Origin of the sequence: Salibacterium qingdaonense (assembly GCF_900114715.1) — a bacterium.
Taxonomy (GTDB): domain Bacteria; phylum Bacillota; class Bacilli; order Bacillales; family Marinococcaceae; genus Salibacterium; species Salibacterium qingdaonense.
The window spans coordinates 1-115343 of the sequence record NZ_FOTY01000005.1 but is presented as its reverse complement, the minus strand read 5'-3'; the positions used below and the strand labels follow the sequence as shown (position 1 = coordinate 115343).

Sequence of the window (115343 nt, the reverse complement as noted above, 5' to 3'; positions counted from 1 at the left end):
CCCGGACGGATTCACAGAAAGCGTGATGAACAGCCTTCCAAACCAGAAAAAACGGGTGACATGGAAGAAATGGTCAAGACAGCACCCGTTCTTTGTGGCAGCGTCGCTTTTTATCATATTGATGGTCTCCAGTCTTTTTTCAGTATGGAACGAACAGGCCGGAGGAGATATTTCCGTTCAGGGAAGCCGGAACGTAGCCATCGACGAAGATGCCGGAACGGTTACTATCCCCGAAGGAGAGACGGTAGAAGGGGACCTGACGGTTCGCAATGCGAAGGTTGAAGTAGAAGGAGAAATCACGGGGAGCCTGACCGTAATCAATGGAGAAAAGTATCTCGCATCAGCCGGTGATGTGGCAGGAGATATAGAAGAAGTGGACCAGGTGTTGGAATGGGTATGGTACCACACGAAACAAATAGCAGGAGACGTCTTCCCGGCCGGCAGGGAAAGCAAAGACTAGATTTATTTCTTTTCACATTTTTACACACTTATACGTGAAACGAGACGGGTATTCCGGCGACTAACATACCGGATGCCCTTTTTTATTATAAAATGAAAGTTCCATAACAAAATAAAAAATAATAACAACAAGTCTTTGTTCATTATCAAACAGAAGCAGAAAATATGATATAATGAGAGCGTTGTTTTCTTTTTCTGGTCAGACTTAATTGGAGGAAGCGAGATGTTTACAGGAGGAGACTTTCAGTTTTTAGGTCTGCTGCGGGCGGTTGTGGATATTGCGCTTGTGGCTTACGTAGTATATAAATTAATCACTGTAATCCGCGGGACCAGGGCTGTTCAGCTGCTGAAGGGAATTACTGTCATTCTCGCAGTATGGTTTTTGAGCAGTTTCTTCGGACTTCGCACCCTGCAGTGGATCATGGGTCAGGCTGTTACATACGGACTGCTGGCTATTATTATAATCTTTCAGCCTGAACTGCGCCGGGCCCTGGAACAACTGGGGCGTGGACGCATTTTCGGAAGAACGGCAACGCCGGAGGAAGAAAACGATCTTAAAACCGTAGAAGCGATTATGAAGTCTGTGAAGTATATGGCAAAACGCCGGATCGGCGCTTTGATTTCTATAGAGAAAGAAACAGGAATGAACGATTATGTGGAAACAGGCATCCCGATGAATGCTTCGGTAACGTCGGAATTATTAATTAATACCTTTATTCCAAACACCCCGCTTCATGACGGGGCTGTCATTATGAGACGAAATGAAATATCAGCAGCAGCCTGTTATCTGCCGCTGTCGGAGAATCCATTTATCTCCAAAGAGCTCGGCACAAGGCACCGCGCAGCTCTTGGCATCAGCGAAGTGACCGATTGTCTCACTATCGCTGTCTCGGAAGAAACCGGAGGGATTTCAGTAACCAAAAATGGAGACCTGCATAGAGACCTTGATGAAGAAACACTTCGTGCCATGCTCGAAAGAGAATTAATGGCGGACGTGAAGAACACCTCCAGTTTGTGGCAGTGGGGAGGGAAAAAACATGGATAGACTGTTTAACAACAAATGGTTTGTGCGGTTCATTTCCCTTCTCCTGGCCGTAATGTTGTATGCAATGGTGAACATGGATAATGTCAGCAACACTCCCAGTGTACTGCCGGACGATGAGGAGGGCTCTTACACCGTGCAGGACGTTGGAGTGGAAGTATACTATAATGAAGAACAGTATGAAGTGACCGATGCGCCGCAAACGGTGAGTGTAGAGCTGAGAGGCCCCCAGACCTCGATCATGCTTTTCCAATTGTCGAGACCCTCTTATGAAGTGTATGCTGATTTAGAGGAGATGGGGGAAGGTACTCATAATGTAAGACTGCAGCAGCGGAACTTCCCTGCTGACCTGGAAGTGTCTATTACACCGCGCGTAGTTCCCATAGAATTGCAGGAACAGGAGACAGTTTCTTACCCCGTGGAAGTGGATATTAACAACGAAGCAGAGGTAGAAGAAGGATATTCTCTTGGGAAAGCAGAAGTATCACCAGGAGAAGTGGATATTCAGGCCCCGCAGGAAATACATGAAAACATAGACAGAGCAGCTGCTTCGGTAGATGCTTCCGGAGCATCGGAAGAACTGGAAGAAGAATCACAGGTAACAGTATACGACAGCCAGGGCAATGAACTGGATGTGGCAGCGGCGCCTGAGATGGTCAATATCTCTGTACCGGTGGAGAAGCCTGAAGCTGAAGTTCCCATAAGCCTTTCCAGAGAGGGGAGTCTTCCTGATAATGTAAGTGTCGTCTCCCTGAATATGGAACCGACGCGGGCCTCCATATTCGGACCTCCTGATGTAATTGGAGATATCAATACGCTGGAAGCAGTGCTTGACTTAAGCCGGGTTCAGGAAAGCGGAACACTTGAAATTCCTCTTGAGGCACCGGAAGGCGTGGAGCAGGTGGAGCCGCAGAACATTGCTGTTGAAGTGGAAGTTGGAGAAGAAGAAGAACGTACAATAGAAAATGTACCTATTACAATTGAGAATATGCCGGATTCGTATTCGTACACGGTAACGCAGCCGGACGAGCTTACTTCCGACGTTACCGTATACGGAGCGGCATCTGTTCTGGATGGCCTGAGTGAGAGCGAACTGACACTCACTGCTGACTGGGAAAACCGCGAAGGTGGATCAAGCCCTTCTGTTATCCCTGTTCAGCCGTCAGGTCCGCCTAACGTGCAGGTAGAACCGGGAGTTGAAGAGATCACACTGGAATGGTCGGAAGAATCGTCTCAGAACAATCAGGACACAAACGCAGACAACTAAGAGAAGAGACGGAAATGAAGGAGAGATCATGCAATGAGTAAGATATTTGGCACGGATGGTGTCCGAGGTATTGCAAACACGGAACTCACCCCGGAGCTTGCGTTTCGTCTTGGCCGCAGCGGCGGGCATTATTTAACGAAAGAAGGAGAACATCCAAAAGCCTTGATCGGACGGGATACCCGGGTTTCCGGCGAGATGCTTGAAGGAGCTCTTGTTGCCGGACTTCTTTCTGTCGGCGTGGAAGTCATGAGGCTCGGGGTGATTTCCACACCTGGTGTCGCTTATTTAACAAAAGCGGTCAGTGCCCATACAGGCATTATGATTTCCGCCTCTCACAACCCCGTGGAAGATAACGGCATTAAGTTTTTCGGCCCGGATGGGTTCAAGCTTACAGAAGCACAGGAACAGGATATTGAGGATTTGTTGGAAGCAGACGATGAACTGCCCCGTCCTACTGCTGAAGATCTTGGAGTAGTAAATGATTATTTTGAAGGCGGCCAGAAATATCTGCAGTTTCTGAAGCAGACTGTCAATGAGGACTTTTCCGGTATCCATGTCGCCCTTGATTGCGCCAATGGATCGGCTTCTTCCCTGGGGCCGCATTTGTTTGCAGATCTGGACGCGGAGATATCTACCATCGGTAACAATCCAAACGGTTTGAATATCAATGTAGATGTTGGTTCCACGAACCCTGAAACACTTGTTTCCTTTGTAAAAGAAAAAGGTGCGGATGTCGGTCTTGCTTTTGACGGCGATGCAGACCGTTTGATTGCGGTGGATGAGAAAGGTCAGATCGTTGATGGCGACAAAATTATGTATATCTGTGCAAAGTACTTAAAACAAGAGCTGATGCTCGCGGATAACACGGTTGTAACGACGGTGATGAGTAATCTGGGGCTGTATAAGGCTCTTGAAAATCTCGGTATTCAAACGAAAAAGACAGCTGTCGGCGACCGTTATGTCATGGAAGCAATGAGAGAAGGCGGTTACAGCCTCGGTGGTGAACAGTCCGGTCATATCATCTTTTTAGACCATGTCACGACCGGAGATGGGATGCTGACCGCCCTGCAGCTTGTTGATATCATGAAAGCATCCGGAAAGCCGCTTTCGGAACTGGCCGGCGAAATGGAGAAGTTTCCGCAGACGCTCGTGAACGTAGCCGTTGTCAACAAAGAGAACATCCATACCAATCCACATGTAAGCGAAGCAATAGAGCGGGTGGAAAATGAAATGAACGGAAACGGCCGCATCCTGGTACGGCCTTCCGGAACAGAATCACTTGTCCGCGTCATGGCCGAAGCCGAGACAAAGGAACTGTGTGACAAGTATGTACAGCAGGTGGCCGATGTGGTCAAGCAGTACATGGGGCGTGAAGAAGAAACATAAAAGCTGGATCTGCCCGCACTTCCCCGCTTGTTGCTGCATATACTGGCAGAGAAACATGTTTTTGCATGCAGTAGAAAAGGTAAAGGTATCCTGCAAGTGATGCCTTTTGCCGGCTGGGACATTTATCCCTTTATTTCTTTCCTGTGGTGCCATCATACAGAGGTAGGCATCCAATCCGCTGTTTGGAAAAAAGAATCTGCTTTTTGATGAAGAAGAGCGTGTCCCAAAATAGATGTTCTTTCTCTCTTGAAATGAGCACAAACATCAAGGAATAAGGGATAAAATGGCCGGCTGGTTCTTAAATGTTTAGAGTCAGAACCGCTGCATTTCAGCAAAGAATCAGCACGTTTTTAGTTCAATCTGGATTTTAAGCGAAAAGAAGAGGAGGACGGCACAATTTCATAATACAAGCGCCCGGACTGTTCCCGGTCGGAGAAGAGGAACAGTTGACGAGGAGGAGGTTCATCGATGGATCGGCGGATGCCTCCCGGTTGCCTGTCACAACCGAAAATCCCGGTTTAAACCACAGAGGCGACTCTGTGCCCAACAGCCTGGATGATGACGGCCTAACCTAAAAACTATAAAGAGCGGGGCCGGGTGTGCCTCGTGCATACCATGGCCCCGTGATCAGGAGGTCATGACAGTATGTGTGGAATCGTAGGATATATCGGAAATAATCAGGCAAGAGATATTCTTCTGAAGGGGTTGCAAAAGCTTGAATACCGCGGTTACGACTCCGCGGGGATTGCCCTTGCAAGTGACGACGGCGTGGAACTTCATAAAGAAAAAGGACGGATTGCTTCTCTGGAAGAAACAGTTGGGAATGAGGGACGCGGGACGACCGGTATCGGCCACACCCGCTGGGCGACACACGGCGCCCCGAGCCGCGATAATGCCCACCCTCACCAGAGCCTTAGCGGCCGCTTTACGCTTGTGCATAACGGCGTTATTGAAAACTACCAGCAGCTCAAACGCAAGTACCTGAGTGACGTCGAGATGGCCAGTGAGACCGACACAGAAATCATTGTGCAGCTTATCGAATCATTCACCGGCGAAGGAGAAACGGTTGATGAAGCATTCCGTCAGGCGCTCGCGCTTCTGCACGGCTCTTATGCTATTGCCTTGATTGATAATGAAGATAACGAAACCATTTATGTCGGTAAAAACAAAAGTCCACTTCTCGTCGGAGTGGGAGAAGAATCCAGTGTCGTAGCATCTGATGCGATGGCTATGCTTCATGTGACGAAAGAATTCATGGAAATTATGGATCAGGAGATTGTCATCGTGAAAAAAGACAGCATCCAGGTGAAAAAGCTCGACGGTACTGCTGTAGAGCGCAGCACCTTCACCACCGATATCGACGAGAGCGACACGGAAAAAGGGACGTACAGCCATTTTATGCTGAAAGAGATTGATGAACAGCCGTTTGTTATCCGCAATATCATTCAGAAATACCAGGACGAAGACGGCGACATCAAACTCGATCAGGATATCCGCGCCGCACTTAACGATGCGGATCGTCTCTACGTGATTGCGGCTGGTACCAGCTATCACGCCGGCCTTGCCGGAAAAGAGCTGATGGAAAAAGTCGCAGAGAAACCGACCGAAGTTCATATTGCCAGCGAGTTCTTATACAATGAACCGCTGCTGTCGGAAAACCCGCTCTTTATCTTTATTTCACAAAGCGGAGAAACCGCGGACTGCCGCGGCGTTCTCGTCAATGTGAAAGAAAAAGGCTGCCAGTCCCTGACCATTACAAACGTGCCGGGCTCTACTCTCACACGGGAGTCGGATTTCACCCTGCACACGTACGCAGGGCCGGAGATTGCCGTAGCTTCGACAAAAGCTTATACTGCCCAGATGGCGGTCTTCTCCATCCTCGCGATGGACGGCGCCCGTGCCCAAGGTATCCATTCAGATTTTAACGCTATCAGCGAGCTCGGTCTGATTGCGAATGCGATGGAAACACTGTGCGATCAAAAAGAACGTATGGAGCAGGTGGCTCGTGACTATATGTCCGGTACCCGGAACTGCTTTTTCATCGGGCGCGCCATGGATTACCATGTCGTGCAGGAAGGAGCCCTGAAACTGAAGGAAATCTCCTATATTCAGGCCGAGGGCTTTGCAGGCGGCGAACTGAAACACGGAACCATCGCCCTGATTGAAGACGGCACACCGGTTGTCGGGGTCACGACTCAGCAGCACGTGAACGCTAATATCCGAGGCAATATCCAGGAAGTGATCGCCCGCGGCGCCAACGCCTGCATCATCAGCACCGAAGCAACAAAAGAAGAAGGCGACACGATTGTGCTTCCAAACATCAACGAACTGCTCAGCCCGCTCGTATCCGTCGTGCCGCTGCAGCTCATTTCCTACTACGCCGCCCTGCACAGAGACTGCGACGTCGATAAGCCGAGAAACCTCGCCAAGAGCGTGACGGTGGAGTAGGTTTAGTGAAAAATATTTAAAAGAGACGTTGAAGGATAATAAAGTTGTTTAAAAAGTTCCTCTATATTTAATAATTAGGCCGGATTATGGGATAGGGACGGCATCATACGCTTTATTGGAAAACTATGCAAAAGGCTTAGGCTACATTTCAGAAGCAGCCTAAGCCTTTTTGTTTTGATTTTATATAAACATTTCAAACAATACATCAGTTCAACTAAAACCGGCTCCCAGAGGCTGCTCCCTTCGGTGATATACGTTTAATTTCTGCCAGATCTTCATTTGTAAGGGGAATTTGAGTGGCTTCGAGATTTTCTTTGACTCTTTCTAACCGCTTGGTTCCTGGAATGGGGACGATTTGATCTCCCTGTGCCAACAGCCATGCCAACGCAAGCTGGGCAGTCGTACATCCTTTTTGCATAGCCATTTTTTCAATACGGGAAGCTAATTCTACATTTTTAGTGAAATTTGCACCTTGAAAACGAGAATACATCTCCTGTGGGTAATTTTCTGAAAGATCATCCAATTTTTTAACCTGACCCGTCAAGAATCCTCTGCCCAGTGGACTGTATGGGACGAGACCGATCCCTAGTTCTTTGAGAAGCGGCAAAACTTCATCTTCCACGTCTCTGCTCCATAAAGAATATTCCGTTTCCACTGCGGTTATCGGATGTACCTGATGTGCACGGCGAATGATGTCAGCTGGTGCTTCTGACAGGCCGATATAACGAATCTTACCTTGTGTGACGAGATCATCCAAGGCTCCGATGGTCTCTTCAATAGGAACATTCGGGTCGTATCGATGCTGATAGTAGAGATCAATGTAATCGACTCCGAGGCTATACAGACTGGCGTCAACCGACTTTTTAACATAAGCCGGATCTCCCTTATAACCTTGATTATGAGTGATCCCAAATTTCGTTGCAATCACAGCTTCATCACGCCTGCCCTTTAATGCCTTGTCCAACAGCTTTTCATTATCTCCAAATCTTGCCTGAAGATAACCATCATTTCCATAAAGGTCTGCGGTGTCAAACATAGTGATACCATCATCCAAAGCTCCTCGAATTGTATCAATAGAAGACTGGTTGTCGGGCATTGTCATCGTACCATGTCCGATAGCGGAAACTTCCAACCCTTCATTCCCTAGCTTTCGTTTTGGAATATCTTGATTATTAATCATTAGAATGTCCTCCTTTTGATTCGTGATATGCTTTTATCTTAATGAATACACTTGGTTACAACCACTGCACGTTTATACTAGTAATGTTATTAACAGGATTTAAAAATTGCCTATATTAAAACACCTGTATCAACCAGTTAAAGTTGAACAGATCATTTTATCTTAAGCAAAATGAAAGCTATACTGGTCATGCAATGAGAAAGGAATGAATCAACTATTATGCAAAAAAGTGTACATTCCAAAGTGTTTGGCCAATTTTTAAAGTCCAGGCGAGAACGAGTTCAGCCTGAAGAAGCCGGCATTCACATGACCTCGGGAAGACGAAGAACTCCGGGACTGCGCCGGGAAGAGGTTGCTTATCTCAGCCACGTTAGTGTGACGTATTATACTTGGCTGGAACAGGGAAAAGACATTCAACCTTCACGGGATATTTTAATGAATATTGGCCAGGCGTTACAGCTTAGTCCTGACGAAAAAGAACATCTTTTCAACTTAGCGTATAATGAAGCATTATCATTGCCGAATGAAGAGCAATATAATAATTCATTACAAGCCACAATCGACAATTTACCATTTCCATCCTTCATTACAGATCAGCGTTCCAAGGTTATTTTTTGGAATCGAGGGGCCGAAACAATGCTTTTTCCGTTTTCTTCTTGTTCTTCTGAAGAACGGTATTTACTACAACTCCTATTTTTGGAGGGAAGTATTCGGAATCGTATTCAAAATTGGGATGAGTTTTCAACCTATTCGGTTGCAATCTTTCGGGGCATTTATGAGCGCTTTCCAGAGGACCCCATTCTTAATCAACTCCTTTTAAATCTAAAACAGCAAAGCAATTTGTTTCAAAATCTATGGAAACAGCATCACATTGAGCAGAAGAAGGTTAGTTTCATTTCGATAAATGATGAGCAAGGCCAAACCATTCATTTTCGCATTCATTCCTCTACCCACGTGGATGGAAACGAAAATCTTTTTTGGTGTATGTATGTTCCTGTTTCTTAAATCAAAAGTTAAGAATCTATGATATTCATCCTTGATTTTCCTCAAACAGTCCTGATTGACATGTTATGTTATAAGCGATTTAAATAAAGGATTTATATTGTATACGAAACTATGCCGCAAACGGGCGCTTATATAATGGCCCACAACTTTATTGTCAGTACACAGCCGGACTGAAAATAGATATCAGATTCCGGCAGTTTCTTTAAAAAATTAAGAGAAGATACAGCGTAACTTTTCTGGAGTTGTGGTATAATTTGATCATAAGAAAGGAGGCTGGGAATATTGAGTGATAATGAAATTCTTCAACAGATTTTAGGTACGGTCCAGAGTATGGAGAAACGTCTTCAACATGTAGAAATGAATATGGTAACGCGTGAGGAAGTACAGGAACTTGTAAAAGAAGAGACAAAATCGCTGGCAACGAAAGACATGCTGGAGGATTTGGCAACGAAAGATATGCTGGAGGATCTTGCAACGAAAGATATGTTGGAGGATTTAGCAACGAAAGATATGTTGGAGGATCTTGCAACGAAAGACATGCTGGAGGACTTGGCAACAAAAGACATGTTGGAAGGTTTAGCGACAAAAGAGTCGCAGAAGCATCTTGCCACGAAAGCGGATACCGCCGGTCTGCAGCAGAAAATGGATTCACTGCAGGAGACGGTGGACCGCATGGAGCGTAAACAGAACGTCATACAGGATCAAACAGGGAAACTGTCTGAATACCATATGCATGTAACCATGGAGCTCTCAGAAGTGAAGGGCAGCGTTGCTTTTAACAACCACAAGCTGAACGACGTCGAACGGAAATTGTTTAAAATGAAGGATTCTCTGTAAATACACCGGCGGTATACAGACTGCCATTAACCATCTCGTCTCTTTACACCCCGCGGAACCCGGATCCATACCTATTATGGTGCCGCATTCCCCTCTGTATCCACAGCTCTTCTATCACGTCATTTATATGTTACCAGGAAAATGAACTGAACCATGTTTCTTATGATGTTGTATGACAACACGCGTCTTTTTTTATATAACCAGAGCAGCAGAATAATTGGATGATAAAGTGTCTGGTACAAAATCATTTTTAAATATTATCCGAACCATTTTCCGATGAAAGTGACGCTGTCATTGTCGGATGATTGTTCGGATATTTTTATGCTGTTTCACGAATGTATTGGTATAGGTGTTTGCTAAGTTGTCGTGAAGATATTCTCTGTTCAGCACCTGGGCGGCTGGTAAAGCTGCTGTTTTGACGGGTAAACGCGGCCATTTGGCTGGTAGAACCTCCATCCAGCCTCCCTCTGCCCGGGTAAATTTTCGAAATGCCGGCGCCATACCTGGTTGACCCCGGTTCACCAAAAATCCGAACGGAAGAACATAATGCTCATGCACTGTTTCCCAATCCATTGTTCGTATGATCGGCTGCCTGCTATTTTTCTCTGCCGGTTATCATTCTATTTTCTTATGGCGCAAAGGCATTTTTATCACTTATACTAGAATAATATTCGAGTATATGTTGAATGAAATGCTTTTCAAACCGTAACACATAGATTTTCAATATAAAAAACGAACATTTTATAGATTTTTTACGAAAAAAGTTCGCTAAAAATATTGATGAAATATGTCGAAGAGTGTTATAACTAATAGTATTGGTTATGATAATTTTCTATTTATTTGAGGTGAATGGTTTGGATTTTTCGCGTTCATACGAGGCCGTTAAGAAGATTGCCGATCAGATTTATGCGAACCCGGAACTGGGTTATAAGGAAACGAACACGAAAGAACTGGTATTGGACTATTTAACACAGGTGAATCCGGATATCGAGGTGCAGCATTTCAGCACGACCGGTTTCCGGACCACGCTCGGAAGCGGAGAGAAGCCGCTGCACATCGCGTTTATCGCAGAACTTGATGCGGTATACGCTCCGTCGCATTTCCGGGCCGGACCGGAAAACGGGGCGGCCCATAACTGCGGGCATTATACGCAGGTGGCGATTGCCCTTGCGTTGTACCAGCAGCTTTTTGAAAGTGGAAGGTACGAGGCGTTTGATTATAAACTTTCCTTCATTTTCGTGCCGGCGGAGGAGTATCTGGATCTGGCGTACCGGGAAGAGCTCCGCCGCGAAGGTACCATTACCCATTACGGCGGGAAACCGGAAGCCGTAAAACTGGGCGTGTTTGATGACATTGATATCAGCATGTGTGTTCACGCGATTGGCGGAGAGTTCGAGCAGCGGACGGTGGAAGTGAACAGTGACCTGGCCGGCTTTCTATATAAGAAATATCACTTTAAAGGCAAAGCCTCTCATGCCGGTCTGGATCCTTTCTCCTCGGTGAATGCCTATAATATCTCTACGCTGTTTAATACGGCGGTTGGGCTCTCCCGGCAGCAGATCGACGAAAAAGAAATGGTACGCATGAATCCGATTGTAATGGATTCGGATATGTCGACCAATGTGGTTCCCAACCATATTACGGTGGGAACGGACCTCCGCGCGCAGTCTCTGACGTATATGAAAGAAGCGGCGGACCGCCTGGACCATGCTGCAGAAGGATCGAGCCGGGCGCTGATGGGGGATGTCGATATCGAAACACAGATGGGGTATCTGCCGTTTAAGCAGGACCGCTACCTATCAACGTTTGCAGAAGCAGCGTTTGAGAAAAATGATCAGATTCCCAAGCTCATGAGCAGCAATCCGATTAGTGCGGCAGGGGATATCGGCGATTTATCCTACATGATGCCGTGCATTCAGATTGGATACAGCGGCTTTACCGGCACCATCCACGGAGATGATTTTATGGATATCGATCCGGTTTTCATTTATCAGATTTTCCCGCAGTTCCTGGCAGACGTGCTGGAGGAGATGAACGGGAACATAGATAGAGAGAACGTCTACAGCAGAAGCTATGAAGATTATGTAAACGTTATTTCTTCCATGACGGAATAGGCAGGGGGACACAAAGATGAATAAAGTGAATGCGGTACTGCTTCTTGTTTTTGCATTGGTTATTATTACGATCGCAGAGCTGATCGGTATTCAGAGTATTACGATCGGCAGCATTACCATCAGCCTGCTTCCACTTGTTTTTGCTATTATCATTACGATGGTGCTCGGGATGAAAGTGCTGCGTGCCGGTCCGTTAAAAAGAATCTACAGCAAGCAGAATGTTGACTTTTCGAGCAAATATCTGATTTTCATTATGCTTCCGCTGATGGCTAGATACGGCGCTGATGTGGCGCCGCAGATGGGCGAAATTCTGCAGGTCGGATGGGTGTTCATTTTCCAGGAGCTCGGCAACCTGGGTACTGTACTCATCGGACTGCCGATTGCCCTGCTGATCGGGCTGCGCCGGGAAGCTATCGGCGCAACGCTTGGTATCGGACGGGAAGGGGAGCTTGCCTACATTTCCGAAAAGTACACACTGGAGTCCGACGAAGGACGCGGCGTTCTCTCTTTGTATATCATCGGGACGATATTCGGAGCCTTGTTTTTCAGTATCATTGCGCCTGTGCTGCTGGATCTCGGCTTTCGTCCGGAGGCGCTTGCGATGGCGTCGGGTGTCGGCTCAAGCAGTATGATGACCGGTGCCTCCTCCACCCTGGTGGCGCGGCTTCCGGAGATGGAAAGCACGATAACATCTTACGCGGCTGCCAGTCAGCTCTTAACCAGCTTTCTCGGAACATTCACGATGATCTTTTTGGCTGCTCCGCTGCAGCAGTTCATGTATAAATTCTTGGTTAGGAGTGACCGGACATGAAGGCAGGTCTGAATCAATACGTTAAATATGCGCTCGTACTGCTTCTCAGTATTGCTCTCATATTATTTACCCAGGAAATCAAACTGGTCAAAAATCCGGAAAGCACGCCGGTGACCTGGTTAACGATAGCAGGTCTGTTCAGCCTCTATCTTTTCTCCATGATGGGCATCGGCATTTCACAGATGATGAAAAAAATAGATATCTCGTTTTTGAGAAACTTTCCTATTCTAGGGTGGGTGTCGATTACGTCGCTTGTGATGTGTTTAATCTTTGACTTTTTCGTCACAGCGATTCAAGCGGTGGACTTCTTGTCCATTACGACACCGATTCTGACGTTTGCCGGAATATCCGTTGTGGACCGGCTCGCGGATCTGCGGAAATCGTCATGGAAAATCGGCCTTGTTGCCGTATTCGTCTTCATCGGCACCTATGTTGTCAGCGCGCTGATCGCTCAATTCGGGCTGACGCTGGCCGGCTGAAGGAGTTACTTTTTACGTAGACATACCAGCAAAAAACGCGCGGTGCATTTCATTATGAAACGCCGTGCTTTTTTATCCTTAACCCTTGTAACACGATGTATAAACTTTTATACTGTAAGGGCATTCCATTGAAAGGAAAGAATAGGTTATGGATAAAGAAATGATGAAAGGTAACATTGATTTGATTCTGCTGTCGTTGGTGGCGGACCGGGACCTGTACGGTTATGAGATGACGAAGAAGCTGAAGAGCCTGAGTGATGAGGCGTACAACATGAGTGAAGGGACGCTGTATCCAGCCCTGAAGCGGATGGAGCGGAAAGGCTGGGTAACGGCTTATTGGAGCACACCGGAAGGAGAACGACGCAAAAAATATTACGCCATCACCGAAGAAGGCGGGGCCGAACTCGAACGCAAACGCCGGGATTGGGCGTCGCTTCATGATCTGCTGGATAAGGCGGGAAGAGCGTATGACACGTAAACTGGAGACTTATGTGAAGCGGATTGCCGCTCAGACCGACTGCAGCCGCGCAGAGCGTGATGATTTATATGAGGAGTTGTTATCGCACGTTATGATGCGGCGGGATGAAGAGATCGAAGCCGGAAAGACGGAAGAGGAAGCAGAGGAGGAGGCGATGGCCATGTTCGGACGGGAAGCGCGTATCGGCGACGGCCTGCAGCAGGCGATGTTTCCGTTCCGGCGGGAACTGCTGCTGACACTTGCGGTGCTTAGTTTTATGTTTACGTTTGGAACGTACATTGCGGTACTTATTCAGGAACAGGCGGCTCTAACAGAAATGCTTATAGGGACAATTGGTCATTCAGCTGTGCTGTTTTTTGCGTTGAACCGTGTGTTTGCTGTGAACCGGAAATTATGGGTGGCGCTGGCTCTTGTGCTGAATGTATTACTTTTACTTTATGTCCACTCTATGTCCATAGAGTTTTACAGCCTCTGGCGCCCGGCCTTGCTGATAGTGGTTGTGTTAAATATGTACCTCCTTTACCGAACCGTATTAACGTATGAACAGCATAAAGAGCTTATAACCGCGCGGCGTGTCATCCATATTGTCAACATAACTCTCGCTCTTTGTGGAGGTATCGCAGCATTATCGGTTGCATTCGCTGCCATGATCTTTGGAGGATCTCCTGTCATACTTTTGAGCGTGCTCATTCCGATGGGGGTGTGGGCGATTCTATATAAGAGCCAGATTAAACTGCTCCCTAAACGCCCTAAGTTGGTATACTCAAGCTTAATTCTGACCGCTGCTGTTTTGGCTTCCATGATATTCACCTTTCCGTTCGTCATAAGTTTACTCGAATAAAAAGTAAAAAAAGAGACTGGGACAAAACCTTTAAAAGAAGCGGAGAATGCCGAACGATTTTAAAAAAATCGTTCGGCATTCTCCGTTGCTGAGACAAACCGCTGCGTCAACATACGTCGCTTTTACTCCAGAGCACAAGGGCGGTGTCGATTCGCTGGCGCTCCTCGTGTCTTCTATGCACTCCGGAGTACAAGGGCGGCATCGATTCGCAGGGCTCCTCGTGTCTTCTACGCTTGAACACGGCTTGTGGCTGCGGTGCTGCCGGATCAGCTGCTTGTTGAAGCCGACGGGTCCCGGCCGTTCCAGGCCCCGTTTGCCGGAATCGAAACTGCACCTGAGCTGCTCCGCGATGGGATCACAGACGTTCGTTTGGAATGGGTTCGAAGGCACTTTAGGGGGTTCCGCACTCTCGTAAACGTCGTTGGGCATGTCGCCGGAGGCACTTTATAGTGTTTGGTGCGCCCTTAAACGTCATTATGAATGATTCATAAGGCACTTTAGAGGGTTCCGTTCCCCGGTAAACGTCATCATGAACGGATCGAGGCTGCTTTCAGCGGGAAACGAACGGGCCGACGCAGCAAAAATCCCGCGTCGCTGCGTGAAATGTAATATGAATAGTCCGAAGGCACTTTAGGGGGTTCCGCACTCCCGTAAACGTCGCTGGGCATGTCGCCGGAGGCACTTTATAGCATTTGGTGCGCCCTTAAACGTCGTCATGAATGATTCTTAAGGCACTTTAGGGAGTTCCGCACTCCCGTAAACGTCGTTGGGGACACCGCCTGAGGCAATTTCTAGTATTCAGTGTCCCCTTAAACGTCATTCCCCTGTGGAAGGTTACGTGCGGACGCGGACTCTGACCGCACATTCTGTGGGGTACCCGCGGATTGTACTGTTCGGAGCAGGAGTCGAACCATTTTAGCTCCGCTGCTATGTGATTCCTGAACAGCGACTCAAGACTTTCGTGTTTTCCTGCGCATCGTTATCTTTTGTCCCGGTCTCTTTTGGCATATCACAGTGCAGCATTCATTTTTATGCTTTAACGAGCGCTTCCTGGCCGTAGAAAGCGGCTTTGTAGAGTTCTTTCATCTGCGCTTCGGTCGTTTCACGCGGATTGGTGCCGGTGCACGGATCGTCCATGGCATTTTTCGCCATGGTGTCTACATGCTTGTTGAAGTCCTCTTCGGATACGCCGAAGTCCTGCAGGGTTGTGGCAAGACCGAGGTCTTTGTTCAATTGAAAGATATATGCCACAAGCGCATCGGTTAATTCTGCATCGTCAGCTCCCTCCAGATGGAGACGACGGGCAATTTCAGCGAACCGGTCTTCTACGACGGCGCGGTTGAATTGAATGACATATGGCAGGTAGATTGCATTGGCGTACCCGTGCGGAATGCCGAATGTCGGCCCGCTCTTATGGGCCAGGCTGTGGACGTTGCCGAGTACCGCGTTTGCAAACGCCATGCCGGCCATCGCCTGAATGCTGTGCATTTGTTTGGCTGCGTCCTGACTGCCCTGGCAGGAAGCCAAAAGATTATTCTTAATCACTTCGGCGCCGCCGAGAGAAAGAATGTCGGTATACAGAGTTCTTGGCTTCGCTACATACGCTTCAATGGTATGGGTGAACGCATCCATGCCGGTGTAAGCTGCAATGTGCCCGGGCAGGTTCTCGATCATGGCAGGATCGATGATGGCGATATCGGGTGTCAGTTCGAAGTCGGCAAGTGGATACTTGATATTGGTTTTTTCATCCATCACGACAGAAAGGTTGGATACTTCCGAACCGCTTCCGCTTGTTGTAGGAATGCCGGCAAACTTTGCTTTTTTGCGGAGCCGGGGAAGTTCGAACGGCTTTGTGGCATCTTCAAAGGAAAGTTCCGGGTATTCGTAAAAGAGCCAGATTGCTTTAGCGGCATCCATCGCAGAACCGCCGCCGATGCCGATAATCCAGTCAGGCTGGAAAGACGCCAGTTCCTCTGCCCCCTGTTTGACCATCGCAGCGGTAGGCTCTGTGTTATATCCTTCCAGCACCTCTGTTTCGATGTTGGCAGCAGCGAGATGTTTCTGAATGGTGGTAAGATTTCCGTTCTGTTTTACCGAACCTCCTCCAATAATCAGGGCTGCTTTTTCTCCTTCGAAGGACCGAAGCACTTCCAGAGCATTGTCTTCAAAGAAAATATCACGCGGGATTGTAAATCGACTCATAATGGAAACCTCCTTGGAATGTTGTTTCGGTTTCCATAGTACAGCCTGGGGTAGTAAAATGGTAGTACGCACTTTTCAGTCACGTAGTAACCACATGGATACTACCAGCGTAATTCATCGATGGAGGGATAAAAAAATGACAAGAGCATCCGTACAGGAGTTCAACTGCGAAAAAGAACTGACATTATCTTTAATCGGTGGCAAATGGAAAATGATTATCCTGTGGCATTTAGGTAAAAAAGGAACGAAGCGGTTCGGAGAGCTGAAGCAGATGCTGCCCAACATCACACAGAAAGTACTGACCAAACAGCTGCGGGAACTCGAAGAAGATGAGCTCATTCACCGCGAAGTGTATCCGGTCGTTCCGCCGAAAGTGGAATACTCCCTCACCGAGCATGGCACCGGCTTAATTCCTATTCTTGAAGCCATGTATGAATGGGGACGCACGTATATGGATACAGTCGGAAAAGAGAAAGACGATGTGCATTATTCCATCATTTAAGAAGCAGTGTATTTAGCGGACTGGCTGAATAACTGCTAAGATGGACATACAACATAGATTGATAAATGGGAGATGTTAGCATGAAAGCGGCAGTATGGCACGGCGCAAAAGATATACGTATAGAAGAAAAAGAGGCTCCCGCACCGAGGAGCAAAGATGTCAAAGTGAGGGTGGCGTGGACAGGTATATGCGGCAGTGACCTGCACGAGTACCTGGACGGGCCTATGACCATTCCCGGAGAAAATCCCGACCCGTTAACCGGAGAAACCGCACCGCTTACAATGGGGCATGAATTCTCCGGCGTAGTGGAAGAAACGGGAGAGAACGTATCCGGCTTTTCCACCGGCGACCGGGTTGTTATTAATCCACTTATTACGTATGGAAACAAAGGTCCGGCATACGACATTTATGATGGATTCAACTTCGTTGGTCTTGGTCAGGACGGCGGCTTTGCCGATTATGTCGTTCTGGATGAAAAACATCTGTACAGCCTGCCGGACCATCTAAGTCTTGAGCAGGGTGCGCTCGTGGAACCGTCGGCTGTCGCGGTGCAGGCTGCAAAAGAAGGGAAGCTTCAGGAAGGGCAGACTGTCGGCATTTACGGTGCGGGACCGATTGGGCTGCTGACAGTGGCAGCGGCAAAAGCTTTCGGTGCGTCGAGCATTGTTGTGCTTGATTTGTCCGAACCGAGACTTGAAAAAGCAAAAGAAATGGGAGCCACCCACGTCATCAACTCCGGAGAGCAGAAACCGGAGGAAGCGGTGAAAGAAATCGTCCCTGATGGTTTTGACGTAACATTTGAAGTGGCCGGAGTGGAACCGACATTAAATCAGGCCATCCGCACCACAACACCGAGAGGAATGGTTGTCATCGTATCGCTGATCACCCATCCTGTTGCGATCACCCCGATGGACCTTACCAGCTCCGGAGTTATGATCACATCAAGTGCGGCATATGAGCCCGAGGTTTATCAAAAGACGATCGATCTTATCGCATCAGGCACGATGGAAGTCAAAGAAGCGGTAACCCGCCATATCGCATTAAACGATATCGTGGAACAAGGATTTGAAGCACTCGCAGGGGATAAATCAGAAGTGAAGATTCTGGTGGAACTGAGCGGAGAATCATAAACAAAGGTTATTATACAGAAGGGACTGTATCCAAAGATACAGTCCCTTCTTTTACCACGGGGCAGAAGTTTCGCATGGCGGGGAATGCAGCAGGGTGCTTTCAGCTGTCCCTTAAACGGCTGTGGACACTATCATCGATTAATCAGGGATTAGTATCTACGGAGCATCGTTTAGTGGACACTACGCCGTTCAAATGAAGAATTAGTGGGTACCACCAGAAATCCATGGACACTAGCTGCTGGTGCCGGGAGTCATAGTGTCCTCTGGTCTCTATTTCGTGTACACTAAGTATGCTCTCAGACGATGTAGTGTCCACGGAGCTGCGGAAGCTCCGTTCCAAATAACACCCCCTTATACGTTGGAGTGAAAATGTAAGTTCGAAGCGCATTCAAATAATCTGCGTGTCGTCCATGTTCACTGCACTGCGGCTGTGCTATGATGGAAACAGGTCAGAAATCATCCTTTACGTCAGTGCCAAAGGGTGGTTTCTTTTTTACGTTCTATAGTGTATTTTTTAATGCTTGGGAAGGAGTGTTATTTTTGAAAAATACAATGTACATTATCATAGGAACGCTGCTGTTTGCCCTCGCTGTGTCACAGCTGGGAATGCCTAACTCGATTGCTGAAGGCGGCATTGTAGGTATCGCCCTCCTTATTTATTATGGACTTGGTATTTCGCCGAGTATTTCCACACCGATTATTTTTGCGCTGCTTATAAGCATAGGTATCCGTTACCTGCCAAGGCATATGGTATATAAAACCGTTTTTAATGTTATCCTCTTCTCCGTGTTTATCCGGTTTTTCGAAGGAAGATTCTTTGCTCAGCCGATGGAAGACACGATGCTGGCGGCGGTGTTTGCCGGCGTTATTACCGGTGTCGGGTTCGGCTTCATTTATCAGGCAGGAAGTTCCGTCGGCGGCACATCGATTATTGCACGTGTGCTGAACCGGCAGATGGGCTGGGACTTAACCGGTACAACCCTCGCTCTCGATGCTGCGGTCGTGATTGCCGGGATATTCATTATCGGCCCTGTTTACACGATGTATACGTTGATTACACTTTATATAGGCAAGGTCGTTACGGACTTTGTGCTGGGCGGTTTTGATTCGAAGAAAGCGATAAACATCGTCTCGACGTGTTCCGAAGAGATATCCATGCGGATCACCCGCGACCTGGCTTCCAGCGCTACAGTGTTTTACGGAGAAGGCGAATATATGAGGGAGCAGCGCCGGGTGTTATATATTGTTGTACACACACACAAACTGCTGCAGTTAAAGAGGGTCATCAAAGAAGTGGATCCGCAAGCCTTTATTGTTGTTCATAATGTGAAAGATGTTTCCGGCGGCTTCATTTCCGGAGTTCCGGCTGAATGATATTCTCGACGGGCAGCATTGCCTTTTTCTCCTCTATATGTTAAATTATTATTTCCTGTATTGATAATCATTTTCAATTAAAATATGAAACAATCAAGGGGGACTCCGCGTGCTGCGCCGCTTTGCTGCCTACTATAGACCATACAAGAAACTGTTTACGATTACGTTTGCCTGCGCCATTTTGGTTGCTCTGCTGGATCTTGCTTTTCCGCTTGTCGTGAACTGGGCGGTGGATACACTGCTTCCACAAGGGGATATTTCTGTCATCGTTTGGGCATGTATTGGATTGTTTTTCCTTTACATATTCAACACCGGCGCTCATTTTGTTGTGACGTACTGGGGCCACAAACTGGGTATCAATATAGAAACCGATATGCGTGATGAACTGTTTGATCATATGCAGCGGCTTTCCTACACGTATTATGACAACAATAAAACCGGCAATCTGCTTTCTCATTTAACGAATGATCTGTTTGAGATAGGGGAAGTGGCACACCACGGCCCCGAAGACGTGTTTATTGCACTGATGACGTTATTCGGTTCGTTTGGAGTGATGTTATTTATCAACGTCAAACTGGCGGTGCTTACTTTTTTGATCGTACCACTGCTCATTGCGGTGATTGTCTACTGCCACCGTCACATGGCGGCGGCCATGAAATACATGCTGAAGCGGATGGCCGACTTTAATACCCGGGTGGAAGATACAGTGGGCGGTATTCGTCTCGTGCAGGCGTTTGCAAATGAGCGTCACGAGCAGAAATTATTCCATCATGATAATCAGAATTTCAAGCAGGCGAAACTCTGGTCGTACCGCATCATGGGGCTGAACAATTCGCTCAGTTATATGATGATGCGCATCATGACATTGTTTGTTCTCCTGTGCGGCGCTTATTTTATCGTACAGAATGAGATGTCCATCGGCGATTTTATGGCGTTCATTCTGCTCACCAATATCTTTTTTCAGCCGATTGAAAAAATCAATGCCATCATTGAGAGTTATCCGAAAGGGTACGCCGGGTTTAAACGCTACATTGCCCTCCTGGATACAGAACCTGATATAGTGGACGCTCCCGGTGCCAAACCATTGCCTGAAGTAGAAGGAAACATTACCTACAGGGGGGTGCGTTTTGGTTATGACAATAACCGCCCGATTGTCGACGGGATTGATTTATCAATTGAGGCAGGGGAAACGGCAGCGTTTGTCGGTCCGTCCGGTGCCGGTAAGACGACGCTTCTCAGTCTGCTTCCGCGCTTTTATGATATTCAGGACGGAGCGATTACGATAGACGGGAAAGACATCCGGGATGTACAGCTTGCCTCTCTCCGGCAGCAAATCGGCATTGTGCAGCAGGACGTGTTCATGTTTTCCGGAACCCTGCGTGACAATATCCGTTACGGCAAACTGGATGCTCCTGATGAGGAAGTAAGGGAGGCGGCCCGGCGCGCGGAACTTGAATCGTTTGTTGAGGAGCTGCCGGACGGACTGGACACGGTTGTCGGTGAACGCGGAGTGAAATTATCCGGCGGGCAGAAGCAGCGCCTGTCGATTGCGCGCATGTTTCTGAAGAATCCGCCTATCCTTATTCTGGACGAGGCGACGTCCGCTCTGGATACAGAAACCGAACAATCCATTCAACGGTCCCTGAATGAGCTGGCTCAAGGCCGGACGACCCTGATTATCGCCCACCGGCTCGCTACCATCCGCCATGCGGACAACATCATTGTCGTGACACAGGATGGAATTGAAGAGCAGGGGACCCATGATGCACTGCTTGAACGCGGCGGTCACTACGCCAAACTCCACGGTGCCCAGCATGTGTACGTATAATGAACAAAAAAAGGACTGGATGAAAGAGGAGAAGTCTTTCATCCAGTCCTTTTCTATTTATTCATCTGCCGGTGCTTCGGTTCCGTTCAAAATCAGTTTGAAAGAAACGGAAGCCTGCAGGGAGTCAGAGACGGAGCAGTATTTTTCCTCCCCGAGATGGATCGCGCGCCAAACTTTTTTCTTGTCGATATCCCCGTCGACATGGACAGTGATGGTAATGTCTGTGAAACCTTTAGGGGCCTCTTCTTTCCGCACGCCGTCTGTTTCCATTTCGATGCGGTCAACATGTTCAAGATGCGGTCTTAGAATCATCGTAATATCTATGCCGATACATCCTGCCAGAGAACTCAGCAGCATTTCTGTCGGTGTCGCACCTTCGCCGAGTCCACCGTAATTTTCTGTAGCATCCATGTACACGGGATAACCGGAATCACCGGCGGATTCGAAAGCCCTGCCGCCGGTCCAGGTGGTTGTTACTTTCATCATTCATCAGCCTTTCTTAATAGGTTAAGTCTGCGCCGGGGCCCACTGGAACGCCGAGAAGATACCAAACGATGAAGAAAATCGTCCAGACGACCAGAATGCCGATGGAATGCGGCAGCATCAGTGATATGACGGTACCTACCCCGTTTTGTTTTCCGTATCGCTGCGCAAATGCGACAACGAGCGGGAAGAACGGCATCAGTGGTGAAATGATATTGGTCGAGGCATCACCAATACGGTAAGCGACTTGTGTCACTTCCGGCGGAATGCCCAGATTCATGAACATCGGTACAAAAACAGGCGCCATGATTGCCCATTTTGCGGAATCAGCAGCGATAAACAGATTGATCAGTGTTGTAATCAGAATTAACGGCACCAGTAAAAACAAGCCGTCCAGCTGGAAAGCTTCCAGGATTCCGGCGCCTTTAACGGCCAGAATCGTTCCGAGGTTCGTGTAATTAAACAAGGCAACGAACTGGGCGGCAAAGAAAATCAAAACGATAAAACCAGCCATTGTTTCAAGAGACGATGTCATGAGCTCGGCAACATCTTTATCATTTTTCACCGATTTCGTGACGATACCATATACCGTCCCCGGCACCAAAAAGATAAGCATCATAAGAAAGATGATACTGCTCATGAAAGGGGATGTTATGATACTGCCGCCTTCTCCACGAAGCGGAGCATTTTCCGGAATGACGAGCAGGGCAATGACGACGATAACAGCAAGTATAGACAAATTCGCCCAGAAGAGACCTTTTTTCTCTACCGGGGTGATTTGAATGTTTTCTTCTGCATCCTGCTCCGGCTCGTACTTGCCTAATTTCGGTTCAACCAGCTTGTCCGTGATGAGCGTACCGAGAATGACAATCAGGAAGGTCGAAGCGAACATGAAAAACCAGTTGTCGGTCGGATTGACGACATAACCGGCGTTGATGATCCGGGCGGCCTCTGTCGAAATACCGGCTAAAAGCGGATCGTTTGTGCCAATCACCAGGTTGGCGGAATAGCCGCCGGATACACCGGCGAAAGCGGCGGAAAGCCCGGCAAGCGGGTGGCGACGGAATCCGAGAAAGATGATGGCTCCAAGTGGCACAAGCACCACGTAGCCGACCGAAGCGGCTACATTGGAAAGAACACCCATTAAAACAACAAGAGGCGTAACGAATTTCTTCGGTGCCTTTGTCACAGTATTGGTCATAATGGCGCTGATATAGCCGCTTTTTTCAGCGACACCGACACCAAGCATGGCGACAAGGACCGGTCCTAGTGCGACGAAGGATGTAAAATTCGAGACGACACTGGAGAACATATGGGCAATGCCGTCGGATGTAAGCAGGCTGACCGCCTCAACGTTCAGCATTTCCGTTTCCAGTGTTTCGTCATTGACGCCCTGAAATGATACAGAAACCCCCATCATGTAAAGAATATGAGATAAAATAATGACAGCAAACGTAAACAAGATGAATATGGTGACCGGATGCGGCAGCTTGTTCCCTGCTTTTTCAACAGCGTTCAGCATTTTAATGGATCTTGGTGTGTGTGGACTTTTCATTGGTTCCTCCCCCTTTTCTATGTTTAAACATATACCCTAGTATACACATATGAATTATAACGTCCAATATCTGAGTTCATAAAAAGGTTGAACATTACAAAAAAAGAAGACAAACCAATGAATGGATCATTTTAATGATGACCGCCGGCAGGGGTGGAATGTTGATTCGCGTTGAGCATCTGTTGTTCGCTTGGAGTTAAATTTCCCACACCGATGCGCTTTGTAACCTGGAGATTGTGTTCTTTTACAGGAATATCGGCATGAAGGCGGTACAGACCGTCCTCCGGAAATTCGATTAATGTTTCCGGTGTACTGTCCTCCTGCGGTTCCACGGATGTTGTTTCAATCATCCCTTTTTCAGATGAGGACAACGTAAGCTTTATATCCTCCTGTATTTTATACGGCTCACCGTTCCGGAGCACGTGAACCTGAACGGGTTCCGGTCCAACGGCGACAATCGGCTTGTCCGTATGAATGAAGGCACTTACCGGTGTCTGATTGTTGTAATCGGCGTGATTGTTCACATCAAGAGACGAACAGGCCCCAAGCAGCAGGAGCAGAGCAGGCATCCACATTTTCTTCATTATTTTACCCCCTTTTATTCAGGTCATGTGAAAGAATGTTCGAAGACGGCTTATTCGGCGGATGATGAGATAATCCAGGGCATATAGAATGAGCACTGACAATCCGAACAGTGGAAAGACGATACCAAATCCAATCACCAAAAAGACAAATCCCCGGAACTTCCAGGCACTCATGCTTTTAGGGGCGCCGAGTTTACCGGCTGGACGCCGCGTCCACCAGAGACGGATTCCGCTCAGGATAATACCGATTAAGCCGACGCAGATGAGCAGTCCGAACAACTGGTTCCAGATTCCGAATTGAAGGCCTTTATGGATCGTGATTCCCATTGCCATCACTTTGGCGGGCAGTGGATACTGCTCCCACCGGTAATCCGCCAGGATACTGCCGTTATACTGATTGATGTGCATCGTCACTTCGTTCTGGGCCTGGTCGGGGAAGGCTGAAACCGTGAAGACCCCTGTCTCCGACGAAGGGTAATAGACGTTAAATCCGGATACCACGCCGGTCCGCTCCGCGGTATTTACAACATGGTCAATCGAAATCCTTTCATACGCATTCCCGGCATACGACTCCGGTACCGGCATCTGTTCCGCGGCCCAGGAGACGTCCCCCGTATCAGTGGTGACAGCATCGGATACCGGCGCCTCCCCGACCCAGATGGAAGGAGGATACCCAATCCCCGTGCTTGTTGCGATACGCTGCACTCCGTCTCCCCAGAATCCTGTCCACAACATTCCAGTCAGTAAAAAGAAAAGCAGACCGCCCGAAATCCAAAAGGCGGGGACAGAGTGGATTCTCTTTCGCTTCTGTCGTTTATTATCCGAAGGGCCGGGCAGAAAGCTCTTCCGGTTTGCCATCTGACTGCGGGACGGCCACCACAGATACAGTCCGCTGATGAGCATAAATATCGTCCAGCAGGCGGCGGTTTCGACAATCCGGTCTCCGGTCGTTCCAATCATTAATTCACCGTGGAATTCCTGCACCCGGTCCATTACCCGGTTTTTGTTAAGAAGTGTTCCGGTTATATCCAGGGTATAAGGGTTCACAAATACCGTCATCCCTTCCTCAGAAGCCGTTGTAATACCAACTTCGGCGGCTTGTCCTTCTCCGCCTGGGGGCTGGTAGCGGGTGATGTGAGCCTCCGGTCTTTCATCCAGAACCGCCTGTGTAACCACAGAAGCCTCATGCCGCTCCCCCTCCGCCGAAACCTCGGTATAGTCCTGGTACAGCCAGTGTTCAATATTCCCTCGGAATAAATACGAAGCCCCTGTCACGGCCAGCATCAATAAAATGGGGGTGAGAATAATGCCGGCATAAAAATGCCAGCGCCAGAAAATAGTATAGTTTTTCTGCTGCTCTTTTTTGGTTGAATGATCCAGGATATCTCCTCTTTCTGCGCAATGTCACAGCTGTCCGTCTTTATGGGGGATAAGCATTTACATTCTAATCTATGCCTGCGCGGCTGACTGTAGATAATCTGTGAATGTTTTACTTTTCACAAAAGGGACATTTCTTTTTTATAGAGACGAAATAGTCTATAATAAGAAAAGAAGAGAAACCAACTAGTCGGTGCGGTAGTGTTGCAGAATAAAAGAACATAAAGGTAAGCAGAATAGCACAGCATGAATGCAGCTGCTCTTTTCTGTGAATTTTCAGCTTGTAAGGATGGTATACATGAGTACGAACGAATCAACAGACGTGATTCTGATCGGTGCCGGTATTATGAGTGCAACGATCGGCAGTCTTTTAAAAGAACTGGCACCGGAATGGAACATTACGGTATTTGAGAAACTTAAACATTCAGGCGAAGAAAGCTCGAACGAATGGAACAACGCAGGAACCGGTCATGCGGCGCTGTGTGAGTTGAACTACACAAAAGAACAATCGGATGGCTCGATAGACATCAGCAAAGCGGTGAATGTTAATGAGCAGTTTCAAGTGTCCAAGCAGTTCTGGACCTATCTTGTGAACAGCCGCAAGATCACCAATCCGCAGGAGTTTATTATGCCGCTGCCGCATATCAGCTTTGTGCACCGCCCGGACGATGTGACGTTTTTGAAGAAGCGGTATGAGACCATGAGTGAGCATCCGCTTTTTCAAGGGATGGAATACTCCGATGATCCGGAGAAACTGAAAGAATGGATCCCGCTGATGATGAAGAACCGCAGCCCTGAAGAACCTGTGGCGGCAACGAAAATGGAGACGGGAACAGATGTCAACTTCGGTGCTCTGACACGTAAGCTGTTTGATCGGCTGCAGAGTGACAATGTTAATGTGCGGTATAACCACGAGGTAGAGAGTATGAGACAGAACTCCGATGGAACGTGGAGTCTGAAAGTACGCAATCATAATAGTGGGGACGCCGAAAGTCACAAAGCACGTTTTGTCTTTATCGGGGCCGGCGGCGGGAGTCTTCATCTGCTGCAGAAAGCGGGCATTCCGGAAGGCAGAGGCATCGGAGGTTTTCCAGTCAGCGGTCAGTTCATGGTCTGTAAAAATCCAGATGTCGTGGAACAGCATTATGCTAAAGTATACGGAAAAGCCCCGGTAGGAGCACCGCCAATGTCCGTGCCGCATCTGGATACACGGTATATCGACAATCAAAGAACATTGTTATTCGGTCCTTTCGCCGGGTTCTCGCCGAAGTTCCTGAAAACCGGGTCGCTTCTCGATTTATTTACATCGATCCGGATGGGCAATGTGCTGACGATGCTGTCGGCCGGTGCGAAAGAAATGGGGCTGACGAAATACTTGATCGGTCAGGTCATGCAGTCGAAAGAGCAGCGCATGGAAGCGCTCCGTGAATTTATTCCCGATGCCAAGAGTGAGGACTGGGAGCTGGTTGTGTCCGGACAGCGCGTGCAGGTTATCAAGGACACAGAAGAAGGCGGGAAGGGCACCCTTCAGTTTGGGACAGAAGTTGTCACCGCAGCAGATGGCTCCATCGCAGCCCTTCTCGGTGCTTCGCCGGGCGCTTCCACCGCCGTTCAGGTCATGCTCGAAGTGCTCGAGAGCTGCTTCCCGCGGCATATAGAGGAATGGACTCCGAAAATCAAGGAAATGGTGCCGTCCTACGGCCTGTCGCTGTCCGACCACCCTGAACTGATTGACGAGATTCAAAAAGAAGCTGACGAGATGCTGGAGCTGAAGAAAAAAGAACCAGTTATGCATTAAACATGACTGCAGTAAAGAACTTTCTATCCCGGTGGATGGAAGGTTCTTTTTTTAGGTTTGCACATGGAAATTTAATCCTTTGTTGTTTGCATTTATTAACCTAATGGGGTGTTGGTCGATATAAGGAATATGGATGACAGACATACGTCCTAAGAGTGAATAATGGAAGGTGGTATTGTTTTTGAAAAAAGCAGCCCGGGACAACAAAGAAATGATCGGAGGGAGATATCATGATTAAAAACATATGGCAGAATCGATCAATTGGCGGAAAATACGCCTTTGTGTTTGTCGTCGTTATTTTGACGTTTGTTCTCTCCCTCCTTGTGACATATAAGCTGCTTTCCCAGACCAATGACTCCGTGCAGGAGACTCGTGTGAAAAACAGCGTCGTTCAGGATGCATCGTCGTTGATGTCATTGTATCAGCAGAAATACTTGAATATTCCAGAATACATGATTATGGAGGATGAGGCCGGACTCGAAAATTATCTTTCGCTGAGCGAGGAATTTACAGCGACAGCAAAACGGCTGCGGGGGAGTCTGGAAACAGAGGAGCAGATCTCTGTTATCAACCAGATTATCGAAAATAATCATGCACTGGATGAGTATTATTTCAGCGAAATTGTCCCCAATGTTCAGCAGATTAATACGGAGACATTTACCGAATTGCAGAACAGTGCGCAGGAGTTGAAAGAAGAAACCATGGTGCTTGGGGAATCGCTGCAGGAAGAAGCTGCGGCTTCCAATAATGATTCCATTGTGGAAGCAGAAAACAGCATCCATACCAGCTTGTTGATTCTTGTGATTTCGGTAATCGTATCGATAATCATCTCGACGGCCCTGCTTTTCTTCATCAGCCGTTCTATAAGAAAGAGTCTGACCAAGGTGGTGGAAACGAGCAATGAGATTGCGCACGGTAACCTTGAGGCAGACGATCTGGAAGACGACAGGAAAGACGAAATCGGACGTCTGTCCAGCTCCATCAATGATATGAAGACGAGCTTAAAAGGCATGATTGTGGAAGTATCCACTCTGGCCGGCAACGTGGATGAAAAGGTGCAGACGTTCAGCAGGACATCTGGTGACGTGAAAGAAACGAGCGAACAGGTGGCTGTGACGATTGAGGAGCTGGCAGCCGGTGCCAGCAGCCAGGCCAATGAAGCCACCAGCATATCGGAGCAGATGCAGGATCTGAATCAGCAGATCACGGATGCCAGTGAAAACGGGGAACAGCTGACGTCGTATTCTCAAGATGTGCACCGCGTTTCCATCGACGGGGATGCACAGATGCAGGAATCATTGGAACAGATGACCAGAATCAATGATATGGTCGAAACGTCCATGACGAAAATGAAAGATCTGGAAAAACAGACGAATTCGATCTCTGAATTTGTCCATGTGATTCAAGATATAGCCGAGCAGACGAATCTGCTTGCGCTTAACGCCTCCATCGAAGCGGCCCGCGCCGGGGAAGCCGGTAAAGGATTTGCAGTGGTGGCCGATGAAGTCCGGAAACTGGCCGAACAGGTTACATCATCTGCAGACAGCATTACAAAAATCGTCAATTCCATCAAAGACGAGACCGGAAAAATGGTTACCGATATGACAGAAGGATATGAAGAGGTGAATAAAGGAAAATCTCAAATTGAAACATCCGGCGCCTACTTCTCGGAGATTAAAGAAAAAGTTTCAAATATGGTAGAACGGGTTTCCGAAATCTCAAACTCACTTGCTTCCTTCCATTCAGCCAGTCAGGATATCAGTCGTTCTGTGGAACATATTGCTTCCATTTCGGAGGAATCAGCAGCAGGTACCGAAGAGATTTCCGCCTCGGTGAACGATCAGCAGGAATCCATCCACCGGGTATCAAGCGGCGCTGATGAGCTCAAGCAGATGGTGGAGCGGATGAACGGATTGATTCAGCATTTTGATATTCAAAGTGATTTTAGGCATGAAAAGACAGACATGCCTGATGCGGTGTACAGAGAGGAGGATCAGTAATGAAGATACTTGTCAAAACAGTCTTTTGGATATCCATCTTTATGCTGTTTGTCATAACGGCGGCCTGCAGTGGCGGGGATTCGTCTACAAATTCCGCCGATTCTTCCGAGGGAGGAACAGCCGAAGCAGCAGACCAAAAACTCCGTTCCAACCAGGAGGACCCGTATGTTGGTTTTGCGCTTGATACATTGCGTGAAGACCGTTGGTACCGGGATAAGGATGCTTTTGAAGCTGCGGTACAGGAACAGGGGGGACAGGTAAAAACACTGGCTGCCAATGGGAACCAGGATATTCAGATTCAGCAGGCCCGGCTTCTTATCAACGAGGGAGTCGATGTGCTGGTTGTCGTCCCGACAGAAGCGGAAGGAGCCTCTGAGATTGTAAGCATGGCTCATGATGCAGGTGTAAAGGTTATTTCCTATGACCGGCTGATCCGCGGGGCAGATGTTGATCATTATGTATCGTTTGATAACGAAAAAGTCGGCGAACTGCAGGCAGAAGCAATTCTGAACCAGACCGGGGAAGGGAATGTCGCTTATGTCGGCGGAGCAGAGTCTGATAACAACGCCGTTTTGTTCCGGGAAGGTGCTATGAATGTGCTGAACTCCCGCATGGAGTCCGGCGATATTAATCTTGTATATGATTCATACACCGAGGGCTGGGACCCGGAAACTGCACGCGAAGATTTATCTTCTTTTCTGAACTCTAATGATGTATCACTCGACGCAGTGATAGCGGCAAACGATGGTACGGCAGGCGGTGTCATTGAAGCGCTCGGGAATCAGGCAGGAGACATTCCCGTTTCCGGACAGGATGCCGAGCTGGAAGCTATCCGGCGGATTGTAGAGGGAACCCAGACGATGACTGTGTATAAATCAATGGAAGACCTTGCAGGAAGAGCTGCGGGGATTGCGTTGAACATGGCCGCCGGCGAAGATATTCCGGCCGAAACAACAGTGGAAAATGGGCAGGGCGGTATTCCTTCCACGCTTCTTGAGCCTGTGACAGTTACGGAAGAGAATATCGACGAAACGTTGATAGAAAGCGGCTATCTGACAGAAGAAGAGGTTTATGGTAATTAACCCTTCTCAACTCTATCATTATTTCCTTGTATCCGGCCTCTTTGTATAAGCAGAAATCAATAAATGAATGAGAGAAGAAAGTATAATAAACGTAGGAGGGATAATGATGAGTATCTATGATATTACCGTTACCAAAGCTGATGGGACAGAGTATACACTGAACGAGTATGAAGGCACGCCTATGCTGATCGTCAACACTGCCACCAACTGCGGGCTTAAAGGTCAGTTTGACGGGCTTGAATCCCTGTATCAAAAGTATAAAGATGACGGCCTGATCGTGCTTGGCTTTCCGTCGAATCAGTTTAAACAGGAACTGGATGACGCAGCGGAAGCCGAAGAATCATGCCGCCTGAATTACGGCGTCACGTTTCCGATTCATGAGATTGTTCAGGTGAATGGAAACGGAGCTCACCCGCTCTTTCAATTTCTCACAGATCAGCAGAAAGGCATGTTCGGCAGCCAGGTCAAATGGAATTTCACGAAATTCCTTGTCGACAGAGAAGGAAATGTTGTGAACCGGTTCTCCCCGCAGACGAAACCCGAAGACCTGGATGACGACATTCAAAGCGTAGTATAAGTATAAAAAATCTCCCTGCTGCTGTAAGAAAACAGCGGGGAGATTTTTTCGTGAGGCGGCGTCTTTTATAATCGAACCCGTTATTGGACACTATCAGTTGGAAAAGGAAAGTTAGTGTCCGGTAAATGAGATCTAACGGACACTGCAGCAGAAAAACGAAGGGATAGTGGCTCTTGGAACCGTTCTATCGGACACTGCGGGCAGTCTTTGTACAATGTAGTGTCCACGGCACTGCGCAGAACCAAATTGAAAAAAGCAGGGTACTCCGAACAATTACGGAGTACCCTGCGATCATTTTGTTCAGCTGTTGACAGGAAGCGGAGCCTGCGGTGAGATGATGCCTTCTTCCACCATCTCGTGCCAGAAGGCTTCCGGAATATCGGCATGGAGTGCGTCGATATTTTCCTGAATACGTTCAGGGCGGGTTGTACCTGGTATGACGGCGGCAACAGCCGGATGAGCGGCGGAGAACTGCAGAGCGGCTGCGATGAGATCAACGCCATGATGGTCTGCGATGTCATTCATGCTGTTGACCATAGAGGTTACTTCAGACGAAGCTTCACCGTATTCATAATGAGAGCCACCTGCGATAATGCCGGAGCTGTACGGCGCACCGACAACAATGCCCACGCCTTGCTCCTGGGCAGCCGGCATTAAACGCTGCAGGGCATGTTCGTGGTCAAGCAATGTGTAACGGGTGGCCTGAAGGCTGATATCAGGGTTGGCATGTTCAAGCTGCATCGCCAGTTCAATTGGCTCGGTCCGGTTCACACCAATGCCCCAGGACTTGATAATCCCTTCCCTGCGGAGTCGTTCCAGTTCAACGAAGGCCCCGTTTCTTGCTTCATCAAACCGGCTGACCCATTCGTCTCCATGAAAATCCGGAGAAATGTCATGAACGTAGATAAAGTCAATCCGGTCAGTCTGCAGGCGTTCCAAGCTCTGCTCGATTGAGCGGCGCGTGCCTTCTGCACTGTAGTCATCGACGACTTTATTCTTTCGTCCGTCCTGGAATAAGCCTTCTCCTTTTTCTTCTGTCTCTTCCAGCATATAACGTCCGACTTTGGTGCTCAGCACATAATCGTCGCGGTTGTGCTTGGAGAGCACTTCGCCAAGCCTCAGTTCTGCCAGTCCTGCTCCGTAAAACGGCGCGGTGTCAAAATAACGGATGCCGTTGTCCCAGGCTGCTTCTATCACGGCTTTGGCTTCGTCATCCGGGATGTCACGATACATATTACCAAGTGGCGCTGTACCGAAGCCTAGCTTTCCATTCTGTTTTAAATCAATCATATATATCCTCCTTTGCGTCAAGATCATGTATGGCATAAGACCTTTTTTGCGAGCAAGCTGCTTAATGAAAAAGACGCATTCTTTCTCATTACCACATAAAGTTGATTGTAAACATATGTAAGCGGATACGGTGGAAAAAGGATGGATTTTTGCAGAATATCGATTCAGTAGTCCCATTTCCCGTCAAGGGATACAGGCCTGAGACACAGCTCTTGAATGATGGAGGAAAACAAGGTATAGTGAAAGTACATTACTTTTGTCCAAAATGGACAAAACAAACGCTGTATTTCAAAAAGGGGGCAGGCGCCATGTCTAAACTTCCAGGTGGCATCCTCAATCTTCCACCGGATTATAACGGGCAGTCATTCAAACAGGATATCGTGGCCGGCCTTACCGTGTTTATCATGCTGGTACCCCAGGGTATGGCTTACGCGCTGCTGGCCGGACTGCCGCCGGTCATGGGGTTATATGCTTCCACGATACCACTCATTTTATACGCACTCTTCGGCTCATCCCGGCATCTGGCTGTCGGTCCGGTCGCATTGTCCTCTATTCTTATATTCTCCGGGGTTTCCGCGTTTGCGGAACCACAAAGTTCTGAGTACATCACCTTAGTGCTGTTGTTAACTTTGATGACCGGGATTCTGCAGCTGTTCCTCGGGTTGGTGAATGCTGGAGCTTTGGTGAAATTTATTTCCCAAAATGTCATAAATGGTTTTACGTCGGCCGTTGCGATTATTATAGGTTTCAGCCAGCTTGGGAATTTTTTCGGGATTGAAATGGGCGGCCAAAATCAACTCCTGCCTCTAGCTGTATCTTTTTTTCAACATATTCAAGCTGTTCATCTTCCGACAACTGTTATTGGTGTGGTCAGTCTTGTTGTTTTAATGGGATTGAGAAAACGCACTAGGTTACCGCTTCCTTTACTCGTGGTTATTGTGAGTATTGCTGTGGTGTCCTTCTTCCGTCTGGATCAAGCCGGAATAAAAATCATCGGGGATGTTCCGGGCGGATTTCCGGGGTTTTCTGTTCCTTCTCTTGATACATCTGCGATGGTGATGCTTCTTCCGACAGCATTAACGATAGCCTTTATCGCAATGATGGAATCGTTGTCGATCACAAAGACGCTTGCCGGCAAAGACAGCCCTCCTCTGGACGTAAACAAAGAATTGCGGGCCATCGGTACAGCTAATATCGCTGGATCGCTGTTTTCGTCCTATGCCGTCACCGGGAGCTTCTCCAGAAGTGCGGTGAACTACCGCGCAGGAGCAGTTTCCCAGGTCGCAATGGTCATCACCGCTATGGGTATTATTTTGACGTTATTTTTCCTGACGCCCTTGTTTTATTATCTGCCTCAGGCCGTACTGGCAGCTATTATCCTGTCCGCGGTGGCGGGATTGATTAATGTCCCGTCCCTGCGCTATGCTTTTCGTATCAAGCCTGCGGATGGATGGGTCTGGGTCGTTACGTTTGCAGCCACTTTACTTACAGGCATACAGTGGGGGCTTTTGATCGGCGTAGGTGTATCGTTAATCATACTAATCCACCGCATTTCCCACCCTCATATCGTCGAAGTAGGCTGGGATGACAAAACAAAGAACTACCGTGATGTGGAGCGATTCACCGACGCTGAGCGTATGCCTGGTAAAGTGCTGCTGCGCATCGACGCCAGAATCCATTTTTCCAATGTGACTTATATCGAAAAGATAGTGGAAAAAGTGGTGAAGGAAGCAGAGAAAAAACCGGAAGTGTTGTATGACGTCATTATTGACATGGGTGGTGTGAACGACATCGACACGGCCGGCATTGACGAGCTGGAGCGGTTGATCCGGACCTACACGATCCGCGGCGATATCAATATCTGGTTTGTTCACCTTAAAGGACCGGTTCGTGACTTATTGCAGCGTGCCGGCTGGGAGGAACGTTTTCCGGATGTGATGAGTGACCTTCCGCTTGATGAGTTTCTGAAAGAAAAGCGGGAACCGAACGACTATATGATCTAAACGTAGATGGAGGTGAACATACTGTGATAGAGGAGCTGTTGCGGCGCCATTCCCCTAAATTTCATGGAATGAAAGAAGTATACCGCGTGATCCATCAAGAGAATCCGGTCACGAAAGCAAAACTCCTGGAGCGGACGAACATGACGCAGACGACCGTAGTCCGGCATCTGGAGGAATTGAAACAATATGGCTTAATCCGGATTGCATCCTATGATGAATCTACCGGAGGGCGGCCGCCTGCATTGTATGACATTGAACCAAAAGCAGCCTTTATCATCGGTATCGCTCTCTCCCGGGCGGAAACAACCGTTACGATTGTCGATATGTCATTTCAGCCTGTCGCCGAAGAAACGTTTGCGATGACGGAAGACCACACGCCTGTACTTACGATATCTCTGCTCAAACAAACGATAACGTCGCTTCTGGAGCAGTCTCAGATAGATAAAAAAGACGTACTGGGCATAGGGATCGGCACCGTAGGACCACTCGACCGAACAAAGGGTACGATGTATCCGGAAGGTTTCACAGCGCCGGGATGGGAAGAAGTAGAAATTGTGGATGAAATGGAGAAGGCGTTCGGCCTCAATGTATACCTTGAAAATGGGGCGAATACAGCCGCTCTGTATGAATCCCTGCAACGCGGACGGGGAAACGAATCCATCCTCTACTGCATCAGTGGATGGGGGCTCCGCTGCGGCGTGCTGACAAACGGAACCATCATGCAGAGCCGGCAGGGAGATGCCAGTTCGTTTGGTAACATGATTATTGATGCTTCGTCAGGCAGAACCTTGTCATCCTTCATTTCCTATCATCATCTTGCCGGTGAAGTACAACGGCTCAGGAATATTCCGGAAACGAAAGTTGATAAAAACGACGTGATGCAGTACGTACTGCAGGAACTGGGAAACAGAAATCCCATGGTCGAAAGTATAGTGCTCTCGTCCGCCTATTACTACGGTGTCGGTCTGGCAAACATGATCAACGTGCTTCACCCGGAAATCGTGGTGCTGAACAGTGAGTTGATAAAAGTATCCTCCGCTTACTATGAAAAAGTGATTCAAACGGCAAAGCGTTTTATTTCGCGGATAGATCAGCAGCATCCTGTCTTTCAGGCAGCAGATGATAAAGTGAACCCCACGGCTGTTGGAGCCTGTATACTTGCATTTCATTCGAAGTTTTCCTGACTCATGATGAGCCGGGGAGAGATATATCTGTCTTGTCTGCTTGCTCAACGGTCGTTGACATGGGCAGGAGAAAAATTTAAGATAAAGCTATACTTAAACGAAAAAGGGGATGAACTGTAGGTCAATGAAATACTAATTCTATTTCACTTTAACGGGACAGATGTATGAATTGCAGACACCAACTTTTGCGCAGAGGGGTGATCTGGATCTTCATGCGGAACCGTTCGGAATAGGATTGGTGGAAACGTGTATCCTGCAGTTATCCCCCATTAGAGGTAGAGGTATGCCCCCTGTTCCGGACGTTTGTACACGGAAAACAGGGGGCTGTTTTTGTGGGCGGACTGCCTGAATAAAATGGTCTCCATCGATCCAAAAAGGAGATGAGATCATGTCACTGATACATTTACAGGATATCCGTATAGACGTAAAAGAGCGCACGTTATTTACTATTGAACAGTTGAGTATTCATCAAGGAGATAAAATTGGTTTGGTGGGGCCAAACGGGTCTGGAAAGACGTCTTTGTTATCGATTATTGCCGGAAGTGTAGAACCGTCAATTGGCACAGTGGTCCGGAGGTCGGCTGTTTCGATAATACCGCAGTTAAAACCTCGCCTTTCTAATAAAAGCGGTGGAGAAATATCGCAGACGGTTATTGAGGAGGTATTTGCCGAAGGGCCGGATATTCTACTTGCTGATGAACCGACAACCCATTTGGATACCGGCAATGTAGAGCAGTTGGAGCAGACGCTGAAGCAGTGGAGCGGTACATTCATTATTATTTCTCATGACCGTACCTTTCTTGATGCTCTCTGCACACAGATTTGGGAAATAGAGAATGAAAGCGTGTAGGTATTTACCGGCGGTTATACTGATTACGAAGAACAAAAAGAAGCAAAAAGAAGACACCACGAGAAAGAATACAAGAAATATAAAGACACGAAAAAACAACTGGAGGAAGCACTTCATCAGAAAGAGCAGCAAGCGCAGAAAGCAGTGAAAAAACCGAAGAACGTGTCGAATTCTGAGGCAAGAATGACAAAACCGCATTTTGCCAAAAAGCAGAAAAAGCTCAGTAAGGACGCAGACGCGGTAGAAACCAGGCTGCATCAGTTGAAAGAGGTGGAACGGCCGAAAGAGCTTCCTCCGATTAACATGCAGGTAGTGGAGCAGGAATCTTTGCAGCACCGCACGGTCATACGCGGCTGGGATGTGGAAGGACGTGCCGGGGATAAACGATTGTGGGAAGCTTTTGACTTCTCCATCAGCGGAGGGGATAAAGTTGCTCTTATCGGCCCCAACGGCAGCGGGAAAACGACATTTCTTCGTATGATTTTAAATGATAGGGACAGGATTCAAGCGGCACCGGCTGTGTCTTTCGGTTACTTCAGCCAAATGCTTGAAATTCTGGAGGAAGAAAAATCCATTCTGGATAACGTGCGGGACACGTCATTTCAGGATGAGACGATAATCCGGACGGTACTCGGACGCCTCGGTTTCTTTCAGGAGGATGTTTTTAAACGGGTGAAAGATCTAAGCGGGGGAGAGCGGGTAAAAACGGGTTTTGCTAAACTGTTTGTCAGCGGTGCGAATGTTCTGATTCTCGATGAACCTACGAATTATCTGGATATCAGGGCGCTTGAAGCGTTGGAATCCCTGCTTGGAGATTATTGCGGCACTGTGCTTTTTGTCTCGCATGACCGACGATTTCTTGAAAAGACGGCAACGAGAATTTTTGCGATACATGACAAACGCATCACTGTATTTGATGGATCGTATCAGGAATATCTACGTGCCTAACCAGAGGCGGACCATAACCCGCTTCAGGATGAACTATTGATGGTGGAAACAAGGATTTCCGAGGTATTAAGCCGCTTGAGCATCGCTCCGTCGGATGCGTTAGATGAAGAGTTCCAACAGCTTTTGAAAAAGAAAAACGATCTGAAACAGCAACTGGACAATCGTTGATATTCTGATATAACACGTTGGATTTTATCATAGAGGATAATGTGGTCACCATCAGAATTCTCAGAAGTCATTAGCTGCTCGGACGGTGCTTTTAGTGTCCACGGAGTATTTGTTTGTGGACACTAAGCTGCACGCACAGGCAGGTAGTGGCTGCGGGCCTCCGCCGGCAGCCACTACCCACCTCCATTCAGCGCCGTAGTGTCCATAGAACATCGTTTTATGGACACTAATCCATTATTTCAGATGGTTAGTAGACATAAGCCGGTGTGGAGAGATGCCTTCCTTATAACACAAAAAACGCTCCCGATTATTAGAAAAGATAATCGGGAGCGTTTGATATTTGCTGAGCGTTCCACTTACGTAATGGAAGCTTGGTAAATGGAGTTGACCGTTGCTGACATTTTGTTGTTGAATTCTTCATCCGTCTGATTCACGTTCAGATCCTGTGTGAGCGCACGGGAGAAGCTGGCAATCAGGCCGTTGTTTTCGGAGAGCTTGCGGTTCGCCTCGTCAATTTCATACCCGCCGGAAAGAGCCACAACGCGTACTACATTCGGATGCTCAATGAGCTCTGTGTACGTATTGGCTACGGTCGGGATGGTAAGTTTGAGCATGACGCGGTCGTCTTCGTTAAGCTCGTTGAGATGCTTGAGAATCTCTTCTTTCAGCATTTCTTCGCACTTCTCTTTATTGGAACTGTTGATGTCCACTTCCGGTTCAATGATCGGAACGAGGCCGGCATTCATAATCTGACGGCCGAGTTCAAACTGCTGCTCAACGACCGCTTTGATGCCTTCTTCGTTCGGCTCTTTGATGACAGAGCGCATTTTAGTACCGAAGATATTGCGCTCGTTTGCGCGTCTCAGCTTGTCCTCAAGGTCGGCAATCGGCTTCATTTTCTGTACGCCGTTTTCTTCAGCATCGAGGCCGTTGTCGACTTTCAGAAACGGCACAACACCTTTTTTCTCATAAAGATAGTCGGCTGTATAAAGACCTTCAATTTCGCGGTCCATCGTCTGTTCAAACAGAATAGCGCCGATGATCTGTTCGGAATCAAACGCAGGGGCTGTGATGATCCGCGTACGCATGTCATGTACAAGATCGAACATTTCCTCTTCGCCTGAATACTGATCCTCTGTTACACCGTAAAGTGCCAGTGCTTTCGGTGTGCTGCCGCCGCTTTGGTCCAGTGCAGCGATGAAACCTTTGCCGTTTTTCATCTGTTCCAACTGCTTTTCGTTCATGTAGGTCCACTCCTTTTATGATCATAATAATTATTGGATGACATGCCCGTCTCTACTATACCACGATTCGGGGGTCTTACTGTAGTCTTAGATTGAAACTTTTCGGATGAACAAAAGAGCGGCCGAAGCAGAATTCTTTCCATTTCCGCTGTTTTGTATTAATATAGTGTGTCGGTGGGGCGGAATGTACCAGTTTTTTCGCTCTGCATGGTTTCGGGAAATAGGAGGAACAATAGATGTCAGACCGCAATAAAGGTATTTTGTTATTACTGGTTTCTGCCTTGGGATTTTCCATTATGGCGGCTTTTGTGAAGCTTTCCGGCGATCTGCCGACGATGCAGAAAGCTTTTTTCCGCAATATTGTCGCAGCTTTTATCACCTTGGGTTTTGTATTATATCACCGGGAGCGGATTTTTGGCAGAAAAGAAAACCAGAAGCTGCTGCTCAGCCGGTCCGCGCTCGGGGCAGTGGGAATCGTCCTGAACTTCTATGCCATTGATCATTTGGTGCTCTCCGATGCAGAAATGCTTAATAAACTCAGTCCGTTTATTCTTATTATATTCTCGGCGCTTTTTCTGAAAGAAACGGTTCACCGGTATCAAGTCGTTGCTGTACTGATTGCATTTGCCGGTGCTTTGTTCATTATTCAGCCTGAATTCTCCGTGGAGATATTCCCTTATATTGTCGGGGTTGTGGGGGCCATGTTCGCAGCAGGCGCTTATACACTCCTGCGCGTCCTTGGCAGCCGGGAAAAGCATTACACCGTCGTCTTTTACTTTTCCTTTTTTACAACCATTATACTGCTGCCGTTTCTCTTCGTTCTGTATGAACCGATGAGCTGGCAGCAATGGGCTCTGCTTCTGTCAGCCGGAGCCTTTGCGACGGTCGGGCAGTTTGGCATCACGCTTGCTTATAAGTTTGCGCCGGCGGGAGAAATCTCGATTTTTTTCTATTCTACTGTTGTATATTCGGCCCTTTTAAGTATACTTTTGTTCGGACAGGTGCCGACGCTGCTTAGTCTTATAGGGTACATCGTTATTTTCGGAGCATCCTTCTACATGTTCTTGAAAAACAACCGTAAAGATCATGAAGAAACAGAGAAAGAAGCAAGCTGACAAACATCAACCCCCTTTTCACAGCAGCTGGGAAGGGGGTTGATTTATTTTTGTGCATTAAATCGTAATGATTATTATTTACAAAACGTAAGCATTGCACTATAATCAAATAATGTAAATCGTAATTATTACGAAAATTGAAAGGGGTATAGATGAATGAAGCGTCAGGGTTTTATTTACCTCCTTATTACAGCAGTGATTATGGTTATGGCTGCATGCGGCGGAGGACAGGAAGGGCAGAATGCATCTCAGGACAACACAGGTGAGAAGACAAGCGGCGGGAGCAATCAGGAGCAGGAACCGCTGCAAGTGTATACGACATTGTTTGCGTGGCAGGACTTGACGGAAAAAATCGGCGGAGATCAGGTGGAGGTAACAAATATCGTACCCGCCGGTGCTGATCTTCACAGTTACGAACCAACCAGTCAAACGATGATCGATATGGCAGAGTCGGATTTATTCATAATGAACGGAGCAGGCATGGAAGGATTTGCTGAAGCTGTCAACGACACGATGGAGGAAGAGGGCATACCTTCGCTTGAGGTGGCAAGCAGCATGAACCTTCTGGAATTCAGCGGCGGACATAATCATTCTCACAGTCATTCGCATGATCATTCCGGCGGAGAAAGCGGCGGCCACTCCCACGATCATTCCAGTGGAGAAGGCGGCGGCCACTCCCACTCCCACGGCAGCGTTGATCCCCACGCCTGGCTGGATCCCGTGCGTGCTCAGGAAGCTGTAGACACTATTAAATCCCAGCTCATTGAACTGCGCCCGGAGCAGGAAAACCTTTTTGAAGAAAATGCTTCTGAACTAAAAAACAGTCTATCCGATCTGGATGAGAAGTTTTCCCAGCTTGCAGAATCAGCAGGACATAACCGTTTCATCGTTTCCCACGCAGCGTACGGATACTGGGAAGATCGGTACGGACTGGAGCAGATCAGCGTATCAGGACTTGCTCCATCATCGGAACCATCCCAGAAAGAACTGCAGAATATCATCAGTACCGTTGAGTCCGAAGGTATCGAACACGTCATGTTTGAGCAGAACGTCACTTCGAAAGTGACAGAGGTGATTCAGGACGAAGTTGGAGCCGAAGCACTGCAGCTCCACAATCTGTCCGTGCGGACCGAAGAAGAAATCCAGAATAACCAAGGTTATTTCGATTTGATGCAGCAGAATCTGGACAACCTTCAAACGGCGCTGGAAGGTGCAGCTGCAAATCCATCCAGCAGCTCGAATCAAGGTGGTTCCACTGAAGAAACCGAGGGAAACAACAGCCATAATCATGACCACAGCCACGATCACAGCCATTAATGAAAATCTGAAGGGAAAGGAGGTACAAGAACATGAGAAAAATTCCTGTGACCGTACTGAGCGGGTACCTCGGTGCGGGAAAAACGACCATTTTGAATCATGTGTTGAACAATCGACAGGGCCTGAAAACGGCAGTCATCGTCAACGACATGAGTGAAGTCAATGTGGATGCCGGCATTATTGAACATGGCGGTTTCAAGCGGACGGAGGAAAAAATGGTGGAGATGTCAAACGGCTGCATCTGCTGCACCTTGCGCGAAGATCTGCTTATCGAGGTGCAGCGGCTGGCTGAGCAGGGGGATATCGATTATATCATCATCGAATCGTCCGGCATCAGTGAACCGGTACCGGTGGCGCAGACATTCAGCTATATCGATGAAGAAATGGGAATCGACCTTACCCAGTACTGTGAATTGGACACGATGGTAACCGTCGTGGACGCGAATCGTTTCTGGGAGGATTTCTCATCAGGGGAATCACTGCTGGACCGAAAGCAGGAAGCGGTCGAAGAAGATGAGCGGCAGGTAGTTGATCTCTTAATCGACCAGGTGGAGTTCTGTGACGTTATGGTGGTTAACAAAATCGATATGGTTCCGGCGGAAAAAAGAGAGCAGCTGATTGCCTTTCTCCGCAAACTGCAGCCGGAAGCAGCACTGATTGAGACCAATTACGGCAATGTGGAGTTGCAGGACATTCTGGGCACCGGCCTGTTTGAATTTGAGAAAGCCAGTGAATCAGCCGGCTGGCTCCGGGAACTGGAGGAGGAAGAGCATACCCCGGAGACCGAAGAATATGGGATTCGTTCTTTTGTGTACCGCCGCAGAATGCCGTTTCACACAGAAAGGCTGAAGCAGTGGTTTGAACAGTACCCGAAAGACATCGCGAGAGCTAAAGGCATCGCCTGGCTTTCCACGTATCATACGATGGCATTTATGCTGTCCCAGGCTTCGTCTTCTATTACACTCGAGTCTGTCACGTATTGGGTGGATGCGCTGCCGTCCGCGGAAAAAGGTGAAATTCTCAGGGAACAGCCGGAAGCACGAGAAGAACTGGAAGCCCACCCTTACGGAGACCGCAAAACAGAACTTGTGTTTATAGGCGTCGATCTGGACACCGACTATATCGAACGGACGCTCGATGAATGCCTTATTCAACCAGGTGAAATGAAAGAATGGCGTGAATCGTTTGAAGAAGAAAAGCAGAAAATACCAGGCATTTAACAAAGGAGGAAACGAAACGATGGCTAAAAAATCAAAGATAGCTAGAGAAAAACAGCGACAAAAAACCGTTGAAAAATATGCAGAGCTGCGCAAAGAACTAAAAGAAAAAGGCGACTACGAGGCGCTGAAAAAACTCCCGCGTGATGCATCCCCGACACGGCTTCACAACAGATGCGAAGTAACCGGACGCCCGCACGGCTATATGCGCAAATTCGGTTTGTCGCGGATTGCGTTCCGGGATCTTGCTCATAAAGGACAGCTTCCCGGCGTGAAAAAATCGAGCTGGTAAAGGGAAGATCCGGCTATTTAATAAACCGGATCAGCAGCGGGATGCGGTGCCACTGACCGGTCAGTGCAAACACTATCAGCACAATGAGGACAGCAGTGAGCAAAAGCAGTGCCATCCCGATGAAAAAGATGGAAAGCACACCGCCTAAAGCAAAAAGAACCTGCAGAACAGCCAGTTGATCCGGCAGCCAGCCGGGCCGCTCCCCCATAGAGGAAGCGACAATTTTACTATAGAGATAAGGTGTTAGAGAACGGAAAAGAATAGGGGGGATGTTGATTTTATCTATCGTTCCCACTGATGGTCCTCCATGCGGACTCTGCCTTTGTGGTCGAATGCAACTCCTTCGTTTTCCAGAAGGGTCCGCTGTTCCAGAAATCCGGGGGCGGTATCACCAGACTGTTTCACCACGCGGTGGGCGGGAAGCTCTCTTTCCGGCGGTGATTGACGCATAGCCCATCCCACCACCCGGGCATTGTGGGGCTGCTCGAGCATTCGTGCAATCTGGGAGTAGCTTGCCACCCTTCCCTTGGGAATATCTTCTACGATGCTGTATACCTGTTCAAAAAAGCCACTTTCCACGCACCATCACTCCTTCCACCATTATTTTAAAGAAAAAGTATGTAAAGTAAATACCTGTGATGAAGCAGCACTCCGATATGTTGAATAATTTATCAATTATTTTTTACAAGCGCATTCATTTTCTGGTATAGTGAAATTATGTTTAATATTGCAACGAAGGAGGATGGCATGAAAATTCTTGCTATAGCTCCGTATCCGGGTTTAAAGGAACTCCTTTTAAGTTTGGGGCAGAATCAGCCGTTTGAATTGGTTGTGGAAACCGGTGACTTAAATGCCGGCTTACATTATGCAAAGGAAGCGGAGAATAACGGAACGGATATTATCATCAGCCGCGGCGGTACCGCCGAGCTTATCCAGGAACAGGTCTCGATTCCGGTCATTGAAGTAGAAGTGTCGGGGTATGACATGCTGAGAGTCATTACCCTGATTAAAGACTTTCCCGGTAAAGCAGCGATTGTTGGTTTCGCCGCTATTGCAGAAGGAGCTTCCGCCGTCTGTTCGCTGGTGGACATTGATGTGAAAACCATTACGATTACAGAAGCCGATGAGGTGCAGAGCAGACTGAAGGCCCTTCAGAAAAACGGATACCAGGTTATTATTGGTGATGTTATCACCGTTCGGATAGCCGAAGAGCTTGGGCTGAACGGTATTTTATTGACGTCAGGAAGAGAAAGTGTCAGCAAGGCGTTTTATGAAGCGCGCAAATCCTATAACATTGTGGAAAATATGAAAGCATGGTATGGGATCGGCGACGTTGTATTACGAAACATGCAGCAGGATGTTGCCGTACTGGATCAGAAGGGAAAGGTGAAGTATGCTGGAACGGATGATCCGGCATTTATCCAAAACATTGTGTGGGATTATTTCGGTGGAATGGACGATGTGTTTCAGAAGATCGAAAGCAGTCCCTCATACTCCTTTTTGTATGAGAAGGACAGCCGTATGTGGCTTATTCAGTCACAGGTGATCCAAGAGAAAGAAGAGTCTTTCGGTGTGTTCTTCCTGTTGGATATTGACGACATACAAGCTGTACGCGGACTGGATATCCAGTCGAACCAGCACCGGACAACCGGTCCTTCGACTGTGCTGACAGGGCGTATCTCCGAAAGTGTAGAAATGAATAAGATGTATGAGAAAGCCATGGCATTTGCCGGGGCAGGGAGGAATATCTTAATAGAAGGAGAAAGGGGCACGGGAAAAGGACGGACAGCTGAGCTTATCCATCTCAGCAGCGAAAGGCACCGTTCTCCTTTTGTAACCATTGATTGTGAACAAGTCACGGAGAATGAACTGGAACGGATCAGCAGCGACCCGCTTGAGGGGTATTCGCTGGTCTCTCTCGCAGAAGGCGGCACCGTTCTGCTGAAAAACATTGATGCCTTGTCCCGCAGCGGGCAGCAGATGGTCAGCCGTGCGCTGCAAGCAAAAGGGAATACACAGGTTATATCCTCTACTTCGTGTGAGCTGGAGCCCCTCGTTCAGCAAAGTTTCCTGGGTTCGCTGTATGATCAGGCAGCAGAGCTGAAACTGTATATCCCTCCTCTGCGGGAACGCAAAGAAGATATAGAGAGCTTGTCCAGTCTTTTCATAAATGAGAGTAATGTCAGGTATGGGAAGCAGATATCAGGTATTAGGGAAGAGAGCCTGGAGCTCCTAAAGGAAATCGATTGGCCGGGAAATGTGTCACAGCTGTACCGGGTGATTGAAGAAGCAGTGCTTATCGCCGGGGAGTCCTATCTCGAGATGGAAAATATACGACAGGCTCTTCCGCAAAAATGGGAATACCCCAACATTCAAGTGAGCGGGACGTTGAGTGAAATAGAAACACGCGTCATTAAACAGGTGCTCGAACAGGAAAATCATAATCATTCCCAGACAGCCAAACGACTTGGAATTAATAGAACCACGCTATGGAGAAAACTGAAGCAGGACAAACAGGAATTATAAGAAAGGAAAGCCGGTTCATAAAAGGACCGGCTCTTTTATGTTGCATAAATAAACAATAATTCACGATTTACAAAAATACAAAAAGTATTTTTCGGAAAATGGTTGCAATATAAAACTTTATATTTTATATTTAATGCACATTGATTTTGAAAGCGGAAACAATGTTTAAATTAGAAACATACATTCAAGAGAGGAGGGGAATTTATGCTGAAAGGAATCGTACCAGCGATGCTTACTCCGATGACAGCGGATCACCAGATTAATGAACCTGCTGCCCGTCAGCTCGTTCAATATTTGCTGGACAGCGGGGTGGATGGCATTTTCGCTCTCGGAACGAATGGTGAATTTCATACGTTAACAAAAGAAGAGAAGCTTCGTTTTGCTTCTATAGTGAAAGATGAAATAGACGGCCGGGTGCCCTTGGCAGTGGGAACAGGTGGAAACAGTACCCAGGAAGTTATCGAATTGTCCAGAGAGATGGAAAACATAGGGGTGGATGCTCTGTCTGTTATTACGCCTTATTTTGATCCGGTCTCCCAAAACGAACTGATTACTCATTTTACAGCTGTTGCAGAAGCGGTCACCCTGCCGGTTCTCTTATACAACATGCCGGGGAAAACCGGGGTGTCCATTCATCCTGATACCGTGAAAGAACTGTCGAAAGTCGGCAATATAACGGGCATTAAGGACAGCAGCGGAAATTTCGATAATATTGTACGATTTATCGAAGAAACGAACGATGACTTTACTGTGTTATCCGGCACGGATTCTCTTATTTTATGGACGTTGATAGCAGGAGGAGACGGGGCGGTGGCCGCCACAGCGAATGTGTTTCCGGAAACGGCGGTTTCGATCTATCGAAAGTGGAAAGAAAACGATTGGAAGCAGGCTCAATATTTTCAGGAACAGCTTCGTCCGATTAGACAGGCTTCTCAGGCGGCAACCGTTCCTGCCGTGTATAAAAAAGCTGTCGAGTTAAAAGGTATACTGGCTGGGCCGCCGCGTCCGCCTGTACACGAAGTATCGAAAGAACTGGAGAACAAAATACAAACCATTATAGATGGTTAGATACACGAAAGGAGATCATTATCATGCAGCGTCTGTATCAATTTCAAACAGCGGATAAAATAGTTTCCGGGCAGCATGCGGTGAAACAGCTGGGGGATTATCTGCCGGGGGTAAACCGGGATATTCGTTCCGTTCTTGTGCTGACCCAGCCGGGAATTAAGGATCTGGGACTTCTGGACAGTATCTATGAACAGCTGGAGGACGTCCATGTCAAGACCATCACCGACGTTATGCTGGAACCTACAGTCGGTAACATTGAAGACATGCACGAAGATATTAAAAATGATTCGTACGATGTCATCATAGGAGTAGGCGGCGGAAGCGTACTGGATGCAGCGAAAGTACTTTCCGTACTGAAAACAAATGATCAGTCGGTCAACGATATGCTGGGCACCAATCTGATTGAAGAGCCGGGCATTCCGACGGTGTTGATTCCTACAACGTCTGGAACAGGATCGGAAGTAACACCGAATGCCATTGTCACCTTCCCGGAAGAAGAGTTGAAAATCGGCATTGTAAGCCCTTACCTATTACCTGACCTGGTTGTCCTTGATCCTATGCTGACTCTCGGACTGCCAAAATCCATTACTGCAGCGACGGGAATGGATGCGTTCACGCATTCGCTTGAGTCCTATATTTCCAGCAAAGCCAATTATTTGAGTGACACCTTTGCCATGGATTCTATTCGATTGATCAGCAGCAGCATTGTAGAAGCGTACCGCAACGGTGAGAATGTGGAAGCCAGGGAAAAAATGATTGTCGGTTCCATGTATGGCGGAATGGCGTTAACCAGTGCCGGAACGGCCGCGGTCCATGCGCTTGCTTATCCTTTAGGCGGAAAATTCAAAGTAGCCCACGGTGTGGCGAATGCGATGCTGCTTCCGCATGTCATGGAGTTTAACCTCGATGCGATTACAGAGAAGCTGTCCAACGTCGCCAAAGAAATCCGGATTGCCGATGACGGGGAACCTGATCAGCAGGCAGCGGAAAAAATGATAGAACAGATCAAAGAATGGACGAAAACACTGGAAATACCGCAGGATTTAAGCGAATACGGCGTTGCCGAAGAAGATATCGAAGACCTTGCTGTCGCAGCTTCCAAAATCACAAGGCTGCTGGATAACAACCCGAAAGAACTGTCGCTTGAAGATATGAAGAATATCTACCGCCGGCTTCTTGGATAGGAAAGACAGGTTATGAAACTATCCATTTTAGCGGATGATTTAACGGGAGCAGGCGACAGCGGAGTTCAGATCATCAAATACGGCATGACACCTTTTGTCATCATTCAGGAGCCGGAAGAAAAAAAGACAGACAGTATCTATATTTACAATACCGACAGCAGAACGATGACAGCAAAAGATTCGTATCAAACGATGAAGGACTACTGCAGCAGGATAGAGCATACGGAGGAAACGATTATTTACAAAAAAATCGATTCCACCATGCGCGGGAATATCGGCCGGGAAAACAATGCGCTATATGATTATTTTACTCCTGACTTTGTTATTACCGCTCCGGCTCATCCTTCGAACGGCCGAAAGGTGAAAAACCGCATGCTTTACCTTCACGATACACTGCTACATGAAACGGAAGTGGCGCGCGACCCTAAAACACCGGTACAGCATTCAGACATTAACCGGATTATTCAAGAACAATCCGGCAGAGAAACTGCCCACATTTATCTGGAAGATCTGCACGCCGGTGAAACAAGAATACGTGAGATTCTTCAGATGTGCAAAGATAAAAATATTCATCATATCACGGTGGATGCCGCCGTCGAATCGGATCTGGCGGATTTGGCGGCTTTTGTGGAAAGCACATCTTACTCCGTGATATGGGGAGGGTCCGCCGGTTTAATTTATCATCTCCCGGCCGTTTACGGGTACGAAGAGAAACACTATCACACGCGGCAGATACCCGAGGGGAGCGGAGCGGCGGTGTTTGTAGTCGGCAGTATGAGCGCCGAAGGAAGAAACCAGCTTCGTGTTCTGCTGCAGGATGAAACCGTCAAAGGGCTGGAAATACAGTCCGCCGAAATTGTTGCATCAGCAGAGCGGCGGATGGAGGAATACGAACGGATACGCTCGGAAGCCGGGCGTGCGGAAGCAGAAGGATTTCATCTCGCCTTTTATTCATCGGATAACGCAGCAGAAGCCATTCAAAACGGAAAAAACGCCGGCCTCAGTTCCGTTGAAGTAAGTGATCTTATTTCCCGCTTTTTAGGTGAAACGGCTGCGGCTATTGTTGACGAACTGCAGTTGGAACGTCTCTTTCTGACCGGCGGGGATACAGCGATGCAGGTGATGGAAAATCTGGGAGCGGAAATGTTTGAGCTGCTGGACGAAATAGAACCCGGTATCCCGATTGGAAAACTGCCGGTACAAAGCAATATGTTTGTTGTGACGAAGGCAGGAAACTTTGGAAAAGAAACGATTATGCAAACAGCGTTGAAACGATTGAATACGAAACACGGCACAGAAAAGGAGAGAAGATAAAAAAGAGGAGGTGACTCTTCCCAAAAAAAGAATGGAGGTATTGCAGTGTTACTTGATAATCAAACAGCTGTCGTTTCCGGCGCCACCAGAGGCATAGGGAGAGCTGCAGCGTTAAAACTGGCGGAAAACGGAGCCTCTCTGATTGTGAATGGAACAAATGAAATATTACTGCAGCAGCTGGTCACAGAAGTGGAAGAACTCGGGCAGCGGTGTTACATGGTTCCCGGTAATGTGGCAGATCCACAAACCGCGGACCGTACAGTGGAAGCCGCGGTTCAGCACTTTGGCAGTGTTGATATTCTTGTCAACAACGCTGGTATAAACAGCCGGAATTCGACCCTTGATATGGGACTGGAAGAGTGGCAGAACGTTCTGGATGTCAACTTAAACGGCACGCTGTACTTTTGTAAAACGGTCCTTCCTTATATGATCGAAAATCATCACGGAAAAATTGTCAATGTCAGCTCCACCGCTGCAAAAAACGCCCATAAAAACGCAGCACCCGCCTACGGCGCATCAAAGGCTGGAGTGGATTACCTCACGAGGCACCTGGCGCTTGAAATGGCGGATTACAATATTAACGTGAACGGAGTAAACCCCGGACCTGTGGAAACCGACATGAGCAGACAATGGTCGGAGGAATACCGCAGCCAGGTCCTTTCGAAAATTCCGTTAAACAGAATCGGAAGCCCCGAAAATGTAGCAGATGCCGTCTTGTTTCTCGCATCAAACATGTCGGATTTTATTACAGGGGAGACGATTAATATAAACGGAGGAACGTACATGAATTAAAGGACTTTTATTAAAGCGCTTACCCGGCATAGGAGAGGAGAAAACGAAATGAGTGAGGCATTAACCGAAACGAAAATACCAAGTTTATTTTCCCACAATCATGCGTCGAACCTGCTTTCACTAAGCAATGGTGATCTGTTGTGCGCCTGGTTCGGTGGTTCCCGGGAAGGAAAGTCGGATATTTCCATTCTGTGTTCCAGATTGGAAAAGGAAAGCGGCAGCTGGAGTGAACCGGAAGTGTTATCCGGTGATCCAAAAAGATCGGAACAAAACCCGGTGTTATTCGAACATCCCGACGGCGCGTTGTGGCTGCTTTATACCGCCCAGAACTCGATTCATCAGGATTCAGCCGTCGTGCGGTACCGGATTTCCAATGATTACGGAAGAACATGGGAACAAGAGCAGACATTGTTTGATACGCCGGGGTCATTCGTGCGCAATCCCCCGGTCATCCGGGATAATGGCGAAATCATTCTGCCTGCCTACTACAGCATCAAATCCGAAAATGGGTTTTTAGGAAAAGACTACAGTGTCGTGAAGATTTCCGGGGATGCCGGAGAGACCTGGGAGGAATACCCGGTGGAGGGAAGTGAAGCACTCGTTCATATGAGTATCGTGAAAGGCGGTGGTAATGAATTAATTGGATTTTTCAGAAGCCGTAAAGCAGACTATATCCATGTGACAACATCAAATGATTACGGCAGAACATGGACGGAACCGAAAAAGACGACGTTAATGAACAATAACGCTTCCATTCAGTGCCAAAGACTGCAGAGCGGGAACCTTGCTATCGTATTTAATAATATTAACGCTGAACTGGCACCACCGGAAGTAAACAGTCCTCCCTGGTTTGATGATAAGGACCAACAGACGATTGCCTCCGGACAGAGTGGGAAGCAGGAATCAATCTGGGGTGTGATCCGTGCGCCGCTTGCTGTTGCTGTTTCCGAAGACAATGGGCGTACCTGGCCGCATTATAGAGAAATCGCGGTGCAGCAGCATGATCAGGACTCCCCTGAATTTTCGTATCCATCCATCCACCAGACAAAGGACGGGGCGCTGCACATCACGTACACCTACCTGCGTGAATGTATCAAGCACACGGTTGTGACTGAAAATTGGGTCAAAAGTTAAATCATCAAGGTTTTATTTAAAAGGAGGAGAAAACAATGAAAAAACATTCGTTTCATATGAAAAAGGCTATTGCTGCAGCTGTACTTGGAACTTCGATGATGGCAGCGGCCGGCTGTGGAAGCAGCGGCGCTGAGAATTCCTCGGGGAACGGAGGAAACGGAGGCGGAGAATCCGGTGGCAGTGGGGAAGGTTCGTCTCAGGAAACGACGGAAATGGTGGCTGCCACCATTAACCCGGAAGGCTCCCTGCTTGCGAATGCTCTGCAGGCACTGGCTGATGAAATTGAAACGCGGAGTGACGGTGCAATCGAGTTTCAGGTGGCCACAGGCGGCCAGCTTGGTAATGCATCAAGCCTTTATCAATCCGTGATTTCAGGAGATATTGACATGATTTATTCCGATTCCGGCTGGTTTTCTGAGCATCACCCTGAGTTTGATGCTCTTGGTACCAACTATCTCTTTGAAGGAGAAGAGCATTACAAAGAAGTGGTGAATTCCGAGGACAGCCTGCAGTACTTTGAAGATCTTCTTGTGGAAGAACCGGGTCTGAAAACGGTCATGTACGCCGGCGGTCTGGAGCGTAATATTATCAGTACGTTCCCGATTGAGTCGATAGAGGACCTGCAGGGAAAAACAATGCGCAGTAAGAACGAGTCCACCGAATTGGAATGGTGGAGAAACCTCGGAGCCAACCCGACAGCGGTAGCTTTTGATGAAGTGTACACAGCCCTGCAGACCGGTGTTGTGGAAGGATCGCAGAACAGTATGGACGCCATGATTGAGCAGCGCTTTGGTGAAGTAGCCGATTATGTGGCCCGGACCCAGCACAATCTTACCCTCGGTTTTGTTGTTATGAACAACGAACAGTTTGAGGCCCTTGATTCTGACATGCAGGACGTTGTCATGAACGCGGCGCAGGATGTACAGGAAGAATATATCAATAAAGCCTTTGAAAAATCAGAAGAAGATGTTCAGACATTGAAAGATGAGTTCGGTGTCGAATTCACAAACCCTGACCGCGAGGCATTTATCGAAGCCTCCAGAAAACAGCTTCAGGCAATTGCCGAAAAGCACGGCATCCAGGATGAGATCGATGATATCTTCGGTACACAGTAAAGATACAGCGGCCTCCGCATGCACAGCCGTGCGGGGGCGGTTGGAGAAGGGAGGTTCCCGGCACGTTGAAAAAGCTTCTTGATAAATTTCAGAACTGGATCGAGACGATAAACGCATTCTTTCTGGTTTTGTTGTCCCTCACTTTATTTACAAGAGTACTGGCGCGTTACGTATTCTCCGAATCCATACCGGAAACGGAGATATTTCAAAAGCTATCTATCGCATGGCTTGTCTTTTTAGGAGCAGCGGTAGCCGTGAAAGGAAATGAGCATCTGCAGATTGATATTTTCTCTGACTTTCTACACCCGACATTGGTAAAAATCAAAAATATCCTGGTGTATATATTAACGCTGGCTGCGATTTGTATTTTAGTGGTTGTTGGATGGAAAGCACTTGAAGCAGGCCTTGGACGGACAGAACTGGTGCAGGTACGATTCCTCTCCTCTCCGCCTTCATTGGCTTATTACTTTTCGGCGGTGCTGGTCGGTGCTGTATTAATGTTGATTTTTCATCTTATTAATATCAAGCAATTTTTTAACAGCAGGAAAGGGCAGTGAGGTGATCATTCATGGTTTTAGTAGGGGTTGTCGCTGTATTTTTTACATGTCTGCTCCTGGGAGTGCCTGTAGTCTTCAGTCTTGTGCTGGCGTCGGCGATCCCTGTTTTAGTAGACCCCCTTGTCAGTTTGACGCAGATGAGTACGATTATGCTGGAATCGATTCAAAGTTTTACACTGCTGGCGATTCCCTTGTTTATCTTCTGCGGCCGTATTATGAATCTTACCGGGGTGACCGAAGATTTAATTTACATTTCAAAAGCCTTAGTGGGTAAAGCAAAAGGAAGTCTGGCTCATATTAACATCGTGACCAGTATCTTCTTCGCCGCTATCTCGGGATCCTCTGTCGCTGATGTGGCTTCTCTCGGCCGTGTACTGATTCCGGCGATGATCAAAGCCGGATACAGCAGAGAGTTTGCTGCTACCATCACAGCAGCATCGTCTACGATTGGCTCCATTATCCCGCCAAGTATTCTGCTGATTGTATATGGAGCGTTGGCGCAGACATCGGTTGCTGCCTTGTTTATGGGAGGGATAATTCCAGGCATTCTAATTGGTCTGATGCAGATGGGATATGCCTATTACTACGCTTCCAAAAATGAAGTGGGCAACGTAGACAACAAAGATATTAATCTAGGGGAAAACGAACGCCTTTCCAAGCTTGTCGCCGTACGGAAAAGTATTTTTCCGCTTTCCTTGTTCCTGGTCGTTATTGTCGGCATTATGAGCGGTGTGTTTACCGCAACAGAAGCTGCCAGTATTGCTGTCGTATATGTTGTCATAGTGGCACTCTTTATCAAAAAAGGATCGAGCCTCAAAGAATACGGAGCAGCAACCAAGAAAGCGGCAATGGAATCCTCGGTTATTTATATTCTCATTGCTGCGGCAGGGTTTTTATCCTGGGTGCTCACGTATTATGAAGTGATGGATCCGATTATCAATTTCCTTATCAACAGCAATGTGCCCGCAAGTGGCTTCCTTCTTCTGCTCATGCTGCTGTATGTTATATTGGGAACTTTTATGGAACCGACATCCGCCATGCTGATTTTCGTACCGCTTTTACTTCCGGTGATGGAATCGCTGCAGATTGATCCGGTTGTGGCAGGTATTGTCACTGTAATGGCTATCCGTCTCGGTACAGTAACACCGCCGTACGGCCTGTCTACACTGATGGCTTCCAAGATTGCCGAGACCAACGTCATCAAAATGCTGAAACACATTCTGCTCTTTGTGTTTGTATATATGTTATCTATTATTATTATCATCTTCGTGCCGGACCTTGTAACCTTCCTGCCGGATTTGTTTATTGATGGATAACACCTTAGAACGAAAGGAGGAGGACAATGATGGAGAAACGTCCTGCCATTGCAGTAACGATGGGGGATCCTGCGGGGGTAGGTCCTGAGATCATCGCAAAATCCCTCAGTACAAAACAACTTTTTTCAGACTGCCTTCCCTTTGTCATCGGAGACGCGTCCATGTTGGAACGGGCCGTGGAAGTGACGGGGGCGGAGGCTGTCGTACGTACCATCGGTCATCCATCAGAGGCATTATTCCAGCATGGTACGATTGATATTGTGGATATGAATCTCGTATCTCCGGATCTGCCCTGGGGAGAAATTTCCGAAGCAGCTGGACACGCGGCCTTTTCGTACCTGGAACAAGCCGTAACCTTAGCAAATAACGGAGATATTCAAGGGGTCTGCACCGCTCCATTGAACAAAGAGGCTCTTCACAAGGCCGGTCATTTGTATCCCGGTCACACGGAGATTCTTGCTCAGTTAACGCAAACCAAGACCTTCGCTATGATGCTGTCCGCTCCGGGATTGAAGGTCATTCACGCCACCACGCATGTCGGACTGCTGGATGCCGTTGAAAAAATCAACGTACAGCGGGAGTACGATGTTATTAAACTGGCTGACGAAACCCTTCGAACCGCAGGATTTGAAAACCCGGCCATCGGTGTATGCGGCATTAATCCGCATGCGGGGGAAAACGGCTTGTTTGGAAACCGAGAGGAAGAAGAAAAAGTCATCCCGGCGGTGGAAAAAGCTCAAGAGGAAGGTATCAATGTACAGGGCCCGCTCCCAGCCGATACCTTGTTTTTCCGGGCAAAACGGGGAGACTTTGATATGGTGGTTGCCCAGTATCATGATCAGGGCCATGGTCCGGTGAAAGTACTGGGTCTGGAAGCAGGAGTGAATATCACCGTCGGTCTACCTATTATCCGCACAAGTGTGGATCACGGAACCGCTTTTGATATCTCCGGGCAGAACATCGCCGATGAACAATCGTTAAATGAAGCGCTCCGCATGGCTGTGCAGTTGGCTCCGGTGCGGTAAAAAGCGCGGTATAACAAAATAAATACACCTGAAATGACGCCGGTCAATCCACTCTCTGTCCGACGTCATTTTTTTATTCAGAAGTCTTTATATGACGGATTTTATTCAGGATAATCACAGTACTCGATAATAGTTCCTTCCGTATCCGCCGGGTTCAGATAAATGAGACGTCTGCCGTGCTTATTCATCCGGCGTGTATGATCAAGCACCCGGATTCCTTGTTCCTCCAATTCCTTCAGTGCTTCATCGAGATCGTGCACGTGGTAGGCAATATGATGAACGCCTTTTCCTTTCTGCTTGATAAAACGCGCAATCGGGGACGTCGTATTATTGGTCGGTGCCAGCAGTTCCGTCTGAAGACCGTTAACGTAAAGGACGGCCACCTCACTTTCGACTCCGGAAGCTTCGCTGACGTAATGGTCTATGAACGTACCTCCCAGCACATTGATGTAAAAATCTTTGCTTCCTTCTATATCCCGTACGGCTATACCCACATGATCAATTGTTTTTTCCATACTGATCCCCTTCCTGTTTATGAAATGTGTCTTTTGATTTCATTTTATAGGAGAATCCGGTTCTTTCACACGGTGAATGATGCTTCTCTTTGATTTCATGGTCATCAAAATAAAACCTTTTTGTATGAATGCTTTCGTTGTGGAAACATTAGAAAGAGGAACTTTCCGGGAGGGTATGATATGAGTTACAGGGAGTATTGGAACCAGATACAGGAGAAAAAGAATGAATTAAATTCGCTTATTTCTTCCTACTGGAGCGATCATTCGAATGTAGGAACCTGGGAGTTCTGGGTCGTTGTTTCTTTGCTGGTGCTTCCGCTGTTACTGCTATATTTTATAGACAGGACAAGGATATTTGAACTGTTTTGTTTTGGATATACTGTTCATTTACTTTGGACTTATATTGATCTGATACTGGAAAATCATAATTACCTCAGTCACACTTATTTTTTGACGCCTCTGCTTCCGTTTGCGGTAACCGTGACAACGTCTCTGCTTCCTGTCGGATTTCTGCTGATGTATCAGTATTGCACGAATCATAAGAAAAATTATTATATATGTACGTTCGTTTTAAGTGCGGTATTTGTTTTCGTGTTTATGTCCGTGGAAAGAGTGGCAGGCTTGGTGGAATTCGACCATGGCATGACTCAGTTTTACGTTTTTCTTATTGATATCGTTATAGCTTATATATCATATTGGTTCATAACAGGTATTAAACGTTTTATCGCCCCTGATGCAGAGAACGGCTGAGATCAATTTGTATCAGCAGAATGTTAGTGAGAGACCGCTTCCTTTTCCTGATTTCGACTTCCCCTGTATAATGATTGATAAAGTACCCAAACCAGCTTTTGTGATCAGAGACAAGCTGTTTAAAACATGTATGGAAACGGGAGGGATGAAGATGAGTGATTTCATGGAACGGGCGGTTGAACTTGCTCTTCGCAATGCAGACGAAGGCGGTCACCCGTTTGGCGCGGTACTTGTGAAGGATGAACAGATTGCGGCTGAAGGGGTGAATGAACTGCACCGCAGCTATGACGTGAGTGCGCATGCCGAAATGGAAGCTATTCGAAGTGTGCAGGAGGAGCAGAGAACACACGACTTGTCAGGATATACGATGTATGCCAGCGGGGAGCCGTGTCCGATGTGTCTGTCGGCGATGTATTTTACCGGTATCGAGACCGTTTATTACGCAGGAACGGTAGAAGAAGCCGCAGCAGCAGGTCTGGACCTTTCCAAAATCATTTATGATGAACTACACAAGCCCAGGCAGGAGCGTAAAATCTCGATGATTCAAATGCTGAAAAAGGACAGCCAGGAAGACCCGATGCAGCGTTGGAATAGATGAGGAGGGTCGATCCGATTTCAATCTGCTGTATGCAACCGCCGCAGATGACGGATTTCTAAACGTCAGGAAGATGTCCATTGCCCGCCATTGACATGGAGGGTCTGACCTGTCACAAAACGGGAGTCGTCCGAAGCCAGATAAACGTAGGTGGGGGCGAGTTCGAAAGGCTGCCCCTGACGGTTCATGGGGTTCTCTGCCATCGTCACTACATCCGCTGAAAAACTAGCCGGAATCAACGGAGTCCAAATACGACCCGGTGCCACGGCGTTGACCCGTATTCCCTGGTCCACCAGGTTATTTGCCAAAGCTCGTGTAAACCCGACATTCGCGCCCTTTGATGCCGTATAATCCATTAATTGTTTATTCCCGTCATAGGTCACAACAGAAGCGGTATTAATAATTGAACTTCCCGCCTGCAAATGGGGAAGAGCTGCCCTGGTAGTGTAAAAATGTGAGTATATGTTTACTTTAAATGTGTCATCAAATTGTTCATCACTAATATCAAGCAGACTTAACTGCTGAAATTGAATACCGACATGGTTGCAGAGAATATCGAGCTGCCCGAAGACAGCCACGGTTTCTTCTACAATATAAACACACTGCTGTTTTTCCCGCACATCCCCGGGGAGTAAAAGACAGCGTTGTCCCAGTTCTTCGATACGTTGTTTCGTCCGCTTGGCATCGTCCTGCTCATCTAAATAGGAAATCGCTATGTCTGCCCCTTCTTTGGCGAAGGCGATGGCTGCAGCGGCCCCGATACCGCTGTCTCCCCCGGTGATCAGCGCCGTCTTTCCAGTTAATTTGCCGCTTCCTTGATAGTTGGGATTTTCGACGATAGGCCGGGGGTTCATGAGTTTTTCCAGTCCCGGCTGCCGGTATTGACGCTGTTCCGGCACTGTCATAGGAACTTCTTCATATTGAGTCACTTTCCCGTAATTGGGGTACAACGGATAATTATAAGATGCCATGAAAAAAACCTCCACAGTTGTATTTCTTTCACCTTATGTTTTTTAGGCCTAAGCCGTGCAGGGGCCTTTTGGCAAAGGACGTGCTCATGATAAGGCGGAAAGGAATAAGATGAAAAGAGATTGGAGGTTATAACAAATGTTTCAATCCCAGGAAAATGTGCTGCTGCTTCATCAGTCGGATGAAAGGGTAAACGTTTATTATAATAGCAATGCTCGTCCGTTTTCTCTGCCCAAAATCGGGCCAAGACCCCCGTACTTCTGTTATCCAAGATACGAACCGTATTATCCGGTGATATAAAAAAGAGAACGGCTTCGGGGCTTCCGAGGTCTTTTTTTGTTAACATTCCGCGTGCTCAAGGTGTGTCCGGGGATCCGGGCGGAGTGTAAGCAGGTGGTGTGTGCATCCAGCCTCGGTTCTTCATGACACTCTTAAAGGGCTGGGCGAACTGCATTAAGTGAACCTGCATCTCAAAAAATAGTACAGCAACGTCACTGCGGAGGGACGTTGATATTGCTTCAGCACAAAAGGAGGTCGACGTGGCAATCTTCACGGAAACCATACTCGCGATTTCTTCATTTGTTAATTGTACTCCTTTAGGAACAGCTTTCGTCTCAGAGTTTGGTTTGGGAGAGCTGACGGGCGGGAGGGGAACGCCTTCCTTCAGAAGAAATGTTTCGAGTTTTTTTGTATCGGCTTTGCTGCTTTTAAGCGCCTTCTGTAAGGCATGCTCTAAATCAGGATCGGTGGTTGAGTTCAAGCCGACCTGGTAGAGCACCTGTGCTTCTTGAAACGAAGTGTAAGCAGTCCAAAGGTCCATTACTTCCCCGACATGAAGAGGTGGTTTTGGTTCTTTATCGGTATAATCGTGAATAAGGGAAGCAATGGCTTCCAGCGTTTTAAACATAAAATATCCCTCGTTTCGTCAAAGTATGAATACGTGACTCAACTCCCGTATTATTTCATCCTGCCCTTTTTCTTTCCTGCCCCTTCTTTTCTTTTTCGTATAAATGCCATCATCAGATCTGCTGCTAAAACCAGGATAAACACCCCTATTACTGCCATTTCACCCGTATCCATGACCCGGAACGGATTAAGGGTGTTTCGGACTGCGTCGTTTACATTAAACCCCAGAGCTATGTCGATAACCAGAGAAAATCCAAGCAGCGTACTAAAAAGTAAACATGTAATACCAGCTGTTTTCACGTTTATCAACTCCATTTCTAAGATGTGCACTTTAGACGGGCGTTATGTATATTGCGTGTGAAATGGAAACACACTAACCGCAAATACAAAGAAAGCAAGGTTACTATGCCCTATCGATTAAGACGTTTGTTCAAATCCAAAAAACAGCAGGCTCCTTCCAGTGCGGACCAGAAAGAGAAGACACCGTTAGGAACTTCACTGAAGGACAATTTGAAAGAGTTCAAAAAGAGGACGGGGAACAGCTCGGATGTGGTCATCCGGACGTTAACAACGGGCGGGATGCAGTGGGAAGCGGCAATCGTCTACATTGACGGCATCGTCGATAATACCTCCATTGATGAGTTTCTACTGGAGCCGCTGCTGCAGCTCGAGGTTCCGACCACCCCCGTTTTACAGCAGGATATCCCGGATTATATTTCAGAACAGGTCATTGCTCTTGGAGGAATTGAATCGGTACTGGATTGGGAAACGCTTTTTGAAGCGGTGACGATCGGGAGAACGATTCTATTCATCGATGGTGCGGCAAAAGCGTTAAGTACAAGTACTATTGGGGGGGAGCGGCGTGCGGTGGAAGAGCCGCCGACCGAAATATCAATCCGCGGACCCCGGGAAGGATTCACCGAGTCCATCCGGACTAATACTGCGATGGTGCGACGTCGTATCAAAAACCCAAATCTGCGGGTGAAGACGATGAAAATCGGACGTCAAACGAAAACCAACGTAGAGATTATGTATCTGGAAGGAATCGCAGATGAAAAGGTGGTAGAGGAAGTCCGCCGCCGCTTAAAACAAATGGATATGGGAAGTATCCTGGACTCAGGCTATATCGAAGAATTAATAGAAGATCAGCCGTCCTCTCCTTTCCCAACGATCCATTTTACGGAACGCCCGGATTCTGCTGCCGGTAATATCCTCGAGGGACGGGTGGCTGTCTTTGTAGACGGCAGCCCGTTTATCCTGCATATGCCCGCGGTTTTTATTCAATTTTTTCAATCGGTCGATGATTATTACAGCCGTTCCTATATCGCTTCCTCCCTGCGCATGCTCCGGATCATGGTTTTTTTAATATCTCTTTACGCTCCCGCCACGTACGTCGCCGCTACGACATTTCACCAGGAGATGATTCCGACACAGCTTTTGATTGTACTGTCGGCGCAGCGTGAAGCAGTTCCTTTCCCGGCGTTGATAGAGGCGTTCATTATGGAAATGACATTTGAGGTTTTACGTGAAGCCGGTATCCGTATGCCCAAAGCCGTCGGGCAGACGGTGTCGATTGTGGGGGCCCTTGTGATCGGCCAGGCCGCGGTACAGGCGGGGATTGTTTCTCCGGCGATGGTAATTATTGTGGCAATTACTGCGATTGCAAGCTTTACGACACCGTCTTATTCCATGGCCATTGCGGCCCGTCTGATTCGTTTTTTCCTGATGGTGATTGCAGCCACTTTCGGATTTTACGGGTTGATCTTGTCGTTCATTATGATGACTGCTCATTTATGCAGCCTTCGTTCCTTCGGTGTGCCTTACATGGCTCCCCTGGCTCCGTTCGTTCCAGCGGATTTCCACGATTCAATTATCCGTCTGCCGTGGTGGAAAGCGAAAGAACGTCCCCGTCTTATCAGCGGGCAGAATAATGTGCGGCAGGGAGATGATTTGAAACCGGAAGCTCCCGGTACACAAAGTATCCGTAAACAACGGAAGAATACAGGTGACCTGAATGAAGATTAAATTGTACTGCCTGACTTCTGCTTTGGTAGGAATCATTTTACTTTCCGGCTGCTGGAGTAACCAGGAGCTTCCCGATCTTGCGCTTGTTTCAGCGATTGGAATCGATTTGGAAAAAGATGGACGGTACACTTTCACAGTGCAGGTAATCAATCCTGGGAATGTAGCTGGTGAAGGTATGCAGGGAACCGGAGGATCGGAAAGTCCCCCTGTATCAACCTACACCGAATCCGGCTGGAATCTTACCGAAATCAACCGTAAACTTTCCAAAAAAGTATCGCGCCATATCTATTTTGCCCATACAAATCTTGTTGTGATCAGTGAAAAGCTGGCTCAGGAGGAAGGAATTATGCCGGTGCTCGATGTGCTGGAACGCGATCATGAATTCCGTTCCAGCGCCCAAATAGTAATTTCTCACCAGTCTGACGCTGAAGATATCATGAAAACATTGAGCAGTATTGATAAAGTCCCGGCTAATAAAATTATTAATACGATGAAGTCCACAGAAAAGGTATGGGGAGAACATGTGAGTGTAAGTGTAAGAGAGTTGATTGCCAAGCTGGTGTCGCCCGGTGAGGCTCCGGTTGTTACCACCTTTCATACGATTGAAAATCAGGGGGAAACTCTTCAGAGCATTCAACGGACCAACCCTGACGGCCGTTTGGAAGCTGCAGGTCTGGCCATTTTTAAAAAAGGGAAAATGGTAGACATGACCACAGGGGAAATCTCCAAAGGGATTGTCTGGTTGTTGAATAAGGTAAAAAACACAGCAGTTTCTGTGCAATGGGAAGGAGAAAAGCATGCGGCTGTATTCGACTTGATACGGCAGCAGACCAAGGTATCAGCCGATGTAGAGAAAGGGGGGACCGTACGAATGAAGGTGAACGTAGCCGCCGAGGGAAATGTCAGTGAAGTACAGCACCCCATTAATTTGGCATCCCCTCAGGCTTTAAACAAAATGGAACAGAGGGTGGAAGAGACAATCAAACAAAGTATTATGCATGCGGTTGATAAGGCGCAGGAACTTGAAACAGATATTCTCGGGTTCGGAGAAGCAGTCCACCGGGAGGATCCTGAAAAATGGAAGAAATGGGAAGATGAATGGGAAGAAAGCTATTTCCCTGAGGTACAGGTGGATGTTTCAGCGGATGTATTTATCCGGCGGACCGGGCTGCGTGATGAACCCTTTCACAGATATTTAACAAAATAGTGCCGGGACAGGTGGTGGAACACATGGAGAAGGCAAAGATAAATGCCGGGCAGCTGTTTGTGTTGATTTTTTTATTCGAAATGGGAAGCGCCCTCCTGTTGTCGTTAGGAATAGAGGCAAAACAAGATGCCTGGATGGCTGTGATGGCAGGTATGTTTGGGAGTCTTTTATTGTTCTGGATGTATTACCGGCTGTATCTGTTTTATCCGGACATGCTTCCCACTTCCTATATGCAGGATATTATAGGCCCATTTTTGGGGAAAATCGCAGCGTACCTATATATCCTGGTTTTTATGTACAACGCTGCACGGGTGCTGCGGGATTTCGGAGAAATGCTCGTTATCTTTGCTTATAATGAAACACCGCTTTTCATAATAAACGCCCTTCTTTTGCTTTTGGTCGTGTATATTACCCATAAAGGCATTGAAGTAATTGCTCGTACAGGTGAAATCTTGTTTGTCGTTCTTTATGTACTGGCTGTAACGGGGTCCATCCTGATTCTCGTATCAGGTTTGATTAACCTGGACCACCTGAAACCGGTGCTGGAAGGCGGTATCGGACGCATTTTGAAAACAGCGGGAACGGAGACATTGTATGTGCCATTTGGAGAAGCAGTCGTCTTCTTTATGATTCTGCCTTACGTTAACCGTCCGGATAAAATCAAGCCTGCCGCATTATCGGCGTTAGTGCTCAGCGGCATTAATCTGTCGATTACGATGGCTGTCAATGTTGCGGTGCTTGGAGTCGATTTGACCGAACGCTCGCAGTTTCCACTTCTTAATACTATTCAGGCTATTCAGGTGGCTGAATTTCTGGAACGTCTCGATGTCTTTTTCATGATTGCTCTTATTGTGGGAGGTTTCATTAAAATAAGTATCTATTTTTACGCAGCGGTTATAGGCGCGTCCGATTTATTCCGTGTGAAAGAAATTTCCAGGTTGGTGTTCCCCCTTGGCCTTGTTGTTCTTTTTTTATCCATGGTCATTGCCAGCGGCTATGCAGAACACATCAGAGAAGGGCTGCACTTCGTACCGTTATATATACATCTACCGTTTCATGTTATTTTACCGGCTCTGCTTTTGACGGGGGCTGCGCTGAAAAAGCGGCACTCGGTGAATAAGCGGAACTAATCTTGAAAAACTAGGAGAGAACTGGTTTTCCGGGTGAAAGGTAAGCTCTGTTAAAAAGCTGGAATGCAGCAGGAAACAGGAGAATCCGTATGAATATTAATCAGGAAAAACAAAGCAGAAAACTGGAGATTGTATTATGGAGCATCGCCCTGCCCGGATTCGGGCATTTAATATTGCGAAAGTATGTAAAAGGGCTGCTGCTTGTTTTTCTGGAAATACTCGTGAATGTTTGTGGGAACTTTAACACAATCATCATCCTGAGCTTTAACGGGAAAATAGCGCAGGCCATTGAACAGACAGATTATCAGTGGTTGATGTTTTACCCGTGCCTTTATTTTTTCGGCATCTGGGATGCTTACCGGGAAGCCGGTGGAGGAGAGAAATTATTTTCGTACCTGCCTATGGCTTTTTCCGCCTATTTTGTCACTGTTGGACTGATTTTTTCGCCTGTGTTCACTATATATGGGTACAAGTTGGGCCCAATGTGGCTGCCGATGTTGTTTCTGCCCATTGGGTTCGGGGCCGGGGTAGTTATCAGGAAGATACTTGTAAAAAAAGACACTTGAATAAGAGTGGAGGGGGATATTGCAGTGGATAAACAGGATACCCATTTAACATCTGCAGAAATAGCAAACTTATGGACGTCGTATATGAACAACAGTATGTCGATTGTCATGCTTTCGTTTATGCTGCAGCATATACAGGATAAGGAAATCAAAGAGGCGGTACAGAAGTCTTATGATATTGCACAGCATTACCAGGAAGAGACACGGTCTTTTTTTGAAGCGGAAGCCTGCGTAATGCCGGATGGTTTTTCCGAAGGTGATGTTCATATGGACGCCCCGTGGCTTTTTTCTGATATTTTTTGTTTAACATATGTACACCATATGTCCAAGGTCGGGATGATAAATTACAGCGGTTTTCTTGGGATGAGCCGCCGCGAAGATATCCGCTCCTTTTATACGAGGCTGTTGTCAGATACTTCATCCTTGTATAATCAAACCACGGAAACGGCTGTTTCCAAGGGCATTCACGCCACATATCCTTATCTGGAGATTCCAAAAGAACAGGAGTACATTGAAGGGAAGCAATACTTGAGCGGTCTTCATCCTCTCCGTAACAAACGGGCATTGAATGCGGTGGAAACAGCTTATCTGTATATGAACATTCTCACAAACACGGTAGGCGAGAAACTGGCCATTGCTTTTGCGCAGACGTCCACGTCCAAAGAAATACAGGATTATATGATTCGCGGAAAAGATATTGCAACGAAGCATATTAAGATATTTGCTTCCACGCTGCAGGAAAATGATATTGTGGCAGCAAGACTTCCCGACCTCGGCGTCAGCAGCTCGACGACTCGTGCGTTTTCCGATAAACTGATGATGTTTCATATGTCGGTCTTAACATCTGCCGGCACGGGAAATTATGCACTCGCTGCTGCTTCGAGCCTGCGCACAGATCTGGCTCTGAACTATGAGAGGTTATCATTGGAAGTGGCGAGATACGCAAAAAGCGGCGTGGAGATCATGATTAAGCATAACTGGATGGAACAGCCTCCAAAAACTGCAGACAGGGATAAATTGAGCCGGAAAAAAGTATAAGTCGAAATCATTCCCGTTTACAAATCGTAACGATGACGATATACTAAGGAAGGATTAATCGTAATCGTTACGAAAGGGGAATATATCATGAAAAAATGGGTTCTCACAGTGACAGCTGTGCTGCTGACTGCTGCTATTGTATCCGCCTGCGGTTCAGGAAACGGGGGGGAAACCAGTGGTGAGTCTCAGGAAACCGGGGGAGAAGAACCTCTACATATTTATACAACATTGTCTGCCTGGAAGGATTTCGCGGAAAGAATAGGCGGCAGTGAAGTGGAGGTGGAGAATCTTGTTCCGGCAGGTGCCGATGCTCACAGCTTCGAACCCACATCACAGACGATGATCGATATCGCCGAGTCAGATGCATTTATGTACAACGGAGCGGGACTGGAGGGCTTCGCGGACGCAGTCAATGATACCGCTGCGGATGAAAACGTAACCTCGCTTGCAGTCACGGAAGGATTGAACCTGCGGGAAGCTTCCGGCGGTCACGATCACAGTCACGGCGAAGGAGAGCATGCCCATCAACATGAAAGCAGCGTGGATCCACATGTCTGGCTGGATCCTGTACTTGCCCGTGAGGCGGCTGCCAATATCAGAGACATGCTTATTAACCTCCGCCCGGAAAAAGAAGAGATGTTTGCGGAGAATTATCAGACGCTGAAAGAAGACCTGAATGCCCTGCATGAAGAGTTCAACACGATGGCAGAAGAAGCAGAAAACAATACGTTTGTCGTATCCCATGCCGGATACGGATATTGGGAAGACCGGTACGGTTTGAGTCAGATGGCCGTGACTGGTATTTCACCTTCGGCCGAACCTTCCCAAAAAGAGCTGCAGGCCATCATCGGCACGATTGAGACAAGCGGCATCAACCACGTTATGCTGGAACAGAATGTTTCGTCGAAAGTAACCGAAGTTGTGCAGGAAGAAGCCGGCGCCAAAGCCCTTACCCTTCATAATCTCGCAACGCTTACCGAAGAAGAAATCGAAGCGGGAGAAGACTATTTCAGCCTGATGCGGCAGAATATCGAAAACATGAAAACCGCCCTCCAGTATTCTGTGGACAACGGCAGCTCATCAGAAAGTGAAGAAGAACACAGCCATGAAGGTCATAATCACAGTCATGAGGGACACAATCATTAACAGCTGAAGAACCAGGCATGGAACTGTTTCCTGCCTGGTTCTTCTATTATGCGCTCTGGTTTTGTGCTACTCACCGCGCTGCACGAGCTGCTGCAGTGCAGCATTTCTTTTTTCCTTTTCCGCCTGCCCGGCGAGATCGTATTTTTTCAGCAGATGAAATCCTTCATTTAAAATCGACTGAGGCTGACCGTCGTGAAAAAAACGGGCGGTATCATGATATAATGCATTCGGCATGACATTTTTTTGATCTTCCAGTTTTTGCTTCACATCATCCAGGCTGTGGTCTATAGGACATGAACTCATTGTGGATACACTCCTTCTTCAAAAATACGTTCACTGTGTGTGTATACATTCAGCTTATCTCCACGCACAAAACCGACAGCAGTAATATGGAGGTCATCGGCCAGGTCAATAGCGAGACTGGTGGGAGCAGACTTGGAAAGTACGATACCGACACCTATTTTGGCTGCTTTTGTCAGTACTTCCGAGGACAATCTGCCGCTGAAGACAAGCACTTTATCGCGCACACTCCAGTGATGCATGAGACAGTGTCCGTACAGTTTATCAAGCGCATTATGGCGCCCGATGTCCATGCGCAAAAGAAGCAGTTCATCCGTTGAACAAAGAGCAGCATTATGAACACCCCCGGTTTGGTGGAATGCTTCGCTGTCCTTTTGCATTGCCTGCATCAAGGAAGCACAGCGTGATGGAGACAATTGGGCGGATGTACGGGCTGTTTTCGCCATTTTCATGTCATTGTGAAAATAGAACTGCCGGCTTTTACCGCAGCATGACCCGATGAAACGCTTGGAATGTCCGGAGAAAGAAAGGTTGGGCTTTTTGTAAAGGTGAACGTAGGCAAATCCGGATTCCTCGTCCAGCTCCAGACGAAGGATATCGCTGTAAACTAAAATAATTCCCTCGGACGCAAGAAATCCAACCACCATTTCACGAAGATGTTCCGGGGAACAAACCATGGTGGCAAATTCTTCTCCATTTACATAAATAGTCAGTGGTGTCTCCTTCACGATGGTATCTGCCGCTGCACTCACCACACCTGCCCGGTACGATGTGATGGGACGCGGTTCACTGATATGGCTTGTCATCAACCTCCCCCTCCTGCAGCCGAATTTGATGCTTTCATCATATCAATATCCGGAATAGGAATCAATTATATGTCCGAATAATCGGAATTATCAAAGTTATTGAAAAAGCAGGGCGGCCGTTGTAGAATGAGGAAAATATGAATATTTTGTGAAGGTGGACCGGTGTAGCAGCGACCCTGCTATTATCATCTGCACGGATTTTTGTAAGCGATTTCTTTTAGGTGTAGCAGCGTTCCTGCTTCAACTGTGTGCGTCGTTTTTTCAAGACAATTATGTCATTTGTTTTGGGGAAACGTCGTTTTTTATTTAAGCAGGAACCAACCAAAACAGAAGGGGTGGAATCGAATGGCTGGAAAACAGAAAAACAGATGGTTGATTGCATTATCGGCAGTTGGTATTCACATCTCCATCGGTTCGGTGTATGCATGGAGCGTATTTACCAATCCACTGCAGGAAGAGCTGGGCTGGGACTTATTCTGGGTCAACTTCGCGTTCAGTCTGGCTATTTTATTTCTTGGTCTGTCAGCAGCATTTCTGGGCCGCTTCGTAGAAAAATACGGGCCCCGGGTGGCTGGTCTTACAGCAGCTGGTTTTTTCGGTGCCGGTGTGCTCGGTTCCGGATTGGCTGTGATGGTAGAATCACTCATTCTTCTTCTTATTTCTTACGGCGTCTTTGGCGGTATTGGACTGGGTATCGGTTATATTACACCAGTTTCTTCCCTCGTTAAATGGTTTCCGGATCGAAGAGGGCTGGCAACAGGACTTGCAATCATGGGATTCGGATTCTCCGCTGTCATCTTCAGCCCGCTGCAGGAAGCACTTATGGGGACCGTCGGTATTGCTAATACATTTTTTATCATCGGCATTATTTTTCTTTGCTTTATGACGGCTTCTGCATTGTATCTGGAACGTCCGCCTGAAGGTTACATGCAGGATAAAGCACAGGAAAAAACGAAGAAAAACGCAGATCTGTCCGAGCTTACTGCCAATGAAGCGGTAAAAACGAGACGCTTCTGGTTTCTATGGCTGATGCTGTTTATTAACGTAACGTGCGGTATAGCTATACTGGCTGTAGCTGCTCCGATGGGAGAGGAAATTGCAGGGCTTTCATCAGCGGCGGCAGCAACAATGGTGGGAATTATGGGATTTTTCAATGGGCTCGGCCGCATTATCTGGGCGTCGGTTTCTGATTACATCGGCCGTGCCAATGTTTACACAGCGTTTTTTGTTATCCAGGTTGCTGCTTATTTTATGCTTCCGGTCATGGGGCAGGTTATTGTATTTCAGATTCTTTTGTTTATTATCATTTCGTGTTACGGCGGCGGTTTTGCATCCATCCCTGCTTATATCGGCGATCTATTCGGCACCAAAGAGCTGGGGGCGATCCACGGCTACATCCTTACCGCCTGGGCGGCAGCAGGCCTTGCAGGGCCGAGCATATCTTCCACTGTCCGTGAGGCGACGCAAAGTTACACGGCGACGCTGTATATTTTCGGAGTAATGATTGCTGTGGCTCTAATTATTTCTTTTTGGATCAGAAGGGATATTAATCTCCTGAAACGAAAACAACGACAGGAAGAAGCGGGGTGAAAGAGCGGAAACTGTATGAATAAATATGAAGCTGAATTCAGTAATCTGGTGCGTTCGTTCCGCAAAAAGCATATGGGGAAGGGCCCGAGCCATATCACCACGACGTTCTGCAAAAACTGGGCGATATGTGAGATGGAAGGCAATCTTTCCCCTGTAGAGAAATTCATAGCCAGTGAAAAAGACGGCAGGCAGATGCTGCGTGAAGCCAGAACGCAGATGGTAAAAGAAATATATAAGAAGCACCGTCCGTATGAAATGGAGGAACTGTTGGGAAGTAATTTTGTGGAGTTATTTGTAGATATCGATATTGAAAAAGATATAGGTATGTCCATATTTGTGTTTGAAGATAATGTAGAGAAGAAATTCAACGGCCGGTCATATTGAAAATGGAAAGGAGTGGACACGTTGGCAGATAAAATGGCAGTAAAAATCAACGGAAAAGAAGTAACGGTGGATGAGAATGTTTCAGCCCTGAATGTTTTAACAGACGATGAGCAGCAGGTTCCTTCTGTCTGTTATCATCCAAGCCTTGGGGCGATTGAAACATGTGATACCTGTATTGTAGAAAAAAACGGTGAACTGGTTCGTGCCTGTTCCTCCGGAGTCAGCCGGGGAGATGAATTCAACACCGTTTCCAAAGATGTGAAAGATGCCCAGAAGATTGCCATCGACCGCATCCTGTATAACCACGAACTGTACTGCACGGTCTGCGATTACAATAACGGAAACTGCGAGATTCATAATGCTGTGAAAGAAATGAAAATCGAGCATCAGAGCGTACCGTTTGAACCTAAGCCCTATGATAAAGACCGAAACAGTTTTTACCGGTACGATCCAGATCAGTGCATTCTGTGCGGACGCTGCGTGGAAGCCTGTCAGGACGTACAGGTGACTGAAACGCTCACGATTGACTGGGAACGGGAGCAGCCGCGGGTGATTTGGGACAATGATGTACCGATTGAAGAATCATCCTGTGTGTCATGCGGGCACTGTTCCACTGTATGTCCGTGCAATGCGATGATGGAAACCGGAATGGAAGGAGAAGCCGGGTACATGACCGGCATGAATGAAGACACCCTTCGACCGCTTATTGATATTACAAAAGGAGTGGAAACCGGATACAGCTCGATTCTTGCCGTATCGGATATGGAAGCCTCGATGCGGGACAGTCGTATTGATAAGACAAAGACGGTTTGTACGTACTGCGGGGTCGGCTGCAGTTTTGACGTCTGGACAAAGGGCCGTGACATATTAAAAATCGAACCGCAGCAGGAGGCTCCGGCCAACGGGATTTCTACCTGTGTGAAAGGGAAATTCGGCTGGGATTTTGTAAATAGTGAAGAGCGTCTTACAAAGCCTCTGATCCGGGAAGGGCAGATGTTCAGGGAAGCGGAATGGACCGAAGCGCTGGAGCTTATTAAACAGAAATTTACCGATATCAAAGAAGAACACGGGGCAGATGCGCTCAGTTTTATCAGTTCTTCCAAGTGCACGAATGAAGAATCGTACTTAATGCAGAAACTGGCGCGAGGCGTTATCGGCACCAATAATATCGACAACTGTTCCCGTTATTGTCAGAGTCCGGCGACCATGGGGCTCTTCCGCACCGTCGGCTACGGAGGGGATTCGGGTTCCATCACTGATATTGAGCAGAGTGAGCTTATCATTACTGTAGGATCGAATACGTCGGAATCCCATCCGGTACTTTCTACAAGGGTGAAAAGTTCTCATAAGCTCCATGGTCAAAAGCTGATTGTCTCCGATTTGCGGAAACATGAAATGGCGCAGCGGTCGGATTTGTTTATCCGTCCGGAATCCGGTACGGATTTAATCTGGCTTTCTGCGGTGACCAAATATATCGTGGATCAGGGCTGGGCAGCTGAGTCCTTTCTGGAGCAGAATGTGAACGGGGTGGAACATTATAAAGAAACGCTGGCGCCGTACACGATGGAATATGCATCAGAAATGACCGGCGTGTCTCAGGAAGATTTAATCCGTACCGCCGAAATGATTCATGAGGCGGGCAGCGTCTGTATTCTCTGGGCGATGGGCGTTACCCAGCACCAGGGAGGAAGCGATACGAGCACAGCCATCTCCAACCTCCTTCTTATCACCGGCAATTACGGCCGGCCCGGTACCGGTGCCTATCCGCTCCGCGGCCACAACAACGTCCAGGGAGCCAGTGATTTTGGAAGCATGCCGGACCGCTTTCCAGGATATCAGTTTGTCAGTAATGATGAGGTGAGAAGCCGTTTTGAGGAAGCCTGGCAGGCGGATATTCCGAAAGAAAAAGGGTTGAACAATCATGAAATGGTGGAGGCCATTCATGAAGGAAAGTTAAAGTCGATGTATCTCAAAGGCGAGGATATGGGGATTGTCGATTCCAATATCAACTACGTGCACGGGGCGTTTGAAAAACTGGATTTCTTTGTCGTGCAGGATCTATTTCTCACCACCACAGCCCAGTTTGCGGACGTTGTCCTTCCGGCAAGTCCGAGCCTTGAGAAAGACGGCACGTTCACCAATACAGAACGGCGGATTCAGCGGTTGTATCAGGCGCTGGAGCCGCTTGGCGATTCCCGTCCGGACTGGAAGATTATCATGGATATCGCAAATCAGCTGGATGCCGGCTGGAAGTACGACCATCCATCGGAAATCATGGCGGAAGCGGCATCGTTAACACCACTGTTTGCGGGTGTAACTTATGAAAAGCTTGAAGGATATAAGAGCCTGCAGTGGCCGGTGCACGCTGATGGTACGGATGAACCAATGTTGTTTGCCGAGCGGTTTCCGTTTGAAGACGGACGGGCCCGCCTCTATCCGGTCGAATGGACAGAACCGGTGCAGTATGAGGAAGAATATGACCTGCAGGTGAACAACGGACGCCTGCTGGAGCATTTCCATGAAGGAAATATGACCTATCAGTCGGAAGGAATCACACGCGGCACGCCGCGCGCCTTTGTCGAAGTATCACCACAGTTGGCAAAAGAACGGTCTTTGAGCGATGGGACGGTTGTACGGCTGATTTCCCCTTACGGCGCGGTTAAACTGCCGTGTCTTGTGACAGAACGGGTGCAGAAAAAAGAAGTCTACATCCCGCTGAATGATGACGGAGACGGTGCAGTTAACCGCCTTACGAGTAGCTATGCGGATAAAGACACAGATACCCCGGCGTACAAAGAAGTGCGGGTGAAAATGGAAGTGCTGGAGGAGGGGGGGACGTCCCCGCTTCCGAAAATCAATCACCGTTTCGGGAATCCGCAGCCGCAGGTCGGTGTCCAGGTAGAGAAAAAATGGCAGCGCAGCGATTACACATTCCCCGGGGACGTGGTGAAAGGAGAGGATCGTTGACATGGCTGAAAAAATTCAGCATATCAAGAAACAGGAGCCATCGGAAGAAGAGCAGCGGGCACGGGACCTCCGTGAAATCGAAGATGCTTTGATTGATAACAAAGAGGTTATCCTGAAATCTCTGTCAACCTTGCAGCATGCGGATGATCGGGGCGTGATATCTCTGCTGCACGGCCTGTTTGCCGACGGGGACAAAGTGCTGCAAGTCCTCGCAGAGACGATGAACAATGAAGAAAACACAAAGGCGATCCGCCATCTTCTCCTGCTGATGGGGATCGCCGGTAAACTCGATGTGGAAAAAATAGAGCCGCTGCTGCTCAAATTTAACGAAGGCCTGCGGCGTGCAGGGGAAGCCGGGGACACCGAAGAAAAGACAGGGTATATGGATCTTGTGAAATCATTAAAAGATCCGGAAGTCAACCGGGCAATAACCCTGCTTCTCACCTTCCTGAAAGGAATGGGGCAGGAGACGGAACAGGATATGAAAACCGGTGGAGAGTCTCCCGATTAATATGCGTTTTGGCTGTACTATGGTTTAAAAAGAAGGGTCTTCCTGTTTTTGGTGTTCTGTCACAGCTATTATGCTTATTTTCGTGTAAAATGAAAGAAGCATCTGTAACAGAACGAAAGAGAGGCAAAACGTATGAAATCTAAAATTCTTGTCATTGTGACGGCCGTAGTATTTGTTGCGATGGGTGTTTTTCTGATTACGAGACCGGACAACCCGGGAGGAAGTCAGGCAGGCTCGAAGCTGGAACTGGATAATCAGCCGGTGATGGGAGAAGAAGATGCGCCGGTGCAGGTGGTGGAATTCGGGGACTATAAGTGCCCGGCGTGCAAATCATGGAGTCAGACGGTGTTTCCAAAACTTCAGGAAAACTATATTAACAGCGGCGATGTCTCGTTTACTTATGTGAATACTCTGTTCCACGGCGAGAAGTCAAGGCTTGCGGCACTGGCCTCGGAATCGGTATGGGACCGCAGTCCGGAGGCGTTCTGGTCGTATCATCAGACCATTTTTGAAAACCATCCGGGCGGTCAGTCGCAGGATGAAGCATGGGTTACCCCGGATTCGCTTGGGGATATGGCCGCTCAGGTGGACGGAGCGCCTGCAGCGGAACAGGTGGCAGAGGACGTGCAGCAGGGGACGTATGAAGAACAGGTAAGCACTGACGAATCACTTGTAGATGAGTATAATATTCAATTTACCCCGAGTATTCTGGTGAATGGAACGCTCATTGAAGATCCAATGGACTGGGAGTCTGTTCAGGCGGCGGTTGAAGAGGAGCTGAATCAGGAGTCATGAGAAAGTTCGTCGTATCCTACGGATTGTATGCTGCATGGCTGGTGTCGGCAGCAGCTGTTTTCGGGAGTTTGTATTTCAGCGGGGTGCTTGGTTTTGAGCCTTGCAAACTCTGCTGGTACCAGCGCATTCTGATGTATCCGCTTGTGATAGTGCTCGGCATCGCAGCTTTTGATAATAACCCCCGTATCATTCGGTACGTGCTTCCTCTACCAGTGGTGGGCGGTCTGGTTTCGGTATACCATTACCTGATGCAGAAAGTTCCCGGGTTCGCTCCCGTGGAACCGTGTGCCCAGGGAGTTCCGTGTCAGGGGCAGTATATCAATCTTTTAGGCTTTATTACCATTCCCTTTCTTGCTTTGATGGGCTTTCTACTTATCACTATCCTGCTGTCTCTGCTTGCTAAGTGGAAGCAGAGCTGATTAAAAATCCGGGTGACACGACGTCATCCGGATTTTTTGAGTCCGCGTGCTGATTTGTGAGCGTCCGGCGGCCAAAGTGGGTGGGAAAAGGGGCGTAAACGTAATCAAGGGTGATCCATAAGACAGTTTGAGGGAGTGGGGAGCTGATCAAACGTAACCCGTTGCGTTTCCTAACGACGTTTAGGGTGCGCGGAGGCGGTGCAAACGCAACTGGGGGAAGATGGGGGTGCCGTTTGCAGAGCCATTCTGGTCACTGGTAATAAGCATGCTTCCCTCTCCCTCTGATTTGGAAGTTTGTGGTCAGAATCCTCCTTGCCGACCGCGGAGGCAGGCCGCCTCCGCACCATTCGATGATGGTATTGGTGGTGAGCTTCTCATCGGGAAAAAGGCGCCTGAATTCCTCTATGCTCTGCAACACACCTTGATCCCTGCTGACAGCGGTTTGACATCCCGGGCAGATCAGCATTCTCTTCTCTTTTTTCATAAAAGAAAAGCACTCCGCGCAGAGGATTCCTTTTTGCAGATCGGTGAAAGTATAGGGCGGTGTCCGCGAAGGAAAGGGGATGGTCGTCCCGCGTTCGAGGAGAAGTGCCGTCCTGCCTTCCTCTTTCTCTCCGGAAGGCAGCGAGTCGCGTTTCCAATTCTGACGAAACCTCTCTATCTGGGAAGGGAAAAGAATCGGCATATCAGGAGAAGCGTGGTAGAGCGTGAAAAGGGGATTCATGAAAATCAGAAAGGCGTGAACCGGCACGTCCCACTGCAGCTGCTGCATGAGCTGGCGGAGCAGTGACTCGTTTTTTCTCAGCTGTAGGAGAGGGCTTTTGATTTCTTTTCCGTAGAGGGTAAACCATGAATCATCTTTCACATAAAAGTCACCCTCATATTGTTTTACCTCAAAAAGATAGATGCCTTGAGGGGTGATCCATAACGAATCAAGCTGGCAGTAGGTGTGGCTGATTTCAAACGAGATATCATGAATCATTACCGGTTGTGGATCGAGCGTGGATGCCCAATCGTCGAATTGCATTTCTCCCTCGAATCCTTTTTCAAGATGGTGGTAGTACTGCTTTTCTTTCGGGGGAAGGGAAGAGCGCAGGTTCAGGCTGCGAAACAGTTGGAGTTCGGGGGATGGGCGGCGCTTCTTTTTAATCATAGGTCACTCCCTTTCGATTTCTTATATCATAGGGAAAGATGGAAGAAAAAGCAAGTCCCGGCGTCTAAACGACGATTGACGTGTATTGAGTCCCCTAAACGTAATCATGAACGGTCCATAAGACAGTTTGCGACTGCCGATCCTCGATCAAACGCAACCCGGTGCGTTTTTTAACGACGTTTAGGGTACGCGGAGGCGGTGCAAACGCAACTGGAGGAAAAAATAATCCGGATCATGCAGTGCTGCGCCGCGTGATGGGGATTTTTTGGGGTGCCTGGACCGGCTTATGAGGATCCTACGGCCAAAATGGGTGGGAACTGGGGCGTAAACGTAATCAAGAGAGGTCCATAAGACAGTTTGCGACTGCCGAGCTCCGGTCAAACGCAACCCGGTGCGTTTCTTAACGACGTTTAAGGCGTACGGAGACGTTGCAAACGCAACTGGAGGAAAAAACAATCCGGATCATGCAGTGCTGCGCCGCGTGATGGGGATTTTTGGGGGTGCACGGGCCGGATTGTGAACGTCCTGCGGCCAAAGTGGATCGGAAATGGTGTACAAACGTCATCATGAACACCTGCCACGGCCGAAATACAAAAATACAAGAGCCGCGCACGGTACGCGCGGCTCCTGCTTCTTACTCTGTATGATTTTCAATCTGCTCCCGAATCTGGCGCTGCCGTTCTTCTTCTTCGAGCTCCCGGGTCCTCCGGTAGTCTTTGCGTATCGATTTAAGAAGCGATATGGCCGCGACAAACAGAACGACAGAAAACGGTAATGCTCCGACCAGTGAGGCGGTCTGCAGTCCGTTTAATCCCGCGCTGATAATCAGAATTAAAGCCAGGGACGCAATCAGGGTGCCCCAGATGATTTTCAAAAGGACGGATGGGTTCTCGTCGCCGTTTGATGTCATCATGCCAAGAACGAAAGTGGCGGAGTCGGCGGACGTGACAAGAAACGTAAATAACAGACAGATGGCAAGAACCGAGAGTATGGTACCAAGCGGAACATGCTCAAGCATGGCAAAGAGAGCGGTGGATGTATTCTGTTCGACGGCAGCTGTAATGTCGGTTCCCTGAAACAGATCCAGGTGGATCGCCGTCCCGCCGAAAATACCGATCCAGATAATACCGATAAGAGGCGGCGCGACCATAACACCGAGCACGAATTCACGCAGGGTGCGTCCTTTGGAAATACGGGCAACGAACATCCCGACAAACGGCGCCCAGGCAATGGTCCATGCCCAGTAATAGACCGGCCACTCCTGCACCCAGGTACTGTCTGTGTATTGATCCAGCCGAAGACTTGCCTGGAAAAAATTCTGCAGATAATCGCCGATTCCAGTTGTCAGCGCGTTTAGAATAAACCCGGTTGGTCCGATAATAAGCATGGCAACCATAAGAATGAGAGCCAGTCCGAGGTTCACGTTACTCAGATACTTAATCCCCCGGTCGAGACCGGACACGGTAGAGGCCATAAACAGGAGAAACATGGCTGCGACAATTCCGAATTGAATCATACGGCCGGACGTGAGATCGAATACGCTGCCAAGACCGCTTCCAATCTGCATGACACTCAGCCCAAGCGTTGTCGCAACTCCCATAACCGTTGCCAGAACCGCAATGATATCAATTGTATGACGGAGCGGTTTTTTTCCGTGGTCTCCGATAACCGCGTTCATGGTGTCGCTGATCAGGCTGCGCTCATCCTTCCGGTAATGAAAGTACGAGATCGCAAGTCCTACGAATGTGAAAGATGCCCACTGGTGGATGCCGTTGTTAAAGAATGCGTTCCACATCGCCTCTCTCGCAGCGGCAGGTGATTCCGCCTCGATGCCGGACACAAAAGGTGGAGGCGTTCCGAAGTGAGTCATCGGTTCAGCCACGCCCCAAAAAACGATACTGACGCCGAACCCACAGCTGAATAACATAGCAATCCAGGTGAATAGTGGATATTTTGGTTTTGCATCCACTCCTCCCAGTCTGATTTTTCCGTATTTACTAAAAGCAATATAGAAATTAAACAGAATGAGAAACAGCACAAACACCAGGTAAAACCATCCGAATGTACCGGCTATCCAGCTGTACACCATATCAGCCATTTCCGCTAACGCATCAGGTGCGAAAGCGCCCCATAACGCAAAAACAAAGATAATAGGAAAAGAGACCCAGAAAATCGTGTTCATGAACGGAAATCGTTTCGTTTTGTTTTCCATAGTTAACACCTCTTTTGCACATGGTATTAAGAAGAGTATGAGACAAATAAATAAGGAAACGGCACGGGTAACCATTTTGCAGACTTCAGATTGTATACCCTTTCACGGGAAACTTCATGTCACAAATTTGAAATTCACCGAAATGTGTCGCTGAATGGTCAAACCGTTCCGTATGTGCCGGTTCGTATGTCTGATATAATGGTACATAATATTTATTATAGAAATGAAGAGGATAATCATGCGGAAAAATCAGAAGATAAATGAAGCTTCCGTAGCAGGGAAGCCGTCGTTTGCAGAAGTTTTGTCAAAAACGATAAAAACAGGAATCATCAAGTCGAATTTATTCCCGATGGCCGCAGGGTTGACCCTGGCGCTATATACGTACCAGCTCGGAATTATAGAAAAACTTCCGGCAATCCTGAGCGCTTTTGCGGGGTCCATTCTCGTCATGGGCGCAGCAGGTGCCTTCAATAATCTGTATGACCGCGATATTGATTCGATGATGGAGCGGACAAAGAACCGGCCGACTGTTACCGGGCAGATCAAAGCCAAGACAGTATTATGGCTGGCAGTGTTTATGAGTATCGCCGGGGTCGGAATACTTGCGCTTGCCACGCCGCTTGCTGCACTTTTGGGTTTTCTCGGCATCTTTTTTTATGTCGTTCCCTACACGATGTGGAGTAAACGGCGGACGGTTTATAATACGGAGATCGGCAGTATTTCCGGGGCGATGCCGCCTTTAATCGGATGGGCGGCCATGTACCCTGATATCTCTCATCCCGCCGTGCTGGGTTTGTTTGTCATCACCGTCATGTGGCAGATGCCGCATTTCTACGCGATTGCCATCCGCAAATACGAAGAATACCGTGCAGCCGGGGTTCCGATGCTGCCGGTTGTGAAAGGTGTCCAGCGCACGTACGTCCAGACCAACGTTTATCTCGTTATTTTAATCGGTATCAGCTTTCTGCTTGGCACTTTGAGTCTTGGATTGATGCTCGTCTCCCTTCTACTCAGCATCACCTGGCTGGTACTTAGTATGTATGGATCGAAAAAAATGGACGCCGAGAAATGGGCAAAAGCGATGTTTATTTTCTCGCTGGTCCACATGACGGTCTTCTTTTCAACAGTTATTATTTACTCCCTTACAGGGATTTTGTTCCAGATGTAGATCGGGGTGAAAGGAAGGAAATGTGGCTTCAATGGAATTAATGCAGGGAACGTACCAACCATCGCTTGTGCTTTTATCGCTGTTTATTGCGGCTTTTGCGTCCTATGCCGCTTTTCATGCTGCCGGGCGTCTTGGAGGATCGACATCCAGAAAAAAAATTCTGTGGGCCATTGCCGGTGGTTTCTGCCTCGGCGGCGGCATATGGTCGATGCATTTTATCGGGATGCTTGCTTACGACATGGGAATGAGTGTCACTTATGATCCGGTACTGTTTGCACTCAGCGTAACCTGTGCGGTGACGGCGAGCTGTCTGGCTTTTTTAATCGTACAGTTTTTTCAGCCGAAACTTATATTTCATCTTATTGGTTCCGTTTTAATAGGCGCCGGCATTGTGTCCATGCATTACATCGGGATGGCTTCCATGCAGATGGGGGCGGAACTTATTTATGATTATATGTACGTGGCACTGTCTGTTCTCATAGGATTGGCGGCTTCTTTTTCGGCGCTGCGGCTTCTGTCCGCTCTTCCGTCGATCAAACACCGCGGAAAAAGGGAAGCTGGATTTATCGGAAGTGCCATTGTGATGGGGGCAGCGATTTCCGGTCTGCATTATACCGGGATGGAAGGCACGTATTTTCTGCCCGGCGACGGCGTGATGAGCCCGTCCTCCTCTTCCTTCCTTGGATCGGAGCTGTTGTCGGTTCTGATCAGCATGGTCGTTATGATGATTTTAACCATTACCATCATCGTTGCTGTTTTCACGGGCAGAGTAGAGTCGAGTCAAAACAAATCAAACTATTTGGAAGATCTCTATCAATCTATTATTCATTCTGCGACAGACGCCATTGTGACAGCAGACAAAGAAGGTACTATCATATCATGGAATGCAGCGGCGGAACGCATTTTTGGTCACAGCAAAGAAGATGTCATCGGTCATGATTTGACGGTCATTATACCGGAATCCTACCGGGACGCTCACAATGCCGGATTCACGAATCATCAGCATACAGGAGAAGAAAAACTGATTGGAAGCGTCGTGGAGCTCGAGGGACTGCACAAAAACGGCAGGACGTTTCCGATTGAACTCTCCCTTTCCAAGCAGGGAAGAGATAAAACTGTCTATTTCACTGGTATTATCCGCGATATTTCCGAGCGGGTGGAGCAGAATGAACGAATTCAGGAGCTCGTATACCGGGACGAACTCACAAGACTGCCGAACCGGCGCATGTTGAACGAGCACCTGCAGCATATGCTCGATCAAAAGGCTGTGTCCCGGATTGCGGTTCTTTTTATAGACCTGGATCGTTTTAAAAATGTAAATGATGTGTTCGGTCACAGGATTGGGGACGAACTGCTGATTTCCGCCTCGCAGCGGATGAATGAGGAACTTCGGGAAGAAGATTTCATTGCCCGTCAAAGCGGCGATGAGTTCGTCGCGGTACTCCCTAACGCCACCCAGTATCAGGCGGTACATACAGCTCAGTCGCTGATTCAGTCGCTGAAACGTTCTTTTCTCGTGGAAAATCACGAGTTGTTCGTGACGGCTTCTATCGGCATCAGCATATACCCGCAAAACGGCCGGTCCGCCGAAGAATTGATACAGTACGCGGACACCGCCATGTACCAGTCGAAAAGCAACGGACAGAATCAGTACTGCTTTTTCACGCCGGACATGAATGAGGAAGTATCGAAAAAACTGCTGCTTGAGTCCGATCTGCGCAAAGGTTTGAAAGAGGGGCAGTTCCAGCTCTACTATCAGCCTCAGGTCAGCGTCGCATCCGGCGAAGTCAAAGGGTATGAAGCCCTGATCCGGTGGGAACACCCGGAGTACGGCATGGTTTCTCCCGGTGACTTTATCCCGCTGGCTGAAGAGACAGGCTTGATTATCCCGCTCGGCCGCTGGGTGCTCGAAGAAGCATGCCGGCAGATGATGGCGTGGATAAAGGATGGCGGCGGGGTCTTGAGAATGTCGGTTAATATATCCGCCATTCAGTTCCAGCAGCCGGATTTTGTACAGATTGTGAAAGATATTCTTGCCGAAACCGGACTGCCGCCTGCCTATCTGGAACTTGAAATGACCGAAACCATCGTACAGGACACAACGCAGTCCATTCCGGTCATGAAAGAAATACGGGACATGGGAGTCAAAATATCGCTCGATGACTTCGGTACAGGGTACTCCTCCTTGAGCTATTTGAAAGATTTTCCGCTCAACACCTTGAAGATCGACAAGTCGTTTATCGATAACATGGAACAGGGATCCAGGGAAAAAGCGATTGTCGACGCTATCATTCATATGGCGCACCGGCTGGAATTCAATGTCATCGCAGAAGGCATCGAAAACGAGGCCCAGCTCCAGCTGCTTTCCGGTGAAGCATGCGAAGAGTATCAGGGTTATTACTACAGCCCGCCGCTTCCTTCGTCGAAAATTGAAAAATAATCTTGAGTCTGGGACAAAACCTAAATCAGATAAAGAATGCCGAACGATTAAAAAATCGTTCGGCATTCTTTATTTTGGAAAGGCACCGCTGCGCCAACATATTTCGCTTTTACTCCAGAGCACAAGGGCGGCATCGATTCGCCGGGGCTCATCGTGTCTTCTTTGTACCTGTCCGTTCCATGACCCGTTGGCCGGCATCGAAACAACACCTGAACGGATCCGGCCGTACGGACGCAGAAAATGCAGGCGTTTGTTTGCTGTGTTCAGGTTGGGGGGACGGACATTCGTTGCAAATGGGTTCTAAGGCACTTTAGGGGAAAAGGACCCCCTAAAACGTCGTTGGACACATCGCCGAAGGCACTTTATAGTATCCGGTACCCCTCAAAACGTCACTATGAATGATTCCAAAGGCACTTTAGAGGGTTCGGTGCCCCGGTAAACGTCAGTAGCCTGTGGAAGTACGTCACGTGCGGGCGCTGACCTGACCGCACATCCTGCAGGGCCCCGCGACTCGTGCTGTTTGGAGCAGGAGTCAAAGCATGTAGGCTCCGCTGCTGGACAATGGTTGAACAACGCCGCCGGACATTCGTGTTTTTCCTCCACCTATTTTACTTTTGTCCCAGACTCGCTGTTTTATCATCAGCCCTTGTGTTACGATGTATTTAAATTTATACTGTAACTGTATTCCAGTGAAAGGAAAGAATAGAATATGGATAAAGAAATGATGAAAGGCAACATTGATTTGATTCTGCTGTCGTTGGTGGCGGACCGGGATCTGTACGGTTATGAGATGACGAAGAAGCTGAAGAGCCTGAGTGATGAGGCGTACAACATGAGTGAAGGGACGCTGTATCCAGCCCTGAAGCGGATGGAGCGGAAAGGCTGGGTAACGTCTTATTGGAGCACACCGGAAGGAGAACGACGCAAAAAATATTACGCCATCACCGAAGAAGGCGGGGCCGAACTCGAACGCAAACGCCGGGATTGGGCGTCGCTTCATGATCTGCTGGATAAGGCGGGAAGAGCGTATGACACGTAAACTGGAGACTTATGTGAAGCGGATTGCCAATCAGACCGACTGCAGCCGCGCAGAGCGTGATGATCTGTATGAGGAATTGTTATCGCACGTTCAGATGCGGCGGGATGAAGAGATCGAAGCCGGAAAAACGGAAGATGAAGCGGAGGAGGCGGCAATAAGCATGTTCGGGAAGGAAGCGCGTATCGGAGACGGCCTGCAGCAGGCGATGTTTCCGTTCCGGCGGGAACTGCTGCTGGCGCTTGCGGTGCTCTCATTTATGTTCACCTTCGGGAAGTATATATCATCGCTTGTTCAGACCCGCGAAGCTCTCTGGTTTGTTCTCTATGGAACAGTTGGTCATTCGGCCGTACTGTTTTTTGCATTAAACCGTGTATTTGCCGTGAATCGGAAGTTGTGGCTGGCACTTGCTTTGGTGTTGAATCTCCTGTTCCTTGTTCCTCAATGGAGCGGTCTGGGGTTTTTCGGTTCCGGTTCCTTAGGTCCGGTGCTTCCTTTGATTTTACTGCTCAATCTGTATCTTCTGTACCGGACTGTACTCACGTATGAACAAAAAAAGAAACATAAAAAGTCACGGCGGGTTATCCATACCGTCAATATTACGCTTGGTCTCGCAGGTGGTTCGGCGGCACTGTATATTCATCTCATCGCCATGGGTTTCGGTGCGTCCGCTGCCATTTTACTGAATGTGTTGATACCAATGCTCTTATGGGCGGGACTTTATACGGCTCAAATCCTGCTGCTCCCTCGCTTTCCGAAGCTGGTTTTAGGAAGCTTGGTTTTGACCGTTCTCATTCTGGCGTATATGTTCTGGCCGATCATCCTTCCATATGCGGCGGGATTATTTGAATAAGGAGGCTGTACTATGAACAAAAAAGGATTGGCCGTTGTATTTAGTCTGATCGCTGTTGTAACAGCAGGTCTCGCTGCGGCAGGAGGAATGGTGGAGTCTGAAGAAAAGGCAACACCTTCTTTCACCGGTGAATACAGCGTCGCACCGGATGGACGCATCGCGTATATCATGGAATCAAGCGGCACACAGACGCTGTATGTTAAAGAACGCGGAGCGGAGCGTTCAGGCATTTACACAGCGGAGGAATCAAAGAAGCTGTGGAGTCCGGTGTTCAATGAAAACGGGGATGTGTCAGCTGTCGAAACGAGCGGCTATCCGGAAGGAGGCCCGGGTGAACAGGAATTTCAACTTGCGCACAGTGACATAGTCACCGCATCCGCAGAAGGCGGAAAGGTGGAAACGGTTCTCCAGGCGCGCGGCCTCATCACAGGTCTTGTGAAGGATCCGGTACATGAACGCTGGATCGTAAACGGTATTCACCTCAGCACGCAGGGAGAACCCGAAACGGGATTCAAACCGCTGCAGTCCGGGTTATACACGTTGAAACCAGATGGAGCCTTTGAAGAAATACGTTCGTTTGACGCCTATTCGCCGGGCTCACTTAGTGTGTCAGAAGATGGAGAAGAGATTCTTATGATACTGCCGGACGATTACAAAAACGCCACCCCGGAGTCGATGTTTGAGTCTGTCCAGCGGATTTACGAAATGAACATCGCCGAACCCGGACAGTTAACTCCTGTCCCGCTTAAGAACAATGACGTACCGGTTAGTGAAGTCGTGCAGCTGGAGAAAGAAAACAAACTGCTCGTCCAGACGATTATGAACTACGGCGAAGAAGACCCGTTGTTCCAGTACGACATGGTCACCTTTGACCGCGCCAGTGGAGAAAAAGGGGAGCGTCTCAGCATCAACGAATCCGTGCAGCACACGCAGCTGAATCAGGGAGAAAGCAGCATGTATTATATCAAAGAGAAAGACCGGGAGACCCAGAAGCAGCGTTTTGAGCTGTTCCGTTATCATCTGGAAAGCGGGAAAGAAGAAAAAATCGAGCTTACCCCGCAGAGTTCCTGACCCTTTGGCAGGCTGTGCAAGGGGTTTTCTGGAAGCTGTTCACCGGGCTGTTCACTAGTGAACAGCCCGGTATTCATATATGATGCAGCATGTATTGGTAAGATACCTTATCAGCATTGGAGGTTATCCAAATGCGGGAACCATCGGCTTTTTTTATTGTCTATTGGATGTTGTTTTTTCTTGGTTTTGTTCTCTGCATATTGATCACGGGGCTGAGTTTTACCTTCAGCACCGCCATCGTTTACACGACGGTAACAGTGCTGCAGCTGTTGTAATTGCTGTCACCGCGCTTAAAAACAAACGTCTCGTTCTGTTGGGTGTTCTGCTGTTTCTAAGCCCGTTTTTACTTCTTATTATAATGTAGGTGAACGGACGTTTTATAAACTGTCAAAGGAGGCCATCTTCATGAACAAACAGGTAGTTTTTCAAACCATGTATTGGATCGCGTTTATCATCGGTTCAGGGTCCTGGTATTATACTTTTACGATGGATTACGGCATTGTATATACAATAATTATCACTTTTTTCACTGGTATATGGGCTGTTCTCGTTGCTGCAGCCGCTCTTAAAAACAAATTTCTCATCGCATTAAGTGTGTTAATGTTCTTAAGTCCCTATCTCATGTTTGCGTTTATCCTATTATTTTTAAATTAACGTAGCTGGGGGCTCCGTTACAGTCTGAAAAACGGGGAAGAAGGGGAGTCGAATCTTACCCGTACCACTTCTGAGCGCTTCCGTCCGTAGCAGTTAAACCTGTGGGTGTTATGGTATAATGAACAAAAAGGAAAGGAAGATATTCGATGGAGCATTATTCCGCCGGCCGTGATGCCATTCTTTCTTCTTTAAAAGAGGTTGTTACACAAGAGTTGGACTCCCGTCATGTCCGTGTTTATCTTTTCGGTTCATGGGCGAAAGGAACAGAGAAACAGAGCTCGGATATAGACTTAGCGATTGAAACAGAAAGAGATCTGGATGCTTCAGCATGGAACCGTCTGCTTGAGGCGATCGAGGAGTCTACAGTTCCTTATCATGTGGATGTCGTTGATTTACAATCTGCCGATCCGGCGTTCACCCGGCAGGTGAAAAGGGAGGGTTTGGTATGGAAAGATTTCACCAACGTCTGATATCAGCGGAAAAAGCGGTTTCTACTTTCGGACAAATTGCTGGGTTAAAGGAACCATCCGACATTGAAAGGGACGCGGCGATACAGCGCTTTGAGTATTCTTTTGAAGCCTGCTGGAAAACGGCTGAACAATATTTATACGATATAGAAGGACTGGACATCGGCTCCCCCAAAGGTGTTATCCGCTGCTGCCGCGATGTCAAACTATTCAATGATAAAGAAACAGTCACTGCTCTGAATATGGTTAACGACCGTAATTTAACCACGCACACGTATAATGAAAGCGTGGCAGAAAAAATCTATGCTGATATAGAAACCTACTATCATTTATTAAAGCAGTGGGTGGGGCGGATGAATCAAAGAGCAGCCTGAGAGCATCCGGAGCCTTTTCTTATCCGCCCTGTATCAGGTGAAATAATCAAGGGAGGCTTCCGGAAAATAAGACGCAATATAAGAGCCGATGGTGTCTTTCATGTCTTCCTGTTCCTCATTCGTATACACGTATTTCCCTATGCCATAGCGGCCCCATTTCCATTTCCGCTTCGATTCATCTAGCTCGAGTTTTGTCATAGGATAGTTTTTCTGGATAACCCGCTTCGCCGGTTTCGTGAACCGGTGCTGAATCATTTCAAACGTAAGGTCCTTCCTCGCGTCGGCGGGGAGGGCCTTGTTTAGTTTCTCCATCATCTCCCGGTATCCCTCTTTCCACCCGTCATGCAGGTAAATCGGGGCGATGATGAAGCCGAGGGGATAACCTGCCCGTGCGGCTTTCGCAGCAGCTTCCATTCTCTCATGCAGCCGTGACGTTCCGGGTTCAAAGTATTTAATGACATACTCGCTGTTGATACTGAAACGAAACCGGGTCCGACCGTTATGCTCGGCATCGAGAAGATGGTCGATGTGGGCAAATTTCGTCACAAAGCGGAGCTTCCCGTGCTCGCTTTTTCCAAAGTACTCAATCGCCTGTTTCAGTGTGTGGGTCAGGTGGTCCACCCCGACGACATCGGAGGTGCAGGACGCTTCGAATCTCGTCGGCTCGGGGGCACGCTGCTGCATATACTCTTCGGCGGATGCAAGAATTTCATCCACGTTCACGTACGTCCGGATATACGGCTTATCTCCCATCGTCGTCTGAAGGTAACAGTAGTGGCAGTGGCCCATACAGCCTGTGACAAAAGGTATCGCGTATTCCGCCGACGGTTTCGATGTATCGAATTTCAACGTCTTCCGAATGCCTATAACGAGGGTCGATTTAGCTGTACGGTACCGCTGAAAATGATTGTCGCCTGGAAGGTTGCGGACCTGATTGTGGGAGGTCGTATGCCTGATTTCAATTCCCATATTCTCAAACTTCTGCTTGAGCTCTTTTCCGAGAGGATACTCCAGGGCACGCGGTTCGACATAAACGAGTTCCGGTACAAAAGGTTTAACCATAATACGTCGTATCCTCCGGCGTTCCGAATGCTTCGATGTAATCCTGCTGCGCTTCTTCCATTGTCCCATATACTGCAATGTCTTCGTTTAACGGATAATACGTCTCATACAGAAAAAGAGCGAGCTCCCCCGGCGCTTCCGGGTTCTCCACCACCGCTGCTTCCTGCACGTTGGCAACTCCCTGAACGTGGGGATTGCGGATCATGACGTAAACAATATCGCCTGGTTTGTCTGATTTAAAAACGGACATACGTATCACCTGCTTTGGTTTAGTTAGGGATATTGTTATCGACACGGGGCGGTATTATGTACAAAATGAAAGGGAGGAGATGAAAGGATAGTTGTAGAAAAAGAAAATGTACAGAAAGCAACAGCAGGGAGGAAACTTCTATGTATTATGGAGCTATTGAGGCCGGCGGAACAAAGTTTGTCTGCGCGGTCAGCAGAGACGGTGCCGGGATTGAAGCCCGCACGAGTATTCCGACAACGACCCCGGGGGAAACACTGAAGCATGTCTTTGCTTTTTTTGATTCTTACCCTCTGATTTCCATGGGGATCGGTTCATTTGGTCCGATTGATGTGAATACGGATTCCGATACATACGGCTATATCACCAGTACCCCGAAACCTGGCTGGGGATATTTTGACTTTCTCGGAGAAATAAAGGACAGATACAACGTTCCGACCGCATGGACGACCGACGTAAATGCCGCGGCTTACGGGGAGTTTAGAGAAGGAGGAGCGCGCAGTTCAGGAAGCTGTGTGTATCTGACAGTCGGCACCGGCATCGGCGGCGGTGCGGTTGTGGACGGGAAAGTGCTGGAAGGCTTCGGACATCCCGAGATGGGGCATATTCTCGTGCGCCGGCATCCCGAAGATGAATACGGAGGGAACTGCCCGTATCACGCCGACTGTCTCGAAGGAATGGCAGCCGGTCCGGCCATTGAAAAGCGTCACGGGCAGACAGGGGATATGCTGGCCGCCGACGACAAAGTGTGGGAGATCGAGGCTTACTATCTCGCGCAGGCTCTCGTTCAGTACACCCTCATTCTGCGCCCCGAAGTGTTTATTCTCGGCGGCGGAGTCATGAAGCAGACCCAGCTGTTCCCGCTCATCCGCCAGGAGTATCAGCGCCTTTTGAACAGCTACGTAGACACACCGGACATCGAAACCATGATTACATCCCCTGCGATCGGCGATGACGCCGCTGTAACAGGTTGTCTGCTGCTCGCAGCGGAAGTAAAAGCATAGTGTCCTTCCTTTCATCCTGGAAAGGAAAGGCGCGCTGCGGCTTTATCTTTTCAAGTTTCCATCTTTATCGAAGAACCGCTCGATGCGTTTTTCGACATCGGGATCTGGAATGAGCGGCGGGGCGTGGTGCGGTTTGATGCGGGCGTCGATGATCATCGTATCGCAGCCCCAGTGCTTGTTTTCATAAAAACTGTTCACCCCGTGGATATCGTGGGACGGGTTGCTGCGGGTGAAGGCTGCCCAGAGAAAATTCCGAAGCGATGCGGTGAGAAAGTCACTGTCGTCACAGATAACAATCACCGGGCACGATGGCAGTCCGCCTTCTGCTTCCACCGCCTCTGTAAGTCTGCCGCACTCCGCCGCGGCGGTTTCTTCATCCGAGTAGGCGGGACCTTCCACCGCGACAGCCCCCGGCATGATCAGCGCAGGATTCATAAAACCGTCCGCTTCCGCGGTAACGGCAGGGACCTGTGTGCAGAGGTCCCGTTTTTTATCACCATACGCCGCGATAACGACCTTGCTGCCGCGGTTCAGTGCTTCTCCGGAGTAATCGAGCGTGTCGATGGTGGTTTTCGTTTGAAAATGAAGATCGCGGTGCAGGTCGATCCGCTCCAGAATATAGGTAAGAAAATCGACCTCGTCATGGGTATCCAGTTCCCGTTCCAGTTCCGCTGTAATGAATAGGTATTTCGCGAGGCTCAGCTGCCCGGTTCCTAAAATCCGATTCGCGATGGTGAGCAGTTCGGTCGGCTGCTGCACGTCTTCAAACGGAAGATATCGTTCACTTCCTATCGCAAACAACAGAGGATGCACGCCGGCAGCATCGACGGCGTGTACTTCCTTCACGCCCGGGATTTCCTGTTTGACCGCATCTCCTGTGATCTGGTGAATAATGTCGCCGAACGTCGTGTCTTCCTGCGGCGGCCGGCCGACAACGGTGAACGGCAGAACAGCATCTTGTTTCGCGTAGACTTTGTGAATGTGAAGGACTGGAAACTCATGGGTGAGGCTGTAGTAGCCGAGGTGGTCTCCAAACGGCCCTTCCGGCTTCGTTTCTCCGGGATATACATCTCCGGTGATGACAAAGTCGGCGTCATGGCTGATGCAGTACCCGTCGATATAACTGTATTGAAAACGACGCCCCGCAAGCAGCCCCGCAAACGTCATCTCCGGCAGTCCTTCCGGAAGCGGCATGACCGCGGACAAAGTGTGCGCCGGCGGCCCTCCTATGAAGATACTGACTTTGAGCGGTTCGCCGCGCCGGACCGCTTTTTCCTGGTGGATGCCGATGCCGCGGTGAATCTGGTAATGGAGACCGGCCTCTTCATTGACGCGGTAGTCGTTGCCGTCCAGCTGAATCCGGTACATGCCGAGGTTGGAGTTCATGATTCCCGGGTTGTCCGGGTCTTCTGTGTACACCTGGGGAAGTGTAATAAATGCTCCGCCATCCCCCGGCCAGTGCTGGATAAACGGGAGATCAGCCAGCTGAATTTCTTCGAATCCGGGATTCTGCTTTTTTTTGGACGGAAGCGCGTTCACCGCCGCCAGTCCACTCTGTATGTTCCGCAGCGGATGCTTCAGTGCTTTCATCGGATCATTGCGGAGAGCTACGACATTCTGCGTGCGGTCCCAGGTTTTTCGGAAAATGAACCGGCTCCGTTCCACCGATCCGAACAGATTCGACAACGCCTGGTAAGACGATCCTTTTACATTTTCAAAAAGAAGGGCCGGACCGCCTGCTTCGTACACACGCAGGTGAACCGCTGCCATCTCAAGGTATGGGTCGACTTCTTCGGTGATCCGTATCAAATGACCGTGTTTTTCGAGGTCTTCCACACATTCTTTCATATTCTGGTACATACGCCGCCTGCTCCTATCGTTATGTATTTGTCCTCTGTCTTCATTCTAATGGAAACAATCCGGAAAAAAAACAGGGCAGGCTTTTCCCCCCTCAAATATGATAAGATAATAGTATCCATTTTGCAGAAAGCAGGTACATTATGACGGCAGAACAAGATAACGTGACACGGATTCACGTAGATAATAAAGAAGTGGTGCTTGTCGGTACCGCCCACGTATCAAGACAAAGCGCCGAACAGGTAAAAGAAGTCATCGATGAGGAACAGCCGGATTCGGTTTGTGTGGAGCTGGACGAGAAACGGTACGAATCGATGTCCAACCGGGATGAATGGAAGAACATGGACATTTTTAAAGTAATCAAGGAAAAAAGAGCCTCGCTTCTTCTCATGAACCTGGCAATCTCATCTTTTCAGAAGCGGACCGCCAAGCAGTTCGGCATTCAGTCCGGACAGGAAATGAAACAGGGTATTGAATCCGCCCGGGAAAGCGGGGCGGAACTGGTGCTTGCCGACCGTGATATCCAGATTACGTTCGCAAGAATCTGGCAGAAGGTTGGTTTTTTCGGCAAAGCGAAGCTCTTAATGATGATTATCTTCAGTATATTCAATAACGAAAGCATAACGGAAGAAGAGCTGGAGAAAATGAAAAATCAGGACATGCTTCAGTCGATGCTGCAGGAACTCACGCGTAGCTTTCCAAGGCTGAAAAAACCGTTAATTGATGAACGGGACCAGTATTTGTCCCACAAAATAAAGAATGCGCCGGGGGAGAAAGTAGTTGCGGTGCTCGGTGCCGCCCATGTGCCAGGGATTAAAGAAGAGATATATAAGGAGCAGGATCTTGGAGAGCTTGAGCAACGACCTGTCAGCAAGGCACCGAAGATCATCGCCTGGACCATCCCGCTTCTCGTTATCGCCGTCATTGCCTACACGTTTTATGCCAATCCATCGGCGGGGCTGCAGCAGACAGTAAGCTGGCTCATTTGGAATGGATCATTTTCCGCTGTCGGCGCGGCCGCGGCTCTGGGCCATCCTCTTACGATTATTACTGCCTTTATTGCAGCTCCGCTCACGTCACTCAACCCGCTTATCGCGGCCGGATGGTTCGCGGGGCTGATGCAGGCCTATATCCGCCGGCCGAACGTGGAGGACTTTGAACGCCTTTCCGATGATGTGCACAGTGCCAAAGGATTCTGGAGCAACAAAGTCACCCGGATTCTGCTCATCGTCGTGCTGGCCAACGTCGGAAGCACCATCGGAACCATGATCGGCGGAGCCGACGTCCTGCGCCTGTTTTTTGAAAATCTATAATAAAGAAAGGAGCCTGTATCTGTTCGGATGCCGGCTCCTTTTTTACATACAAAAAGCCGGCATACGCTAACTATGCCGGCATAACATCCAATAAAGAGTGATGCATAAAACAACAAAAGCCCTTCCTGCTCTTTCGTCCTTGCGGTCCTTAAACCGCTCCAGTGTGAATTGATCTACTGCTGTATTTTCTGTTTTCGTTTCATTCATCGTTGGGTTTCCAGCATGTTGAAATGAATGATGAGAGGGTGTGTAGACGAGGGAATCTACGTTTATTGTAGGGTGGGTATGAGGAACAATATACAATTATATCTTTTCCTCATACCAGCGTCAACTATTTTTTTATTACCCCTCGTGAGTTCCCTTTAAACCTATATACTGTGGGACAGAAGGCGAGAAATAAGCGCGGATCTCTTCTTTGTCGTCATGCGGCACCACTTTTCCCTGGATGTGCTGTGGTTCGTATGTTCGGGCGGATTTGTGTCGAAACCGGGCGGAAATTTGTCGATTACGGGCGAAAAAGCATGAAATACAAGCGGAAACCAGTCGAAAACGAGCGAACGCGGCTCAGGCCGTCTTCGGTTTTCGCAGCAGAAACATCAATCCTGCGATGAAATAGAGCAGGGCGGGCAGAAACGGCACAATCAGCCACCAGAAAATGAGCACGGTGAGCCCTGTCCCTGCGAGAAGAAAAATGCCGGACATGATGTCACCTGTCCGTCGGAGCAGAGCAATCACGCCAACAGCGGCAACGAGCAGCATCAACCCGGTATGCATTCCGTAGTTAATGGACTGAGCCTGTTCAAAGAACGTTTGAAATTGCTGCTCCGGAATATCCTGTGCTGGGTTTTGCTGCATGGACTGATTGAGAAACGTTTCGAAATCGGTGTTTGTAATAATGGTTCCAAATAGAAAGACAAGCCCCGACCCTATGACAAATAAGACGATGCCGCAGATCGTAAGAATTTTTTCCGGTTTTCTATGTTTCAATCGTCATTCCTCCCAGTTCATTGATAATATACCTGTATCATATCATCTGCTCTGTGTCGTTTCGAGATAGACCTCTGCAGTGATGCGGCGGAAATGGGATTGATGTATAATAGAAGGAGACAGGATAACCACGGAAAGAAGGACAAACATGAGATTAAGTATTCTGGATCAGTCCCCGGTTCTGCCGGGAAGAACGCCAAAACAAGCACTCGAGGATACGGTGGAGCTGGCCCGGATGGCAGAACAGTGGGGGTTCACCCGCTTTTGGATAACCGAGCATCATGATATCACCGGTATTGCAGGTTCCGCTCCGGAAGTGCTGCTTCCTCTTATCGGATCCCGGACAAGCACTATCCGGATCGGCACAGGAGCTTTGCTGCTGCCGCATTATAAACCGTTTAAAGCCGCCGAGATACATAATATGCTGGCGACGCTTTTTCCAGAACGGGTGGATATCGGTATTGGACGGGCTCCCGGCGGGTCCGCGGAAGCCACGCAGGTTTTATCCGATAACTTTTTACAGAATGCCGGAAGAATGCGGGAGTTGACACAGGAACTGCTGCAGTTTTTGGAAGACGATGATCCGTCACCGAATCCTTATGCGCCCCTTTCCGCTTCCCCGGTTCCGGAGACAGCTCCGGTGCCGTGGATGCTCGGTACGAGTGAAAAGAGCGCGGTACTTGCCGCGGAACTCGGCACAGCGTACGCTTTTGCTGCCTTTATGAGCGATAATGATGCACGAGAAATCATTCGCCGGTACCGGGAGCATTTCACCCCGGGGCGTCTGGTGGAGAAACCGGATGTCATCACGGCGGTATCGGCAGTATGCGCGCCGCATGCGGAACAGGCGGAGCAGACAGCCGATGAAACGTGCCGCTGGAATGTGAAGAAGGATAATACCGCTCCGATGACGAAAGAAGAAGAGAGACAGATAGAAAACATGAAGGCAGATATGATCATTGGAGACCCCGGCATGGTCAAAGAGCAGTTGGAGGATTGCCGGCAGAAATTTGGAGCAGACGAAATCATGTTATTTTCGTCCATTCCATCCCGGGAGAAGCGACGGCAATCCTTTCAGTTAATTGCGGAGACCATGGCGTAATATGAAAGAAAGAAGGGACTCATATGAAGATGAAAAAAATGCTGGGAGCAGCCGCGCTGACGACTGCTGCGGCTTTTTCCATTTCCGCTGCTGCCCAAGCTTCTTCTTTTTCCGACGTTTCCGAAGGATTCTGGGCCCAGGAGGAGATCAGCTATCTGGCGGATGAAAATGTGATGAACGGCTACCAAAACGGGGTGTTTGGAGTGAATGATGCCATCACCCGTTCCCAGGCCGCGCGCACACTGGTCCGGATTCATGGTCTGGACACGGCTGATCCGGAGCCTGTTTCATTCAGTGACATAGAGAAGTCGGACAGCGCATACCCGTCCATTGCTGCGGCAGTGGAAGCAGGCTACTTCGCGGACGCGGAGGCCTTTCATCCGCATGACCTGCTCACGCGTGCGCAGATGGCCGCCATTTTGACCCGGTCTTATAACCTGCAGACAGCGCAGCCGGTGGATTACAAGGATGTCCCAGAAGAGTACTGGGCCGAAGGGCAGATCAGCGCACTCGCCGCACACCGCCTCACTACAGGCTATGAGGACCTGACATTCCGGCCGTCTGAGACAGTAACACGCGCCCAGTTTGGTGTATTTCTTGCGAGAGCGGAAAAAGAGTCATTCCGCGCTCCTTATGCCGTACTGCCGCAGAAAGAAGCAGATGGTTTGTATTATCCAAAGGTTAACGGCTTGAGCGCTGACACGGAAGAAGTCATCAATCAAACGTTTGAAGAACAGGCACAGCAGGCTTCTGAGCGGCGTCGTGAAGTGGCTGAGCTTTCGGAACAGGAGCCGGATGAAGACTTGGCAGAGGCCTACGAATACCAGCAGGACTACCGGGTGGAAAGTAACACTGGTGACTATCTGAGTGTTGTGTTTGAATCGTATGAATTCACCGGAGGCGCCCACGGAATGAGTCATCAGGCAGCTTTCACCTTTGATCCGCAGACGGGGGAAGATGTGCAGCTGCAGCATCTCTTTGATGCAGATACAAATTACGCTTTTGTATTCAACGAAAGAATACGCTCCGGGGCACCGGATAACGGAGAAGCTTTCGAATTAATTGTTGATTTTGAAGGCGTTGACCCTGCCACGGATCAATTTTATGTCACGGAAAAAGGTCCGGCTGTCTATTTTCAGCCTTATGAAATAGGGCCTTACGCCGCCGGTATTCCTTCGTATACGGTGCCATGGGAAACCTTTTCAGCAAATGGCTCGGACCGTCCGGATATCCAGAGCTTTTCTTTTCAAATAGAGGGGATGAAAGATGAAGACACGTTCAAGTTGATGGATGAAGCCGGCATGCCGTTTACCACCTATGTGCCGCGATATTTCGATGTGGAGAATATATCTTCCGGGGCAGCAGATGGTGTGCTTGTCTCAGCTGCTTTCACCGAAGAAGCACAACCAACTGATGATCCGGTATGGCGCTTTATTTATCCTTCGTACGGAAAAGGTGGAGAAGGGACGCTGGAAAGCATGATTCAAAACGTTCACCATTACGCCCGGCAGGATGACGTGAACCTGCAGATCGTTAATGAAAATGATCATCCGGACTTTGGGGAATACGAGATTCGGTTTGAAAATGAGGAAGGCGGAACGTACCGGATCACTATTTTGGAACACGACGGAACGTTTATGGAATGGCACCGTGTATACCCGGTGGAGATGGAAGAAGGAATTGGTGCACGTGCAGAAGTATTGAAAGAACAGTGGCAATGGCGCGAATAGAAACAAATATACAGGTTAAATAAAACCCGGACGACAGGGCTTCTGTTACACGTAAGGAAGTTGATGCCGTCCGGTCTTTTTATGGTAAGGGGAAGCGGACACCTCTGGAGCATGCTCTTTTGAATGCACGGGCCCGAGGACATTACACGGCAGAGTCGCGTCTTTAGTGTCCACGGGAATTGGGGCGGAAGACACTAAGATCTTCGCGCAGCCGATTAGTGGCTTCGGAGCTCAGCCCGTGACCACTACGGTTCCGGTTCAGTGCTGTAGTGTCCATAAGATACCATTCTGTGGAGAGCAAGCTTTTGTATCCGACTGTTAGTGGAGAAAGGCAGGAGGGCTGATTGCTGAACCATCTGCCTTTCTTGTTTCTAAATCTCCAGCATATCGGATTTGAAATAATGATAGTTTACGTGATTCAGCATATTCACCCCGAAGAAATTTTTGAGTGCCAAGGAAGCTCCGCCGAGAGCGCAGGCATCTTCCCCAAGGTAGGAAGCTCTGATTTCGAGATAGTTGTTGAACTTGGACACCAGTTTCTGCTCCAGGTTTGCAATAAATGCCGTGTTTCCATTAATGATAGTGCCGTTTAAAACAATTTTTTCCGGGTTGAAGATGTTGATGATATTGTTTAGGCCAACAGCGAAATAATCCAGGTATTCTTCTATCACTTCATGATCCGGATTGGTTTTGAGCAGATGCTGGACGGTTTCAAGCGGTGCATCCTCAGGATACCACTCCTTAAGATGATGCTGTAATGCTCTTTCTGACGCGTATCGTTCCCAGCAGCCATGGTTTCCGCATGGGCAGGGGAGGCCTCCCGGTTCGACAATCATATGACCAATCTCTCCGGCGAAGCCCTGGAAACCGCGGTAGATCTGATAGTTGTTCATGATACCGAGACCGATCCCTGAATAAAACGTGATGCAGAAAAGGTCGGGTATATGTTCATAGTACACCTGCTCGGCGAACACACTTAAATTGGCGTTGTTGTCGACATAGACCGGTGTGTCAAAATGTTCTTTCAGAAGGTTCGTAATATGATGATGGGACCACTGCTGTTTCGGTGTATAGACGATTTCGTTTTCGTTGCTTACAATGCCGTGGATCCCCACTCCTATACCTATCAGGCCGATAGGTTCATATTGCCCGTTGAACGTCGAGACAGAAGGAGACAGATGATCCAGAAGCTGCTTCATTACTTCATCAAAATCAACCGTTTTCAAAGGAACACTTTCTTTATGAAACAATTCTCCTGTTAAATCACAGAAAACAAAGTGAAGGTTATGTTCATCAATATCTATACCTACGCTGTAACCGGCACTGCCGTTAATTTCAAGGAGAATCGGTTTGCGTCCGCGTGTTACCGACTCGCCTTCTGTTTTCTCGACAACAATCTGTTCGTTAATTAACTCACTGACCTGAGCCGAAATCGTTGCTTTATTGAGTCCGGTCTTTCGTGAGAGATCACTTCTTGATAATGAGATATTTTTAATGATTTCTTCAATCAGAATTCTTCTGTTCAGCTGTTTGATGTACGTTGCATCGCCTGTATCCAATTGGGTTCCTCCTCATCTATTCAAGCCGGTGTCATTGTAACAAAAAATGGATGGTAAGGTTTTTGAAAAAAATTTAAAAAAAAGTCTTGAAAAATGTACCGCTTACATATAGTATAAAATTAATAATTTGTTTAGTAAACAAATAATTTTTCGTTCCGTGAACGGAGGGTGTCTGTCATTATGAAAACGTTTATATCCGACGACTTTCTGCTGGAAGGTGAGACAGCAAAAGAACTTTATCACAACTACGCTAAACAGATGCCGATTATTGATTACCATAACCATTTAGTACCGGAAGAAATTCTGGAAGATAAACATTATAACGATATCGCTGAAATCTGGCTCGCCGGTGATCATTATAAATGGCGGGCGATGAGAGCAAACGGCATCGACGAAGCGTACATCACAGGAGATAAAAGCAATTATGAAAAGTTTCAGGCATGGGCGGCCACCATTCCCAAGCTTCTCGGGAATCCGCTTTATCACTGGACCCACTTGGAACTGCAGCGCTATTTCGGAATAGATAAGCTCCTGGACGAAACCACAGCACAGGAAATCTGGCAGGAAGCCAACGAAAAATTACAGCAGCCTGAGTTTTCCGCACGATCTCTGTTGAAGCGCAACAATGTAGTGTTTGTCGGTACAACAGATGATCCGTCCGATGATCTGGCATCACATAAAAAGCTTCATGACGAAGATTTCGATGTTATAGTTTCCCCGTCTTTCCGCCCGGATAAAGGACTTCAGATTGAGAAAAATGAATTTGAAGACTGGCTGACATCGATGGAAACAGCGGCCGGTTTCTCCATTCAAACAGTTGATGACCTTCTTCAGGCATTCTCGGACCGGATTGACTATTTTGATTCTCTCGGCTGCCGCAGTGCGGACCACGGCATTACCGCCATGTTTTTTGAATCCGCTTTGAAAACGGATGCAGAAGCAGTGTTTCAGAAAAAACGCGAAGGCAGTGCGATTGATGAAAAAGAAATAGAGCAGTATAAGACATACACCCTGCTTCGTCTGGCTGAGATGTATGCGGCGAAAAACTGGGTGATGCAGCTTCATATCGGGGCACAGCGCAACAACAACTCGAAAATGTTTGAAAAGCTCGGGGGCGACAGTGGTTTTGATTCCATCGGCGATGATCTGCTCGCCAGACCGCTTTCTCTCTTTCTGGATGCATTGGAAGCAAACGATAACCTGCCAAAAACTGTGCTCTACAGTCTGGATGCCCGCGATAATTATATTCTGGCTACCGCTGCAGGTAATTATCAGAACGCTGAAATTCCCGGCAAAGTCCAGTTCGGCACAGCCTGGTGGTTTAATGACCACATCGACGGCATGGAAAATCAAATGAAAATCCTCGCCAATACCGGGTTAATCAGTCAATTTATCGGAATGCTCACAGACTCGAGAAGCTTCCTTTCTTTCTCGCGGCATGAATACTTCCGCCGCATTCTGTGTAACCTGATCGGCAGCTGGGTGGACCGCGGCCGGGCACCAAAAGACATGGAACTCTTAAAAACGTACGTGCAGGACATTTGCTATTACAATGCGAAACGCTATTTCAACCTGTAAACGAAAAGGAGGGAGAAGCCTATGGAAATGAGCTTCCGGTGGTACGGAGAAGATGATCCGGTCACCCTTGAACATATCCGGCAGATTCCGGATACGCGCGGGATTGTCTCCGCAGTGTATGACATCCCGCCGGGCGAAGTCTGGCCTTTGGAGAAAATCGAGAAACTGAAGCAGACGGTGGAAGCCCATGATTTAGAACTGAACGTTATTGAAAGTGTCCCCGTTCATGAAGACATTAAAATGGGAGCGCCTTCCCGGGACAAATGGATTGAGAATTATAAAGAAACATTGCGCAATCTTTCCAGGGCCGGCATCCGCACTGTCTGTTACAACTTTATGCCGGTATTTGACTGGACCCGGTCGGAACTTGGGGCATCGCTCCCCGACGGATCGAACTCCTTGAAATACGACGAAGAGACAGTTGAGCATCTGGATCCTCTGAGCGGGGAACTGACTCTGCCGGGATGGGACCTGTCCTATCAGACAGAAGACTTAAGGAAAATCATGGATGCCTACCAGTCCATTTCTGAAGAGCAGCTCATGGAAAACCTGATTTATTTTCTGGAACAGGTGGTTCCAACAGCGGAAGAAGAGGGAGTACTGCTTGCGATTCATCCGGACGATCCGCCGTGGTCCATTTTCGGACTTCCACGTGTGGTAACGACCAAAGAAAATGTGGAACACATGCTTCACCGGGTCGACAGTACGAATAACGGGATTACTTTTTGTACCGGTTCTTACGGAGCGAATCCAGACAATGACTTGAACGGTATTATTGAAGCAGCAAAAGGACGGATTCATTTCGTCCATGCCCGGAACGTGAAATGGACAGGCTCCCGGTCGTTTCAGGAAACCTCTCATTCCATCAAAGATGGATCGCTCGATATGACGGCACTGCTGCAGAAACTGCATGAAGCCGGATTTTCCGGCCCTATCCGCCCGGATCACGGGAGAATGATATGGGGGGAAACCGGACGGCCCGGTTACGGTCTTTACGACAGAGCACTCGGGGCTGCGTATCTAAACGGCATTATCGATACACTTGATGAACAGACAGGAGAATGACACATGGAATTACCTTTTCACGTAGATTTATCAGACAAAACAGCAGTAGTGACAGGGGGCAGCGGTGTACTTGGTTCTGTATTCAGTGAAGCCCTCGCTGCCGCCGGGGCAAAGGTAGTAGTCCTTGCGAGAAACCAGGAAAAAGTGGATAACGTGACAGCCCGCATCAGGGATCAAGGAGGTGATTGTCTCGGATACAGCGTAGACGTACTGGACAAAAAGGCATTGCAAAAGGTATACGAAGAGGTCAAGGAAACGTTCGGACCCTGTAATATCTTAATCAATGGAGCAGGCGGCAACCATCCGAAGGCAACAACAACAAATGAGCGGTTTGCACCGGAAGATCTACAGGATGAAAACAACCAGACTTTTTTTGATCTGGAACCCGAAGCTGTAAATGAGCTGTTTCAGCTGAATTATCTCGGTACACTGGTTCCAACACAGGTATTTTCACGAGATATGGCCCTTCAGGACGAAGGTGCTGCGATTCTCAATATTTCGTCCATGAACGCTGTGCAGCCGTTAACCAAAATACCGGCATACAGCGGAGCAAAATCGGCGATCAGCAATTTCACCCAGTGGCTGGCGGTTCACTTTTCTACAGCTGGTGTACGGGTGAACGCGATGGCACCGGGGTTCTTCCAGACAGAACAAAATCGGGACTTATTATTTGATAAAGACGGAAACCCAAGCGAACGAGCCGGTAAAATCCTGTCCCAGACACCGATGGAACGGTTCGGGACTCCGGAAGACCTTGTCGGCACCCTGCTTTGGCTGGTGGACGAGCGCGCATCCGGGTTCGTGAATGGCATTGTCGTACCGGTGGACGGCGGATTTTCCGCTTATTCAGGCGTTTAAGGTAAACACATCAATCTTATGAAAAGGATTTCAAAAAAGGGGAGAGTAAATATGAAAAAGTATATGAAAGCAATTGGTGTAGGCAGTCTGCTTTTGTTTGGTGCAGCATGTGGAAACAGCGGCGGGGAGAGCTCAGGCAGTTCAGATGAAAGCAGCGGAAGCGAATCATCGTCAGGCAGCGAACAAAACCTGCGTCTGGCTCACAATCTTGGCGAAGATCATCCGGTGCATCAAGGGCTGGTCGATTTCAAAGATCGGGTGGAAGAGAATTCGGATAACATGAGTGTTGAAATTTTCCCAAACGGCACCCTCGGTTCTGAAAACGAAGTGCTGGAACAGGTGCAGAACGGCGGTATTGATATGACAAAAGTATCGGCCGGTGCTCTTGAAAACTTCGCTTCAGAATATGCTGTGTTCAGTCTTCCTTATATCTTCGAAGACCAGGAGCATTTCTATAACAGCATGGAGTCCGAACCAGTTCAGGAGTTGTATCAAAGCACAGAAGATCAGGGATTCGTCGGTTTGACGTATTATGATTCCGGCGCCCGCAGCTTCTACACAAAAGACACGCCCATCAAGCATCCGGACGACCTTCAAGGACTGAAGATCCGCGTCATGGACAGCCAAACTCAGATTGACATGGTCGAGCAGATGGGAGGTTCTCCGACACCGATGCCGTACGGAGATATCTATACCGGCCTGCAGCAGGGCGTCATTGACGGAGCGGAAAGTAACCCGACAGCATTGACCAACGGAAACCACGGAGAAGTAGCAAAAACATTCTCCTATGATGAGCATACACGTATCCCTGACATTGTCGTAATGAGCGCTGATACTTGGAATGGTCTTTCCTCCGAACAGCAGGACATTGTGAAAAACGCAGCAGAACAATCCACTGAAACTCAGAAGGAAATTTGGGCTGAAACCGTAGAAGAGGCAAAAACCCAGGCGAAAGAAATGGGCGTAGAATTCTACGAAGTGGATAAAGAGCCTTTCCGTGAAGCGGTGCAGCCGATGATTGAAGAATATCGTCAGGATGAAGCCGTTGCAAACCTTCTCGATGAGTTTGAAGCACTGCGTGAATAGAAAGTCTCCCGAATTCATTGTCCCCGATACCGGGGGCAGTGAATTCTCCATTGGTTAACAAAAAGGGGACATCAGGCTTGAAAACAGACATATCAGAAGTCGAAGGTAGAAACCGGTCTTCCTGCAATTTTTGAAAACCTCTGCATAAATAGCCTCCTGTCATGTTCGTCGAAAATGTCAGGTCGCATGCCGTAAAAGTCTGTTATCAAGCATTGGAGGAATCCGGCCGGCTGATCGGAGAACATGTTTAAAATACTGACGGCATCATGACAAAAGAAGGCATGGTACGTGTGAATGAAAATGAAAAAAGTGTATGAAAACGAAAACCGGAAAGTGCCTCATTTTTTTAAACAGCGATGAGACAGTAAGAATGAAGGAGGTTGTTTATGCTGACCAACATAAAGAAATCCGTGGCCCGTGTCGTCATGATTGTTGCTGCGGCTTTAACTGTAGTGATGGTAGCCGGCGCATTTTGGCAGGTATTTACCCGTTACGTACTGGGAGATCCCAGCACGTATACAACGGAACTGCTGAAATTTATGCTGATGTGGGTGGCGATGCTTGGTGCTGCCTATGCATTCAGCAAAAATGAACACCTTGCGATTGTATTCTTAAAAAACAAGCTCAAGAATAATAAAGCCGTTACTCTGCAATGGTTGATAGATGGATTGGTTATCGCGTTTACGTTAGCTGTTCTTATTATCGGGGGATGGGATCTTGCCACTTCTACGATGGGACAGCGTACACCGATTCTTAACATTCCTATGGGGTGGGTATATATGATTCTACCTCTGTCGGGAACGCTTATTATATTTTTCCAGCTTATTAATATCAGTGAGCGGAAAAAGGAAATGGCTGAGCAGCAGGATAGCAGCAAATCAGACGGAGAAGTCATTAGAGAGTAGGTGAAGGAAAGATGGCCTTACAAGCTGCGATAGCACTATTTGCAACGTTTTTTGTATTATTGGGAGTCGGGGTTCCGATTTCGGTGAGTATCGGTATCGCCTCTCTGGCTGCGGGCTTGATTGCTGTGCCTGCTGATATTGTTTTGTTCACAGCAGCTCAGAATCTAATAGGTGGTATGAACAGTTTCGCACTTCTTGCCATTTTATTCTTTATTTTAGCCGGAAGTATTATGAATAACGGAGGTATTGCGATCCGTCTTATCAATCTGGCAAAACTGATTGCCGGACGCCTGCCGGGTTCGCTTGCCCATACAAACGTAGTCGGAAATATGCTGTTTGGTTCTATTTCAGGTTCGGCAGTGGCAGCAGCCGCTGCGATTGGCAGTGTTATGTCTCCGCTTCAGGCCCAGGAAGGATATAAACGAAGTTATTCCGCAGCGGTCAACATTGCATCTTCACCTACCGGCTTTTTGATTCCTCCAAGCAGCGCATTGATTATTTTCTCTCTTGTGAGCGGAGGGACATCGATTTCGGCCCTCTTTATTGCTGGTTACCTTCCAGGTATTCTGATGGGACTGTCCATTATGATTGTCGCTTACATTATTGCGAAAAAAGAACAGTATCCGGTAGCGGATCCGATTCCTTTCCGGGAAAAAGTCAAGGTCATACTGGATGCCATCCCGAGTCTATTAATGATTGTCGTAGTTATCGGAGGTATCGTAGGCGGCATTTTCACTGCGACAGAAGGGGCGGCGATTGCTGTTATCTACGCTGCACTGCTGGCGCTTGCTTACCGCTCCCTGAGCTGGAGAGATATTCCTAAAATATTGACGGAAACAGTGTCGATGACCGGTATTGTTCTATTTCTTGTCGGAGCGTCCTCCATCATGTCGTGGGCGATGACGATTACCGGTATCCCTGCCGAAATCAGTAATGCGATGCTCAGCATTTCAGAGAATAAGATTATCGTACTATTTATGATGATGGTTATTCTATTGATTATCGGTACTTTCATGGACATTACGCCGGCGGTTCTGATCTTTACACCGATTTTCATGCCTATTGCCACACAGATGGGAGTGGATCCCGTTCACTTCGGTATTATCCTCATCTTTAACCTGGCGATCGGCATTATGACCCCTCCGGTTGGAAGTGCCTTATTTATAGGAAGCAGTGTTGGAAAAGTTTCTATAGAGGAAGTCATACCGACGCTCGTGAAATTCTTTATTGCCCTTATTATCGCACTGCTGCTGGTGGTCTATATTCCGCAGATTAGTCTGTTCCTGCCGCAGCTCTTGAATTTATTGTAAAGGAGTAGGAAACCATGAATAAAAAGGCGCATCGTTTCCATTGGCAGTTGGGAGAGGAGACTTCCTCTCTCCGGCTGATAAACGCAGCAGAAGATACAGAAATCCTGATCTTCATTCTGGAAGAAAATATCTTCCGCATTTACATCAAAGACCTGAACGAAGACCCGCTGCCGACCTGGAGTGTGGCTCCAGGTATGGAAGATGTTCCTTATGAAGGACGTGAACGTCTGGACGTCTCGCCATTTACTAATCCGGCCTATTCCATCAATCAAGTGAATGATGACGAATATGAAGTGCTGACGTCGCGGTTGAAACTGCATATGAAGCTGGATTCCCTGCAGTTCACCTGGTATGAAAAACAAAATGGCAGTTGGAACGAAATCGCGCGCGACCGGGACACGCAGAGCTATAATCTGGATGGGACCCTTGGCAGCGGCAGGCTCCATTACATGAAACGTACATCGGAGGACATGTTTTTCGGACTTGGAGAAAAGGCTGGTCCGTTAAACCGCCACGGACACCGTTACCGCATGCAGAATATGGATCCGATGGGGTATGACCCTTATTTAACGGATCCGTTGTATAAACACATTCCCTTTTTTATGACAAGAACAAAGGACAAGCAGTGGTACGGCATGTTTTACGACAATCTATCCACCAGTGTTTTTGACATGGGGAAAGAACTCGATAACTATCATGGGTATTACCGTTATTACCATGCAGAGTCCGGACCACTCGATTATTATATGATCAGCGGCCGGGACGCAGCAGAAGTAGTCGAAACCTACTCCTGGCTCACGGGGCAGACCGCCTTTTTCCCGAAATGGAGTCTTGGCTATTCCGGGTCGACGATGACCTATACCGATGCTCCCGATGCACAGGTGCAGATGAATCAGTTTATCCGGGATGCCCAGGCTTATGAAATTCCGTGCCACTCCTTTCAGCTGTCATCCGGTTATACGTCCATCGACGGCAAACGTTACGTTTTCAACTGGAACACATCCAAGTTTCCGGACCCGGCTGCGTTTGCGTCGCATTACAAGGAACACGGCGTGAATCTTTGCGCCAACATTAAACCGGCGCTGCTGCAGGACCACCCACTGTACAATGAGCTGCAGGAGAAGGGATATTTCGTGAAAAACAGAGAAGGTGATGAAGAAGAACTCGTTCAGTTTTGGGACGATCTCGGCGCTTACATCGATTTCACGAATCCGGACGCAGTGGAGTGGTGGAAAGAAAAAGTGAAAGAGCAGCTGCTGTCCTACGGGATTGAGTCCACATGGAACGATAACAATGAATTCGAGATATGGGACGGCGAAGCAAAGCTCCACGGGTTCGGAAATGAGATGAAGATGAAAGATGCCCGCCCGGTTCTGTCGCTTCTCATGACAAAAACTTCGCTCGATGCGCAGAAAGAATTCACTCCGTCCGCGCGCCCGTATGCGATCACAAGATCCGGCGGCCCCGGACTGCAGCGTTACGCCCAAACGTGGTCGGGGGATAATTACACGAGCTGGGATTCACTGAAATACAATGTACTGACCGGTATCGGGCTGAGCCTTTCCGGTGTGTACAATTTCGGTCATGATGTCGGAGGTTTTGCCGGTGGCGCCCCGGAACCGGAGCTGTTTATCCGCTGGATTCAAAATGGTATCGTTCATCCAAGGTTTACGATTCATTCCTGGAATGACGACGGATCGGTCAACGTTCCATGGATGTATCCGGAATATATCGAACCAATCAAACGTTTGATGGACTTCCGCGAAACACTCATTCCTTATTTGTATCAGCTCATGAAAGAGGCGCATGATCACTACTCACCGATGATTCGCCCGATGTTTTATTCATTCAGTCACGATGAAAAGACATTCGAAGAATCGTATCAGTTTATGCTGGGAGAAGATGTGCTTGTGGCTCCCGTTGTGGAAAAAGGAGTGGAGACGATTGGTGTGTACCTGCCCGTCAACGAAAAAGGCTGGTACGACTGGCATACAGGAGCGTATTACCATAGTGGGCAGACCATCATCGTGGACGCTCCGATGGATCGTGTTCCATTATTCGCCCAGGCCGGCTCCATTATACCGGTCGATTCGAAAGAAGATAAAATGCAGGAGAGCGAGCAGCGCGGTTACCTCTGTTTTCCGCTTCAGGAAGACGGGGACGTGCAGCTCCGGCATTATGAAGACGACGGCGCGTCGAATGACTACAAAGAAAATGTGTATACAATCAATGAGGTGAATGTACAGACGAGTGGTGCGGACGTCGAAGTGAAGCTGCACTCAAATGGCTCCTACGACCTGCCGTACCGTGACGTCACACTGTATTTCCCGGGTTATATAAGCGGAGATTTAGTGTTGAACGGTAAGAAGCAAAGCACACAGGCAGACGAGTATACAATACCCATCAAGTAAACAGAAAGGGCATTATGAGCTAATCATAATGCCCTTTTTAAGGTAATGCGGCTGGACGGCGGGGGATGCTTCGTCATTCGAGTTCTTTCAGCAGCCGGCACCAAAAAACTATTTCCCGGGAAATAGTGTCGAATATTTCGAGCATTTCCTGCAGTCATAAATGCTTTTATTTCATAAACTGTGTCAAAAGCGCAGCGGTTAGGCAGCCGGTTAACGACTTTTTTATCCCCCACGGCCAAATTGCGGAGCAAAAACACCGTAAACGTAAGTATGAATGGTTCATAGGACAGTTTGGCCGGCTGCGTCCTCAGTCAAACGCAACGTAGAACGTCTCATAACGACGTTTATCGTACTTGCGAACTGGCTAAACGTAACTGGGAGAAGAAAATAGAAATATTTCAACTGGTATCACTGTTCCGATCGCAAGCTGCAGGATGAATCTGGAGAAAGATTGAAATGAAGATTAGAAAATCCCAAAATATGAGGATTGTATTTTATAATAGCCATTAGAGAGATAATAGAGTATATCACCACTAACGGCGGGGGCGGCACAGATGGATACTAAAAACACAATGAGGAGTAAGGGAGGATATTATGGCTGAATATAAGGAAAGAGTAAAGGAAAAGAAAACGGAACTGATGCGGTTAACGAAAGATTTCAGTCAAGCATATTTGAATGAAGAGTATGATGAAATCATTGAAAAATTGATAAATAAGATGGCTAGAAAGAGAGAAGTTCCTTTTGTGGCAGGTAAAATTGAAATTTGGGCAGCAGCTGTTATACATGCCTTGGGAACGATCAACTTTTTATTTGATAAGCAGAGCCAGCCTTATGCTACGGTGGATGATATTAACACGTTTTTTAACACAAAGAAAAGTACCACCGGGCAGAAATCAAAAAAAATCAGAGACATGTTTAAAATGAGTTATTTTGACAATGAATTCGCCACGGCATCTATACAAGATAATAATCCATTTGACACGTGGACGATGATAAATGATTTTTTTGCACCCCGGGATCCGGTCAAGGAAGAGGAGCAGGATGAACTTGTTATGATAGATGAAATGGAGGTCGTAGCAGCTCAAATAATAGCCGGAAAAGAACTGAACATAGAAAAGTTGTATATGAAAAATGATCTGATTGAGATGCTCGGCGTAACGCATGAAAGACAGCAGCTATTCTATAACTACCTATTCCAGCATATGAGTTTTCCTTTTCCGGCGGTGTATGAAGAAGAAGTGGGCCCTTTGCAGCTGGCAGGAACCGAGGTCACCTGTGTTGGATTAGACCAAAAGATGAAAGTGGATGAATTTTACGGTATTTTAGTAGAATGCAGAGACGGAAAGAAAAAAACGATACTTCCCTTAGCAGATATCATCGTGGATAAAAATAATGAGAACAGCAAATTCATTGAAATATATAGTGAGTGGCTCTGGGTTTATTCCTAAACCATTTATTATGCAAATAATGGTCATCTATGGTGTAGAGGAGAGGAAAATAATTGGGAAAGAATAAGAAAAATATCGATTGGTCTGAAGCGAAAAAACGCTGCTGCTTGACCCAGGGTGACATTCACATGGCAAAAGAACTCGGTATGACACCAAAGAGCTTAGTGAAAAATATACCTTCTCCTTCCCAGTCATGGAAAGCGCCGGTGAAAGTATGGGTTCGTGATTTATATGAAGAAAAGTTTGGGAAAGTCAAATCAAATCCCGATAAAGGAGATGAACCGAAAACAAAAAAGGAACAAAAGACAACTAGAATGGATGAAAACCTGCCCTTTTAATTAGAAGGTTTTTTACTATCATTACTCTTATCCTCAAGCGAAAGACCGGATTCGTACTTTTCTTCAATTACCCGTTGTACCTTCTTTTTTTTCCTTGAGCACCGGCAGAGGATGAAAAAAATATATGATACGATACAGAAAAGGAGGAGATGAACGATGACATCTACCGAACAGCAGTCGTTTACGATCGACCTTGGAAATAATCTGTTTGTCCGCGGAGACGTCCATACTCCAGCAGAACAAACAAAACGTCCCGTCGTTATTATCTGCCACGGATTTAAAGGACACAAAGACTGGAACTTCTTCCCGTATACTGCGGATAAACTGGCAGCAAGCGGTTATTACGCGATTCGTTTCAACTTTTCCTGCAACGGGGTGGATAAGGAAGACTTTGATGAACTCGACAAATTCGCGGTAAATACGTATACGCGGGAGCTGAAAGATCTGAAAGCGCTGCTTCAGGCAGCAAAAGACGGGGACCTTCCGTATTCGGATATGTTCGATACGGACCGCACAGGCATTGTCGGGCACAGCCGGGGCGGTGCGACGAGCATTATTTTTGCTGCTGAACACACGGAGGTCAAAGCAGTGGTTACCTGGAACGGTGTCGCGGATGTCGATTTTCTCGGGGAGGAACTGAAACAGGAAATCCGTGAAAAAGGTGCCGGGTACATTGCGAATAAACGTACGAACCAGGATATGGCGATCAAAGCCAATCTGCTGGAGGATATCGAAGCCAACAGAGAACGATTCGACATTCTGAGCATAATAAGCGGGATGGATACTCCTCTGCATATCATACAGGGTGACGCGGATGGCAGCTGGCTGCAGGAAGGCGCGGAAAAAATGCGCGATGCCGCATCCGAACATTCTCTCACTATCATCGAAGGCGGCACCCATACCTTCAATGCAGCCCACCCTATGGAGCATGTCCCGCGTGAACTCGAACAGGCAATAGTGAAAACAACAGACGTTTTAGATGATTATTTAAGATAAAACCTGCCTCCCTTTTAAAATAATGGTGGGAAGACCCATTCCAATTATTTCAGATTCATGTTAAAAGAAAGAGAAACAACCACGCCTGTTGATTTACCATATAAAGGAATGGGGAAAGGTTCTATGAGGAGGGTGCATCTGTGATCAAAGTATGTATCCCCCCTTCTTTTTCGTTGGGCGGAGCCGTCTGCCCGACTCCAGCGGGAGAAGCGTCAGCCGAAGATCACCGGAGGCTCATACGAGGTGAGTCAGATCGGCGTTGGCACAGGACGTGCCGGACTTAGCCGATCTTCCTTCCGGTATGTAGCTGAGGCGACGCCCGCGGAAAGCGGGCAGGAAAGGCGGAGTCCAACGAAACGCTTCCTATATTTGGATAATCAACAGCCGTGAGAAATAACATTTTTATACGAGGGGGAGGCGCTGGTGGGAAATCATATTTTATATGTGGAAGATGACAAGGAAATAGCTGATTTGGTCCTACATGATCTTCATGACAAAGGGTATGAATGCACGTGGTTACGATCAGGGCAGCAGCTGGAAGACCACCTGCCTGATACGGACCTTTTACTGCTGGATATCATGCTTCCAGGTCTGGACGGTTTCACGTTAGGGAAGCGGATACGCGGACAATACAGCAGTCTTCCCATTCTCTGTTTAACCGCCCGGACTGCCATTGAGGATAAGCTTACCGGCCTTGGATTTGCCGATGATTATCTGACGAAACCGTTTCATCCGGAGGAACTGCTGCTGCGGATTGATATTCTGTTGAAGCGGTACGACAAAGTCAGATTGGACACCCTGACACTACGGCACCTGAGCATTGATCTGAACGCTAATCATATTGTAAATACAGAGACGGGAAGAGAAATCATCCTGACGGAGAAACAATTTAAGATCTTTCGCTATCTCCTTAAAAACGCCAATCACATTTTAACGAAAGAACAGATTTATTCGAATGTATGGCAGGAGCCGTATATCGAAGGGGATAAAACGTTAACCGTTCATATCCGCTATTTGCGGCAGAAACTCGAAAAAGATCCACAGAATCCTGAGATTATTGAAACGATCCGCGGGTTGGGATACAGGGTGAGACGGTGAAGTTATCAACGAAATACATACTGATCATTCTGTTGGCTGTTTTAATCTTTCCCGTCTCGTTTTTAGGTGTTAATTTTCTATATTATCTTGTCATTACGCAGCTGGCTGATTTTTCCCCGGAAGAATACTATGATCCGGAAGAAATAGAGGAAACGTGGGCCCGGGAGATAGATGCTCTGGAAGGAGAGGAAACGCGGGACATCACATCATCCTTACGGAATATGGATAGGTATCCGGATTCTGTTATCTTTTGGGTAAAGGATAACGGTCAATTACTGATGTCAAACGACCCTTCAAAGAATGGGAGCACGCAGTGGGATGTTTCCAGCCTGATTCAGTACGTGGAGGAGGACAGTGGTGGAGAGTATTTCACGACCTCGGCCTATCTGCAGGGAGCAGAGGCCGGCGGCTATGCGTTTTTGCAGATCCCTTCTTCTTATTTAGAAACGAACATTGGAGTAGGGCAGTATCAATACTCCACGATTTGGTTCATTGCCATAGGGTCCTTCTGGTTTTTGTTTATTTATATTTCCTGGCTGTTTTTTAACCGCACGAGAAAACGTCTGGTAAGAATGCAGGAAAAAATGGAAATCAATGAAAACCAGCTTATCCCGTCCAGAATGAAAATAGAAAAAGAGGACGAGATAGGGCAGCTGGAACATTCGTTTAACCAAATGGTCGAACAATTAAACGAAAGCCATGAGAAAGAAAAACAGGAAGCGCTGATTCGGAAACGTCTCATTTCGAGCTTATCGCATGATTTACGGACACCTCTGTCTATCATGAACGGTCATGTACACAAACTGAATCAGCATGAATTAAAGGAAGATATGGCAGAATCGGTTCACGTCATCAATGAAAAGATCGTTTTTCTTTCAGAACTGATCGATAACCTTTCCTCGTTCACCGTATTAAGTGAGGGAAAACTGCCGATGAACAGAAAGCAGAAGGATATCGCAGCACTTGTCCGCTCTTCTTTGATCGCCTGGTATCCAGTCCTTGAAGAGCAGGACTTTGAGATGGATGCAGCGTTACAGGAACCTATCCACTGGAATGTGGATGAAATATGGTTCCGAAGGATTTTGGATAACCTTCTGCAGAATGTCCTGCGTCATGCGGCGGAAGGAAAATATGTCTCCGTGAGGACGGAAAAAGAAACATCGATGCTGGAAATCCAGGACCGGGGAAAAGGAATGCACCACCCCTCCGGGAAAAGCGGCGCCGGCATCGGTTTATCTATTGTCGACATGATGCTGGAACAGATGGAGCTTGAAAAAAGAGTATCCACCGGCAGCAGTGGTACTACAATCACCATTCTCCCAAAAGAGAACTGACTTTCCTTCATTAGGAAGTCAGTTTTTTTACATGTGCCGTCAGTCATTTTTTAACCTGATTTTAACCTCACGTCCTACTTCGATTTAACCTTCGCCAGCTACAATGGCAGTAAATCGAAAGGCGGGTGCAGACCAATGTCCTCTTTGTTAACAACGGAAAACGTTCATGTAGAAATGAAAAAAGGACAAATTCTAAAAGACGTGAACCTCTCCTTTGAAAAAGGAAAGATCTATGGCCTGCTCGGCCCTAACGGAGCTGGAAAAACAACATTGTTAAAAACGTTATTGGGAGTATTTCAACCTACATCCGGAACCGTCCATTTCCAGGGAGAAAATTTATATAACCATCCAGGGAATGATCTACTGAAAGGCATCGGCAGTATCATTGAGTTTCCCGGGTTTTACGATAATTTGACTCTATCGGAAAATTTGGTTCTGCATTTGAGATATCTGCAGCAGCAGTTCACCGCGGGGCGTATCGATGCCCTGTTGCAAACAGTCGGGCTTTACAATGAAAAGGATAAATTGTTTTCCGATACTTCACTCGGGATGAAGCAGCGGCTGGGCATAGCAAGATCAATCTCCCATCAGCCGATGCTGCTACTCCTTGATGAACCAACCAATGGATTGGATCCTCATGGGATCAAGGAAGTAAGGGAAATGCTTATTAAAGAAGTGATACAAAACAATACAACGATCGTTATTTCCAGTCATTTGTTGAATGAGATCAATTTAATGGCAGATGAATTAATTTTTATAAATCACGGGGAAGTGATATTCGAAACGATCAACATGGATGTATCGGACAACTTTTTGTATAAACTTCGTACTCCCTTTGAGATGAACCGGGATTTTATGTCAAAGCTGAAAGCTCATATGGTACTGCGTGAAGGGGACCAGGTCGAGTTTGTTTCTCCTCTTTCCCTGGAAGAAATCGAGGAAATTCTGATAAAAGAGCAGGTTTCCATAGAAAGACTCGATGTCTTTGAACTGTCTTTGGAAGATTTATATTTAAAACTGCTGTCGGAGGGAGAAACCAATGAGTATGTTAGTGAAAAATGAATGCATGAAGCTTAAACGACAGAAAATGGTATACGTTATATTAGTGATCAGCTTTATCCCTTATCTGATTAACACCGGAGGAATGCTGGCAACAGGCGCGATGGATCCTGGTAACTATTATTTCTTTGTATTTAACCAATACGCCATATTATTTCCGGCTCTTGTGTTTATTTTTTCCGGCTTTTTTTTCTATACGGAGTTTCAAAATGGTACGACGTTAAACTGGATCTCTTACCCATTTCATAATTTCTGTTTAATGTTTTCGAAAATGGCCGCAACCTTTTTGTTACTGCTGGCGACATCACTTATCAATCATTTGGTTCATTTGTTTACGCTTTGGATGCTCTTCAGGACAGAAACAGGGGTTATGGACGTTTTATCCAGATTTTTTACATCGATTCTGTTCACTGTATTAACATTGCTGGTTATTCCGATTGCGGCTCTGCTGGCATTTGCCACGAGAAACATTTTAAGTGTGGTCGTTGCAGGGCTTGGTTCAATATTTATTACAACGGTATTGTTAGGCGCGGATTTTTCAATCTTGTTTCCGTTTTCGTTTATTTATCGCGCAACGATCCAATTTTATGATGCAGCTATGGGGTATGAAAGTGCAAAACTTGTGTTTTGGGGAGGTTTTCTCTTATTCACTTATATCAGTTTTTCATTGATTGGGCTGTATAAATACTCCCGGAAGTCACGGATGAGTTAACGGAAATTTATTCATTATTTCGAAGTGTAGGAGGAGAAATATGGAACAATCTGTATTCATTATCGCAATGGTTGCGTTAGGTAGTACACTTGTATTGTTCATCAGTAGTATTTTGAATGAGGGATTAAAAGGAATACGTCGTTTTAGTAAATGGTTAATGACATTGTTTCTTGTTTACGTTGTAACGTATGCCCTATATCTGTCATTTCAATTTATTTAGAGGAATAAGAAAAAATATAAAAGTAAAGGCCCGCTGAATTTATGTCTCTCATTATATCCTGCATGTTAGAGAATAGTCAGCCATGGCATCTCCCCTCTCTGGTTTACATGAACCAAAAGGAGAGACGCAGTGCTGATGTTTACCAAAGTTAACGTTGATTAACGAGCCTTGACATTTTCGATGATAAAGCCGCTGTTCACAAGTGTAGGCATCCGCGCCATGTCATAACGCAAATCCTGTTCGGGCACCTGATATGTCATGTGTCCGGTTAAAAACTCCATGCTTGTTTTCATGAGCATGATGGTAATCCATTCCCCTGCACAGCGGTGTCCGGTATAATGATCGCCGCCGCCCTGCGGGATAAAGGAAAATGGGTGTCCTTCCCAGCCCCGGAACCGTTCCGGACGAAACACTTCAGGGTCTTCCCAGAGATCCGGATGATGATTCGTTCCGTAAATATCCATGATAACAAGCGTCCCTTTTTTTAAGCGGTATTTATTCCAGAGAAAATCTTTTCGCACGACCGCGCCGGTAAACGGTGCGAACGGGTAATACCGCCGGAGTTCCTGCACAAACATCCGGGAGTACTCCTCATTCTCCGTATTAAGCAGTTTTTCTTCTAGGTCCGGATAGTCATGCAGAGCCAGAGCTCCAAACATGATGAAGCGCCCAATGGCCACAATCGGCCGCAGCACATTGATTAATTCAACCGCGGCCGCAGCGGCAACCATTTTCCGGCCATTTCTCTCTGAGTGCATCGCGATGATATAAGCCGCTGTATAAGGGGCCGGCTGCTGTTCACCGTAGCGCACCTGTTTGATGACCTGCTGGATCCATTTTTCGGAACGTTCCCTGGCTTTCTTTCCCTTTTTATAGCGGAAGCCTGTGCCTCCGAAGGCATCAATCATACGGCTGAATTCAGTCGTGCGCTGCTTCACTTCATTTTCAGGCAGCGGCACACCGGCCCATTCACAGGCCGCACGGCACATGATTTCTTCTGCTTCGTCAAACAGAACAACTTGGTCACCCTTTTCCCATTCTTCAGCTTTTTGTGCCCACAGTCTTTGCGTGATTGTCTGAAGCTCCTGTAGACGGTCGGGGGTCATCAGCGACAGAAACATCCGTTTCCGGTGCTTATGGTCCTCCCCGTCCAAGCCCTGCACCCCGTTTTGTCCGAATAAAGTTTTTTTAACTCTTTTTGGAGCAGCCCCTTTTCTTTTAAAAAAACGATTGTCATAAAAAACGCGTGCTGCTTCCTGCCCGCTCAGACAGATTGCTTTTTTTCCCATCAGCCGGGTCTGAAAGATATTAGACTGTAAATGGTCACGCCGGTTCGGGACAAAATGAAATCCCTCCGATAATAAATCAAGCGTGTGATCCAGCCCTTTTTCTTTTGGAATCTGTCGATACGCCATTTCAACACGTCCTTTTATCATTTTCTATAAAAAGAGTTCCACTTTTTTGCTGCCTTTAATCGTATAGATGCTTATTATATATAGACGCAGCACAGCAGACTGAAATCTCTTTATAAAAAATTTCGTCATGCAGTGATCCAAAGGCGGATGTTTTTCGTTTCCCTGTATAACAAATCAAAAAGGAGTGTTTGATGATGAAAGGGAAACGAATACTTACGATATCGCTGGCTGCGTCCATGCTGGTGCCTTCTGCGGCGATGGCAGCGGACAACAGTGAATCAAAAGACATGATGGAGCCGACGGTATCCACCTCGGCCGCGGACTTGAGAGCAAATCTAAGTCAGCTGCTGGCTTCGCACTTTGAATATCAGGTGCTGACCGCGGTAAAAGTGTACCGTCAGTCTGACGATGCGGACATGGTGCGGGAGAGACTCGAAGAAAATGCACAGCAGATTACAACCGCAATGGAATCCATTTACGGAGAAGAGGGAGCTTCCCAGTTTGCAGATATCTTTTCTTCTCAGTACGAAGACAGTTCGGAACTCGGCATGGCGCTTCGCAATGGAAACATGGATGAGAGAGAAAAAGTGAAAGACCAGCTGCTGAATGACTTCCCGTCCGAACTTGGCGGATTTCTCGGCACGGCGACTGAAGGCAATCTTCCAGCCGATACAGCCGAACAAGCGCTACGTGCTCATGAGCAGGACGTTATCAATACAGCAAAGCATTTCGTGAACGGAGATTATGAAGAAGCCTACGCTGCTTACGATGAAGGCTACAAGCAGATGTACACGATCGGCGGCGCCCTATCCAGCGGTATTGTAACGCAGATGCCGGAGATGTTTAATCATACCGAAGCGATGACACCGGCCGCTGACCTCAGAGCTTCCTTCAACCAGCTGCTCGGCCTTCATTTTGACTATCAGGTGCTGACGGCCGTGCAGGAGTCTCAGAATGCCGATGGTGCCGAAGCTGCAAGTGAAAAGCTTGAAGCCAATGCCGGCGAAATGGTGACAGCTGTTGAATCCATTTACGGGGAAGAAGGAGCGGCTCAGTTTGCAGAAATCTTCTCCAGCCAGTACGAAGATACATCAGGTCTTGGCAATGCCATCGAAAATAATGATGACATGCAGAAGGAAGAAGTAACAGACAGTCTTCTGATGGACTTTCCGGAGGAACTGGGAATGTTTCTGGAGACAGCAACAGAAGGCAACCTCCCGGCCGACACGGCGGAATCGGTGCTGAATGCCCATGAGCAGGACGTGATCGATGTTGTGGAGTCGTATGTGATGGAAGACTATGAGATGGCGTACAACTCTTTTGATGAAGGCGGCGAGCGCATGTCCACCATTGGCACAGCCCTATCCGGTGCGATTGTGACGCAGATGCCGGAGATGTTCGCCCAGGAAGAAGAAAATGATGGATCAGAAGAACCGGAAGAACCTCAGGATCCGATGAACCCAAGTGCCGTAGACATGTATTCCGATATTAACGCGGACTTCTGGGCGGTGAACGAAATCAGTCATCTGACAGATGAAAATATTATCAAGGGCTACATGGATGGAACGTTCGGCCCGAATGAACCGATTAAGCGGGTGCAGGCGGCGAAAATCATCACAGGAGCGATGGATCTTTCAACGGACAACCGTCCGGATGCCGGATTTGATGATATCAGCTCGGAGTATTACGGCAAAGCCTACATTGACACCGTAGCCGATGAAGGTATCATGATGGGGCACGGCGATGAGTTTAACCCGAATGATACGCTGACCCGTGCACAGATGGCTGTTGTTCTCGAGCGGGCGTTTGGTTTTGAAGCAGAAGGATCGAATGCTTCCTTTACAGACATTTCGTCTGAGTACTGGGCGCATGACGGTATTCACGCTGTTGTTTCCGCAGGACTTGCTAGCGGCTACCCGGATGACACTTTCCGTCCCGGTGAGTACGGCATTTGATTTGTACCACCAATGCAATCTTTTTTACCAACGAATGCAGCGTATTTTACCACTCTCTGCATTTGTCTTTACCATTCCACTGCCTCCTGTATACTTAGTGGGCATGCCTTACGGCATGACATTAGGAATACAGGAGGTTTTTTATGTT

At 47.9% G+C, this 115343-nt stretch carries 102 protein-coding genes and 1 pseudogene (1 of these 103 running past the window's edge); 79 read left to right on the top strand and 24 right to left on the bottom strand.

Annotated features, from left to right (window positions below; all coding sequences use genetic code 11):
• From BM058_RS06415 to glmS, 5 genes are all read left to right on the top strand, one after another.
• A protein-coding gene (locus BM058_RS06415) for an anti-sigma factor family protein (RefSeq protein ID WP_090926266.1) crosses the window boundary here: on the top strand, positions 1 to 460 show its 3' portion. Its footprint begins 176 nt before the window's first position; 460 of the gene's 636 nt are visible here — the last part of the coding sequence; its start codon lies off the left edge, out of view; its stop codon occupies positions 458 to 460.
• A gap of 222 nt (positions 461 to 682) precedes the next feature.
• On the top strand, positions 683 to 1504 hold the full coding sequence (gene cdaA / locus BM058_RS06410) for a diadenylate cyclase CdaA (protein WP_090926211.1): 822 nt from the start codon (positions 683 to 685) through the stop codon (positions 1502 to 1504).
• The gene (locus BM058_RS06405; protein WP_090926210.1) at positions 1497 to 2768 is read left to right on the top strand and encodes a CdaR family protein; all 1272 of its coding nucleotides are present in this window, start codon (positions 1497 to 1499) and stop codon (positions 2766 to 2768) included. The genes cdaA and BM058_RS06405 overlap by 8 nt, the downstream gene beginning before the upstream one ends.
• 33 nt (positions 2769 to 2801) lie before the next feature.
• Complete coding sequence (gene glmM, locus BM058_RS06400; protein ID WP_090926209.1) at positions 2802 to 4154, top strand: phosphoglucosamine mutase; 1353 nt, start codon at positions 2802 to 2804, stop codon at positions 4152 to 4154.
• A gap of 645 nt (positions 4155 to 4799) precedes the next feature.
• Complete coding sequence (glmS, locus tag BM058_RS06395) at positions 4800 to 6602, top strand: glutamine--fructose-6-phosphate transaminase (isomerizing) (RefSeq protein WP_090926208.1); 1803 nt, start codon at positions 4800 to 4802, stop codon at positions 6600 to 6602.
• 214 nt (positions 6603 to 6816) lie between these two features.
• Here glmS and BM058_RS06390 read toward each other — a convergent pair whose 3' ends face one another.
• Positions 6817 to 7764: an aldo/keto reductase gene (locus tag BM058_RS06390; protein WP_090926265.1), complete on the bottom strand. Its 948-nt coding sequence runs from the start codon at positions 7762 to 7764 to the stop codon at positions 6817 to 6819.
• Positions 7765 to 8001: 237 nt separating this feature from the next.
• Here BM058_RS06390 and BM058_RS06385 point away from each other — a divergent pair, with 237 nt between their 5' ends.
• The 7 genes from BM058_RS06385 to BM058_RS06350 all read left to right on the top strand — a co-directional run bounded on the left by BM058_RS06385 (position 8002) and on the right by BM058_RS06350 (position 14347).
• Positions 8002 to 8787 (top strand): MmyB family transcriptional regulator, encoded by a 786-nt coding sequence (locus tag BM058_RS06385; RefSeq protein WP_090926207.1) that lies wholly within the window; start codon positions 8002 to 8004, stop codon positions 8785 to 8787.
• A gap of 282 nt (positions 8788 to 9069) precedes the next feature.
• The gene (locus tag BM058_RS06380; RefSeq protein ID WP_090926206.1) at positions 9070 to 9624 is read left to right on the top strand and encodes a hypothetical protein; all 555 of its coding nucleotides are present in this window, start codon (positions 9070 to 9072) and stop codon (positions 9622 to 9624) included.
• An 854-nt stretch (positions 9625 to 10478) separates the two neighbouring features.
• Positions 10479 to 11738, top strand: a complete 1260-nt coding sequence (locus BM058_RS06370; RefSeq protein WP_090926204.1) for a M20/M25/M40 family metallo-hydrolase — start codon at positions 10479 to 10481, stop codon at positions 11736 to 11738.
• Between the two features lie 16 nt (positions 11739 to 11754).
• Positions 11755 to 12549 (top strand): DUF3100 domain-containing protein, encoded by a 795-nt coding sequence (locus BM058_RS06365; RefSeq protein WP_090926203.1) that lies wholly within the window; start codon positions 11755 to 11757, stop codon positions 12547 to 12549.
• Positions 12546 to 13028, top strand: coding sequence for a hypothetical protein (locus BM058_RS06360; RefSeq protein ID WP_090926202.1), 483 nt, complete (start codon positions 12546 to 12548; stop codon positions 13026 to 13028). The genes BM058_RS06365 and BM058_RS06360 overlap by 4 nt, the downstream gene beginning before the upstream one ends.
• A gap of 148 nt (positions 13029 to 13176) precedes the next feature.
• A complete protein-coding gene (locus BM058_RS06355; protein ID WP_090926201.1) occupies positions 13177 to 13506 on the top strand; it encodes a PadR family transcriptional regulator in 330 nt (109 codons plus the stop codon).
• Positions 13496 to 14347: a permease prefix domain 1-containing protein gene (locus tag BM058_RS06350; protein WP_090926200.1), complete on the top strand. Its 852-nt coding sequence runs from the start codon at positions 13496 to 13498 to the stop codon at positions 14345 to 14347. Before BM058_RS06355 ends, BM058_RS06350 begins: the two co-directional genes overlap by 11 nt.
• Positions 14348 to 15376: 1029 nt before the next feature.
• Here the strand turns inward: BM058_RS06350 and BM058_RS06340 are convergent.
• Positions 15377 to 16549, bottom strand: coding sequence for an iron-containing alcohol dehydrogenase (locus BM058_RS06340; RefSeq protein ID WP_090926198.1), 1173 nt, complete (start codon positions 16547 to 16549; stop codon positions 15377 to 15379).
• A gap of 136 nt (positions 16550 to 16685) precedes the next feature.
• Between BM058_RS06340 and BM058_RS06335 the strand changes: the two genes are divergently transcribed.
• The 4 genes from BM058_RS06335 to BM058_RS06320 all read left to right on the top strand — a co-directional run bounded on the left by BM058_RS06335 (position 16686) and on the right by BM058_RS06320 (position 21383).
• The gene (locus BM058_RS06335) at positions 16686 to 17051 is read left to right on the top strand and encodes a winged helix-turn-helix transcriptional regulator (protein ID WP_090926197.1); all 366 of its coding nucleotides are present in this window, start codon (positions 16686 to 16688) and stop codon (positions 17049 to 17051) included.
• 80 nt (positions 17052 to 17131) lie between these two features.
• On the top strand, positions 17132 to 18181 hold the full coding sequence (locus BM058_RS06330; protein WP_090926196.1) for a 2,3-butanediol dehydrogenase: 1050 nt from the start codon (positions 17132 to 17134) through the stop codon (positions 18179 to 18181).
• Between the two features lie 540 nt (positions 18182 to 18721).
• Positions 18722 to 19555 carry a YitT family protein gene (locus BM058_RS06325; RefSeq protein ID WP_177195453.1) on the top strand — a complete coding sequence of 278 codons (834 nt, stop codon included), beginning with the start codon at positions 18722 to 18724 and terminating at the stop codon, positions 19553 to 19555.
• Between the two features lie 109 nt (positions 19556 to 19664).
• Entirely contained in the window at positions 19665 to 21383 is a 1719-nt protein-coding gene (locus BM058_RS06320) for an ABC transporter ATP-binding protein (protein ID WP_090926194.1), read from the top strand.
• A gap of 57 nt (positions 21384 to 21440) precedes the next feature.
• Here the strand turns inward: BM058_RS06320 and BM058_RS06315 are convergent, their stop codons facing one another.
• From BM058_RS06315 to BM058_RS06300, 4 genes are all read right to left on the bottom strand, one after another.
• Positions 21441 to 21866 (bottom strand): OsmC family protein, encoded by a 426-nt coding sequence (locus BM058_RS06315; RefSeq protein ID WP_090926264.1) that lies wholly within the window; start codon positions 21864 to 21866, stop codon positions 21441 to 21443.
• A gap of 16 nt (positions 21867 to 21882) precedes the next feature.
• The gene (locus BM058_RS06310) at positions 21883 to 23421 is read right to left on the bottom strand and encodes an AbgT family transporter (protein WP_090926193.1); all 1539 of its coding nucleotides are present in this window, start codon (positions 23419 to 23421) and stop codon (positions 21883 to 21885) included.
• A 131-nt stretch (positions 23422 to 23552) separates the two neighbouring features.
• On the bottom strand, positions 23553 to 24005 hold the full coding sequence (locus BM058_RS06305; protein WP_090926192.1) for a hypothetical protein: 453 nt from the start codon (positions 24003 to 24005) through the stop codon (positions 23553 to 23555).
• An 18-nt stretch (positions 24006 to 24023) separates the two neighbouring features.
• Positions 24024 to 25343, bottom strand: coding sequence for a PepSY-associated TM helix domain-containing protein (locus tag BM058_RS06300; protein ID WP_281244678.1), 1320 nt, complete (start codon positions 25341 to 25343; stop codon positions 24024 to 24026).
• A gap of 328 nt (positions 25344 to 25671) precedes the next feature.
• On the opposite strand from BM058_RS06300, the gene BM058_RS06295 reads away from it, so the two are divergent.
• From BM058_RS06295 to BM058_RS06280, 4 genes are all read left to right on the top strand, one after another.
• Positions 25672 to 27180: a malate:quinone oxidoreductase gene (locus BM058_RS06295; protein WP_090926263.1), complete on the top strand. Its 1509-nt coding sequence runs from the start codon at positions 25672 to 25674 to the stop codon at positions 27178 to 27180.
• A 230-nt stretch (positions 27181 to 27410) separates the two neighbouring features.
• Entirely contained in the window at positions 27411 to 29180 is a 1770-nt protein-coding gene (locus tag BM058_RS06290) for a methyl-accepting chemotaxis protein (protein ID WP_090926190.1), read from the top strand.
• Entirely contained in the window at positions 29180 to 30262 is a 1083-nt protein-coding gene (locus BM058_RS06285; protein ID WP_090926189.1) for a sugar ABC transporter substrate-binding protein, read from the top strand. Before BM058_RS06290 ends, BM058_RS06285 begins: the two co-directional genes overlap by 1 nt.
• A 106-nt stretch (positions 30263 to 30368) precedes the next feature.
• Entirely contained in the window at positions 30369 to 30839 is a 471-nt protein-coding gene (locus BM058_RS06280) for a glutathione peroxidase (protein WP_090926188.1), read from the top strand.
• A gap of 300 nt (positions 30840 to 31139) precedes the next feature.
• Here the strand turns inward: BM058_RS06280 and BM058_RS06275 are convergent, their stop codons facing one another.
• Positions 31140 to 32129 carry an aldo/keto reductase gene (locus BM058_RS06275; protein WP_090926187.1) on the bottom strand — a complete coding sequence of 330 codons (990 nt, stop codon included), beginning with the start codon at positions 32127 to 32129 and terminating at the stop codon, positions 31140 to 31142.
• 308 nt (positions 32130 to 32437) lie between these two features.
• Between BM058_RS06275 and BM058_RS06270 the strand changes: the two genes are divergently transcribed.
• From BM058_RS06270 to abc-f, 3 genes and pseudogenes are all read left to right on the top strand, one after another.
• A complete protein-coding gene (locus BM058_RS06270) occupies positions 32438 to 34132 on the top strand; it encodes a SulP family inorganic anion transporter (protein WP_090926186.1) in 1695 nt (564 codons plus the stop codon).
• 23 nt (positions 34133 to 34155) lie between these two features.
• Positions 34156 to 35316, top strand: coding sequence for an ROK family transcriptional regulator (locus BM058_RS06265; RefSeq protein ID WP_090926185.1), 1161 nt, complete (start codon positions 34156 to 34158; stop codon positions 35314 to 35316).
• Positions 35317 to 35704: 388 nt separating this feature from the next.
• A pseudogene (abc-f, locus tag BM058_RS06260) lies at positions 35705 to 37282 on the top strand (ribosomal protection-like ABC-F family protein).
• 356 nt (positions 37283 to 37638) lie between these two features.
• Here abc-f and BM058_RS06255 read toward each other — a convergent pair.
• Positions 37639 to 38526: a fructose bisphosphate aldolase gene (locus tag BM058_RS06255; RefSeq protein WP_090926184.1), complete on the bottom strand. Its 888-nt coding sequence runs from the start codon at positions 38524 to 38526 to the stop codon at positions 37639 to 37641.
• A gap of 236 nt (positions 38527 to 38762) precedes the next feature.
• Here BM058_RS06255 and BM058_RS06250 point away from each other — a divergent pair, with 236 nt between their 5' ends.
• From BM058_RS06250 to rpsN, 4 genes are all read left to right on the top strand, one after another.
• Positions 38763 to 39641 (top strand): DMT family transporter, encoded by an 879-nt coding sequence (locus tag BM058_RS06250; protein WP_090926183.1) that lies wholly within the window; start codon positions 38763 to 38765, stop codon positions 39639 to 39641.
• 156 nt (positions 39642 to 39797) lie between these two features.
• Positions 39798 to 40958, top strand: coding sequence for a metal ABC transporter solute-binding protein, Zn/Mn family (locus tag BM058_RS06245; protein WP_090926182.1), 1161 nt, complete (start codon positions 39798 to 39800; stop codon positions 40956 to 40958).
• Positions 40959 to 40990: 32 nt separating this feature from the next.
• Positions 40991 to 42178: a GTP-binding protein gene (locus BM058_RS06240; protein ID WP_090926181.1), complete on the top strand. Its 1188-nt coding sequence runs from the start codon at positions 40991 to 40993 to the stop codon at positions 42176 to 42178.
• Positions 42179 to 42197: 19 nt separating this feature from the next.
• Positions 42198 to 42467: a 30S ribosomal protein S14 gene (gene rpsN, locus BM058_RS06235; RefSeq protein ID WP_090926180.1), complete on the top strand. Its 270-nt coding sequence runs from the start codon at positions 42198 to 42200 to the stop codon at positions 42465 to 42467.
• Positions 42468 to 42480: 13 nt separating this feature from the next.
• On the opposite strand, the gene BM058_RS06230 is transcribed toward rpsN, so the two are convergent.
• Together BM058_RS06230 and BM058_RS06225 are read right to left on the bottom strand one after the other, a co-directional pair.
• Complete coding sequence (locus BM058_RS06230; RefSeq protein WP_090926179.1) at positions 42481 to 42762, bottom strand: hypothetical protein; 282 nt, start codon at positions 42760 to 42762, stop codon at positions 42481 to 42483.
• Positions 42750 to 43046, bottom strand: coding sequence for an MGMT family protein (locus tag BM058_RS06225; RefSeq protein WP_090926178.1), 297 nt, complete (start codon positions 43044 to 43046; stop codon positions 42750 to 42752). The genes BM058_RS06230 and BM058_RS06225 overlap by 13 nt, the downstream gene beginning before the upstream one ends.
• Positions 43047 to 43214: 168 nt before the next feature.
• Between BM058_RS06225 and BM058_RS06220 the strand changes: the two genes are divergently transcribed.
• The 10 genes from BM058_RS06220 (at position 43215) to pdxA (ending at position 54498) form a co-directional block, all read left to right on the top strand.
• Positions 43215 to 44993: a sigma-54-dependent Fis family transcriptional regulator gene (locus BM058_RS06220; protein ID WP_177195452.1), complete on the top strand. Its 1779-nt coding sequence runs from the start codon at positions 43215 to 43217 to the stop codon at positions 44991 to 44993.
• Positions 44994 to 45197: 204 nt separating this feature from the next.
• Positions 45198 to 46061, top strand: coding sequence for a 4-hydroxy-tetrahydrodipicolinate synthase (gene dapA, locus BM058_RS06215; RefSeq protein ID WP_090926176.1), 864 nt, complete (start codon positions 45198 to 45200; stop codon positions 46059 to 46061).
• 23 nt (positions 46062 to 46084) lie between these two features.
• Positions 46085 to 47245, top strand: coding sequence for an iron-containing alcohol dehydrogenase (locus tag BM058_RS06210; RefSeq protein WP_090926175.1), 1161 nt, complete (start codon positions 46085 to 46087; stop codon positions 47243 to 47245).
• A gap of 12 nt (positions 47246 to 47257) precedes the next feature.
• Complete coding sequence (locus BM058_RS06205) at positions 47258 to 48559, top strand: four-carbon acid sugar kinase family protein (RefSeq protein ID WP_090926174.1); 1302 nt, start codon at positions 47258 to 47260, stop codon at positions 48557 to 48559.
• Between the two features lie 45 nt (positions 48560 to 48604).
• Positions 48605 to 49351 (top strand): SDR family NAD(P)-dependent oxidoreductase, encoded by a 747-nt coding sequence (locus tag BM058_RS06200; RefSeq protein ID WP_090926173.1) that lies wholly within the window; start codon positions 48605 to 48607, stop codon positions 49349 to 49351.
• A gap of 48 nt (positions 49352 to 49399) precedes the next feature.
• On the top strand, positions 49400 to 50485 hold the full coding sequence (locus BM058_RS06195; protein ID WP_090926172.1) for a sialidase family protein: 1086 nt from the start codon (positions 49400 to 49402) through the stop codon (positions 50483 to 50485).
• A 35-nt stretch (positions 50486 to 50520) separates the two neighbouring features.
• Complete coding sequence (locus BM058_RS06190; RefSeq protein WP_090926171.1) at positions 50521 to 51600, top strand: TRAP transporter substrate-binding protein; 1080 nt, start codon at positions 50521 to 50523, stop codon at positions 51598 to 51600.
• Between the two features lie 65 nt (positions 51601 to 51665).
• On the top strand, positions 51666 to 52157 hold the full coding sequence (locus BM058_RS06185; RefSeq protein WP_177195451.1) for a TRAP transporter small permease: 492 nt from the start codon (positions 51666 to 51668) through the stop codon (positions 52155 to 52157).
• An 11-nt stretch (positions 52158 to 52168) separates the two neighbouring features.
• On the top strand, positions 52169 to 53473 hold the full coding sequence (locus BM058_RS06180) for a TRAP transporter large permease (RefSeq protein ID WP_090926169.1): 1305 nt from the start codon (positions 52169 to 52171) through the stop codon (positions 53471 to 53473).
• Positions 53474 to 53499: 26 nt separating this feature from the next.
• Positions 53500 to 54498 carry a 4-hydroxythreonine-4-phosphate dehydrogenase PdxA gene (pdxA, locus tag BM058_RS06175; RefSeq protein WP_090926168.1) on the top strand — a complete coding sequence of 333 codons (999 nt, stop codon included), beginning with the start codon at positions 53500 to 53502 and terminating at the stop codon, positions 54496 to 54498.
• A gap of 101 nt (positions 54499 to 54599) precedes the next feature.
• Here pdxA and BM058_RS06170 read toward each other — a convergent pair whose 3' ends face one another.
• Positions 54600 to 55013: a VOC family protein gene (locus BM058_RS06170; protein ID WP_090926167.1), complete on the bottom strand. Its 414-nt coding sequence runs from the start codon at positions 55011 to 55013 to the stop codon at positions 54600 to 54602.
• A gap of 180 nt (positions 55014 to 55193) precedes the next feature.
• On the opposite strand from BM058_RS06170, the gene BM058_RS06165 reads away from it, so the two are divergent.
• Positions 55194 to 55763: a hypothetical protein gene (locus BM058_RS06165; protein ID WP_090926166.1), complete on the top strand. Its 570-nt coding sequence runs from the start codon at positions 55194 to 55196 to the stop codon at positions 55761 to 55763.
• A gap of 151 nt (positions 55764 to 55914) precedes the next feature.
• A complete protein-coding gene (locus BM058_RS06160; RefSeq protein WP_090926165.1) occupies positions 55915 to 56361 on the top strand; it encodes a nucleoside deaminase in 447 nt (148 codons plus the stop codon).
• 62 nt (positions 56362 to 56423) lie between these two features.
• On the opposite strand, the gene BM058_RS06155 is transcribed toward BM058_RS06160, so the two are convergent.
• The 3 genes from BM058_RS06155 to BM058_RS06145 all read right to left on the bottom strand — a co-directional run bounded on the left by BM058_RS06155 (position 56424) and on the right by BM058_RS06145 (position 58533).
• The gene (locus tag BM058_RS06155; protein ID WP_090926164.1) at positions 56424 to 57329 is read right to left on the bottom strand and encodes an SDR family oxidoreductase; all 906 of its coding nucleotides are present in this window, start codon (positions 57327 to 57329) and stop codon (positions 56424 to 56426) included.
• Positions 57330 to 57682: 353 nt separating this feature from the next.
• Complete coding sequence (locus tag BM058_RS06150; protein WP_090926163.1) at positions 57683 to 58234, bottom strand: DUF3231 family protein; 552 nt, start codon at positions 58232 to 58234, stop codon at positions 57683 to 57685.
• A gap of 50 nt (positions 58235 to 58284) precedes the next feature.
• Complete coding sequence (locus BM058_RS06145) at positions 58285 to 58533, bottom strand: hypothetical protein (RefSeq protein WP_090926162.1); 249 nt, start codon at positions 58531 to 58533, stop codon at positions 58285 to 58287.
• A gap of 105 nt (positions 58534 to 58638) precedes the next feature.
• Here BM058_RS06145 and BM058_RS06140 point away from each other — a divergent pair, with 105 nt between their 5' ends.
• From BM058_RS06140 to BM058_RS06115, 6 genes are all read left to right on the top strand, one after another.
• Positions 58639 to 60258 carry a spore germination protein gene (locus BM058_RS06140; RefSeq protein WP_090926161.1) on the top strand — a complete coding sequence of 540 codons (1620 nt, stop codon included), beginning with the start codon at positions 58639 to 58641 and terminating at the stop codon, positions 60256 to 60258.
• Positions 60248 to 61465, top strand: a complete 1218-nt coding sequence (locus tag BM058_RS06135) for a Ger(x)C family spore germination protein (protein WP_090926160.1) — start codon at positions 60248 to 60250, stop codon at positions 61463 to 61465. The genes BM058_RS06140 and BM058_RS06135 overlap by 11 nt, the downstream gene beginning before the upstream one ends.
• A 23-nt stretch (positions 61466 to 61488) precedes the next feature.
• A complete protein-coding gene (locus tag BM058_RS06130) occupies positions 61489 to 62595 on the top strand; it encodes a GerAB/ArcD/ProY family transporter (protein WP_090926159.1) in 1107 nt (368 codons plus the stop codon).
• Between the two features lie 89 nt (positions 62596 to 62684).
• Complete coding sequence (locus tag BM058_RS06125; protein ID WP_090926158.1) at positions 62685 to 63161, top strand: hypothetical protein; 477 nt, start codon at positions 62685 to 62687, stop codon at positions 63159 to 63161.
• A 24-nt stretch (positions 63162 to 63185) separates the two neighbouring features.
• Entirely contained in the window at positions 63186 to 64199 is a 1014-nt protein-coding gene (locus BM058_RS06120) for a DUF3231 family protein (RefSeq protein WP_090926157.1), read from the top strand.
• A gap of 87 nt (positions 64200 to 64286) precedes the next feature.
• On the top strand, positions 64287 to 65345 hold the full coding sequence (locus tag BM058_RS06115; RefSeq protein ID WP_090926156.1) for a metal ABC transporter solute-binding protein, Zn/Mn family: 1059 nt from the start codon (positions 64287 to 64289) through the stop codon (positions 65343 to 65345).
• Positions 65346 to 65411: 66 nt separating this feature from the next.
• Here BM058_RS06115 and BM058_RS06110 read toward each other — a convergent pair whose 3' ends face one another.
• Both BM058_RS06110 and fdhD read right to left on the bottom strand, forming a co-directional pair.
• Entirely contained in the window at positions 65412 to 65648 is a 237-nt protein-coding gene (locus BM058_RS06110; protein WP_090926155.1) for a hypothetical protein, read from the bottom strand.
• Positions 65645 to 66451: a formate dehydrogenase accessory sulfurtransferase FdhD gene (fdhD, locus tag BM058_RS06105; protein WP_090926154.1), complete on the bottom strand. Its 807-nt coding sequence runs from the start codon at positions 66449 to 66451 to the stop codon at positions 65645 to 65647. Before fdhD ends, BM058_RS06110 begins: the two co-directional genes overlap by 4 nt.
• Positions 66452 to 66796: 345 nt before the next feature.
• Here fdhD and BM058_RS06100 point away from each other — a divergent pair, with 345 nt between their 5' ends.
• The 6 genes from BM058_RS06100 to BM058_RS06075 all read left to right on the top strand — a co-directional run bounded on the left by BM058_RS06100 (position 66797) and on the right by BM058_RS06075 (position 73117).
• Complete coding sequence (locus tag BM058_RS06100) at positions 66797 to 68041, top strand: L-lactate MFS transporter (RefSeq protein WP_090926153.1); 1245 nt, start codon at positions 66797 to 66799, stop codon at positions 68039 to 68041.
• Between the two features lie 15 nt (positions 68042 to 68056).
• Positions 68057 to 68425 carry a DUF2294 domain-containing protein gene (locus BM058_RS06095; protein ID WP_090926152.1) on the top strand — a complete coding sequence of 123 codons (369 nt, stop codon included), beginning with the start codon at positions 68057 to 68059 and terminating at the stop codon, positions 68423 to 68425.
• Between the two features lie 21 nt (positions 68426 to 68446).
• Positions 68447 to 71392 carry a formate dehydrogenase subunit alpha gene (gene fdhF / locus BM058_RS06090; protein ID WP_090926151.1) on the top strand — a complete coding sequence of 982 codons (2946 nt, stop codon included), beginning with the start codon at positions 68447 to 68449 and terminating at the stop codon, positions 71390 to 71392.
• 1 nt (position 71393) lies between these two features.
• The gene (locus BM058_RS06085; protein ID WP_090926150.1) at positions 71394 to 71903 is read left to right on the top strand and encodes a DUF1641 domain-containing protein; all 510 of its coding nucleotides are present in this window, start codon (positions 71394 to 71396) and stop codon (positions 71901 to 71903) included.
• A 132-nt stretch (positions 71904 to 72035) separates the two neighbouring features.
• Positions 72036 to 72698: a DsbA family protein gene (locus BM058_RS06080; protein ID WP_090926149.1), complete on the top strand. Its 663-nt coding sequence runs from the start codon at positions 72036 to 72038 to the stop codon at positions 72696 to 72698.
• Positions 72695 to 73117, top strand: coding sequence for a disulfide oxidoreductase (locus BM058_RS06075; RefSeq protein ID WP_090926148.1), 423 nt, complete (start codon positions 72695 to 72697; stop codon positions 73115 to 73117). Before BM058_RS06080 ends, BM058_RS06075 begins: the two co-directional genes overlap by 4 nt.
• Before the next feature lie 250 nt (positions 73118 to 73367).
• Here the strand turns inward: BM058_RS06075 and BM058_RS06070 are convergent, their stop codons facing one another.
• Both BM058_RS06070 and BM058_RS06065 read right to left on the bottom strand, forming a co-directional pair.
• On the bottom strand, positions 73368 to 74270 hold the full coding sequence (locus BM058_RS06070) for a nuclease-related domain-containing protein (RefSeq protein WP_090926147.1): 903 nt from the start codon (positions 74268 to 74270) through the stop codon (positions 73368 to 73370).
• A 634-nt stretch (positions 74271 to 74904) separates the two neighbouring features.
• A complete protein-coding gene (locus BM058_RS06065; protein ID WP_090926146.1) occupies positions 74905 to 76482 on the bottom strand; it encodes a BCCT family transporter in 1578 nt (525 codons plus the stop codon).
• 238 nt (positions 76483 to 76720) lie between these two features.
• Between BM058_RS06065 and cyoE the strand changes: the two genes are divergently transcribed.
• The 9 genes from cyoE to BM058_RS06025 all read left to right on the top strand — a co-directional run bounded on the left by cyoE (position 76721) and on the right by BM058_RS06025 (position 84545).
• On the top strand, positions 76721 to 77650 hold the full coding sequence (gene cyoE / locus BM058_RS06060; RefSeq protein ID WP_090926145.1) for a heme o synthase: 930 nt from the start codon (positions 76721 to 76723) through the stop codon (positions 77648 to 77650).
• 31 nt (positions 77651 to 77681) lie between these two features.
• Positions 77682 to 80090, top strand: coding sequence for a bifunctional diguanylate cyclase/phosphodiesterase (locus BM058_RS06055; RefSeq protein ID WP_090926144.1), 2409 nt, complete (start codon positions 77682 to 77684; stop codon positions 80088 to 80090).
• 709 nt (positions 80091 to 80799) lie between these two features.
• The gene (locus tag BM058_RS06050) at positions 80800 to 81129 is read left to right on the top strand and encodes a PadR family transcriptional regulator (protein ID WP_090926143.1); all 330 of its coding nucleotides are present in this window, start codon (positions 80800 to 80802) and stop codon (positions 81127 to 81129) included.
• On the top strand, positions 81119 to 81979 hold the full coding sequence (locus tag BM058_RS06045) for a permease prefix domain 1-containing protein (RefSeq protein WP_090926142.1): 861 nt from the start codon (positions 81119 to 81121) through the stop codon (positions 81977 to 81979). Before BM058_RS06050 ends, BM058_RS06045 begins: the two co-directional genes overlap by 11 nt.
• A gap of 12 nt (positions 81980 to 81991) precedes the next feature.
• Complete coding sequence (locus BM058_RS06040; RefSeq protein ID WP_090926141.1) at positions 81992 to 83050, top strand: hypothetical protein; 1059 nt, start codon at positions 81992 to 81994, stop codon at positions 83048 to 83050.
• A gap of 131 nt (positions 83051 to 83181) precedes the next feature.
• Positions 83182 to 83325 (top strand): hypothetical protein, encoded by a 144-nt coding sequence (locus BM058_RS18150; RefSeq protein ID WP_177195450.1) that lies wholly within the window; start codon positions 83182 to 83184, stop codon positions 83323 to 83325.
• Between the two features lie 130 nt (positions 83326 to 83455).
• A complete protein-coding gene (locus tag BM058_RS06035; RefSeq protein WP_090926140.1) occupies positions 83456 to 83704 on the top strand; it encodes a hypothetical protein in 249 nt (82 codons plus the stop codon).
• 146 nt (positions 83705 to 83850) lie between these two features.
• A complete protein-coding gene (gene mntA, locus BM058_RS06030) occupies positions 83851 to 84174 on the top strand; it encodes a type VII toxin-antitoxin system MntA family adenylyltransferase antitoxin (RefSeq protein WP_090926139.1) in 324 nt (107 codons plus the stop codon).
• Positions 84150 to 84545, top strand: a complete 396-nt coding sequence (locus BM058_RS06025) for an HI0074 family nucleotidyltransferase substrate-binding subunit (protein WP_090926138.1) — start codon at positions 84150 to 84152, stop codon at positions 84543 to 84545. Before mntA ends, BM058_RS06025 begins: the two co-directional genes overlap by 25 nt.
• Positions 84546 to 84578: 33 nt before the next feature.
• Here the strand turns inward: BM058_RS06025 and splB are convergent, their stop codons facing one another.
• Together splB and BM058_RS06015 are read right to left on the bottom strand one after the other, a co-directional pair.
• Positions 84579 to 85607 carry a spore photoproduct lyase gene (gene splB / locus BM058_RS06020; protein WP_090926137.1) on the bottom strand — a complete coding sequence of 343 codons (1029 nt, stop codon included), beginning with the start codon at positions 85605 to 85607 and terminating at the stop codon, positions 84579 to 84581.
• Positions 85600 to 85857 (bottom strand): transcriptional regulator SplA domain-containing protein, encoded by a 258-nt coding sequence (locus BM058_RS06015; protein ID WP_090926136.1) that lies wholly within the window; start codon positions 85855 to 85857, stop codon positions 85600 to 85602. Before BM058_RS06015 ends, splB begins: the two co-directional genes overlap by 8 nt.
• Before the next feature lie 140 nt (positions 85858 to 85997).
• On the opposite strand from BM058_RS06015, the gene BM058_RS06010 reads away from it, so the two are divergent.
• Positions 85998 to 86858: an ROK family protein gene (locus BM058_RS06010; RefSeq protein ID WP_090926135.1), complete on the top strand. Its 861-nt coding sequence runs from the start codon at positions 85998 to 86000 to the stop codon at positions 86856 to 86858.
• A gap of 42 nt (positions 86859 to 86900) precedes the next feature.
• Here the strand turns inward: BM058_RS06010 and BM058_RS06005 are convergent, their stop codons facing one another.
• The gene (locus tag BM058_RS06005) at positions 86901 to 88718 is read right to left on the bottom strand and encodes a UbiD family decarboxylase (protein WP_090926134.1); all 1818 of its coding nucleotides are present in this window, start codon (positions 88716 to 88718) and stop codon (positions 86901 to 86903) included.
• Between the two features lie 140 nt (positions 88719 to 88858).
• Between BM058_RS06005 and BM058_RS06000 the strand changes: the two genes are divergently transcribed.
• Positions 88859 to 90028: a TraB/GumN family protein gene (locus BM058_RS06000; protein ID WP_090926133.1), complete on the top strand. Its 1170-nt coding sequence runs from the start codon at positions 88859 to 88861 to the stop codon at positions 90026 to 90028.
• A 564-nt stretch (positions 90029 to 90592) separates the two neighbouring features.
• Here the strand turns inward: BM058_RS06000 and BM058_RS05995 are convergent.
• A complete protein-coding gene (locus tag BM058_RS05995) occupies positions 90593 to 91015 on the bottom strand; it encodes a DUF4064 domain-containing protein (protein WP_090926132.1) in 423 nt (140 codons plus the stop codon).
• Between the two features lie 148 nt (positions 91016 to 91163).
• Between BM058_RS05995 and BM058_RS05990 the strand changes: the two genes are divergently transcribed.
• Both BM058_RS05990 and BM058_RS05985 read left to right on the top strand, forming a co-directional pair.
• Positions 91164 to 92117: an LLM class flavin-dependent oxidoreductase gene (locus BM058_RS05990; RefSeq protein ID WP_090926131.1), complete on the top strand. Its 954-nt coding sequence runs from the start codon at positions 91164 to 91166 to the stop codon at positions 92115 to 92117.
• 23 nt (positions 92118 to 92140) lie between these two features.
• Positions 92141 to 93847 (top strand): S-layer homology domain-containing protein, encoded by a 1707-nt coding sequence (locus tag BM058_RS05985; RefSeq protein WP_090926130.1) that lies wholly within the window; start codon positions 92141 to 92143, stop codon positions 93845 to 93847.
• A 371-nt stretch (positions 93848 to 94218) separates the two neighbouring features.
• Here BM058_RS05985 and BM058_RS05980 read toward each other — a convergent pair whose 3' ends face one another.
• Positions 94219 to 95406: an ROK family protein gene (locus BM058_RS05980; protein ID WP_090926129.1), complete on the bottom strand. Its 1188-nt coding sequence runs from the start codon at positions 95404 to 95406 to the stop codon at positions 94219 to 94221.
• Between the two features lie 180 nt (positions 95407 to 95586).
• Between BM058_RS05980 and uxaC the strand changes: the two genes are divergently transcribed.
• From uxaC to BM058_RS05910, 14 genes are all read left to right on the top strand, one after another.
• The gene (gene uxaC / locus BM058_RS05975; RefSeq protein WP_090926128.1) at positions 95587 to 96984 is read left to right on the top strand and encodes a glucuronate isomerase; all 1398 of its coding nucleotides are present in this window, start codon (positions 95587 to 95589) and stop codon (positions 96982 to 96984) included.
• Positions 96985 to 97005: 21 nt separating this feature from the next.
• Entirely contained in the window at positions 97006 to 98049 is a 1044-nt protein-coding gene (gene uxuA, locus BM058_RS05970; protein WP_090926127.1) for a mannonate dehydratase, read from the top strand.
• A gap of 3 nt (positions 98050 to 98052) precedes the next feature.
• The gene (locus BM058_RS05965; RefSeq protein ID WP_090926126.1) at positions 98053 to 98907 is read left to right on the top strand and encodes an SDR family oxidoreductase; all 855 of its coding nucleotides are present in this window, start codon (positions 98053 to 98055) and stop codon (positions 98905 to 98907) included.
• Positions 98908 to 98958: 51 nt separating this feature from the next.
• Positions 98959 to 99993: a TRAP transporter substrate-binding protein gene (locus BM058_RS05960; protein WP_090926125.1), complete on the top strand. Its 1035-nt coding sequence runs from the start codon at positions 98959 to 98961 to the stop codon at positions 99991 to 99993.
• 386 nt (positions 99994 to 100379) lie between these two features.
• On the top strand, positions 100380 to 100898 hold the full coding sequence (locus tag BM058_RS05955; protein ID WP_090926124.1) for a TRAP transporter small permease: 519 nt from the start codon (positions 100380 to 100382) through the stop codon (positions 100896 to 100898).
• Between the two features lie 11 nt (positions 100899 to 100909).
• The gene (locus BM058_RS05950; protein WP_090926123.1) at positions 100910 to 102208 is read left to right on the top strand and encodes a TRAP transporter large permease; all 1299 of its coding nucleotides are present in this window, start codon (positions 100910 to 100912) and stop codon (positions 102206 to 102208) included.
• A 14-nt stretch (positions 102209 to 102222) separates the two neighbouring features.
• The gene (locus BM058_RS05945) at positions 102223 to 104619 is read left to right on the top strand and encodes a glycoside hydrolase family 31 protein (RefSeq protein ID WP_090926122.1); all 2397 of its coding nucleotides are present in this window, start codon (positions 102223 to 102225) and stop codon (positions 104617 to 104619) included.
• A gap of 594 nt (positions 104620 to 105213) precedes the next feature.
• A complete protein-coding gene (locus BM058_RS05940; protein WP_090926121.1) occupies positions 105214 to 106068 on the top strand; it encodes a DUF6398 domain-containing protein in 855 nt (284 codons plus the stop codon).
• A gap of 53 nt (positions 106069 to 106121) precedes the next feature.
• The gene (locus BM058_RS05935) at positions 106122 to 106406 is read left to right on the top strand and encodes a hypothetical protein (protein WP_090926120.1); all 285 of its coding nucleotides are present in this window, start codon (positions 106122 to 106124) and stop codon (positions 106404 to 106406) included.
• 156 nt (positions 106407 to 106562) lie between these two features.
• Entirely contained in the window at positions 106563 to 107402 is an 840-nt protein-coding gene (locus tag BM058_RS05930) for an alpha/beta hydrolase family protein (RefSeq protein ID WP_090926119.1), read from the top strand.
• A gap of 423 nt (positions 107403 to 107825) precedes the next feature.
• Entirely contained in the window at positions 107826 to 108500 is a 675-nt protein-coding gene (locus BM058_RS05925) for a response regulator transcription factor (protein WP_090926118.1), read from the top strand.
• A complete protein-coding gene (locus BM058_RS05920) occupies positions 108497 to 109834 on the top strand; it encodes a HAMP domain-containing sensor histidine kinase (RefSeq protein ID WP_090926117.1) in 1338 nt (445 codons plus the stop codon). Before BM058_RS05925 ends, BM058_RS05920 begins: the two co-directional genes overlap by 4 nt.
• A 135-nt stretch (positions 109835 to 109969) precedes the next feature.
• Positions 109970 to 110896, top strand: coding sequence for an ABC transporter ATP-binding protein (locus BM058_RS05915; RefSeq protein WP_090926116.1), 927 nt, complete (start codon positions 109970 to 109972; stop codon positions 110894 to 110896).
• Positions 110874 to 111605, top strand: a complete 732-nt coding sequence (locus BM058_RS05910) for an ABC transporter permease (RefSeq protein WP_090926115.1) — start codon at positions 110874 to 110876, stop codon at positions 111603 to 111605. The genes BM058_RS05915 and BM058_RS05910 overlap by 23 nt, the downstream gene beginning before the upstream one ends.
• A gap of 378 nt (positions 111606 to 111983) precedes the next feature.
• Here BM058_RS05910 and BM058_RS05900 read toward each other — a convergent pair whose 3' ends face one another.
• Positions 111984 to 113240 carry a cytochrome P450 gene (locus tag BM058_RS05900; protein ID WP_245736861.1) on the bottom strand — a complete coding sequence of 419 codons (1257 nt, stop codon included), beginning with the start codon at positions 113238 to 113240 and terminating at the stop codon, positions 111984 to 111986.
• Between the two features lie 191 nt (positions 113241 to 113431).
• Here BM058_RS05900 and BM058_RS05895 point away from each other — a divergent pair, with 191 nt between their 5' ends.
• Positions 113432 to 115195 carry an S-layer homology domain-containing protein gene (locus BM058_RS05895; RefSeq protein WP_090926112.1) on the top strand — a complete coding sequence of 588 codons (1764 nt, stop codon included), beginning with the start codon at positions 113432 to 113434 and terminating at the stop codon, positions 115193 to 115195.
• Positions 115196 to 115343: the final 148 nt, after the last annotated feature.

What these genes read in the sequence shown, in the direction of transcription:
- cdaA (WP_090926211.1), top strand. Translation starts at nt 683, where the DNA reads ATGTTTACAGGAGGAGACTTTCAGTTTTTAGGTCTGCTGCGGGCGGTT.
- BM058_RS06405 (WP_090926210.1), top strand. Translation starts at nt 1,497, where the DNA reads ATGGATAGACTGTTTAACAACAAATGGTTTGTGCGGTTCATTTCCCTT.
- glmM (WP_090926209.1), top strand. Translation starts at nt 2,802, where the DNA reads ATGAGTAAGATATTTGGCACGGATGGTGTCCGAGGTATTGCAAACACG.
- glmS (WP_090926208.1), top strand. Translation starts at nt 4,800, where the DNA reads ATGTGTGGAATCGTAGGATATATCGGAAATAATCAGGCAAGAGATATT.
- BM058_RS06385 (WP_090926207.1), top strand. Translation starts at nt 8,002, where the DNA reads ATGCAAAAAAGTGTACATTCCAAAGTGTTTGGCCAATTTTTAAAGTCC.
- BM058_RS06365 (WP_090926203.1), top strand. Translation starts at nt 11,755, where the DNA reads ATGAATAAAGTGAATGCGGTACTGCTTCTTGTTTTTGCATTGGTTATT.
- BM058_RS06360 (WP_090926202.1), top strand. Translation starts at nt 12,546, where the DNA reads ATGAAGGCAGGTCTGAATCAATACGTTAAATATGCGCTCGTACTGCTT.
- BM058_RS06355 (WP_090926201.1), top strand. Translation starts at nt 13,177, where the DNA reads ATGGATAAAGAAATGATGAAAGGTAACATTGATTTGATTCTGCTGTCG.
- BM058_RS06350 (WP_090926200.1), top strand. Translation starts at nt 13,496, where the DNA reads ATGACACGTAAACTGGAGACTTATGTGAAGCGGATTGCCGCTCAGACC.
- BM058_RS06340 (WP_090926198.1), bottom strand. Translation starts at nt 16,549, where the DNA reads ATGAGTCGATTTACAATCCCGCGTGATATTTTCTTTGAAGACAATGCT.
- BM058_RS06335 (WP_090926197.1), top strand. Translation starts at nt 16,686, where the DNA reads ATGACAAGAGCATCCGTACAGGAGTTCAACTGCGAAAAAGAACTGACA.
- BM058_RS06330 (WP_090926196.1), top strand. Translation starts at nt 17,132, where the DNA reads ATGAAAGCGGCAGTATGGCACGGCGCAAAAGATATACGTATAGAAGAA.
- BM058_RS06315 (WP_090926264.1), bottom strand. Translation starts at nt 21,866, where the DNA reads ATGAAAGTAACAACCACCTGGACCGGCGGCAGGGCTTTCGAATCCGCC.
- BM058_RS06310 (WP_090926193.1), bottom strand. Translation starts at nt 23,421, where the DNA reads ATGAAAAGTCCACACACACCAAGATCCATTAAAATGCTGAACGCTGTT.
- BM058_RS06305 (WP_090926192.1), bottom strand. Translation starts at nt 24,005, where the DNA reads ATGAAGAAAATGTGGATGCCTGCTCTGCTCCTGCTGCTTGGGGCCTGT.
- BM058_RS06295 (WP_090926263.1), top strand. Translation starts at nt 25,672, where the DNA reads ATGGTATACATGAGTACGAACGAATCAACAGACGTGATTCTGATCGGT.
- BM058_RS06290 (WP_090926190.1), top strand. Translation starts at nt 27,411, where the DNA reads ATGATTAAAAACATATGGCAGAATCGATCAATTGGCGGAAAATACGCC.
- BM058_RS06285 (WP_090926189.1), top strand. Translation starts at nt 29,180, where the DNA reads ATGAAGATACTTGTCAAAACAGTCTTTTGGATATCCATCTTTATGCTG.
- BM058_RS06280 (WP_090926188.1), top strand. Translation starts at nt 30,369, where the DNA reads ATGAGTATCTATGATATTACCGTTACCAAAGCTGATGGGACAGAGTAT.
- BM058_RS06275 (WP_090926187.1), bottom strand. Translation starts at nt 32,129, where the DNA reads ATGATTGATTTAAAACAGAATGGAAAGCTAGGCTTCGGTACAGCGCCA.
- BM058_RS06270 (WP_090926186.1), top strand. Translation starts at nt 32,438, where the DNA reads ATGTCTAAACTTCCAGGTGGCATCCTCAATCTTCCACCGGATTATAAC.
- BM058_RS06255 (WP_090926184.1), bottom strand. Translation starts at nt 38,526, where the DNA reads ATGAACGAAAAGCAGTTGGAACAGATGAAAAACGGCAAAGGTTTCATC.
- BM058_RS06250 (WP_090926183.1), top strand. Translation starts at nt 38,763, where the DNA reads ATGTCAGACCGCAATAAAGGTATTTTGTTATTACTGGTTTCTGCCTTG.
- BM058_RS06245 (WP_090926182.1), top strand. Translation starts at nt 39,798, where the DNA reads ATGAAGCGTCAGGGTTTTATTTACCTCCTTATTACAGCAGTGATTATG.
- BM058_RS06240 (WP_090926181.1), top strand. Translation starts at nt 40,991, where the DNA reads ATGAGAAAAATTCCTGTGACCGTACTGAGCGGGTACCTCGGTGCGGGA.
- rpsN (WP_090926180.1), top strand. Translation starts at nt 42,198, where the DNA reads ATGGCTAAAAAATCAAAGATAGCTAGAGAAAAACAGCGACAAAAAACC.
- BM058_RS06220 (WP_177195452.1), top strand. Translation starts at nt 43,215, where the DNA reads ATGAAAATTCTTGCTATAGCTCCGTATCCGGGTTTAAAGGAACTCCTT.
- dapA (WP_090926176.1), top strand. Translation starts at nt 45,198, where the DNA reads ATGCTGAAAGGAATCGTACCAGCGATGCTTACTCCGATGACAGCGGAT.
- BM058_RS06210 (WP_090926175.1), top strand. Translation starts at nt 46,085, where the DNA reads ATGCAGCGTCTGTATCAATTTCAAACAGCGGATAAAATAGTTTCCGGG.
- BM058_RS06205 (WP_090926174.1), top strand. Translation starts at nt 47,258, where the DNA reads ATGAAACTATCCATTTTAGCGGATGATTTAACGGGAGCAGGCGACAGC.
- BM058_RS06195 (WP_090926172.1), top strand. Translation starts at nt 49,400, where the DNA reads ATGAGTGAGGCATTAACCGAAACGAAAATACCAAGTTTATTTTCCCAC.
- BM058_RS06190 (WP_090926171.1), top strand. Translation starts at nt 50,521, where the DNA reads ATGAAAAAACATTCGTTTCATATGAAAAAGGCTATTGCTGCAGCTGTA.
- BM058_RS06180 (WP_090926169.1), top strand. Translation starts at nt 52,169, where the DNA reads ATGGTTTTAGTAGGGGTTGTCGCTGTATTTTTTACATGTCTGCTCCTG.
- pdxA (WP_090926168.1), top strand. Translation starts at nt 53,500, where the DNA reads ATGATGGAGAAACGTCCTGCCATTGCAGTAACGATGGGGGATCCTGCG.
- BM058_RS06170 (WP_090926167.1), bottom strand. Translation starts at nt 55,013, where the DNA reads ATGGAAAAAACAATTGATCATGTGGGTATAGCCGTACGGGATATAGAA.
- BM058_RS06165 (WP_090926166.1), top strand. Translation starts at nt 55,194, where the DNA reads ATGAGTTACAGGGAGTATTGGAACCAGATACAGGAGAAAAAGAATGAA.
- BM058_RS06160 (WP_090926165.1), top strand. Translation starts at nt 55,915, where the DNA reads ATGAGTGATTTCATGGAACGGGCGGTTGAACTTGCTCTTCGCAATGCA.
- BM058_RS06155 (WP_090926164.1), bottom strand. Translation starts at nt 57,329, where the DNA reads ATGGCATCTTATAATTATCCGTTGTACCCCAATTACGGGAAAGTGACT.
- BM058_RS06150 (WP_090926163.1), bottom strand. Translation starts at nt 58,234, where the DNA reads ATGTTTAAAACGCTGGAAGCCATTGCTTCCCTTATTCACGATTATACC.
- BM058_RS06140 (WP_090926161.1), top strand. Translation starts at nt 58,639, where the DNA reads ATGCCCTATCGATTAAGACGTTTGTTCAAATCCAAAAAACAGCAGGCT.
- BM058_RS06135 (WP_090926160.1), top strand. Translation starts at nt 60,248, where the DNA reads ATGAAGATTAAATTGTACTGCCTGACTTCTGCTTTGGTAGGAATCATT.
- BM058_RS06130 (WP_090926159.1), top strand. Translation starts at nt 61,489, where the DNA reads ATGGAGAAGGCAAAGATAAATGCCGGGCAGCTGTTTGTGTTGATTTTT.
- BM058_RS06125 (WP_090926158.1), top strand. Translation starts at nt 62,685, where the DNA reads ATGAATATTAATCAGGAAAAACAAAGCAGAAAACTGGAGATTGTATTA.
- BM058_RS06115 (WP_090926156.1), top strand. Translation starts at nt 64,287, where the DNA reads ATGAAAAAATGGGTTCTCACAGTGACAGCTGTGCTGCTGACTGCTGCT.
- BM058_RS06110 (WP_090926155.1), bottom strand. Translation starts at nt 65,648, where the DNA reads ATGAGTTCATGTCCTATAGACCACAGCCTGGATGATGTGAAGCAAAAA.
- fdhD (WP_090926154.1), bottom strand. Translation starts at nt 66,451, where the DNA reads ATGACAAGCCATATCAGTGAACCGCGTCCCATCACATCGTACCGGGCA.
- BM058_RS06100 (WP_090926153.1), top strand. Translation starts at nt 66,797, where the DNA reads ATGGCTGGAAAACAGAAAAACAGATGGTTGATTGCATTATCGGCAGTT.
- BM058_RS06095 (WP_090926152.1), top strand. Translation starts at nt 68,057, where the DNA reads ATGAATAAATATGAAGCTGAATTCAGTAATCTGGTGCGTTCGTTCCGC.
- BM058_RS06085 (WP_090926150.1), top strand. Translation starts at nt 71,394, where the DNA reads ATGGCTGAAAAAATTCAGCATATCAAGAAACAGGAGCCATCGGAAGAA.
- BM058_RS06080 (WP_090926149.1), top strand. Translation starts at nt 72,036, where the DNA reads ATGAAATCTAAAATTCTTGTCATTGTGACGGCCGTAGTATTTGTTGCG.
- BM058_RS06075 (WP_090926148.1), top strand. Translation starts at nt 72,695, where the DNA reads ATGAGAAAGTTCGTCGTATCCTACGGATTGTATGCTGCATGGCTGGTG.
- BM058_RS06070 (WP_090926147.1), bottom strand. Translation starts at nt 74,270, where the DNA reads ATGATTAAAAAGAAGCGCCGCCCATCCCCCGAACTCCAACTGTTTCGC.
- BM058_RS06065 (WP_090926146.1), bottom strand. Translation starts at nt 76,482, where the DNA reads ATGGAAAACAAAACGAAACGATTTCCGTTCATGAACACGATTTTCTGG.
- cyoE (WP_090926145.1), top strand. Translation starts at nt 76,721, where the DNA reads ATGCGGAAAAATCAGAAGATAAATGAAGCTTCCGTAGCAGGGAAGCCG.
- BM058_RS06055 (WP_090926144.1), top strand. Translation starts at nt 77,682, where the DNA reads ATGGAATTAATGCAGGGAACGTACCAACCATCGCTTGTGCTTTTATCG.
- BM058_RS06050 (WP_090926143.1), top strand. Translation starts at nt 80,800, where the DNA reads ATGGATAAAGAAATGATGAAAGGCAACATTGATTTGATTCTGCTGTCG.
- BM058_RS06045 (WP_090926142.1), top strand. Translation starts at nt 81,119, where the DNA reads ATGACACGTAAACTGGAGACTTATGTGAAGCGGATTGCCAATCAGACC.
- BM058_RS06040 (WP_090926141.1), top strand. Translation starts at nt 81,992, where the DNA reads ATGAACAAAAAAGGATTGGCCGTTGTATTTAGTCTGATCGCTGTTGTA.
- BM058_RS18150 (WP_177195450.1), top strand. Translation starts at nt 83,182, where the DNA reads ATGCGGGAACCATCGGCTTTTTTTATTGTCTATTGGATGTTGTTTTTT.
- BM058_RS06035 (WP_090926140.1), top strand. Translation starts at nt 83,456, where the DNA reads ATGAACAAACAGGTAGTTTTTCAAACCATGTATTGGATCGCGTTTATC.
- mntA (WP_090926139.1), top strand. Translation starts at nt 83,851, where the DNA reads ATGGAGCATTATTCCGCCGGCCGTGATGCCATTCTTTCTTCTTTAAAA.
- BM058_RS06025 (WP_090926138.1), top strand. Translation starts at nt 84,150, where the DNA reads ATGGAAAGATTTCACCAACGTCTGATATCAGCGGAAAAAGCGGTTTCT.
- splB (WP_090926137.1), bottom strand. Translation starts at nt 85,607, where the DNA reads ATGGTTAAACCTTTTGTACCGGAACTCGTTTATGTCGAACCGCGTGCC.
- BM058_RS06015 (WP_090926136.1), bottom strand. Translation starts at nt 85,857, where the DNA reads ATGTCCGTTTTTAAATCAGACAAACCAGGCGATATTGTTTACGTCATG.
- BM058_RS06010 (WP_090926135.1), top strand. Translation starts at nt 85,998, where the DNA reads ATGTATTATGGAGCTATTGAGGCCGGCGGAACAAAGTTTGTCTGCGCG.
- BM058_RS06005 (WP_090926134.1), bottom strand. Translation starts at nt 88,718, where the DNA reads ATGTACCAGAATATGAAAGAATGTGTGGAAGACCTCGAAAAACACGGT.
- BM058_RS06000 (WP_090926133.1), top strand. Translation starts at nt 88,859, where the DNA reads ATGACGGCAGAACAAGATAACGTGACACGGATTCACGTAGATAATAAA.
- BM058_RS05990 (WP_090926131.1), top strand. Translation starts at nt 91,164, where the DNA reads ATGAGATTAAGTATTCTGGATCAGTCCCCGGTTCTGCCGGGAAGAACG.
- BM058_RS05985 (WP_090926130.1), top strand. Translation starts at nt 92,141, where the DNA reads ATGAAGATGAAAAAAATGCTGGGAGCAGCCGCGCTGACGACTGCTGCG.
- uxaC (WP_090926128.1), top strand. Translation starts at nt 95,587, where the DNA reads ATGAAAACGTTTATATCCGACGACTTTCTGCTGGAAGGTGAGACAGCA.
- uxuA (WP_090926127.1), top strand. Translation starts at nt 97,006, where the DNA reads ATGGAAATGAGCTTCCGGTGGTACGGAGAAGATGATCCGGTCACCCTT.
- BM058_RS05965 (WP_090926126.1), top strand. Translation starts at nt 98,053, where the DNA reads ATGGAATTACCTTTTCACGTAGATTTATCAGACAAAACAGCAGTAGTG.
- BM058_RS05960 (WP_090926125.1), top strand. Translation starts at nt 98,959, where the DNA reads ATGAAAAAGTATATGAAAGCAATTGGTGTAGGCAGTCTGCTTTTGTTT.
- BM058_RS05955 (WP_090926124.1), top strand. Translation starts at nt 100,380, where the DNA reads ATGCTGACCAACATAAAGAAATCCGTGGCCCGTGTCGTCATGATTGTT.
- BM058_RS05950 (WP_090926123.1), top strand. Translation starts at nt 100,910, where the DNA reads ATGGCCTTACAAGCTGCGATAGCACTATTTGCAACGTTTTTTGTATTA.
- BM058_RS05945 (WP_090926122.1), top strand. Translation starts at nt 102,223, where the DNA reads ATGAATAAAAAGGCGCATCGTTTCCATTGGCAGTTGGGAGAGGAGACT.
- BM058_RS05940 (WP_090926121.1), top strand. Translation starts at nt 105,214, where the DNA reads ATGGCTGAATATAAGGAAAGAGTAAAGGAAAAGAAAACGGAACTGATG.
- BM058_RS05930 (WP_090926119.1), top strand. Translation starts at nt 106,563, where the DNA reads ATGACATCTACCGAACAGCAGTCGTTTACGATCGACCTTGGAAATAAT.
- BM058_RS05915 (WP_090926116.1), top strand. Translation starts at nt 109,970, where the DNA reads ATGTCCTCTTTGTTAACAACGGAAAACGTTCATGTAGAAATGAAAAAA.
- BM058_RS05910 (WP_090926115.1), top strand. Translation starts at nt 110,874, where the DNA reads ATGAGTATGTTAGTGAAAAATGAATGCATGAAGCTTAAACGACAGAAA.
- BM058_RS05900 (WP_245736861.1), bottom strand. Translation starts at nt 113,240, where the DNA reads ATGGCGTATCGACAGATTCCAAAAGAAAAAGGGCTGGATCACACGCTT.
- BM058_RS05895 (WP_090926112.1), top strand. Translation starts at nt 113,432, where the DNA reads ATGATGAAAGGGAAACGAATACTTACGATATCGCTGGCTGCGTCCATG.